Raw genomic sequence first — 115,343 nt, forward strand, 5'->3', positions numbered from 1 at the left:
TCGCTCGACTTGCATGTGTTAGGCACGCCGCCAGCGTTCGTCCTGAGCCAGGATCAAACTCTCAATTTAAAAGTTTGAACTGCTTCAAGCAATTTGCTGACTATAATAGTCAATTTTTTACATCTTTCAATGTGAGCATCTACAAAATAGATTCTCAAATGAATTAACTGGTTTTACCTATATTTATCTGTTTAATTTTCAAAGACCAATTTTTAACTTATTTGCCGTCGTTTCCCGACTGCTTAATTAGTTTATCATCTTGTTTTTCCCTTGTCAACAACTTTTTTTAAGTTGTTTTTGAAAAACTTTTTCGCTTTAAGATGCTTACCTTTTCGGCGTTGCCCCTCAGCGACAAGATTTATTATATTAAACTTTTTAAGCCACATTTATTATTATTTACCTTGTTTGATTAAATTATTCCTATTTTTCTTTTAAATACTACATTTTTCTTTTAAATTTCATCTATTGACACACACGGTTAAGTTTGTGTTTCTAATCATATTTTTAAGCTTTAATATAATCAATACACATTATTATTCTAATTTTACATTTAATCTTTAACATTAATTCATTCATATATGATATATATTATAAATACATATTTTTATACAAAATTAAAGAAGCTATTACAAAACTAGCCTTTAGTTAGTTTTGTAATAGCTATTTTCATTTTATTCTTTAAAACTGAACTCTAAATTTACATATTCATATAAAAGTTCAATTGAAGCCTCTATATCTTTCATATTTACAAATGCATTTGGTCCATGTACGTATCTAGTTGCTATTGATATTCCTGAAGATTTAACACCATAATTAGATTTATTTATCGCTCCTGCATCTGTTCCTCCACCATCAATTACATCTAATTGATATTTTATATTATTCCTTTGACAACAAGATATCATTTCTTCAACTAAATATTCATCACAAATAACACTACCATCTGATATTTTTATAGCTGTTCCTTCACCTAGTTTATTACTTCCTTCTGATGAATTTGGATAATCACTAGCTATCGTTACATCTATAGCTATTCCTATTTCTGGTTTAATTCTATTTGCAGCTACTGTTGCACCTCTCAATCCTACTTCTTCTTGAACAGAAAATACACAATATACATCATTATATGGATTCTCTATTTTTTTAAGTGCTTCAATCAGAATATAACATCCAGCTCTATCATCTACAGCCTTAGCTGTTACATTATCTCCTTTTAACTCTATATAATCACCTACATAACTAGCTATATCTCCTACTTTTACATATTTTTCTGCTTCTTCCTTAGATGTTGCGCCTATATCTATATATAATTTTTTTATATTATTTTTTATTCCATCTATATCAGCTCCATTAGATATAATACCATACATTCCATTTTTAAATTTAACTCTATTCATTATGCTTTGTATAACAGGAATTCCACCTAATCCTCTAACCTTTATAAATCCTTTATCATCAATTTTTATAACTTGAAATCCTATTTCATCCATATGCGCAGAAGCCATTATTCTTTTTTTATTTTTTCCATGACCCTTTTTAAAAGCTATAAGATTTCCTAAGTCATCAACTAAAATCTCATCAGCTAAGTCTTTAATTTCCTCCTTTATTACACTGCGTATTTCTTTCTCATATCCACTAACTCCAAATGCATCACATAATTTTTTTAACCCCATAATTACACCTCTTTTTCAAAAATTTTCTGATTTTTCAAATAAATTATAACACTTCTTTCTTATTTCAACCATATAAATATTGTAAGTATTTATATCTAAAATCATTCTATATTTATTTTTAGTAATTTTATAAAATTGCTACCTACTGTTTTATTAAAAAACTAATTATAAAATAATTTAAAGAATATAATTATACTTCCACCTTTTATTAAATCCCCTGTATTTTAAATAAATATTTCCTATATTAGAATACATCATTTCTTCAAATTACTAATAAACAAGTTAAATCTATAATCTATACATCTATATTTCTATATTTCTATTCAATTTATTAACATTATAGTTTAAAATATAAATAAAACCTGTAAAATTTTCAACTTGAATTTTATGTGAATAGCTCATATTTTTTTCAATGGAATTGTTTTAACATTTTTAATATTTAAATTATATATGGTTAAAAGTTAATTTTTTTAATTACTTAATATAAAATTTATATATATTTATCTAAAAAGTATTTTAGCTTTAATAATAGTTTTAAATTACTTTCCTATATTATTAATTAAGTTATATTTTTGTTTCTATATAATATATTTTTTGCTTACAATGAATTTACTCTAGGAGGTTATTTATCATGTTAAAATTAGTTTTTTTAGCCTTAGCTGGTTTCTTTGCAGCATTTATAGATGCTATAGCCGGTGGAGGTGGTCTTATAAGTATGCCCGCCTACTTAATGGCAGGAGTATCCCCACATCTTAGTTTAGGTACTAATAAATTTTCATCAACCATGGGAGCTTTTACAAGTTCCTATAACTTTGCCAAATCCGGTCTTGTCAACTTTAAACTTATTAAAATTTTAGCACCATTTACTCTTGTAGGTTCTATTTTAGGTGTAAAAACTGTACTACTTTTAGATGAAAGCTTTTTAAATGTGCTAGTTTTAGTACTTATCTTAGCTATTGGATTATATACAATTTTCTCTAAAAATATTGGTGCAGATGATAACTTTCAAGGATTAAATAGTAAGAACTTATCTTTAGGAATTATATTTGCTTTTTGTCTTGGATTTTATGATGGATTTTTTGGACCAGGCACTGGATCATTTTTAGTTTTTGGACTAATAAAAATATTTAAATTTGATTTTTTACATAGTACTGCAAATACTAAGTGTTTAAATTTTATAAGTAATATTGCAGCTTTAATTACATTTGCTTTAAATAATTCTATAAACTATAAACTAGGATTCGTTGTAGCAATATTTATGGTTTTCGGTGCAAAATTAGGTACTAAAGTTGCAATAAATAAAGGTTCTAAAATAATCAAACCTATATTTATAACTATGTCCTTAGCTGTTGCCATAAAAATGCTCATTACTTTAATGTAATATAAATAAAGTATTTAAGAATGTTTCAATGTCATAGCTCTTAGAGTCCATGCATTTTTTTAAAAACTTTCTTAAATACTTTTAATTAACTTAATTTTTATATAAAATTTTAAAATCAATCCTTAATTTTTATTTTTTATAACACTTTTCTTATATCTTCTATTAGGACTTCTTTAACAAATTTATTATTCATATCATCTACTAATATTAATAAAACTTCATTTTGTTTAACTTTTAAAACTTTTCCTTTTTTCTTTGTCCCTATGATATTTACAGACGTTCCCTGAGTTATAGGTTTTAAATATGTTCCATTACAATATAAGCATACATCACTATTTGTTCCTACTCTTTTACAATCTACACAATAATAAATTTTACTCACAATTTTTCCCCCTTTATTGAAAATAAAATATATATTTTTAAAATATAACTATTATAATTTTTTAAGTTGAAAATATTTTAAAGTTATTTAGCAAATTTAATTTTCATCTTATATTTTATAATATTCTATAATTTATATTGATATCTTATTTTTATGTTAGATTTTATTAAAGTAGTACTCTTATTTTAAATTTTATTAATGAACCATTTTTACTAAATTTCTAAGTTTAAAATAGTCTTTTGTTAAGAGTTATAGAAACTTTATAATATATAATCTAATTCAACATAGTCTGAATCTTTTCCTTTTATTATAGGATTTTATATTGAAAATTTTAGTAATATTATATTTAAATCTATTTAAAGACTAAACTTACATATTTTAAAATGTATTTTTAAATTTTTTAAGTTTAAAATATATTAATACTCTAATAAAATAAACTTCCTTTTAAATTAGATTTATTTACTAAATTTAGAATTTGGCAAAATGTAATGTTAAATTTCATGTGTTTTTATTTTTTTTACTTTTCAAATATCCAATGTCTATAACATCGAGAATTGATAGTTCTTAAAATCAACTTAGTTTTCCTCTTTTAAAATTGAAGAACATTTGAAGATTTTAACTTATTTAACTAATGCACTTCACAAATGTGAACATAATACTTATAATTAATTTAAAGTCAAGTAAACTATATAGAAATGAAGTGAGGATAAAATTTATGACACTGGGTATACTTTATTTAGTATTAATTTTTATATTTTTCTATTATGGGAAAAAAAATTATTTACAAAAAGCTAAAAGAATAAATAAGAATTTAGAAGAATTCAATTTGGATATTTTAAAAACTTATAATTCTTTAAATCTTAATAATCAAAGCAAACTTTTGAATGGATTAACAGATATAGAAAGCTACTATTTTAATTCTATCATGGATAATTCTTTCCCTTATAGTCAAAATATAAATAAAGTTCAAACATATATGTTTCATTTAGAGGAAATAATGAAAAAACTCAAAATTCTTAAAAGAAAACAAATAAAAGAAGATTCTCTTAATGATAAATTATCTTACTAAAACTATACATAAAAATTCAAAATAAATTTTAATGAAATTTTTATATTATATTAAGAAATACTACATTGTTAGTGTAAGTTTTAAATTATTTACATTAAATATGTGACTGAATACTTAAAAATAACTTAATAATATTATTCAATTATTATCTAAGTCTTGTTTCACTTTATTTAACTGTAAATCTAATTTTAAAATTTATATTATATTTTAATATATTAAAGGAGTGAATATTATGGTAAGAAAATCTAAAAATAATAAAAGCGCAGTTAAAATTGCATTAGCTATAACTGGCGTAGCAGCAACCTCAATATTTTTATATGAAAAATTTGTTCAAAATCGTGATAATAAAATAAGGCAATGTTTTGATCGCTATGAAGAAAATTTTGATGATGATTATTTAGAAGACTGTGATTGTGGAGATAGCATCAATGAAAATTATGCAACAATAACTGTAGAAAAAGATAATGAAGGCTGCTCAGGTTGTGAATGTACTGAGAATTCTTGTGAAGATTCAAATATAGACGATTCTTATAATAATGTTGAAAACTTAAATAGTGAGAATGAGGTAAACACTTCTTCTGAAGAAAATACTAACAATAAAGACAACGATACTGATTCTATTTAATTTTAAGTTTTTCTATCTACTATTTATATATTTCAATTTAGAAATTATATATTTAAAATTATATAGATAAAAAAGGGGGAATTCCCCCTTTTTTATCTTTTTAAATACAGTATTTTCCATATATAATACTTATGTACATTTTAGTATATGGAAATAAACTCCTACTTAAGTTTATTCGATATATTAAAATTTTTTCATACAGCATATAGTGTTGAATTTCAAATTTTCTTTCACCTTTCTTATTATTTTCAGCATTCAAATTTAATAATCAGTAACTTTAAAATCAACTTGGATTCCTATATATTATTTTAAATATTAGTTATTTGGGAATTAAATTTATTAAAAATTTATATATTATTCAATTTTTTTTAATTATATATGTATATAATTGTAATTAATAACTACAATTCGCATATTATTTTTTTATTTGTTTTTCCATTGCTTTTATATTTTAAACATTGTATAATAGTAATAATAACCATCAATATTTATTACTTGAAAGTAAAATTTATTTTACTTTTTTATTTATACTTAAATATAAATTTACAATATTATATTTAAAATATTCAAAATCTTTTAAATATACTGATTATTTAGAGAGGGTGTGATCTTTTATGATGATTAAACTAACAGTAAGAAACATTATGAACCTTGGCCTATGGGGCAGACTTTGTGAGTATAAGGGTTGGGATAAGCAGATAGTTCAGAATGGTCTTATTTCTCCTGATACAGAGGTTGAATTCGATGATGAATTTTTAAAAAAAGATGTAGTCCCAATAGAGGATTTAAAGATATTCCTATTTAATATCAGTAGTGAGCAAGCAATTTATTGTGGTACTCTTTTAGCAAAAAACTTAGAAGATGCTAAAATTAGATTAGGTACTATTCATAATATAAATAAAGTAACAACCATACAAGAAATAACTAAAGAGCAACTTTATAATATGAAAAATAAACATTTAGTATTATCGCGAATTCCACTTTAATAATTAATTATATAAAATAAAATACCCTACATATTACTTGTAGGGTATTTTGCTTTATTTCTATTGTTGTTCTGCCCAATTCGCTGGATAAGTTACATAAACAAATCTTGCATGGTTAGGTACTGTAAAATGTATAGATGAGTTTGCAGGTATAAATATTATATCACCTTTATTTCCTACAACCTTTTTACCATTTATATCTATTTCTAAAGTTCCATCAATTATATAATCTACTTCATCATATTTTAATGTCCAAGCGAAACTAGTTTCATCCATTTCCATAACTCCACAACCAAGTCTTGGACTTTCTTCTAATGTAACTACATCTTTTAAATAAACTTTATCCCCAGCTTTTCCTGTATCAAACTTTTCAGGTTTAACTGTTTCTGTTTTTATAGATATAACTCCACTTTCATCAACAACTTTTTCAAAATCACATTTTGAACATTCAGTTGTTTGACCTAACTTTTCGTTTATTATTTTTCTTACTATCTCTTCTATAAGTGTTTCATTTAAATTTTCCATTTAAATCTCTCCTTTAAGCTTCTTTCGCTACAATATTTTTAGTCATCATAACAGCTACTATTACTGCTGTTACACCACCTACTAATTTACCAACTATCATTGGAGCTATAAGATCTGGGTTTACTCCAGCTGCAAATCCTAAATGGTCTCCAAATACAAAGGCTGCACTTACTGCGAAAGCTACATTGATTATTTTTCCTCTTTCATCCATGTCTTTCATCATTCCAAACATTGGAATACTGTTTGCAAGTGATGCTATCATGCCTGCTGCTGCTACATCATTCATCTTAAGTAATGATCCAATTTTCATAAGCGGTTTTTTGAATACTTTTGTTATAAAATGAACTAGTGGATATGCTCCTGCTAGTATTACAACTATATCTCCAACTACTGATATCCCTTCTTCAATTGGTGCCATTCCTGGTATTAAAACAAGACCTGTTGTTTTTTCAAGTATTGCTGCTACTAATCCTACAGTTATTACTACTGTTATAAACATTCCAAAATATGTGAATCCTTTTATCATTCCATTTGGTATAAGTTTTAATCCTATAGCTATAAGTGCTGCAACTATTATTATAGGTGTTAAGTTTTTAAGAACTAACAATGGAGAAATTCCTGCTAAAACTCCACCTATAAAAGTCCCTATTGGAACAGTTATAATACCTGCTAAAACTCCTTTAGCTAAATACTGTTGGTCTTCTTTTTTTATAATTCCTAATGCTACTGGTATAGTAAACACTATTGTAGGTCCCATCATTGAACCTAGAATCAAACCTGCAAAAGGTCCAATTTGTTGAATTTCAGCTAATTGTGTTGCTAATTGATATCCCCCCATATCGCAAGCAAGTAAAGTTGTTGCAAACATTGAAGGGTCTGCTCCTAATGCTTTATAAACTGGAACTACTATAGGTTTTAAAAGTGTTGCCAACACTGGTGCTAAACAAATAGCTCCTACCATTGCTAAAGCAAGAGAACCCATAGCCATAATACCTTCTTCAAATTGTTCTCCATATCCAAATTTATTTCCTAAAAGTTTATCAACTGCCCCTATAACTAAGAAAACCATCATAATATATACTATAATTTCGTTAATACTCATATATTACACCTCACTCATTTTTTAATAGATAACTTATAAAATACAAAATACAGCTCACTCTATTAATAACTATATAATTTAAAGATTTTTTAAAAGAAGTTCACTAGGAGAAGGTATTACTGTTTGATGTATAATTCTTTTAGAATCTATAATCTTCATACTAGCTTTAATACCTTCTTCAACACTTGACACAGATCCTGTAAATATGAAATAAGCTTTTCCTGCAATTCCATTACCTAATACTAATTTAACAAGTTGTACAGAAGATGCCTTAAGACCTGCATCCAATGCTACCAACATAGATGTTACAGTAGAACATTCCATTATACCTATTGCATCATATTGCAATGCTAAAGGTCTTTTCTTTAATCCCTTTAATAATTCTTCATGTGCAGATGATATAATATTAGTTTCTACAATTTTTTTATCATCATCTTTATTAACTTTCTCTAATGCTTCTCTAACCTCTTCTACATCACCTGAAATTATCGTTAAAAATTTTCCTGGACATATATGTCTAAGTATTTCAACTTCAACAAAAGAAGATTTTAAAAGTATGTCACTAACTTCAAACCCTTTTGAAATACTATTAAATTCCAATATTCCTAAAGCTTTTTTCATATCTTTTCTCCATGTCTAAGTATTATTTTATTCATTAAATATTTCTAAAGAATCTACTATTCCTACTATAGTTGCATCAATTGGCGCTTTATTGTTATCAAATACATATCTTGCTGAACTTCCTTTTGAAATAAGTACTTGATCTCCAATTCCAGCACCTACTGAATCAACTGCAATAACCACATCTTTAGTTAACTCACCATTAAAATCTATGGTTCTTACTACTAAAAATTTAAGTCCACTAAGATTTTCATCTTTTCTTGTAGCCCATAAATTTCCCGTTACTTTTCCAATAATCATATATCTTTACCTACCTTCTCCTACGAACTTTCTTAACTTTCTACTTTAATTACAAGATTATTTATTCTTGCAAAATCTTTTGCTAATGGAGTAATTATAGATTTCTTAGCAACTATAATTTCATTTACTCCTTCTTTTTTTAAATTTCTAATATCAATTTCTGAAATTAATTTTTTATTTAATACTCTTTCATTTCCTATGCAGCATTTTTCATTAACTATACTTTCCATATTATTTCCTATGTTCTCTTCTTTTTTAACTACTTCTTTTATAGCTTTTTCAACCTTATTAGTATTACTTATAATAGATTTTAAAGATGTAAAAATAACTCCAAATAGTTCTAATTTATTTTTATATTCTTCAAAAACATTTATTAATACTTTAGGTGCCACATCTTTGTATTCTTCAAATTCTACACCTTTTTCTAAAGCATATAATTTTTCACCTTTTAAAATTAAATCTACAATTAATTTTTCCTTTTGAGAACTTCCATATCCTTGAGAGATATTTCTAAGTTCATTATTTGAAATATTTTGTATTAATATACACTTATATTCATTTATATCTTTCATAGTATCTATAGAATCTGCTATTATATTATTTTCTTCTAATCTCTTTTTTACTATTGGGCACATATTTTCATTATGCTCTAAAATTAAAATTTTATTTTTTATTGAATTATTCTCTTCAATAATAGCTTTCATTCTACGAATTACTTCTTTAGTTATCAATTCAACTAACTTTTCATTATTCATCTTTTAGGCTCCCTTTCTTTGATAATTTAGAAACTTAATTTCCTTTTTTATCAACACAATTAATTGCTATGCCTAAAGGAGTAACTAAGAATGGATTTAATGGTTTTATTGTTGTTATTTTTGTCTCTTTTTCAATTATTTTTTCAAAATTTTTCAGACAACAAGTTCCACCAACTAAGTATATGTTTTCTACATTAAATCCTTCTATATGATTTTTTATAATAGATGCTATTTTTTGGATTACTGGAGTTACAATATGAAAAATTTCCTCTTGATTTCTAACATTTTTCTTTTTTTCCTCTGCATCTTCAAAAGGAATCTTATATGCACCTGCTACCACTAGAGACAGTTGTGTTCCGCCTGTAGCTTCATCAGCAGTATATATAACTTTTCCATTTTCAAATATTGAAAGCCCAGTAGTTCCACCACCTACATCTACAACTACACCATTTTCAATATTAAGTACAGCATTTGCAGCAGTTGGTTCATCATCTACTGACACAACTTCCATACCTGCACCCTCAACTACATAGATATGAGTTTTTATGTCTCTTTCTCCAGTTCCAGGTGGAACAGCTATTGCTGCTTTAGTAAGTTCTATTTTTAATTTATTTTCTATTTTAGATTTAAGCTCTCTTACTATATTAGTGGCGCCAATAAAATCTACAACTAAACCATCCCTAACAACTTGAGCAAACTTCATTTCACAAGCTATAGGATTTTTATCCTTATCTAGAACTACTATTACTATATAAGCTGTTCCTAAGTCTACTCCTACATAAAGCTCTTCATCATTTGAAATTTTCTTAGGATTATTTATTGAATTTTCAACAGCTTGTATAAGCTCATCAACTCTATTTAGATTTTTCATAACCTACCTCTTTACTATTTCACAATAAGTGTCTTTAGTATATCCACAGGCATTAGCTTCATCATAATCTAAATGAAGAACTGTATTAAATTTATCACTTACTCTAACTGCTACATCATCAAAAATTAAACTTCTTTCTCCATTTATTTTAACCATAACATTCTCTTTATCTTTTACACCATATTTACTAGCATCTTCTGGAGTTATATGAATATGTCTCTTAGCTACTATAACTCCTTCCTCTAACCTAGCAACAGCATTTTTAGTTGCTAATGTTATTGGTGCACTACCTTTAATATCTCCGGACATTCTAACTGGTGCATTAACACCTATAGAAACAGCATCACCTTTTGAAAGTTCAACTTGAGTATGTTCTCTTGCTGGTCCTAATACAGATACATTTTGCATTACACCTTTAGGTCCTATGATAGTAACTTTTTCTTCACAAAGATATTGTCCTGGTTGTGATAAATCTCTTTTTTTAGTAAGTTTATATCCTTTACCAAAAAGTGTTTCCACCATATCTTTTGAAAGATGAATATGTCTGCCTGATGCCTCAACTAATATACCTTTTTTCCCATATAATCTTTTTACAACTTCTTCAACAATATAGTTGACTTCTACATTAGATATTGCCAATTTTTTCACCTCTTATTTATACTTACCTGAAACGTATTTGCACATCATTACATAAAAACAGCTACTCAATCTATTCATTGCTAGTGCTATATCATTTCTTGAAAGTTCTCCATCTTCTGTTTTAAAAGCATTAAAGGCCACTATCTCTACTTCTCTACTTTCAGTTCTTAAACTATTAAGTTCAATAACTACATCACCCATTTCATAATTTGCAAATATTATATGCTCTGTATTTAAATATTTCTTAGGGTTATGAGAATATGCTCTTAATTCTGTTTCATTTAATCCTAATAGTGAAACTTCTGGTAACATTTTTTCTGTTACCTCACACTCTAATATTTTCCTTACATATGCTAAAACTTCTTCTAAATCTTTTATAACTTTTTTTTCATTTAAATTCTTGCATATTATTTGTGCCTTTAATATTTTACTCTGAAGTGAATCTAATCTTCCTCTTAATACTATTCTTTTATGATTTTTCAATACTAGTTTATTTCCATATAATTGAGTCATATGTTCTGGTTTATTTTCAAAAAAACCACCACTTAACCCTTCATATCTAGGAAGAAATTTATTTTCAACTATTTCTTCATTTTTAATTAGTTGATTAGTATTATTATTCAAATTCACATCATCTTTATAAATTAATTTTATACTCTTATCTTGTAAATATTGTTTAGCTGATGGAGTAACTATAACGCCTCTTTCAACTACATATTCACTAATATTCTGATTTTTTAATTTGCTTCTTAAAGCGCTTTCTGTTAAAACACTCATAATTTCACATCCTCTAACAAGATGTTTTAGGCTAATTTAATAACCTAAAATATAAAAATAATCTAAATCCTATAGATTAACTTATTTTACCTAAACTATGCCCATGACCTGTAATAATTATTGAATTATAAGTTCATGGGCATGTTAGATAAATTATATATATCTTTTATTTAAAGTAAATGTCACAATTTTTTAGGGAATTTTTAATTATAGTTCACTTTTTGGAAGTATAACTTCAACTTCACTATGTGGTCTTGGAATTACGTGAACAGATATTAATTCTCCAACTCTTTCAGCAGCAGCAGCTCCAGCATCTGTAGCAGCTTTAACAGCTCCAACATCTCCTCTTACCATTACAGTAACTAATCCGCCACCAACTTGCTCTTTTCCTATTAAAGTTACATTTGCAGCTTTAACCATTGCGTCTGCTGCCTCTATTGCTCCTACTAATCCTTTAGTTTCTATCATTCCTAATGCATTCATGTTTGCCATTTTAAGTTCCTCCTTAAATTTACCTTATTATTTTAAATTTTTTATAATTTATTTTAATTAAGAAAGTGCTGATAATTGTTCAACAACTTTTTTAATTATTAATTCTAATTGTTCTTGAGACATACCACTATTTGAAGTGTTATTTAAATTCTCTTTTGGTCTAAGTTCTTCAATTTCTCTTACACCACATGCAACTCTTCTTATATTCATCAGATTTAAAGGTCCTATATTGTCTGAAGTTGAACTTCCTCCAATAGCACCGCAACCTAATGTAAGTGCTGGAACTAAATTAGTTGAAGCTCCTATTCCACCTAATGCACCTGGAGTATTAACTAATAATCTTGATACTGGTATTCTTAATCCAAATGTTCTTATAACTTCATCATCATCAGAATGAACAATTAAAGTATGACCTTTACCTTCATTCATTAATATATCAGTACAAAGATTTATTGCATGTTCCATATCTTCTACTGTATAGAATGCTAAGATTGGTGTAAGTTTTTCTCTTGAATATGGATTATCTTTTCCAACAGTACATTGCTCTGATATTAAAACTTTACTTCCAGCTTTAACATTTAACTTAGCCATTTCTGCTAATTTTTCTACACTCTTTCCAACAATTTGAGGATTCATTGTACCATTTGATCTTAATATAAATTTACCTAATTTATCAGATTCCTCTTCATTTAAGAAATAAGCACCTTGTCTTACAAGCTCTTCTTTTACTTTTTCTTTCATAGATTTTTCAACTACTATTGATTGTTCAGAAGCACAAATTACTCCATTATCAAAAGTTTGACTATCTATTATTCTTTTTACTGCCAATTTTATATCAGCAGTTTTATCAATAAATGCAGCTCCATTTCCTGGTCCTACGCCTATTGCTGGAGTTCCTGAGCTATATGCAGCTTTTACCATAGCTTCTCCACCTGTTGCTAGTATTAATGCAGTATCCTTATGTTTCATTAACTCGCTAGTACCTTGAAGAGATGGGATTGTTATACATCCTATAAGACCTTCAGGTGCTCCAGCTTTAATAGCTGCTTCATTTAATATTCTTGCAGTTTCAATGATACATTTTTTAGCATTTGGATGTGGAGACACAACTATTGCATTTCCTGCTTTTAATGAAATTAAAGTTTTATATATTGTTGTTGATGTTGGATTTGTTGATGGAATTAATCCTGCAACCACCCCTACTGGAACACCTACTTCAAAATATTTTTTTTCTTTATTTTCATTTATTATTCCAATTGTTTTTAAATCTTTTATATTTTCATAAACAACTCTGCTTGCAAAAGTGTTTTTTACTATTTTATCTTCCCATTTACCAAAACCAGTTTCTTCAAATGCCATTTTTGCTAATTTTACAGCTTCTTTTTCTGCTGCTTCTGCAACAGCTTTAACTATTGTATCAACCTTTTCTTGAGAAAATGTTTTGTAAACTTCTTGAGCTTTTTTAGCATTTTTTATAAGCTTTCTTGTTTCTTGTAATGATAATAAATCTTTATCTAAAAGCTCCATTCATTTCGCCTCCTACTGCTCATTAAGTATAGCTTCTATTAATTGATCTTTCTTGCTAAACTTAATTTGTTTCTTAGTTAGAGAAAGTTTATGTTCTTCTTTTAATTTTCTTGCCAATGTTCTAAGTTCTTGAACTTTTAACGCTTCAAGTTCTTCTTTACTCATCTTCATTAATTGCTCAATTCCTATTGGCTGATTTTTCTCATCATTTTCTTTCTCTTCATACTTTGTTTCTTTTTCATCTTTATCTATGTCATTACTTTTTGGTTCTTCTTTTGATTCTTCTTTTGATTCTTCTTTTTTATTGAATATATTTAAAACTTCATTATCTGCCCTTGCTATAACATGAGCATTTCTTAAAGTTCCTACTCTTTCAATTGCTGTACATGCACTTTCTATAGCAGCTTTCACAGAGGCAACATCTCCTGTAATTATAACAGTAACTATTCCTCCAGTAACAAATTCACAGCTAACAAGTTCAACATTTGCAGACTTTAAAGCTGTATCTAGCCCTTCTACTGCACCAACAAAACCATAAGTTTCTAAAAAACCCAATGTGGATTTATTCATTTTATCCACCTATTATTAGTACTCTTTTGGATTATCAGCTACAAATTTTACTGCTGTTGCAAAAGCTTCACATGCTGCTTTACACGCTGATTGACTTCCTGTTAATAATCCTCCACCAAAATTTGTTTCAGATGGCGGTCCAAAGAATGCTTTTAAGTCAACTGCTGCTGCCTTCATAGCTGCATCTAATGCATACATTGCTTCTATTGGTGGTGCTATTAAATATGCTAATGCTTCCCCTTCTTTTATTCCTGCTACTTGAGAAAGATATGAACCTGTTCTAGATACACATTGTGCATAATACGCTATAGAATCATCTTCATTAGCACTATAGAATGTAGCAACTCCACCTTCTATAAAATCAACTGCTGCATTTAGTCCGCTTCTAACTTCTGCTGGACTTGGTCCTGCAACTATTCCTATAATTTCACCAGCTAATTTACTATTCGCATTTGCAGCTCCACCATAAAATGATTTTGCATAAACTACTTCTACTTCTGCTGCTTTAGTTGCTTCATCTAATGCAGTATAAGTCACATCATCAGAATCCGCTGTTAATATTCCTATACTTCTATGTTCAGGTTTTAAATTTAATTCCTTAGCCATATCAGGATTAACGTTTGGTATTATCTTAACGCTTAAAACTGATGCACGAAGTTGATCATTTTTCATAATGTTATTCCTCCTGAATTATAATTTTAAATCTAATCCACTTGCTTTCTTCTCTAGCATTAATTTGATTATATCTGCTATATAAGCTCCAGCCTCAACTGAAGGAGTACCGCCTTTATGAATGTTTGATACAACTGTTCTTCTTGATTCTGGCATTCCTACTGTTGCCTTATAAGCTATATAAGCACTCATACTTTCAGCAGTTACAAGTCCTGGTCTTTCTCCAACTAAAAGACAAGTTACATCTGCTCCAAATTCTTCTGATATAACGTCCATAGTTCCAACTCTTCCTAATCTTACAAAGAATGGATCTCCAACTGATATTCCATAACCTTGTAGTCCTTGAATTAAAGCTGGTAAAATATCTTTTATATTTGCTTCTATTGCTTTTGAACTTAATCCATCTGCAACAAAAATTTGAACTTGAGGATTTCTCTTAAGTGAACTTAATTTTGATAATTCCTCTTTAGATATTTTTCTTCCAAGGTCTGGTCTAGTTATAAATTCATCTTTAGATTCACACATAGTTTGAACTATTGGCAAATTCATTTCTTTTAATAACTCTTCATTTACATCTGTAAATACAGCATCTTGTGCTGCTGCATGGTCAGCTCTAAATCTTAACACTGTTTCTGTTTTATATCTTGTTCCTGCTTTACCAATACCGATTCTTGCAGGAGTGTGTTTTTTCATTTTTAAATACGCTTCTGCATCAGCTGGATTATCTACTAATAGAGTTTCTCTTATATCAACTTCTGTAATATCTGGAATCATTCCATTCTCATCAATTGATATATTCTCCTCATTTTTTTGTGTTGCTACGTTAGCGCTTCCACCTTGCTTAGATGTCATTTCAACTAATACTTGTTCTACTAATTTCTTTAAATCATTTTCTGAAAACATAGTACTTACCCTCCTACTTTCTAAGTAATACTGAAGCATCGCCTGCTTTTGCTGTTAATTTTCCGTTTTCCATAAAGCCCCATTTTTCTAGCCAGCCTTCAAATTCAGCTATAGGTCTTTTGTTTAATAATTCTCTTAATGTTGCTGTCTCATGATATCCTGTAGTTTGATAGTTAAGCATTATGTCATCTCCATGAGGTATTCCCATAAAGTAAGTACAATCTGCTGCTGCTAATAGAACAGCTAAATTTTCTACATCATTTTGATCTGCTTTCATATGGTTTGTATAACAAACATCACAACCCATTGGTATTCCTGTTAATTTACCCATGAAGTGATCTTCAAGACCAGCTCTTATAACTTCTTTACTATCATATAAATACTCTGGTCCTATAAATCCAACAACTGTATTAACTAAGAATGGTTCAAACTTTTTAGCAAATCCATAACATCTAGCTTCCATAGTTACTTGGTCTGCACCATGATGAGCATCTGCTGATAATTCTGATCCCTGTCCTGTTTCAAAATACATAACGTTTGGACCAGCTGCTGTTCCTTCTTTTAATGCAAGTTGTCTTGCTTCTTCTATTAAAGATCCTGAAAGTCCAAATGCTTCATTTCCTTTTTCAGATCCTGCTATACTTTGGAATATTAAATCTGTTGGAGCACCTTGTTTTATAGCTTCCATTTGTGTTGTTACGTGTGCTAATACACAGTTTTGAGTTGGTATTTCATATTTTTGTTTTATATCTTCAAACTTTTTAAGTACTTTTACTACACTTCCAACAGTATCATCAACTGGATTTAATCCTATAACAGCATCACCAATACCAAATGTTAATCCTTCTAGTAAAGAAGCAACTATTCCATCAACATCATCTGTTGGGTGGTTTGGCTGAAGTCTAGCTGATAATCTGCCAGTTTCTCCTATTGTAGTGTTACAATGAGCTGTTACTTTTATTTTCTTAGCTCCACATATTAAGTCTAAGTTTGACATAAGCTTAGTAACTGCTGCGATAACCTCACTTGTTAATCCTCTAGATATTCTCTTTAAATCAGCTCCTGTTGTAGTTGATTGTAATATCCATTCTCTTAATTCTGAAATTGTCCAGTTTTTAATTTCTCCATATATTTTTTCATTTACTGCATCTTGGATTATTCTTGTAACTTCATCCATTTCATATGGCACAACTGGATTATTTCTTATATCTGCTACTGTTAAATTGCTTAACACAACTTTTGCAGCAACTCTCTCTTGAGCAGTTGATGCAGCTACGCCAGCTAGCTTATCACCTGATTTTTCCTCATTAGCTTTTGCTAAAACTTCTTTAACATCTTTAAATTGATACACTTTTCCAAATAACTTAGTTTTAAGTATCACTATCATTCACCTCTCTAAAAATTATGAATTAAATACTAATGTTTTTATTACTACTGGTACAACTTTCCCATTTACTAATGGCTTTCCAATATCTATGTAATCACCATTTTCAACTTTGATGCTATCTATACAAACTACATTGTTCTTTCTATTGAGTTTTGCATAAATAGTTTGTCCTAGGACCTTTGCTATATCATTTTCAACAATTACAAATAATGGATAATTATTTTTTATAAATTCATTCATCCCATTTATAATTGACGTAGCTAAGTTTTGTATATCTATAAAGGAAGGATTTTTCATTCCTTTTAAAGCAACTGCAACTAATTGATTTTCGTTTTCTACATTAAACCAATTTATTTTTTCTCTTATTGCATTTTCTATTTTTTCAAATCCATTTTCTTCATCTTCTTGTGATAATTTTAATATTGGTAAATTTTTTATTGGAAATAAATCATCTGTATAAGTAATTGTGCTACCACTTATATCTGTAGTATGAGATCCTGCTCCTACCACTGTAGCTCTTATTGTTTCTATAGCTGGTTTTAGCTTTAACTTTGACAATAAATTAGATTTTTTTATTTCCTCTCCCAAAATTACTCCCATATCACCGAATTTAAAGTAATCATTATAATCATCTTTATATATATAATCAGCTACTCCTCCAGAAAAAGTTACATATTCTATCTTGTAGCCATCTTTTATTCCTTTGTTTGTTTGAAGTAAGTTATACATTTCACTTCTTTCTTTTATACATACAGATTCTTCTAAGATTTCTGCCATTTTTTTAGCTATCTTTCTTATCTTATCTATATCTGCTATATCTCCAATATTTATATCTACACCTATTGAAGATGCTAGCTTCTTTATTTTAGGATAAATGTAATATATTTTTTTAGTTTCAACATCTATTTTTATCAGTCTTCCACCTATATCCATACATCCTGTATCTATAAGTTCACCATTTTTAAATAGTGCTAAGTTAGATGTTCCTCCACCTATGTCAACATTAACTACATAAGCATTTTCTTCATCTGATATTTTATCAGCACCAGCACCTCTGCCTGCTATAATAGATTCTAAATCTGGTCCTGCTGTTGCTACAACGAAATCGCCTGCAAATCCACTTAATGTTTGAAGTACATCATTAGCATTTTCTTTTCTTGCAGTTTCTCCTGTTATAATTACAGCACCAGTCTTAACATCTGCTATATTTACATTTGCTTTTTCATATTCACTTCTTATTATTTCTTTTACTTTTTCTTTATCTATTTTATTTTGAGTGATCAAAGGTGTGAAATAAATAGCACTTCTGTATATAATCTCTTTATCAACTATATTTACTCTTGGTACAGTAAAATTGCTTGCCACATTTTCAATAGTAATGTTGCTAAATACCAATTGAGTTGTAGAAGTCCCTATATCTATACCTACACTTAAAATTGTTTCTTTCATATCATTTAACCGTTATAAAGCTTTAATTTTCTGTAACTTTAAGTGCTTAATACGGATTGCCTCCTTTCCAACTTTAGTTCACTTCTTAAAATTTAAATTTATATATTTTGAAATAAAAAAGCCCAGAATAATTATCAGTATAAAAATTATACTTAATAACTCTCTGGGCTCCATTGCCTTAACTAATATTTACATCCTTGTAAATATGATTTTCTATTTAATTTTTAAAATCAAATAAAAGATTTGTTCCATTTTGATTTGATTGTATATTTAAATTTCCTTTTAGTTTATCTGAGACTAAACTATTAATTATCATAAGTCCTAAGCTACTATTAGATATTGAGTTAACATCAAATCCAATACCATCATCTTTTACTGAAACTGTAGAATAAGAATTACCTTTTTCTATTTTTACAACAATTTTTCCACTATTTTTCCCTACAAAAGCATGTTTTATACAATTTTGTATAGCTTCATTTACAACTAATGCAACTGCTGTAGATTTATCTGAACTAATAATAAGGTCATCACCTTCTATTTCTATTGATAAATCTAAATCATCTCGTTTATCTAATGTAACCATAAATCTTTTTATCTTATTTATTACATCTTTTATATTAACTTCATCAATACCTTGCTTTGCTAATATTTCATGAGTTATTGCTATACTAAGTATTCTATTTATACTCTCATTTATAGCTATTGTAAATTCTTCACTATGTATTCTTCTTGACTGAAGTCTTAATAAACTAGCTATTGTTTGAAGATTATTTTTAACTCTATGATGTATTTCTTTTATAACAACTGATTTCAAAATCAGTTCTCTTTCTTTTTCTTTTACATCTGTAATATCTTTTATAAGCATTGCAAGTTTTAATACTTTACTACCTTGAGATATATATTTTATTTGAAAAGACATATCCCCTATATCTATTTCTTCTACTTCTATAGATTTTTTTTCTATTATTTGTGATAAAGTTGACTTTGATAATGATAAATTTGAGAAATCCATTCCTATTAATTCTTGATTATATCCAAGTTTTTTATAGAGCTCATCTGCTACTGGATTTTTAAACCTTAATATACCATCCTCATCAAATATCAATATAGCATCATTTACATGATAAGCAATATCTCCATTTCCATACTTTATCTTTTTACCTTCAATTTGTGAAATTAATTCTTCATTAGTTTCTGCTAATATTTCAAGCTTCTTATTTTCCTTGACATCTTCTGTAACATCTTTTTCTGATATTATCACTGCTATAACTTCATTTTTTTCATTTTTTATTGGTTCAACATTTTGTTTAACAATTATATTTTCTTGTGTTATAGCTTTAATATCCCTAGATGGAATCCCTGTTTGTAATGTTCTTATTACTGCTGGTTCATTTTTTCTTATTGCAAGTTTTCCTACAACACTTTCTTTGTAAAGTGATTGTGAGTTTCGTGGCTTAGCACTTACAACAACTATTGCTGAATCATTTTTAGTTTTGCTTAAACAATCTATAAAAACATCTGCTTTTGAAGAGTCTGCTATGAATTGTAGTGTTTTAGATATACTTTGTATAGCTTCTATATCTTTATCGCTTAAATAAGTATATTTTAAACATAATTCTCTTATATTGTTCATATTACTTTTCACTGCTTTAAACTTCCTCTTCGCTCATTATTATTATTTTTGATATTTCATCCATTGTCACTCTTTTTTTCATACTAAGATTTCTTATGTACTTGTATGATTCATCTTCTGTAATGTTTCTTTGCTTCATAAGTATTCCTTTAGCCTTTTCTATAACTTTTCTTGATTCTAGCTTATTTTCTAAAGTTTTAACAGTATTCTGCATATTTTTAAATTCAGTTGCCTTTGATAAGCAAACTTCAATAGTTGCTATTAAAGATTTATTATCTAAAGGTTTAACCAAATATCCCATAGCACCTACTTCTTTAGCCTTTTGTATAAAACTTTTATTACTATAAGCACTTAATAATACTACTGCATTGGCTAATTGTTCTTTCAAAATAATTTTAGTAGCATTTAAGCCATCTAACAATGGCATTTTTATGTCCATTATTATAAGTTCAGGAGAATGTTTTCTGGCTAATTCTATAACATCAAAGCCATCTGAAGCTTCAGCTACAACATCGTAACCTTCTTCTTCTAACATTTCTCTTATATCCATTCTTGTAATAGGTTCATCATCGGCTATTACAATTCGTTTTGTCATATGTTCCACCTCTTTTGGATTTAACAATAATATATATTATTATTTTACCATAAAAACCTTAAAATATTTCTAAATATTTTTTTAATTCCTCTATTCCATTATTGTTTACTACACTAATATTAAATATTCTATCAGCACCTGCAATTTTTAAAAACTCATGGCTTCTTAATATTTTATCTTCATTATCACATAAATCAGTTTTAGTGCAAATTCCAATAACAGGTTTATTGAACATATTTCCAAACCCTGGTGGAAAATTAATATTTTCATTTGTACAATCATGAAGCAGTCCTATAACATCTGATTCTGCTGATGTTACTATTAAAGCATTATAATACATTCTATTTTCTATATATTCCCCTGGAGTGTCTATTATAAAATCATTAAACTCAATAGATTGTGTTTTTTTATATTCTATAAGTTGATTTTTTAAACTTTGAGTTAATGTTGTTTTCCCAGCTCCAATGGAACCTATAAGCATTATTTTTTTCACTAATATCTCTCCTATGATTTAGTAATTTTAGTTGTTGTAAAACTTAATATATTTTCAAGTGTATCACAAACTTCTTTTAATGCCGCCTCAACACTTGAAACATCTCCAGTAATAACTAAAGAACCACTAAATCTATCTAAAAATCCTACTTCTACTCCAGCACCTTTTGTTGCTACATCTGCAGCAATTATAGCTGCTTCACTTGGAGTAATTGTTAAAATTCCTATAGCTTCGCAATTTTCATCACTTAGACCTAATTTTTTATATATTGATTTATTAGGATGTGCTATTAAGTGAGCTAATGTTACCTGTTTACCTGGTACATATTCCTGTATAACTCTTTGTTTTTCTTCCAACCATCTCACTCCATTTCCTAAAAAAATATAAAAAGCTCCTAAAAAAATTACAAACATTGTATTTTTTAGGAGCTCCATTGCTCTTAATAAAAATTGTACGCCATTGCACAATTAAAATTTATTTAATTTATGTTATTATTATATAATTCTAAAAACTAATTGTCAATTATTTTTCGAAAATATTCTTTAATTGGAAAACTAAAATTATTTTCCCTCATAAACTACTTTAAATACGTCTTTAAGTTCGTTTGGATTAGGATATCTTGGATTAGTTTTAGTACATCCATCATTTATTGCTATATTAACAATATCCTCTAAATTACTTTCAAAATCTTTTCTTTCAACTTTGGCTTCTTTTAATGATGATTGTATATTTAAGTTTCTTCTTAATGTACATATAGCTCTTATTAAAGATTTAACTCCCTCTCTAACATTATTACTACTTGTTAAATTTAAGAATTTAGCTATTTCAGCATATCTTTTAGCTGTATCACTATACTCATTTCTATTGAATTCTTTTAAATTTGCGTTATATTCTATAACATAAGGAAGCAATATAGCGTTTGCTTTTCCATGAGGAATATGGAATCTTCCTCCTATTATATGAGCCATACTATGATTTATTCCTAATGATGCATTAGTAAATGCCATACCAGCTATACATGATGCATTGTGCATTTTTTCTCTTGCTTCTAAATCATTTCCATCTTTATATGCTCTTTCTAAATACCCAAAAACTAATTTAATAGCTTTTTCAGCTAAAGCATCACTATAATCTGAACTTTCTGTAGATACATATGCTTCTATAGCATGAGTCAATACATCCATTCCTGTATCTGCTGTTATAAAATTCGGAGCAGTTTTTACTAAATTAGCATCTAATATAGCCATGTCCGGCACCATAGCCTCATCAACCAATGGATATTTAACGTTAAATTTTTTATCTGTTATAACAGAAAATGATGTTACTTCAGAACCTGTTCCACTAGTAGTTGGTATTGCTATAAATAATACTTTTTTGTCTGTTTTCTCTAAGTCTAATCCTTTATTTATCATATTTCTAAAATAACTAATTGCTTTTGCTGCATCAATTGCAGATCCTCCACCTAATGTTATTATAGCTTCTGGATCAAACTCATCCATTGCTTTAATTCCTTTAGATACTATTTCAAGCGGTGGATCTGGAACTATATCAGAAAAAACTTTATAATTTATTTTTGCTGCATCTAAATGATCTGTTACTTGATTTATTGCTCCTGATTTAACCATAAAAGGATCTGTTACTATAAATGCTTTTTTACAATTAATTTCACGAAGTTTTTCTAATTTTCCAACTCCGAAATATACATTTGGTCCAACTTTAAAGTTACCCATATTTTCACTTCCTAACAATTTATTTTAAAAAAACAAAAGCTCCCTAAGAAAATTCTTAAGGAGCATCATTACTCTTTTAAGTTTGCACATCATTGTACAAACATTTTATTTATTTTTTATATTTTATATTTTATAATCATATTTATTTTATGTCAATACACACTATCAAGTTATATTAAAATTTATTTTTATCCATTACCTCTTTTAGTTTGTCTGGACAATTAGTTATTATCCCTTCAATTTTATATTTTATAAATCTTTCCATGTCTTTTTCATCATTAATAGTATATAAATTTACACCCATTTTTTTATTATGACATTTTAATATTTCCTTTTTGTCTGCAAATATATAATTAGGATGTATATATTCAAATTTATCTATTTTATATTTTTCCAAATCACTAACTATATATTCACAAAGAGCAGCAATTTTTATTTTAGGATAGATTTTTTTTAATTCAACCATTGAATTGTGATTAAAACTTGAGATAATTATATTGTTTTCAACTTTTGCATTTAATATTTCAAATAATATCTCTTTTTCTATTCCTTTATATGGAATTATGGAGTTTTTTATTTCTAAATTTATTTTAATATTTTTATCTTTGACATAACTTAAAAATTCTTTTAATGTAGGTATTTTTATATTTTTATATTTTTTATCCCTAAATTTACCAGCATCTAATTTTTTAAGTTCTTTATAAGTATAATCACATACCAGTCCTATACCATCGGTAGTTCTATTTACATATTCATCATGTATAAGAACTAATTCTCCATCCTTTGTCCTTTGTATGTCCGTTTCTATTCCAGTACACCCCATTTCTAAAGCTTTTTCAAATGCAAGCATAGTGTTCTCTGGATATATAAAACTTGCTCCTCTATGGGCATAATTTATAATCACTTTAAATCACCTCTAAGTTAATAATTACTTTAATATAATTATAATAAAAGTTTATAAAATTGATTCATTTTTTATTTTTTAATTATTAGTACAGATGATTTAAATTTTTGGCCTTGCATAGGAATTATATCTAGTTCATTGAATTCTCCAATTGATTCTCCAATTTTTTCATTTTTAAATTCAGAAAAACCTATTTTTTTATATATTTGCAAAATCAATTGCTCTACAGATACAATTTCTGGATTTGGAAAATTCATATTAGCTGTGGCTATAGATTTCAATTGATTATAATATTCATCTTTATCTGACACTAAAATTCTAGTGTCTAATACTAATCCTTTCCGTCTTAAAATCCTATAACTTTCTTGCATAACTCTAGGTGATGATTGTGCCATATTAGGAAATCCATAATATGATGTTATACAATCAAAAGCACTATTTTTAAATGGTAAATTTAAATAATCACATGCAATATAAGTAATTTTAGCTTTAGGATTAATTTTTTTTATCTTTTTTCTATTATATTTTAAAGCAGCAAAATTTAAATCTAATGATACTATATTAGGGTTATGGGAAAACTTCTCAGCCATTCCTTCTAGAAGTATACTTCTACCAGAAGCTATGTCTAATATATTTTTATATTTTTTTTTCTGTACGATAGCATTCATATATTGCTTCGATAGGTTTTGAAATTTTTTTAAGTTGTTAGGAGTCTTATTTTCAATATTTAAATTGATATTTTCAAAATCTCTTTCGAAATAAAATTGTGCTAGGTTAGGTAAATTTTTATTTTCTTTATAATGAAAATCTATAATCCCATGTTTTATATAGAATTTATGATTCTTTTCACAATTTAAAGTTCCTTCAATTATTTCTTCTCCTTCTTTTAAATAAACTTTTCTTATATTAATCTTACTTCCACATATAGGACAAACTAAAATATCTTCTACTTCCTTATACATACATACCCTCCTAATAAATTTTTAGTTTGTACATAAAATTAATTATTGTTTTTACATACCTACTCACTATATATTTATATTAAACAACAACAGTATTTGTTACATTTTTTTACAATAAAATTTCGAATTATTATACTTATTTTTAAGAGTAATAACATTTATTTAAATTTATAATGATTTTTTTTATTTATTTGTCGCAATATTTTACATTTTTTTCACTATTACTTTGATATAATTTTATATTATTACGATTTAAGGTGAGGATTTATGATAAATGATTATATAAAAACCGAAACATCGGATTTATTTGAAACTATTGACGATTTAGACGAAATGGGTTTCTTTATATATGAAGTTCTTTTAAATAGATTTGTACTTTCAAAGGGGTTATGTTCTATTTTATCTATAGAAAATACTAATAATTTTTCTTTTGATGAATTTATGGATAATTACATACACGAAGATGACCATACTCTTATAAATTCTATAAATATAACTTCTTCTAAACCTAAATTTAAACTTAGGTTTAGACTAGTAGATAATTTTGGATTTATTCGTTATGTGGAGGCAAGTGGAAAGGGTATATTTGATAATAATAACTTAATTAAATATTCCGGTATTATTAGAGATTTATCAGAGGAAAAATACTATGAGATGAGATTAAAATTTGCAGACAAACTTTTCTCAGAATTGATTAACAACTCTTATCAAATAGTTTACTCAATGTCTGAAGATGGATATTTTACTTCTTGTTCATCTAACGCATTTAAATATTTAGGTTATACTGTTAATGAAATCATAGGACAACATCAATGTATTTTTACAGATGCTGCTACTAATGATATATTAACTAATTTAAGAAAAAAAGCTATCGAAACTGGTAAACCTCAAGAATTAGTTGATTATAAAATTTATCATAAAGATGGATCTGTAAGATTAAATACTACCACTTTATTTTATATAAAAGATAAATACTTAAACACTGGAATGTTTTGGGGAGTTGTTAAAGATATTACAACAACTAAAATTATAGAAAATAAATTAAGCGAAAATGATAAAAAGTTAAAGGATCGAGAAGAATGGGAGAAAATCAAAAATGAATTTATAGCTAATATTTCCCATGAGTTGCGCACACCTGTAAATGTAATTTATTCTTCACTGCAACTTTTTGATTTATATATAAAAAATCAAAATGATTTACAATTCAAAGGTAAAATTTCTTATTATTCTAAAATAATGAAACAAAACTGTTTTAGATTACTCAGACTTATAAATAATTTAATAGAATGTTCCAAGTTTGATGCTGGTATAGTTAATCTAGACACCTACAAACTAGATTTAGTTGCTTTAACTTCTGGAATTTGCTCATCAGTAGAAGAATATACTTCTAAAAAAAATTTAACTTTAAACTTTACTACATCTGTTCCTTTTGCAATAATAGAAGGAAATTCAGAAAAACTTGAAGTTGTAATTCTTAACCTTTTATCTAATGCTATAAAGTTTTCAAAAGATTGTGGAACTATTGATGTATCATTATCCATAAAAGAAAATAATGTAACTTTATCAGTAAAAGATAATGGTATTGGCATCTCCAAAGAAAAACAATCTAAAGTCTTTGATAGATTTATCCAAGTTGATCCCCTTTTTACAAGAACTACTGAAGGAAGTGGTATTGGACTTTCTGTTGTTAAATCTTTGGTGGAAACCCATAATGGCACTATAACCCTTATTAGTGAAGAAAATTTCGGTAGTGAATTTATTGTTACCTTCCCATTAGTTAATACTACCAAAAATGATTTAGATAAAATAAATAGAGTTATTCATACTAATCATACTAATCAAATAAATATTGCATTTTCTGATATTTATGATGATTAAAAAACGCTAACATCTTTCATGTAGCGTTTTTTTATTTCTATTTAAATTTAATATTATTCTATATTTTTCACCCTAAAAACATCATAACAAAATAATTTTATAACATATACATTTTAGATTAAAAATTGTTCTTCTAATGAAATAAATCATCACAGAACTTAAATATGTAGTGTATTTATGATAGTAATAAAAATTTTAATTTAATATTTTTATCTAGTCAATTACCCATTATAAGTTATAACTATATAGAGTTCTCTTCCCTTATGTCAATATAATCACTTTTACAAATCTTTGCTTCTTCAAAAGTTGCCATATTCTCCATAGTATATAATGCTGCCTCCATTATATTAAATGCTAACGGACATCCAGACCCCTCACCTAATCTCATTTTTAAGTTTAATATAGGCTCTAGCCCCAATTCTTTCATAATATATATTGCCCCTGGCTCTGCTGATAAATGAGATGGAAACATATAGTCTTTACAATTTTTATTCAATCTTTGTGCACAAAGTGCTGATATTGATGCTATAAATCCATCTATAACTATAGGAATTCTATGTTTTGCAGCCCCTAAAAAACATCCACAAAGGCCAGCTATGTCATATCCTCCAACTTTTCCAATAACATCTATTATATCATTTTTATCAGGTTTATTAACTGCTATAGCTTTTTTAATTATATTTTTTTTATGATTTAATTGTTCTTCTGTAAGTCCAGAACCTTTTCCCGTCACTTTATCTACATCTAGTCCTGATAACACACTTAAAACTGCTGCACTTGTAGTTGTATTTCCTATTCCCATTTCACCAGTTCCAAGAACTTTATATCCTTCTTTTGCTAATTTATCTACAATTTCAATTCCTGATTCTATAGCTCTAATTGTTTGCTCTTTTGTCATTGCAGGCTCTTTCACCATATTTTTAGTTCCATAAGAGATTTTTCTATTTAAAATTTTTTCACTATGCATATCACATTTTATTCCTAAATCTGCTATTGTAAGCTCTGTATTGGTAAATTTAGATAATGCACATACACCCGTTATTCCTTTAACAAAATTATAAGTTACAGTTTCAGTAACTTCTTGTGGACAAGTACTTACACCTTCATCTACTACTCCATTATCTCCACAAATGATTATTATATTTTTCTTAGATAATGTATTATAAACCTCACCTGTTATACCTGATATTTTCACTGCTATTTCTTCTAATATTCCTAAACTTCCTATAGGTTTTGCTAAAGCATCTAATCTTTCCTTTGTTTTTATCATTACATCCTTATAACTAGGTTCGATGCACCTTAATGTATTTTCTAAAATTTTCATAATACCCTTCCCCTTAATATATAAATTTATATTTTTAAATATTTTTTATTTGCCAATCTATTTGTTCTTTATTTAGTGAGAGTAATATTTCATTTGCTTTTCTAAAATGATCACATCCAAAGAATCCTCTATTGGCTGACAATGGGCTTGGATGTGCCGCTTTTAATATATAATGATTTTTGTTAGTTATTAATTTAACTTTTTCCTTTGCGTTATTTCCCCATAATATAAAAATAATAGGATCTTCTCTTTCATTTAAAATAGATATAATTTTATCGGTAAATATTTCCCATCCTCTATTTCTATGAGAATTTGCCTCTCCAGCCCTTACAGTTAATGATGTATTAAGTAATAATACCCCTTGCTTAGACCAATCAACTAAAAAACCATTATTCGGTATGTAGCATCCTAGCGTATTGTTTAATTCTTTATATATATTTAAAAGCGACGGCGGTGTTTTAACTCCCTTTTCCACAGAAAATGCTAAGCCGTGTGCCTGATTAGGTCCATGATATGGATCTTGTCCTAATATTACTATTTTAGTATCCTTATATGATGTCAGCTTTAGCGCCTCAAATATTTTATATTTATCTGGATAAATTATATGATTATTATATTCTAAAACAAGAAACCCTCTAAGTTTTTTATAGTATTCTTTTTCAAATTCTTCTTTTAATAATTCATCCCAATCATTATTAAATAAAACCATAAATCTCATTCCTTTCTTAAACTTTATTTTATTTTTTATATACTAAAATTATAAACCAATAAATTATTTTTTGCATAAATATTTTTCATTTATAATCACCATTTTTTGTAAGTTGCATATAATGATTTTAGAAACACTAATTAATGAGGTGCGATATGTATTTTAGGAGTAATTTAGATAATTTAAATAATAAAAGTAACATATTAACCTTTGTAAGGTTATTACACGCATCTCCTGATGCGCCACCAGTAGATGTTTACGTAAATAATTTACCTTTAATAAAGGATTTTCATTATAAAGAATTCACAAATTACGTTAAACTATTACCTGGAAAATATAATATTAAAATTATTAAAAGTAGTAATCCTAGTGAAACTTTATATGATACTATCTTGGATATTCCTGAAAATAAAATTTTCACAATAGCTGCTATTGGAAAATTCCCAAATGATTTTGAATTATATCCAATTATAGAAAACTATAATGGACCTTATAATGATAATGAAGTAAAAATAAGAATAGTAAATTTAATACCAGAAAGTCCAAATTTAGATGTTTCACTTAATAGTAATGAAATAACTTTCAATGATTTAATGTATATGGAGGTAGAAAATTACAAAGAAATTCCTCCAAAAAAATATAGTTTTGATGTGAAATTTGAAAACACAGATATTACTATGCTTTATATACCTAACGCGCTTTTAAAACCTTCTAAATTTTACACATTATATTTAGTAGGAAAATTAGGTGCTAAACCAGGTGTTGAAGGTCTAATTCCATTAGATGGAATTACATATTTGAATCATTATTCAGATATGTAAAGTTTTTAAGCAAGTATCTTTCAAACTGATTATAACAGTTTGAATTTCCCCCATAAAAAATTTATTTAATTTAATATTATTTTATAATTTAGACCTTACAAAGGTCTTATTTTTTTATATTTACCTAAATTATATAAAAAAACACTAATAATACAAAATTAAATGTATTACTAGTGTTTCTTTATTACTCATATAAATCTTTATATATTATTTTAAATACTTCTAATGCTTCTTCTATCCTATCTTTAAGTAAATATTTCTTATGATGAAGTTCTTTTTCCCCATCTTCTGTTAATTTATATATCTTTTGCATCTTTTTCTTTGAATCATCCCAATTCCCAACTATAAGTTTTTTCTTTTCTAACTTTTTTAATAGAGGATAAATTCCACCTGTACTAGGAACCCATTTTCCATTAGTTCTTTCACCAATTTTATTAGATATATCATTCCCATTAGTTGCACCAATACTCAATATATATAATACATATATTGGTAATAAGCCTTTAGTAAAAACTTGACCTACAGCTTCTTTTTCCTGCTGAACTTTTTTTAGCTCATTCAATTTATTTTTATATTCCTCATATAATATACGTTCTTCCTCTTTTATATCTTTCATAGTAGCCATTCACTAAACCTCATAGAAAGCTATTCCTAAAAGTCCTGGTCCTGAATGTAATCCTGCAACTGGGCTTATGTCACCACTAAAAAATATGTTATTTATATTAGGGTGATTTGATATTTCCTGTAAATACTTCTCTGCCTCTTCTTCAGCACCACCATTACCTATATATACATCACACTTTTTATCATCTAATATTTTTTTACCTATTGCTAACATTTTATTTATAGATTGTTTTCTTCCCCTTGCTTTATCATAAGTAGAATATTCTCCTTCTTCATCAACAAGAACTATAGGTTTTATATTCAATAATTCACCTATTACACCTGCAACTTTTCCTATTCTCCCACCTTTTTTTAAATATTCTAATGTACCTATTATAAAAAATGTTTTTATCTTACTTCTAACTTCTATTAACTTTTCTACAATCTTCTCAAATTCTAGTCCACTATTTATCATTTCTCCAGCTTCTTTTATTATAATAGTCTCTGCACATGATATACTCTTTGAGTCTATTACTTCAGTCTTTATTGTTGGATAATCTTCACTTACAAGCCTCAAAGCATTATTTAATCCTGACAATTTACTTGATATTGTAATTGCTATCACATGTGTATATCCTTCTTTTTCCAACTGATTAAAAAGTACTCCCATATCTTTCATAGATGGTAATGAAGATGTCGGTGATTCTGTATCTAAAACCTTGTAAACATCATTTAAAGTTATATCTACTCCATCTCTATAATCCTTATCTTTTATAATTATTCTAAAGGGTAATACTTTTACATTGTATTTATCTATTACATCTTTTCTTATATCAGATGCACTATCTGTTATTAACGCTATTTTATTCATAAAAGTCCTCCTAATAGTATTTATATTATTTTACCTATAATTATTATATACTATTTTATACCTAATTATCAATAGTGATAATTAGCACTATTGATAACCATCACTACTGATATACTTCAAATACTTGTTATATTACAAAAAGACAAAGGCCCCAGCAATATATAATTACTATGACCTTCATCTTAACACATTAAATTAAATATAATAAATTTACTTGTTTAAGGCAAATTCTAAACTATTTTCACCAAAAAGTCTATACTTTAGAATAAATTTGTTTGAAAATTTACTTTAAATAAATTTTTTCTATTAAAATTTACTTATTTTTTCAAAACTAATTTTATATTTTCATATAAAGATTCTTTTGATTCTGACACTATAAGCTCACCATCTACTCTAGCTATAAAATCCCAACTACATTTATCACAAGCTCCTATGCACTTATTTATTGTTGTCTCATGCTCTGGAAATTCTTTATCTATTTTTTCCTTTACATATTCAAAGTCTGCATTACAAGTACAAAAGCTTATTCTCTTTTTATTCATAAAAAACTCCTTTTATATCATAAAAAATACCATTAATGCTAAAACCTCTGCTAATTCATTAACAGCCCCTAAGGTATCTCCTGTTAACCCATTAATTTTAGAATTACAAAAACAATTAAATCCATATGCCATTATTAATACTGCTAATGTTATTGTGCAAGCCTCTCTAACATTTATAAAAATCAGTTCTAAGGCTATAACTAATATTATAGTTAATACTAATTGACTTTTTTTTATTTTTCCTATAAATATATTTCCACTACCATTTTCTTTTGCTGGTTTTCCTATTGTAGAAATAAACACTATAGCCAACCTTCCTACAACTGGTGCAACTATTATTAATTCTGGAATAGAACTTTCTATTGCTAAACTAATTAAATTATACTTAAGCAATACATCCATGATTATAGCTACACATGAATAAACTCCAATTTGGCTATCCTTCATTATCTCTATAATTCTTCCTTTTCCACCCCTAAATGCGAAGAAACCATCACATACATCACCTAACCCATCCATATGCAACGCACCTGTTAGTATAGCTGATGTTATTAATACTAATATTGCCACTATTGTTGATGGAAAAAAATTTTTCATTATTACATACACAATATACTCTATAAGACCTATTATTAAAGCTATTACCGGAAAAAATATAGACCCCCTTATAAAATTTTCATTTGTGCATTCTAACTCAATATTTATAGGTATTCTTGTAAAAAATTGAACATATAATAAAAAATCATTCATATATTTTTTTATATAATTCTTCATAATACTCTCCTAATTATTTTAATTTTAAAGGCAATCCGCAAGCTACAAAATAAACCTCATCACATAATTTTGCAATGAACTGATTAATTGATCCTGCTATGTCTCTATATATTCTACTTAATTTATATTCTGGTATAAGTCCACTACCAACTTCATTGGTAACCATTATTAAATTTTTATTACACTCTTTTGCTTTTATAATTAACTTTTCTACTTGAATCTTTATAACATCTTCTATATGTTCTGCTTCTTCTAACGATAAATCATCAAAATTTGTTTTTTCATTAAACATTAAATTTGTAACCATTATAGTAATGCAATCTAATAATATGTTTTTTTCTTTGCTATTTTCTATAGCAATATGTAAGTCTTTAAATCCTTCATATGTATTCCATTTACTATTTCTTCTTTGAATATGCTTATTTATTCTATTTTCCATTTCTTTATCTGTAACTATAGCTGTAGCTATATATAAAACATCATCAGTATCTTTAAGTAGACTTTCTGCAAAACCACTTTTTCCACTTCTACTACCACCAGTTACTAATACTATTTTTCCCATAAATTACACCTACCTTAAAATATTTATATTTAATTATTAAAATAAATTTTACAAAACATTATTTGGTATAATCCCTTCAATAAATAAATTTTTATATTCATATTTAATTATTGAAACATCTCCATTTTTAGAAGCAAATTTCCAAAACAAATCCATATTATCATCAGCAATATAACAATATATACTTCTAATTACTCCACTATGAGCAACTATTAAAACATTTTCATCCTTTTCTTTTATAATCTTTTGAAAAAAACTTTTCACACGAAAATACATATCTTTATAACTTTCACCTTCAGGTGGTTTAAAGCCAATCCAATCTTTTCCCCATTCATCACATTCTTTTGTATATTCTGACTTTAACTCATCATACTTTTTACCTTCAAATGCTCCAAAATTTCTTTCATTTAATCTACAATCTCTAATAATTTCATTATAATTAAACTTATCACATAATATTTCTTTTGCAGTTTGAATTGTTCTTTCTTTTTCGCTTACATAAACTTTATCTATTTTTTTATCTTTAAAAAAATTTCTTAGTTTTTCACACTGATATATTCCATAATCGGTCAACCCATTATCTATATCACCATAAAATTTTTCATCCTTATTTTCTTTAGTTTCTCCATGTCTAACTAAATATATATTCAATTTATCACCTTCTATGTACTTAAAACTTTTTAGTATTAGTTTATTTTTTAATATTATAAACTTTAATTTTTAAATTGCCCTACATATCTTATATTACTGTTTTTTCTAATAAAAAACAAGGAACGATATAGTGAAAAAATCTCTAGCTTTAATTTATTATTATATATAGGTTTCCAAGTTGACTCTTTAAATAATCCATTCCAAAACTTGGATACGTAAAATAGTGAGACATGCTCCGAATCACTTTAAATTCAATGCTGAATCTTATATGAAAATATTTTAAAGTTATTGAATAAATTTAAATTGAAGCTTATTTTCCTATATAAATAACAAGAGCAATATAATTATAATTAATCATATTGCTCTTATTATTTATTTTAAACTATTATATATAATATCTAAATTTGACTTCATAGATTCCAAATAACTTAAATTATCTTCTTTACTATGTAAAGTATAAATAGTAGCAGTTTTTCCATCTACTTCTTTTGCTAAAGTTTCTGATACCTGAGGACTAACTAAACTTTCCATAAATATAGTTTTTATGTTTTTATCTTTACATAAGTCTGTTAACTCTTTCATTTTTTTAGGTGACGGTTCTCCTTCTGCAAAAACCCCCTCAATACTAATTTGATTTAAATTAAAATCTCTACAAAGATATGCAAAAGTTGCATGCCCTGTAACAAAATTTTTATTACCTATAGAATCAAATTTAACTTTATAATCTTTATATAAATTATCTAATTCATTGGCAAAAGCAGCATAATTTTCTTCATAATACTTACTATTAGCATTATCAAGTTCAACTAGAGCATTTTTTATATTTTCACTTTGAATTTTTGCAGTAGTCAAACCTAACCATAAATGTGGGTCTACACCTAAATTTTCATGAGTATTTTCTGATTCTATATGTGAACTATTACTATTTTCATCAGATATATTTATAAGATTAACTCCTTGTGATGTATCTATAACTTTTAATTTTTCATTCTTAACTGCTTTTATAACATCCTTACTCCAATGTTCCATTCCTGCACCGTTCAATACTAACATATCTGCATTTTCTAATTTTCTTAAATCTTTGGCTTTTGGTTCAAAATCATGTGGCTCTACACCTTCAGGAATTATAGTATAAACATTAACCTTATCTTTACCTATTTCTTTTACAAACTCCTCCATAGCATAAAAACTTACTACAATATTTAATTTCCCATTTTGTGTTTCTATTTCTTCTTTTTTACCACTGCACCCTATTAGTGATAAAGTTATTATTATAATCATTGTATACGATATAACTTTCTTAAACATTTATTTTAAAATCCTCCACTAAATTATTAATTACAAATTTTCAATAGGTATTGCAAATCATTTGCGTTTATATTATTATAACATTTGTATTAATATATTCCAATAGTGTTTTTTCTAAATTTAAATTAAATAAAATTTCATTATAAATTTTGTACAAAAGATTTATTTTTATTCAATTGAAGTATTATTTTTCAAATTATTTTTATTTTTCGTTTTTTATTACATATTTTGGATATAATTATAATGATTATGTTTTTAATAAAATGTTTGGAGGTTTTTTATGATTTCAATAAATTCATTATCCTTTTCATATAACTGTAATAAGAATTATTTATTAAAGGATATAAATTTAAATATAAAAAGTGGTAGTTATGTTTCTATAATTGGTGAAAATGGTAGTGGAAAAACAACATTAATTAAGCTTATATTAAATTTAATAAAACCTAGTAAGGGTTCTGTTTCCTTAAGTAGTAAAAATATATCTTATGTACCTCAAAGAATAACTAACTTGAATGCTGGTTTTCCTATAACTGTTTATGAGGTTTTAGATGTTCATAGAAAAGTTCTTAAAATTAAAGATAAAGATTGTATAATTAACGCTTTAAAATCAGTAAATATGTATAATTTTAAAGATTGCTTAATTGGTAGTTTATCTGGAGGTCAACAACAAAAAATCCTTATTGCAAGAGCAATAATAAGTAAAAGTGATTTGATAATTCTAGATGAACCTTCTACTGCATTAGATGAGCAAAGTACAAAAGATTTATATTCTATTATCACAAAGCTAAATAAAGAAGAATCAGTGACAATTTTATCTATAGAACATAACATTAAGATGGCTATTAAAAATTCATCTCATATTTTATATGTTAAAGATGGAAAAGCATCACTTCATTCAACTAAGGATAATCTTAATTTTTTATCATAAACTTTGAAATTATTCTTAATTTATAGTATTAACAAATTAGCCTTAGTTTGAAATTTATATTACAACGTATAATATTTATACATAAATTTTATTATTTTGGAGGATTAAAATGTTTCATTACGAATTCATGCAAAATGCATTTATTGCAGCTATATTTATATCTATACTCTGTCCTCTAGTAGGTGTTTTTTTAGTGTTAAAACGCTATTCTATGATGGGCGACACACTTGCTCACAGCTCATTTGCAGGTGTAGCTATTGGTCTTGTAACTGGTTTTAACCCTATACTATGTGCTTTTATATTTACAAGCTGTTGTGCTATATTAATAGAAGTTCTACGAAATTATTACAAAAAACAGGCAGATTTAATTTTAGTTATAATATTAACTCTAAGTGTGGGAATTGGGATTTCCTTATCTAGTAGTGGAAAAACTAACACAAATATAAATTCTTTTCTTTTTGGAAGCATATTGACAGTAACTAAACAAGACTTATTCACTATGCTTATATTAAGCATAATTTCTATAATAACCTTATATAAGCTTTATAATAAACTTATTTATATAACTTTTGATGAAGAAGGTGCATCGATAAATAATATAAATGTTACTAAAATAAATTATATATTTGCTTTATTAGTAGGAGCTACTATTTCTGTTTCCATTAGAGTTATGGGTATCTTAGTAATCTCTTCTATGATTGCACTACCTGTAGCTACTGCTCTTCAATATCATAGTGGCTTTAAAAAAACTATGATATTATCTATAATTTTTGGATTTATAGATATAATATCAGGATTATTTCTTTCTTATATTATGAATTGCGCACCGGGAGGAACAATTGCCCTTGTTTCTGTACTAGTTCTTGTGATAGTTCTTGTAGTAAAAGGAAAGCGCTAAAAGACTCAGGATACTGTAGTGAATTTTTTTCTACTTATCCTGAGTTTTTATATTTTAAATAATATTATTTTCTTTTGTATATTCTAAATTTGCCTTATTTATAACTGTTTTTCGAAAATTCTCAACACCTATTTTATCTATAAAAAATCCTAACTTTTCACCAAATTCAGCTTCTTCTTTATAATAATCTAATATGGCTTTTACTAATTCGAAAGCTTCATTCTCTGAAAGCTCTGATTTTATTATATTAGCTAATCTTTGATGATATCCTGAGGATCCACCTGCTGAAACTATAAGTTTCCCATTATAATCCGTTAACACCCCAATATCTTTTGAATACACACTACCACATGCATTTCTACATCCTGCTACTCCAATTTTAGTTCTATTAGGCATGTCAGCGCCGTGAAATGCATTGCTAATTTTCATTCCTAACCCTATAGTATTATGCTTAGATCTTTTACAGAACCCTGCAGGACACATTTCTACATTTTTTACTGAATATTGATTTTTAACTGATGGCTCCATTTCCAATTCGCTCCAAATGCTACTTAAGTCATCTTCTTTCAAATTAGTAATCATAATTCTTTGACCTGATGTTATTTTTAAAACTCCATTATATTTTTCAGCAACAATAGCAATCTTCATTAAAGTTTTTGGAGTTAAAAATCCACCTGGTATATGAGGAGTAATAGCATATGTTCTTTTTCCATCTCTTATTTTTTGTAAATTACCATAATGACTACTCATAATCTTACAGTACTCCTTTAGAATATATTTTTAACTTATTATTAGTTTTATTAAATTTACTTTTATTATACCATTTTACTTAATTATTGTTTGTAACTTATGTTACAATTCTTAAAGTTTATCCCATTATTTTTTTACAAATCTTTTAAATAAGGCATACCACCTTGTGCACCTAATTTAGTTACTGAGATTCCCGAACACTTAACTCCAAACTCTATAGCTTCTTTTAATGCAAATTTATTAGCTATAGCACCTGCAAAAGTTCCTACAAAAGTATCTCCTGCTCCTGTTGTGTCTATAACCTTAACCTTCTTTGCAGGTATATTTACTACTTCTTTTCCGTCAAAATACCAAACACCATTTTCACCATTAGTTATTATAAGTTTGTTTGGATATTTTTTTAATTCTTTTTCCATAGCATTCTCTGTATCTAATACAACTTTATACTCATGCTCATTAGGTATTATGTAACTTACTTTATCTACAATTTCTTTTGAAAGTTTCATTGCTGGTGCTGGATTTAAAATTATTTTTTTATTATTTTTATATGCAAGATTTATAATAAATTCTACTGTATCTAAAGGTATTTCTAATTGAAGTACTATAATATCACATTCTAATATTTTTTCTTTAATGGAATTTATATATTCTATATTACACTTATTATTAGCACCTGCAACTATAACTATTGAATTTTCTCCATCACATAACATAATATTAGCTATTCCAGTTTTAATTTGTTCACAAATTTTAATATTCTTTACCTTTAGGTTATTCTTTTTCATAGATTCTAATAAAAATTCTCCATGAGTATCTTTTCCTATAGCTCCAAAAAAGTTTACATCTCCACCTATTCGTGATGCAGCAACTGCTTGATTTAAACCCTTTCCACCTTCACCTATAAAAAAACTTTCTCCTATTAATGTTTCTCCTGGTTTAGGTAATTTGTTAGTTTTAGTTACTAAATCTGCATTGGCACTTCCTATTACTGCTATTTTCATTTTATCTCTCCTTATTTTTTATCTTAATGTCATTTTTCATTTATATTATTTTATAAAAAAGGATCAATAACAATATTTATGTAATCGATCCTTTTATCTATAAAATAGAGAACGCTAATTTACTTATTGCTTCCATAACTACTTCTGTAGGATAACCTACTATAAAACTAAATATAGATTTACCTCCAAATATAGGTATTATTAATAATATAAAAATTATATTTTGATATCTATAAAATTGATTAGGAATCTTTAAAAATTGTTTAGGAAATAAATCCCTTATTATATGAAACCCATCAAATCCTGGTATAGGTATTAAATTTAAAAACATCCATAAACAATTATAATATGAAACTCTATATACTATAGTATTTAATATTAAGTGTAAATCTTCATTTTTTATAGGTAATTTAATTACCAATACTAAAAGCAACATAAAAATTATAGAACAAAGTAGGTTTGCCAAAGGTCCTGCTATTGATATTTTTAAATCATCCTTATAATAATTCTTAAGTGCACTAGGATTTATTTGTACAGGTTTTGCCCATCCAAAACCAATAATTATCATCATAAGAAAGCCTAAAAAATCTATATGTGAAAATGGATTTAAAGTTAATCTCCCTTGATATTTAGGAGTTTCATCACCTAACATAACTGCTACTTTAGCGTGAGCATATTCATGAAATGTAATAGCTACTAATATTGCTGGAAGCATTAGTACAATTCTCAATAATTCATCCTTCATATTTTCATCCCCTTCCTTCAAGCTTTATTAAACATTTAGCTAATTATTCTTATGTTATCATATTATAATTAATCATTTCAATAATCACCTAAAAAAAATTAGCCACCTATTTATGTAGTTATATCGTTTTTAAAAATTCTATAATTCAAAGTACTTTTCACTATGTTCTTACAGTTGAATTTAAAAATAAGAGTAAGATTTAACCATCTTACTCTTATTGTAAATAAACTAATATTAAATATATTATTATTTTTTATATTTTATTACAGAAATATTTTGTCCATTTCTAACCATTATCCCATCATTTCTAAATGATAAAAACTCACCATTATATGTTGTAACACTTTTATCTATTTCATTTGTCACAGTTTTTCTTGTTTTATCATGAACATAAATTTTTCCTTCACTATTTATAAATATATTTTCACTTTTTGATGGGCTTGTCATTTTTATTTGTGTAAAATCATTTTCATAATCATTAACAAATTCATTTTTTTCATCTTCTAACTTCTCTATATCCGTCTCTTCAGATAAATTTTGTTTACTTTCTATTGTTTTATAATATATACTTTCAACTAAATCATTCTTCAAACTACCAACATATATATTTTTTTCATTATCGGTACCTAGAAGTGTTAATTTATCAACACCGTCTATATTTATTTCCTTATTATCTTGAGATGAATATATTTTGTTATATACTTCACCTTCATAATATAAAATATCTTCTGTTCTTAGTAATGACATGTTACTTATATATTTAGGCACAGTCTCAATCTTTGAGCCTTCTCCCATTCTATCAATTCTATAAATACTACTAACATTATCACTATCCACAGTTTTTATGTATGTAAGTCCTGTAAGTGTCGATAATTCTATATCGCTAACTTCTATGTTTTCATCATAAACCTTAAAATCTTTAATTAATATTTTCTCATCCTTTTTTATATCATAAGAGGATACCATTAGTTTTATTCCATTGTATCCAGAGTTTTTTTCTACAATTAACATTCTATCTCTATCCGGTAACCATTTATAATAACTAATTTCTGAATTATCTTCCAACTGTACTTTTTTTATTTTTTCTGACTTTATTTCCTGTACATACAAATGGTTTTTTTCTATATAAGATAGATATTTACAGTTATGAGAAAATTGGATTTTACTTGCATTATCAGATATTTTCACATCAGCATCTTCATATTCTTTTTCATCTGCATCAAAATCTTCTATTTTTTTTATAGTTACATTACTAGCAGAGCTTAAAAACTTACTATCTACGTAATAAAAGCCCAAAAATTGAACAAATAAAGAAATGACTATCCAAAGTGTTAATTTTTTTATCGCTTTCATATACTTCTCCTTGTCCTATCTTTCTACATATATAACGGATGGAACAGATCTTTCTCCTAACGAATCTGATGGACTGTTTATAATTTCATCATTGTAAAACATTGTTGATGATGATCCACCATCTAAATTACTTGCATTCCATGCCCCATATTCATATAGTATGTCTTGTACATCTTTTAGCGTGGCTCCTAAACTATTAGCCTGCCTTCCATCTATTACCAACAATAATATTGTTCCATCTCTTTTCTGAGCAATAGCAGTTCTAGGGGCAATTCCCCATCCTCCGTCACCAGAGTTTATTGCCTTTTGTCCATCTACAATTAATGCTGGTCCAAAACTTACAGCCTCTGTTACATTTTTTTGTAAAAGCTCATTAAAACTATATTTTCCAACAAGCAATACACCTTCTTGAGTTATAGCTACAACTTCTCTTTGTAAGTTATTATCTTCTATATCATTAAAATGTGTCTTTCCACCACTCATAATTATACCTGTAGGAATTCCTCCAGTGCCTGTCCAAAGTGACCCTGTAGCTTCATCTGTAAAACCACCACCATTGACAGCTGCAATAGCATTATTATTCATTGCTATTTCACTTGTTAATTGTCCTTCTGTAGTTCCTTCTGTGCTAAGTTTTGAGCTAAATCCTACTTTTACTCTAGTTGGGTCCTTTATTGTTAGCAAATATCCCTTATACTTACTTGTTTGAACCTCTTCTAATAATATAGTCTGGTCATTTTTATTTTCTACTTTGACACTACTATCATTTTTATTTTGAGCTAAAGTTGTAATTGCCTGGTCTTTCAAAATTTCATTTATTTTTTCTTCACTTAAAAACTTGGTGGCAATCCATTGGTGACTTAATGTAGTCATTGCTGTGGTAACTAATGTGTTTCTAACATTTTCAAATGGCCCATAATACGCTATGTAAGGTGCTGTTGAACATGTAAATATTAATTGAAAAACTAAAAATCCAATTACTCGCTTAAATTTTTTCTTCTTTTTTATAACTTTTCTAGACTTTTTAGAGTTGTTCTTGTTTTTGTTTTTGTTCTTGTTTTTGTTTTTTTCCATTATAATCTTCCTTTTAAAATATTATATAGTCAATGTTTAATAATATTGTAAAACACTAATATAATATCGTAGAAATAAAAAAAAATCAATTAAAATTCGATTACAAAATTTAAAAATCTTGTAATCGAACTTTTTATACTATAACTTTTTAGCAGCTTCAAATGCTAATGGAGATCTCTCACATTCATCAAATTTTAAAGTTATTTGATAGCAAAGTTCACTACCTTTCATTCTTTCTGATGCATAACATAACCCATTTGATCTAGAGTTCATAAAAGGATGATCTATCTGGTCTGGATCCCCTACTAAAATCAATTTACTACCACTACCAATTCTTGTTGTTATAGCCTTAATCTGCTTAGGTGATAAATTTTGAGCCTCATCTATAATAACCCAATTTTTCACTATAGATCTCCCTCTAAGATAAGCTACTGCTTCTGTTACTATTATTCTACGATCAAATATTTCTCTTACTTTATCTTGAAGTTCTTTTTCATTTTTATATCTTTCAACTTCATCAGAATCAACTAATATTTCTAAGTTATCTAATATAGGTCTCATGAATGGAGCTATTTTTTCTTCTTCTGTTCCAGGTAAAAAACCTATTTCTTCATCCATTGTTACATTAGGTCTGCACACTAATATTCTTCTATACTCACCTTTATTTTCCTCAAAAATTTTTTGTAAACCTACAGCTAAAGAAAATAATGTTTTTGCAGTTCCAGCTGGACCCTTTATTATTACTAATGGTGCTTTGGAACTATCTGTACATAATGCTTCTATCATAAATTTTTGTCCTATATTTCTTGGACTTACCCCCATTGGCTTTACATCTTTATAATAAAGTGGAACTATATTTTTTCCATCAAATCGTCCTAATGCAGTTTGTCTTGAATTTTCCATTGCATGCATTAATATAAATTGATTAATATATAACTCTGGCTTATAATAATCTTCTTTTTCTTCATCATATGCTAGGAAATCATCCTTAGGCATAACTCTATTTTTATAAAATTCTTCTATTTTACTTGATGGTATATAAAGTTCAATTCTTCCTGTATATTGTTTGTCTTCTGACACCTCTGTATCATAAAAATCCTCACTTTTTATATTTACTGTATCTGCTTTTATTCTTTCAAATATGTCTTTAGTTATTAATATAACTTCTTCTCCGCTTTCTTTTAACCCTTTGCATACTTGTATTATTCTATTATCTGCTTTTGATTTGTTCCATGAAGGTGGTATTTCTGTTTCATGATGGTTCATCTCCACTCTTATTTTTCCACCATTAGGCAATTCAACCCCTTCTATTAAAGAACCTTTTTTTCTTAAGGCGTCTATCATTCTTCCTGCATGTCTTGCATTTTCGCCTAAATCACTTTTATCCTTTTTAAAGTTGTCTAATTCTTCAAGAACTACCTCCGGTATTACTACATTACTTTTTCCAAAAGACAATATAGCTGAAGATGAATATAATATAACATTAGTATCTAATACATAGGTCTTTTTCACAGTATATGCCCCTCCTCTCATATATTATTAATATATGAGAGTTTTGTAATAAATGAATATATTATAAGTTAATTTTAATAATTTTATTTTTAAATTCCAGTAATATTATTAGTTTTTCAATTTTGTAACTTTTCTAATTATTATTTAGTTTACAAAAAGTATTTTTTATATTACATATATATGATATTATTATATTTGTTGTTTTTTACAATTTTAAAAGTATAATATATTAAACTTATTCAAATAATACTTACTACACATATAAATACAAGCTTTATTTTTGATCTTTTGAGTTGTTTAAAACTTAATTTAAATATATTCTTAAAATCAACTTACATTCCATTATGTACTGAATTTAGTACTTGTATAAATTTTATAATTTATAGATTAAAACATGATTTTTTTAAACTCATATAAACTAATATGAATTTTTTATTTTTATCATTGTATTTTTTTAAAATATTTATAATTAGTAAATTAATAAAATTTACATTATTTTCTTTTAATTTTGAAATATTTTTATTCAATACTTATTGATAATTAATAATTTTTATTATATAATAGTATTAATCACAAAACGAGGTTGATAGTTATGATAAATTTTACACAAATCTTCAAAGAAAAGAAATTAAAACTTACACCTCAACGTATAGCTGTTTATAAATATTTATGTTCTACTACAGAGCATCCTTCTGCAGAAACTATTTATAAAGCTCTGCAAGAAGATTATCCTACTATGAGTCTTGCAACTGTTTATAAGGCATTAAAAGTTTTAGTGTCTGTAAATCTTGTTCAAGAGTTAAATGTAGGCGAAGGAAACTTCAGATATGATGCATCCATTTGTCCACATCCTCATATACAGTGCATTAAATGCTCTAGAGTTGATGATGTCAATGGAATATCTTTTGTACACTTAAATGATGATATAAAAGATTATACAGATTATGAAGTTCTTTTAAACCAAGTTTACTTTTATGGTTTATGTAGTGAATGTAAAAATTCAGCACAGTTAGAGGAAAAAAATGAAACAAAATAAACTGATAGCTTAAAGCTATCAGTTTTTTTGCATATATTTTTTTAAAACTCATATAATTCATAAATAGGACTGTAAAATCTATTTTTATTTAGGAGGACATTTTATGAGATTAAAAAGGCTCTTTAAAAATAAGATTCTATGCTTATGTGTTATATGTATAGGATTGTTTTCTATATACTTATTAACCTTAAATAATAATGATACTACATTACCCACATTTTCCCCTACTATAAACAATTCAGTTATTAATGAAGACTTAGATGGTAATGGTAGTAAAGATGCATTATACATCAAAACTGATGATAAAAATTATTTAATTCAAATTAATTTGAATGGAGAAAATAGTCTAAGCCTAAACCCTTCAAAAGAATTTTCTACTTTAGGCGAGCATAAAACTTATTGGCCTATGAGAATTACTATAGCAGATGTTTCCAGAAACAACACTAAAGAATTATTCACTCAGTGTTCAATTGGAGAAAATCCACTTCAAAGCATTTTCATATTTAAAGATGGTTCTTATGAAAATGTCTTTTCAAAGGAAAATAACATTTTAGGACTTATAGATAATTCAAATAATAAAACTCCTAAGATTATAAGTGGTAAGTTTAGTAGTGGGTATATGGATTTGCGCAGTTATATTGTATCAAACAATTCTTTAAAGGAATTTCCCTATTTATATAAAAAAAATTATATAGGTGATATCATTGTATGTGATTTTATAAACTTGATTCAAAGTTTTCCTTATGATTCTTTACAAATTCCTAACTACTTTAGCCCTACATTAGATGATAGTTCTATAACGAATATTTATACTGTTGCCAATAACAATTTAAACTATATCTTTCAAGATTGCTTTTTTAAAGATATAACTTATGACGAAAAGGGACTACCAAAAGATGTTAGTTGGACTTTAAATTTTAAGGGAATTGATCCAAATAGTCCTAAGAAAATTAAAAATTTTACATTTGATATTATAGTAACAAGATTAAACGATTCTTTTGATTACAAAATTACTTCTTTAGACTTAAGTTACTAATTTTACACAAAAAAAATTGGGACCATTCAAGGTCCCAAGGGGGATGGGGGGTAACTAAAGATATAATATCTTTAGTTAATGGAGATTTTAACTCCTATTACATTATATATATTACCCATCCCTATAATTTTTATTCACTTTTATCTTTTATTTTCTCTTAAAAACTTTTGTAATAAATCTAATTTATATGGTTCTATTAATTGAATAAGTATTTTTATTATATCATAAAGTTCATCTTCACTAAATTTTCTTGATATATGTGATTTAGTTTTTGAATTTTTCTCCTTTTCATCTACTTCTACTACATCTTCCACATCTATAATTTCACCATTACTATTTAAATTTTCATTAAGAGAATTTAAACTTAAATTATTTAACTCTAAATCTAAACCATCTAAATCAACATCTTTTATATCAGTATTATTTAAAGTATTTAATACTTCACTTATATCAGCATCCTGAAAAAACTCCTCTATATTTGGCATGGTTTCATTTATAGTATCTCTAGCCATACCAAAAAAGTTTGATATTATCCCCTGAAATGCAGCTACATCATTCTCTGATATATTATTAAACATACTTTCAAATTCTGATTGCACATTATTTTGTTCTTTTCTCATAGAACTATTATTACTTTGATTATTTGAATTCTTTTGTTTATTTTGGTTTTTTTGATCTGTTTGAGGTTCGTTTTGATTCATAAAACTATTAACCATTTTAACAATTTCGTTAAAGTTAAATCCCGGTGGCATCATATTTTGAATATTAGGTTGATTGGAATTATCATTACTATTAAAGTTTGATCCTCCTTGATTTCCTCCTCCACCAATAAATGTAGATATTAAATTAGATAAAAAATCTCCTTGTGGTTGTGCTCCTCCACCGCCAAACCCTGTTAAAGCAGATAAAATTGACATTATTCCTTGATTTAGTCCACCTCCAAAGAAATTTGAAAATGGATTAGGTGGCATAAATTGTTGAGGATTTCCTTGAGAATTCATATTATATCCTTGACTATTTACATTGTTCCATTGGTTCATATGAGGATTTGTACCACTTATCGGTTCATTATTTGCCTGTGCTACATTAGGATCTATGCCCATATTTGGATTCATTCCTACATTGGGGTTCATGCCCATATTTGGATTCATACCCATGTTTGGATTCATTCCCATGTTTGGATTCATTCCCATATTTGGGTTAACTCCCATGTGCATCTGTTGATTTATAGGACCTTCATAATTGTTATAATTAGTTGAATATTTTTCTTCTCCTCTTCTTTTTTTATGTTTACCCATACAATCACCTCTTTACTTCTCAAACACTTCAATTCAAATTTATAATGAAACTCCATAATATATATTTCAAATTTAATATTAGGCTAAGTTTTATGTATATTTTTGTAATAATTTGTAACTGTATTATTACTTTAAAAAGCAATCCATGTATTCACATGGACTGCTAAAAATCTTATCTTTCTGCAAAACCCCCCACCTTGGGCCATGGCTTTAACGCAATTTATATTTTATCTTTAGTTGTAAAATATTAACAACAGCAAATAGTTCTGTATGGGCTATATGCTACATTATTACTTGAACGTCCGCAAAAACACATCCATAGCCATACTAATAAAATTATGGTCATTGTTGACCTTCCATCTCTACAATTGGTATTTAATAGATTTCCTTGGTTTAGTATTACTATTACTAATAATAGTAAGAATAACCCCATGCCATTATTGCATCTCATAGTATCTACCCCTTTTACTCTGAATTTACAGATGCTAAATTATCTACAGCAGCAACAACAACAAGGTTTGCATTTAGGTTTTTGTCTTTCTACACAACAAACTGGAATACATGACATATTTTGTGTAGCTGGTCTGTATGGCATATATGGCATATATGGTCTAACATTATTATTCATAGTGTTATTGTTATTGCCACAACAACCTGAACACAACCAGAACAAGAATAATAATACTAATGCATTTCTTGATGAGTTGTCTTTACAGTTTCTAGTATTTAACAATCCTTGATAATAAAATATTGATATTATCAATAATATAATGCATGGATTGCAACAGCTATTAGAATTTCCGAAATTATTTCCACATCCAAACATACTTATCCCTCCTTGTTAAATTTTGTCTAATTCCTTTTAAACTATTTTATATTTTAACAGAATCTTCTTCCACCAAATCCACATCCACAGAATAGGAAGAATATTATTATTATCCACCAGAACCACATACCACCAAATCCGCCGTAGCATCCATTTCCTCCACCGAATCCGTATCCATAATTAGAAACTTGTTGTTGTGGAAGTATTTGTTGTGGAATATAGCAACAAACATATTCTTTTTTAGATTTCTTAGATTTTTTACCACTACAGCAACAGCATGGATCACAGCAGCATGAACATGGTTCACAACATGCGCATGGATCACAACATGGGTTACAACATGGGTTTGGCATTGGTTGAGGCATTGGTTGAGGCATTGGTTGAGCTCCACCACATCCGAATCCATTTCCGCCACATCCACAGAAGCACCAGAAGATAATTAGTAGGAATACCCATATCCAAATACCATTTCCTCTTCTATTACCACAGCCACATCCGTTATTGTTTCCGCCACAGTTATTATTAGATCCACCATTTTCACATCCACAGCTTGAGCTATATCCTTCTGCATTATTTTCTGTATTTTCTCCATTGTTTAAACTAGAAATCAAGTTTAATAAAGCATTCATATCCATAAAATATTGTCCTCCTTTTATTTTAGATATATTTTTTATTTCTTTTGTACACTACATCTTATGATTTTTTTCCTTTTTTGACACTAATTTATATTTATTTTGTTAATTTTACATTCCTTTGTTTCTCAATTAATTCTTCTGTTTTCTAATAATATACTATTTACATAGACCGTATTTTGTTACATAATATTACTATTTTTTATAATAAATATTGTAATTAGAAAAAATTGAATTAAAATATCTGTTCTAAGGTTAATATATTAATGCTACAATATATTATAGATTTAATTTTAATTTTCTTATATTTATAGAGAAACAAGCTTTCATTTAAATTTATTCAATAATTTCAAAATATTTTTATGCAAAATGTAGTATTGGATTTTAAGTAATTAGGAGCATGTCTCACTATTTAGGGTATATAAGTTGTGGAATGGATACTTTTAAAAGTTAACTTGGAACCCTAGAATTAAAAACAAATCAATATTTTTTAATATTCCATAAAATTTAGCACAATTAATATTTACATAAGGGGTGTTTTTATTGTTATTACCGTTAATTATTGATATTTTTATAATAATATTAGTGTATTTTTTTCCATTTATATTTTTTATGTATAAATTAGTATTTGATTATAAAAAATTCTCTATTTTTTCTTTCAAATCTATTGGTACAATTATCATTTATACAATAATAGTACTATTACTACCTCCAATGCACGCTAACACATTGCCTTTTTTTGCGGTAGTATTAGCGATTATGTATATGAAAAATGAACATGATAAAGATTATTTTAAATATAATTTTAGTATTGAAAATACTAATTTCATATTAGCTTTTAAATATGCACTTTTCAGTTATGCTATTTCAATCGTAGCTGCTTTAATTTGGGATATAATTTTAAAATTTATGGGAGTAACCACTGAACAACAAGATGTAGTACAAATATTATCAGATTATACACTTCTTAAATTTTTGATTTCCGTTCCATCTACAGTTATTTTCGCTCCTATTTTGGAAGAATTTGTTTTTAGATACCTTCTCTTTGAGAAATTCTTAAATAAGTTTATTCATCCAATACTTTCTGCTATAATAACAAGTTTAATTTTTGCATTCATGCATTTTAGCCTAAGTGCATTTTTAACGTTATTTACTCTTAGTTTGCTAACATGCTATTTCATGCATAATAAAGGGTTTTGGTATTCTGTATCTATTCATATGATGATGAACTTAATTACTACTACCTTAATTTTTATTAGTAAACTTGCTTAAACTCAAAAAAACACATACTTTTATAAAGTATGTGTTTTTTATATTTATTTGAATTTTTAAGTTATCAATAAATATTTAATTTTATATAATCATAAACACTTATTAACTATTCCCATTCTATATTTTTACTTAATTCTTCTAATAAATTTTCTTTACCTTCTTTTTTTAATGATGAAAAGAAAACTATTGATTCTTCCTTATCCATTTTTAAAGTTTCCCTTATAAGTTTTTTACTTTTAGCTGCCTCATTATTAGTTAATTTATCCCTTTTTGTTGCTACCACTATAACATTATACCCATAATGTTTTACCCAATTATACATAATAACATCATCATCAGTAGGCTTATGTCTAGAATCAACTAAAAGCACTATTTTTTTTAGCTGTGGACGATCTATTAAATATTTCTCCATCATTTTTCCCCAGCTATCCTTTTCTTTTTTAGATACTTTTGCATATCCATATCCTGGCAAATCCACAAAATAAAACTCATTGTTTATTAAGAAAAAGTTTATTAATCTAGTTTTTCCTGGTGTACCACTTACTTTAACTAATTTTTTTCTATTTGTTAAAGTATTTATAAGTGATGATTTTCCAACATTTGAACGTCCAACAAAAGCAAATTCTACTCTATTATCAATAGGATATTGTTGTGGCTTAACTGCTGATATAACAAATTCTGATTGTTTAATTTCCATTATTCATCTCTCCAATAACTAAAGCATTCTTTAGTACTTCATTTACATTTTCTACTGGTATAAATTTGATTTTATTTTTAACACTTTTAGGTAGTTTATCTATATCTTTTTTATTATCTTTTGGCATTATTATAGTATCTATTCCCATTCTATATGCAGCTAGACTTTTTTCTTTTAACCCTCCAATAGGCAATACTTTTCCAGTTAAAGTTACTTCACCAGTCATAGCAACATTATGTTTCACTTTTGAATTACTTAATGCTGATACCATCGCTGTAGTCATTGTTATACCTGCTGATGGACCATCTTTAGGCACTGCCCCTTCTGGTACATGTATATGAATATCTTTATTTTTATAAAACTCATTTTTTATACTAAAGTTTTTTGCATTGGATCTTACATAACTATATGCAGCTTTTGCAGATTCCTTCATTACATCACCTAATTTACCAGTAAGTTCAAGTTTTCCATTTCCTTCCATAACCATTACTTCTATAGGAAGAGTATCACCACCATATGCTGTCCATGCTAGCCCAGTAACTACCCCTATCTTATCATCTTGTTGCATATCATCATAACTAAATATTTCTACACCTAAGTATTTAGTTACATGGTTAGATGTAATCGCTATTTTTTCTTTATCTTTTTCTACAAGTTCAGTTATAGCCTTTCTTATTAATGTAGCTAACTTTCTTTGTAAACTTCTAACTCCTGATTCTCTAGTGTAATTCTCTACAACTTTTTTTATTGCAGAATCATGTATCTTAATTTGACTTTCTTTAACATTATGCTCCTTTAACAATTTAGGAACTATGTGCCTTTTAGCTATATTAAATTTTTCCTCTACCGTATATCCACTTACTTCTATAATTTCCATTCTATCTAAAAGTGGTCTAGATATAGTGTCAAGTGAATTTGCTGTAGTTATAAATAATACCTTTGATAAGTCAAAATCTAATTCTAAATAATGATCCCTAAAACTATTGTTTTGTTCTGGATCTAAAACTTCTAATAGCGAGTCTTCTATATTTCCCTTATGATCCATTCCTGTTTTATCTATTTCATCTAAAAGAAATACTGGATTTTTAGATCCTGCTTTTTTCATACCATTTATAATTCTACCTGGAATAGCTCCTACATAAGTTTTTCTATGACCTCTTATTTCTGCCTCATCTCTTACTCCACCTAAGCTCATTCTTACAAATTTACGTTGTAAAGCTTCTGAAACAGATTCAGCTATAGAAGTTTTTCCAACTCCAGGTGGTCCAACTAAACATAGTATTGGAGCTTTTAATCCCCTACTAACTTTTCTTACCGCTAAATATTCTATTATTCTTTCCTTAACGTCTTCCATTCCATAATGGTTTTCATCTAATACTTTTCTAGCATTTTTTATGTCTAAATTATCTTTTGTTATTGTTCCCCAAGGTAAACCTAATAGAACATCTAAGTAAGTTTTTGTATTAAGACCTTCTTGAGAAGATGCTCCACTACTTTTTAACCTTTTAAGCTCATATAAAGCCTTTTCTCTCGCTTCCTTAGGAAGTTTCGCTTTTACCATCTTAGACTCATATTCTCTAAGTTCTTTTACCTCTTCATCATCTTCTCCCAATTCTTCTTGAATTGTTTTTATTTGTTCTCTAAGATAATATTCCTTTTGTACCTTCCCAATTTTACTTTTTACTTTTATGCCTATTTTCTTTTCCAGTGCTACAATTTCCAATTCACCTTTTATAATTGTCAACAACTTTTCTAAACGCTCTTTAATATTAATTAAACTTAATAATTCTTGTTTTTTACTTTGTTTTAATAACATATACGATGCTATAGTGTCGCATATTCTTCCAAGGTCTTCCTCTTCATCTAAATCTATCATTACATCCATTGACTGATTAGTAACTTCTAAATAGTCTTGAAAACTTTCTAGTATAGATGCAACATAAGCTTGACACTCTACCATATCTTCCTTAGGTATTTTATCTTCTATAACTTCTATTTCACCTAAAATACTACTTTCATCTTTTATATAATCTATTAATTTCCCCCTGCATTCACCTTCAACTAACACTCTTATGTAATTTTCAGGTAACCTAACCAACTGTTTTACTGTACATATAGTTCCTATTTGTTGTATATCATCTTTTTCTACGTCTTCAACTTTAGCATCTTTTTGTGAAACTAAAAAAATCTTCTGATCTTTAGTCATAGCAGTCTCAAGGGCAACTATAGACTTTTCTCTTCCCACATCAAAATTCAATACATTATATGGGAAAATACTTAATCCTCTTAAAGGTATTAAAGGAAGTTTTATTATATTATTCTCCATTTTCTCCCCTCATTTCTATAAATTAATGTTATTTTATCGCTTATGATTTAAAAAAGTATATAAATAGACTAATATATTATAACCATAATTAAGATTTTTTTCAATTAATAAGTCACTCTAATTATATATTCTTTTAACATATTTCCTTTAAATATTAAATAAAAAATATTATCAAATTAAACAACTCTTATATATTATTAACTATATAGATTTTGCAGTTAGTATATCTAAGTCACCTTTAACATTCACATCCAATGTTTCATACTCTTGATTTACTATTGAAATTTTTATCACTTCTTTTATATGACCTACTGGTATAATATCAACACCTTCAATCTGACTAAAACTTTCTTGCCAGTTTTCTTTAGGAATAATTATCTTTGTAGCACCTGCTTTCATAGCAGCTTGAATTTTAGAACTTACGCCACCTACTGGCATAACAAGTCCATAAATAGATATTTCACCAGTCATAGCAACTTTATTGTTTACTCTATTTCCAGTTATAGCACTATATATAGCAGTGGCTATACTTACTCCTGCTGATGGACCATCTACTGGAGTTCCCCCTGGAAAATTTACATGTATATCATATTCATTTACATGTAATGAAAAAGTTTTTTCAATGACAGTAATTACATTTTCTAGTGATGATGCTACTGTGCTCTTTCTCTTTATTTTCTTGTTGTTATCTTTAATTTCTTCTTCTTCAACTATTCCTGTTATTTTAATTTTTCCTATACGAGATTTAACTTTCATCGCCGTTGCTTCAATCTCCATCAATGCTCCTATATTAGCTCCATACACTGCTAACCCATTTACATTTCCTATCATAGGCGCAGGCTTTACTTTCTTTATAGGTCTTTTACTATAATGACCATTTTCAATAACCCATTCAACATCTTCAACACTTACATACTTTCTATTTTCATTTATAGCTATTCCTGATGCCAATTGAATTAAATTAACTGCGTCTCTTCCATTTGAAGAATATAATCCCACTAACTTTGCTGCATCTTCTTCTAAATTTAATTCTAATTTTTTCATAGCATTATTTGCTATAACTTCTATTTCTTCTGGTGTTAGAGCCCTAAAAAATATTTCTACACATCTTGATCTTATAGCTGGAGGTATTTCTTCTGGATTTCTTGTTGTAGCACCTATCAGTCTAAAATCTGCTGGAAACCCATTATCAAATATATCCTTTATATATTGTGGCATATTATTATCTTCAGAGTTATAATATGCACTATCTAAAAACACTTTTCTATCTTCTAATACTTTTAATAACTTATTCATTTCAATTGGATGCAACTCGCCAATCTCATCTATAAATAGAACTCCACCATGAGCTTTAGATACAGCTCCCATTTTAGGTTGTGGTACCCCAGCTGCACCTAATGGTCCAGCACCTTGATATATAGGATCATGAACCGAACCTATAAGCGGGTCAGCAATTCCTCTTTCATCAAACCTTATTGTTGTTGCATCTATTTCTACAAATTTAGAATAATCACCAAAAGGTGAGTTTTCTCTTTTTTTAGCTTCTTCTAAAACTAGTCTTGCAGCTGCTGTCTTACCAATACCTGGTGGCCCATAAATTATAACGTGTTGGGGATTAGGTCCACATATAGCTGCTTTTAGAGCTCTTATACCTTTTTGTTGACCTATTATTTCATTAAAATTCGTTGGCCTACTTTTCTCCGAAAGCGGCATAGTTAATGATATACTTTTCATTTCTTCCAGTCTTTGAGCATCTTCCTTTTTTTCATTAATATTTGATGAAGAGTTTTTTATATTACCCTTACTTGAAAATATATAAATTATTAATGAGAAAATAATTATAGAATGAACAGTTAAAATAAGAAAAATCGTTGAATTTTCCATAATCATATACATTATCCTCCATAAATCTTTATTTAGGGAATATTAGTTTTTTATATTATATAAAAGTACATACTTTCCCCTTTATACTACTATTATTTTCACATTTTCCTTTAATATTCTTATTCACTAAATAAAATTCTTACTTAATCATAAGGATAAAATATAAGTTGAAATAATTCCATAAAAATAAAGACACTATAAAACATATAGTGCCTTTATATATTAAAAATATTTATCATTATTTTCTAACATTATGCTGGTTCTAAACCTCGTTTAGATTTACCTTTTGATTCAATTTTTAACGGCTCTCTTTTTCCACTTTCAGCTATAACAACATCTGGTTCTTTAGTCTTTATTGTATCTTTAGTTATTATAACTTTTTCAATTTCTTCTCTTGAAGGAATTTCAAACATAATATCCTTCATAGTTTCTTCTATTATAGCTCTAAGACCTCTTGCTCCAGTTTTTCTTTTGATTGCTTCATTAGCTATCTGTTTTAATGCTTCTTCATCAAAATCTAATAACACATCATCCATTTCAAATAGCTTTTTATATTGCTTAACTAGCGCATTTTTAGGTTCACTTAATATACTAACTAATGCACTCTCATCTAAAGCTTGTAAAGTTACTATTATAGGTAATCTTCCAACAAATTCTGGTATTAAACCAAATCTTAACAAATCTCCTGGCATTATTTCTTTTAATAATGCTCCTATATCTTTAACTTCTTTAGTTTGAACATCTGCACCAAATCCCATTGATGATTTTTGAGTTCTTCTTGATATTATTTTATCTAAGCCATCAAATGCTCCACCACATATAAATAAAATGTTTGAAGTATTAATTTGTATAAACTCCTGATGTGGATGTTTTCTTCCGCCTTGAGGTGGTACAGATGCTACTGTTCCTTCTAAAATTTTTAACAATGCTTGCTGTACGCCTTCACCTGATACATCTCTAGTTATAGACGGATTCTCGGATTTTCTTGCTATTTTGTCTATTTCATCAATATATATTATACCCTTTTCTGCCTTTTCTACATCATAATCAGAATTTTGAATTAATTTAAGTAAGATATTTTCAACATCTTCGCCTACATATCCAGCTTCTGTCAATGTAGTAGCATCAGCTATAGCAAAAGGTACATTTAACATTTTAGCTAAAGTTTGTGCAAGTAATGTCTTTCCTGAACCTGTTGGTCCTAATAATAAAATATTACTTTTTTGAAGTTCAACATCCCCTTCACTAACATTAGAACTTATTCTTTTATAGTGATTATAGACAGCAACGGATAAAGATTTTTTAGCTTCATCCTGTCCAACAACATACTGATCTAAATATTTTTTTATTTCTGCTGGCTTTGGAAGAGTTTCCATATCCATTTGGACACTGTCTTCTCTTTCATCTACTATAATTTCTGAGCATAATTCTATACATTCATCACATATATAAACCCCTGGTCCAGCTATAAGTCTTTTTACCTGTTCTTCATTTTTTCCACAAAAAGAACATTTGAATTTTTTCTTTTCATCATTTCTTGGCATGTCTACACCTCTCTAAAATGCTATTTCTTTTTAATTATTACCTCATCAATCAATCCATATTCTTTTGCTTCTTCTGCACTCATAAAGTAATCTCTTTCAACATCTTTTTTAATTACTTCAAGGGACTTACCAGTATTTTCACTTAATATTTCATTTAATGTTTCTTTTATTCTTATTATACGTTTTGCATGTATATCTATATCTGTAGCCTGCCCTTTAAATCCACCTAATGGTTGATGTATCATTATTTCACTATTTGGAAGAGCAAATCTTTTTCCCTTAGCTCCAGATGATAATAAAAATGCTCCCATTGATGCAGCTAATCCTGTACAAATTGTAACAACATCTGGCTTTATATAGTTCATAGTATCATATATAGCCATTCCGTCTGTTATTGATCCTCCAGGACTATTTATATAAAGATAAATATCTTTATCTGGATCTTCTGATTCTAAAAATAATAATTGAGCAACAACTAAACTTGCAGTAGTAGAGTTTACCTCTTCTCCTAAAAATATTATTCTTTCTTTTAAAAGTCTAGAATAAATATCATAAGATCTTTCACCCTTATTAGTCTGCTCTACTACCATTGGTACTAAACTCATACAACTTCCTCCTTTTTGTACTATATTTATAATACAAATACTACACTAACTAATTCTGTCCATAAATTTAATGTTTAAACTATAATTTATATATTTATATATTATTAAAATTAATTGCCAGAAAAAAATCTGGCAATTAATCATATTTTAACAAAATTTATTATTCTATTAATTAGTAGCTTTACTAGTTTCAACTAACATTTTTCTTACTTTTTCAGCAAGAACTTGAACTTCTAAATATACTTTTTGGCTTTCCATTAACATTTCAGCTGTTTTTTCAGCATCCTCTGCACCATAGTACATTTTAGCTATTTCTTCTGCTCTAGTTTTTAATTCTTCTTCTGTAGCTTTAACTTCTTCAACTTCAGCAATTTTATCTATTACCATTTCAGTTTTAACTTTATTTGTAGCTACTTCGTTCATTTGATTTCTAAACTCTTCTTCATTTGTATTAGTGAATTGGAAGTATTTCTCAAGAGTTAATCCTTGATATTGTAATCTTGTTTCTAAATCTTTTAGCATTCCGCTTATTTCTCTATTTACCATTGATTCTGGAATATCTATTGTTGCATTTTCAACAACTGCAGATATAACAGCCTCTTCATATTCTCTTTCAGTTCTTAATTCGTTTGATTTATCTAAGTTAGCTTTTATATCATTTCTTAATTCTTCTAAAGTTTCAAATTCTGAAACTTCTTTTGCAAACTCATCATCTATTGCTGGTAATTCTTTTGTTTTTACAGCTTTAACTGTAACTTCAAATTTTGCTTCTTTTCCATTTAATTCTTCTATTCCATATTCTTTTGGGAATGTTACATGAACTTCTTTATTTTCTCCAGCTTTTAATCCAACTATTTGATCTTCAAAGTTGTCTATAAAAGTACCTGATCCAATTTCTAATTCATAGTCTTTTCCTTCTCCACCTTCAAATGGAACTTCTCCTACAAATCCTTTAAAGTCTATAACAGCTATATCTTCTTTTTCAATAGCTTTTTCTTTAACTTCTACTCTGGCATTTTTTTGTTGCATTTCTTTTATTTTATTTTCAACATCTTCATCTGTTGTTTTATATTCGTTCTTCTTAACTTCTAATCCTTTATATTCTCCAAGTTTTACCTCTGGAGCAACTGGTACATTAGCTATGTATATTAAATCTTTTCCTTCTCCAATTTGCTCTATTTCTATTTGTGGGTAATCAACTGGATTTATTTTATTTTCACTTAATGCTACTGGATATGTTTCTCTATAAACTATATCTAATGCATCTTCAAATAAAACTGACTCTCCATAATATTTTTTTACTATTGCATAAGGTGCTTTACCTCTTCTAAATCCTGGTATATTAAACTTCTTAGAGTTTTTTGCAAATGCTTTTTTTACAGCGCTATTAAATTTTTCTGCTTCTACTGTTACTGTTAGTTTTACAACGCTTTTTGGTAAATTTTCCACTTTAACGTTCATTTTTCTTTTTCCTCCTACTATATATAAATGAATATTAACCTAATAAATTATAACACATATTATTCAAATTAGGTAGATTAATTATTAACTTGTGCTAATTATAACAAACTAAATATTTCTATTTATTTTTCAATCATAGTTTATAATTTGAAATTTATCAAGCTTTTTCAAATTATACAATATTTCTATATCTAATTACAAGATTTTTTACAATTTTTCCTATTAATAAACTATATTCCCTTGTGAATCTATAAATAAAACATTGTTATCTATGTTTACAACTAAGCCCTTTTCTTGAAGATTTCCCATTTTTACATCTTTACCGTAAATTTCATAATGGGGGGTCCTATTAAGAGAATTAATATCTAAAGTCCAAATATATTGATTTTTTTCTGAAATTATCCAAGGTAGATAACTTGTATATGCTATTAAATTATCATTTATAAATTTAGGGTTATCTGCCCAAATATAACCTTGATTTTCTGTAATAACTTTCTCTTTTGAAAAAGTCATATTTTCATCAGAAATATATTCCTTTTGAGTTACATCTTTAGTACTTCCGTTCAAATCAACTAAATACATGTTCTGACTATCTTTATTTAAAACAATCATATTTTTCCCATTAGGACTTATATCTCCTTTTAAACTTTCAACACCTTCAAAAGAAATAATTTTTTCTTTTTTATCATCTAAGTTTAATTTTAAATTTTTTCCTTCTATTAATACATCTTTTATTAATTCTTTTTCATTATGAGAATTTTCTTCTTTATTTGTGTTTTTATTAGAATCATTATTTTCTTCAACTACAGGTTCTTTTACATTGTTGTTTTCATTTTTAGATACATTAATATTGGATCTTATTATATTAACAAATTTATCTTTTATAGGTGTGCTAAAAAAAATTACTGCACTAACTAAAAAAGCACCAACTAATATTAAAATTATGTATTTTCTTCTTTTCATTTTCTTCATTTCTTTTTCATAATTTCTACTAAACATACTTGGCTTTCTTCTACCCAATTTTAATACCTCCTAAGAAATATTTAAAATTTATTTAAATATTCATATTATTCACTCATCTAATCAATGCCTCTACTTAAGTTTTAAACTTTTCTTTTCTTATTATACCTTATTTTAATATAATTAGTATATTTATGTCTAAAATTTTATATTTGCACTATTTCATTCTCAAAAAATTTCAAAATAATATTAGTATATTTAATATCTATTACTAAATCATTTCTATTATGTTATTATTTTCTTATTTTTTTTAACTGTTATCTCTTTTAAAATTAATAAAATTACCATTTAAATGTTATATTATTTTTTAATTTATCATTAATTTTCAAGGCAATACTTAATTCTAGATTAAAAGTTATTGTAAAAGATAACTATTAACTGTTATATTAACTGTATTAGTTTTTTAAAAACTGTTATATTTTTTTATTGAGTTTTTTTTAACAATATGTTCATTTATAAAGTTATTCTTTTACATTTAAAAACATTTTTTCCTTCTTTGTGATGTAATTTAATAAAATCCGATATAGATTTTACTCCATTTTTCCCTATTTGCCTAAACTTTTACATTGTTTTTACATTAAATAATAATGAATATTTAAATTTATTTTTTCTGACAATTTCAAAACATATTGATTTATTTCTGTATTAGTAATACAATTATAACAGAAGCAAAACTTAAATATAAATTACAGTAAAAAAGTTATTATCATTATTTTTTATCTCTTTAAAATATAATGTTTTAAAACGTAATCACTTGTAATATATTAAGGAGGAATAGTAAATGTTTAAACAATGGGAAAATTTCAAAGGTGAGCTTTGGAAAGAAGAAATTAATGTTAGAGATTTCATTCAAAAAAACTATTCATTATATGAGGGAGACGAGTCTTTCTTAGTTGGAATGACTCCAAAAACTGAAAAAGTTTGGGAAAAAGCTCATGCTCTAATAATAGAAGAAATAAAAAAAGGTATAATTGATGTAGAAGTTAATGAAGTTTCTGGAATTAACAATTTTGCACCAGGATACATCGACAAAGATAATGAAGTAATTGTTGGATTACAAACAGATGCTCCACTTAAAAGAATTGTTAACCCATTCGGAGGATTCAGAATGGTTGAGCAATCACTAGAAGCATATGGATACAAATTAAATGAAGATATTGCAAAATACTTCAATAAATATAGAAAAACTCATAACCAAGGTGTTTTTGATGCTTATAGCAAAGAAACAAGAGCTGCTAGAAGTGTTGGTTTATTAACTGGTCTTCCAGATGCTTATGGTAGAGGAAGAATCATAGGTGACTACAGAAGAATCGCTCTTTATGGAATAGACTTCTTAATAGAGCAAAAGAAAGCTGACTTAGATGCTTTAGTAGGACCTGCTTTAGAAGAATTGTTAAGAAAAAGAGAAGAAGTTAATGAGCAAATAAGAGCTCTTAATGAAATAAAAGCTATGGCTGCATCTTATGGAGTAGACATATCTAAACCATCTTCAAATGCTAAAGAAGCAGTTCAAGCTGTATACTTTGGATATTTAGCTGCTATAAAAGAAAATAACGGTGCTGCAATGTCTTTAGGAAGAACAAGTACATTCCTTGATATATACATGGAAAGAGATTTAGAAGCTGGAATTATAACTGAAGCTGAAGCTCAAGAGATAATTGATCAATTCATAATCAAATTAAGACTTGCTAGACATTTAAGAACTCCAGAATATAATGAATTATTTGCTGGAGATCCTAACTGGATAACTGAATCTATCGCTGGAGTATCTGTAAATGGTCAACCATTAGTAACTAAAAACTCTTTCAGATACTTACACACATTAACTAACTTAGATCCAGCACCAGAACCAAACATGACAGTTTTATGGTCTGAAAAATTACCTAAGAACTTCAAAGAATATTGTGCTAAAATGTCAATTCAAACTGGAGCAATCCAATATGAAAATGATGATATAATGAGACCAATATATGGAGATGACTATGGTATAGCTTGCTGTGTATCTGCTATGGAAATTGGTAAGAGAATGCAGTTCTTTGGAGCTAGAGTTAACTTAGCTAAGGCTTTACTATACACTATCAACGGCGGAATTGATGAGAAAAAAGGAACAGTTGTAATTAAAGGATTAAATAAAATAACTGATGAAGTACTTGATTACAAAACAATCAAACCTGCTTACTTCAATGTTTTAGAATACATTGCTGAATTATATGTAAATACAATGAATACAATCCACTTCATGCATGATAAATATGCTTACGAAGCTGGACAAATGGCATTACATGATACTGATATTAAGAGATTCATGGCATTCGGAGTTGCTGGATTATCAGTTGTTGCTGACTCATTAAGTGCTATAAAATATGCTAAAGTTAAACCTATAAGAAATGAAGAAGGAATAGCTATCGACTTCGAAATCGAAGGAGACTTCCCTAAATACGGAAATGACGACGATAGAGTTGATGATTTAGCAGTAGAATTATTAAACGTATTCTCTGAAATGTTAAAGAAACACCCAACTTACAGAGATGCTGAACATTCTTTATCTGCCTTAACAATAACATCTAACGTTGTTTACGGTAAGAAAACAGGAGCTACTCCAGACGGAAGAAAAGCTGGCGAAGCATTTGCTCCAGGAGCTAACCCAATGCACGGAAGAGATTGTAACGGTGCTTTAGCATCATTAAACTCAGTTGCTAAATTACCATACAGAAATGCTTGTCAAGATGGTATTTCTAATACATTCTCTATAATTCCAGATGCACTTGGAAAAACTGAAGAAGAAAGAAAAATTAACTTAGCATCAATCATGGATGGATACTTCTCTCAAAGTGCGTTCCACCTAAACGTTAACGTATTAAACAGAGAAACTCTATTAGATGCTATGGAAAATCCAGACAAATACCCAACTCTAACAATCAGAGTTTCTGGATATGCAGTTAACTTCAATAGATTAACTAAAGCTCAACAATTAGAAGTTATAAGCAGAACATTCCACAAATCAATCTAATTTAATATTACTATGACTATTATCAGAGTTGCTTTAAATGTAAGCAACTCTGATATATTAAAAAAGTTATTATATAAAGAAGCTAAAAACTTAGATGCTTTTTAAGTTAAAATGGCTTTTTATTTTTTAAAATTTTTATATGTATATGTATAAACAAGTACTATTTATCCCTATAATATTTTAAAGGTTTCTATATTCTAATGATTTTTTTAATATATCTTAATAAGACATATAAAACTAATAAAGCCTTATAAGGAGAAGAATAATTATGATAAAAGGAAAAATTCATTCAATTGAAAGTATGGGACTTGTTGATGGTCCAGGTATAAGAGTTGTAGTATTTATGCAAGGTTGTAAATTAAGATGTGCTTATTGTCATAATCCAGACACATGGACTTTAAATAGTGGAGAAGAAATGACTGCTGATGATTTAGTAGCTAAAGTTGAAAGATTTAAACCATTTTTCCAAAGATCTGGTGGTGGCATTACATTTTCTGGAGGAGACCCTCTAGTTCAACCAGAGTTCTTGCTGGAAGCGCTAAAAAAATGTAAAGCTAAAGGAATACATACAACAATAGACACTGCTGGATATGGCGATGGAAATTATGAAGAAATTTTAAAGTATACTGATTTAGTTTTACTTGATTTAAAACATGAAAATAGTGATGGATATTTAACCTTAACTGGGTCTAATACTGAAGGGGTTAATTTATTTATAAAAGCACTTAAAAATAGTGATTGTAGAGTTTGGATAAGACATGTTGTAGTTCCTGGATATACTGATTCCATAGAACACATGGATAAATTAGCTAAAATAATAAATGAGGAAATACCTAATGTAGACAGAATAGATCTTTTACCTTATCACCTTCTTGGAGTGAATAAGTATGAAGTATTAGGTATAAAATATAAACTTGAGGGTGTTCCCCCAATGGATAAAGAAAGAAATACTGAATTACAAAATTACTTGATTTCTAAAGTAAATTTCGATAAAAAATAAAGAAGCATGTGCTTCTTTATTTTTATTTTAATTACGGTTTTAAGTTTTCCACATTATCAACAGTTTTATCCACATTTTGGTAATATTTTTTAATATTTTATAATATAATATATATTTACTTATTTTATTCTTTATGAGATAATAATATAAATATAGACTTTTTTTTGAATAATCACATAATTTATTTCTACATTTAAGGGGGATTTTATTAATGAGAAATAATTCTAAAGACTTCGAAGATTTTCTTGAAGCTAGAAAAATACCGATGAATAAAGGAATGAATATAGATAATGTAACTATTTTTTCTTTTCCAGAAAAATTAAATATAAATGGTGTTGAAAGACCAGTTTTAGGTGGCGGAGTTGAAAAAAGAGCTGTTATTTCATTAACGGATGATGATACCTTAGCTGATATTTATATATTTCATATCACAAGTATCCCACAAGAAGATAACAAAATTGAACTTTATAAGCTATTTAATGAATTAAATTCAACATATAAATATATATCATTTTATGAAAATGATAATGTAGTTAATGCTAAAGCTTGCATACCTTTTAATAATAATTTCAATGCAGAAATAGTTTTTGAAACATTAACTGTAATGTTCCATGCAATTGAAGAAGAATATGAAAAAATAAGATCTTCTATCAATTTAAAAAGTAAAATAATAAACTTAAAGCAATAAAAGGGAGGACTTCCCTCCCTTTTATTGCTTATTTTCTGCCATAAATTCTTCAATTTCTTCTACTTCTTTTATTATATCTTTAGATAAATTAATACATCCATCTTCAGTTATTAATAAGTCATCTTCTATTCTTACCCCTATTCCTTCTTCTTCTATATAAATTCCTGGTTCGTTTGTTATAACTGTACCTTCTTCTAAGACTCTGTCATATGATCCTACATCATGAGTATCTAACCCTAAGTAGTGTCCAATTGAATGAAAATAATATTTTCTTACTTCTGACTTATCTTTTATTAGCCCTAATTTTACACACCCATTTCCTAGTTCATCCATAGCTACTTTTTCTAAATCAGACATTTTTATTCCTGCCTTAGCGGTTGCCTCCACCTTCTTCATTGCGCTTAATACTGCATTATAAACCTCCTTTTGTCTTTCTGTAAACTTACCATTAGCTGGAAAAGTACGCGAAATATCTCCATTATATAATTTGTATTGTGCCCCTAAATCTAACAGTACCAAACTATTTTTTTCTATTTTACAATTATTTTCTACATAATGAAGTATAGTTCCATTTATACCTGAGCCTATAATAGTATCAAATGCAGTATGCCTTATTCCTCTTTTCCTTAATTCATAATCAAAATGTGCTTCTAACTCGCATTCTGATATTTCTTCTTTACTATTTTTAAATATAGAATATATACCTTCCTTAGTAATTTCTATAGCTTTTTTTATCAATTCTATTTCTTCTGGTTTTTTAACGACTCTCAATTCTGCTATTTTACCATATACATTTTTGACTTTAAGATAAGGATATTTTTTCATAAGCTCTATAGCAAATTCATTTGATTTCGTAGGCATTGAATCGTATTCTCTTTTTTCTAAATCTAAATAAACTGTTTCATAACAACAACTAGTTACACGACCTATTCTAGAAAAATCTTCTTTAAATTGATCATTATATTTAACATTTTCTATTCCTGTTATTTCTTTGCTTTCTTCTATAGTAGGTTTTTTACCTATCCATTTAATCATTTCTGGGTCTTGTCTTTCAATATAAAAATGTTCTATGATTTTACCATTTTCTTTTAACACCATATAGATTGCATTTTCTCTTTCAAAACCAGTAATATAATAAAAGTTTCTATTAGGTTCAAATCTATATTTATAATCTGCCGATTTAAAGGGAGAATCTCCTGAAAATAATACTGTTATTGAATTATCACTTAATCCATCTAAAAGTTCTTTCCTATTTCTTTTAAAAAATTCTTTATTCATTTTAACCTCCAAATACAAAATATAATTTTCAAAATATACTTTATATTTAATTATAACACTATGTATTCCTTAAATTAACAGAAAATTATTTGTTTTGTTAATCATTGTATTTATTTAATAAAAGCATCTTAAAATAAACTCCTTTATTTTAAGATGCTTCTCTTAAATTTTAATTAGTTAATAAAACATAACAAAATCCGGTATTTCTATAACTTCATTTTCTTTCCCTTTTTCATATTTTTTCTTCAAGTCCATTATTTTATTATAATTTTCCGTTATTGTTTTTACCGTATACTCATCATGCTCTTCTTTTAAACTTTTAAAGGACTTTTCTATATTTTCAAAGGATTTTTCTATATTTCCTTCTACAGTGATATAATAGCATCCTAAGTTGTTTAATGTTAATATATTAGTCTTATCTAATTCATAAGCTATATTAATTTCTTTTATAGCCTTATCTTGCATTTTTGCTATAACATAAGTAGTTCCTAATGTTCTATGATATTTTATATTCTTGCTATCCTTTTCAATACATTTATTTAACATCTCTATAGCCTCATTATAATTATGATTAGATAAATATACCAATGCTGTCTGATATTTAAGTTCTAAATCATCTTCATTAAATACCTGAGCTATTTTAAAGTGTTTTAGAGCATTAACACTATTATTCATACTATATAAGTTATAATAACCACTACTAACATATGTTAAAGGATTATAAGGTGAATAATACAGTGCATAGTGTAAATATGGAATTGCTTTATTAGGCTCACCTTTCATCTCTAATATATCTGGAGCCAGTTTAGTGTATAATGGTAAATAATTCTTATTTTGTTTTATTGCAATTTTAAAATATTTAATTGCCTTTTCTATATCATTTTTACTTAACCAATAACAAGATGTTAAATAGTTCACTTTATAATCATCGCTATGATTATTTAATAAGTCAGATATTATATCCCATTCCTTATCCAGTTCACTTTTATTATTTAAAAGTTCTACCATTAATAATTGAGGGATTATAAAGTTATTTTCTAATTTCATACTTCCTATTTCATTTAATAAATCTTCACCTTTATTTAAATCAACATTTGATACATATATTTTAGTCAATGCTAACTTATAAAATAGTTCACTATCATTTTCATTTGCTAAATCAATAAGCTCATTTAAAATGTTTTTATTAGACATATATGCTTCATATGTACTATCATATATTTTCATCTCATTTTTATCTAACTCATAAGCTTTAATTAATGTTGAATACGCAACTTTTGAATCATTCATTTGAAAATACATCATAGCCTTATCGCAAAGTTCAGATGCTGTAAAATTTTTAGTAGCATAACTATCTAATATTTTTTTTGCATTTGTCCCATCTCCATGGAATAAGTATATAGCAAAAGCTATTCTTTTTATCTCATTATTTTCAGGATACATATCTAACGCTTCTTTTACATGTTGATAAATTTTTGTATAGTCATCTTCATTAATTCTATTTTCAACAAATTTTTCTTTTAAATTTAAAAATTCATTATTTAATAAAATTGAGTGAGCTTCTCCATTTTTATCTTCTTTTTCCATTGAAATTTTCATGTATTTTTCTGCATTTTCATTATCATCTTGTAGTAAATATAACTCACTTATTTTTGCTGGCCAAATTGCTGATCTTTTATCAGTTTTATTTATTGACTCATAAACTTTTATGGATTCTTCAAAGTTAGATGAATAAAAATATTCATTTCCTTTTTCACTATATTTTTTTAAATCGGTTTTATTTTTTACAATTAATACGATTAATATAGCTAATAGGCCTATTATAGCAACGAGTAGCATATTTTTATTGCCATATAGCTTTTTACTCATAAAAAACCTCCTTATAAAGATTAAATCAACATTATTTTACCAAAGCTACATAAAAAAATCCACTTGTTTAACTTTCCATAATAATTCATCAGTTGTGTTTTTATTCTTTTTTGATTGTTATTAAATATTTTCAAAAACTTCGTAGTATAGAAAAGCTTTTTATAAAATGTTATAATACTCGTATATATAATTTAATTATCAATTATTAGTATTTTATTTTAAAATTTCACATTTTATTATTTACATATTTTTTAAAATAGTATATTCTAAAAGACAAATATAATTTGTAATCTAAAGATAATTTAAGTTAAGGGAGTGTTGAAAATTAAGATTAATTCTTTTTTAAGTATAATTACAGCGAAAACCGCTAAATTTCTTTCTAAATTGCTTTCTAAAGGTGGTTCAAACTTTCCAGGGGCAGTTGCATTAAAGTTTGACAAACATATTTTAAAAACAGTGGCTAAGGACTATACTGTTATACTAGTTACTGGCACAAATGGTAAAACAACAACTACTAATATGATTTATAACATAATAAAAGGTGATAACAATCATGTTATAACTAATAGTACAGGTGCTAACATGGTTGCTGGAATTACATCTTGTTTTATTGATAATTATAAATTCTTTAAAAACAATAAAGGTAAATATGCTGTTATCGAAGTTGATGAAGCTTATGTGCCAATAGTAACTGAAGATGTCAAACCTAAAATTATAACTGTAACTAATCTATTTAGAGATCAATTAGATAGATACGGTGAAATCCATACTACATTTTCTAAAATATTTAACGGTGTTGAGAAGACCCCTAATACTACTTTAGTATTAAATGGTGATGAATCTCTCTTTGGAAAATTAGATGTAAAAAATACCGTTGTTTATTATGGTTTTGAAATTCCTATAAATAAAGATACAACTATTTCTATGAACTCCGATAATAAATTTTGTAAATGTTGTAAGTCACCTTATAAATATGAATTTGTAACTTATAATCATTTAGGATATTACTACTGTGAAAATTGCGGATATAAACGTCCTGAATTAAAATATAAAGTTGAAGAAGTGTTAGATCTAAGTCCAAAAGGCTCTACAGTCATTGTAAATACTAATCAACTTACTATAAATCAAGCTGGAGAATATAATATTTATAATGGTCTATGTGCTTATTCTATAGGAAAAGAATTAGGTATATCTGATAAAGTTATATTTTCTTCCCTTGAAAATCAATCTACAAGTTTTGGAAGACAAGAAACAATAAACATAGATGGAAAAGAAGTTAAAATAATTTTAGTTAAAAATCCTGCTGGATATGATCAAGCAGTAAATACAATAATGTTAGACAAAAAGAAAATTAATCTTGCTTTGTTGCTTAATGATAAATATGCAGATGGTCGAGATGTTTCTTGGATATGGGATGTAAACTTTGAAAAATTAAATGAATTAGCTATAAATAATATCTTAATTTCTGGAACTAGATTATATGATATGGCTGTAAGATTAAAAATAGCTGGATTTGATACTAATAAATTTACATTATGCGATGATGGAGATACATTAATAGAACATATAAAATCTTCAGATACTGAAACTACTTATATTTTAGCTACTTACACAGCTATGCTTAATATAAGAAAAACTCTTCATAGCAAAGGTTATATCGATAAAATATGGTAAGGCAAGGTGATTTAATGGAACTAAATATATGTCATTTATATCCTGATTTGTTGAATGTTTATGGTGATGTTGGTAATGTTTTAATTTTAAAGCATAGAGCTAATGAAAGAAACATAAAAGTTAACATAATAAATGTTTCTGTTGGAGATGAATTTGATGAAGATAAATATGATATAGTATTTTTTGGCGGTGGTCAAGACTATGAACAATCAATTGTATCCAACGATTTAATTAATTATAAAAAAGATAGTATTAAGTCTTATATAGAAAATGGTAAAGTATTCTTATGTATTTGTGGTGGCTATCAACTTTTAGGTAAATATTATACAACACCTGAAGGTGAAAAATTAGAAGGTCTAGGTGCTCTAGATATATATACAGAAGCTGGTAATACGAGATTTATAGGCAATACAGTTATATATAATGAAGAATTTGATGAAACTTATGTAGGATTTGAGAATCACTCAGGAAGAACTTATACAAATGGATTAAAGCCGCTTGGTTCAGTAAAAGCTGGTTATGGTAATAATGGTGATGACAAAAAAGAAGGTTGCATCTATAAAAACACATATTGCACTTACTTCCATGGTAGTTTATTATCAAAAAATCCTGAACTTGCAGACAGACTACTTAAAATTGCTTTAGCTAATAAATATAAAGATGCAGAAGTAGCTTTAACAAAATTAGATGATACTTTCGAAATTAAAGCTAAAAAATTTATTATTGATAGAGAATTAAATAAATAATAAAAAGCTATGAAATTAAATTAATTTCATAGCTTTTTCTAATTAAATTTTTTTTTCTAATTGCATTGCTAAATTTAAAAATTTTATTGCTTCTGATACTTCTCCTAATTTATGATACATATTTCCCATTTGCAAATATCGTTTGTATATTTTATCTTTATACCCACACTTCAATAACGCATCTAATGATAAATTCATATATGTTTCTGAAGCAGCATAGTCTCCTTCTAATTGCAATAATATAGCTTTATAATAATATGCACTCTCTATAAATTTAGAACTGTCTAAGTTTATAGCATAAGTTAAAAGTTCATTTGAAACTTCTTTTGCCAATCCTAACATTTTATTTTCAATTAATGCTTCTAAATTTGCTATCAAAAATATACATAACTTTTCTTTATTCTCTCTTGGAAATATTTTCAAACTTTCCCTAATACAATTTTCTCCTAAATCTATTTTTTTATTTCTTATTAAAACCTCTCCAAAATTATGCAAACAACTAGCATATTTCTCACAATCATTTTTATAAAGCTTAAAAACTTTATTTTTATATGCCTCAAATTCATCATAATTTTCTAAATGTAATGCTAATAAACTACATAAATTATATATTGCTCCTTCAATTTTTTCATTTTCGCAATACTTAATCATAGATTTTAGTTCTTCACAAATTTCTGATGCCTTTTCATATTCACCTAGCATCATATACGCTGAGCCTTCATTATAAGTTGTTCTTATAAGTTCTAGTTTATCTTCTACATTTAATTCTTTTAATCTATTTCTTACACTATTATAATAACTTATAGCTTGTCTTTGTTCTCCATTTAGAGATAAATACACACCTACATCAACATAATATTTTAGTTGATATAATTCATTATGCGCTCTTTTACAAAAATCATAATATCGTGGTATAAGTTTTCTTAATTCATCAAAGTTACGTTTAAATATATGCGCAGAAAAAAATAAATGCATTATTTCACAACATAATTCATAATAAGAATATTTTTCAGCATACTCTAAATTATATTCAACATCTTCAAAATAATCATCATAATAACTATTAGTTTCTTTACATCTTCGAAAAACTTCAATATTGTCTATTAATTGTTTTTTTACATCATGCTTTAAATAATTAATATCTAATTCTAATTTTTCGCTTATATATTCCAATATCCAGTCTTCAGCATCTACTTTATTATTTTCTATACAACTCATTTTAGAAACTGAAATTTTTTCTTCACAAATTTCTTTTAAAGTTAACCCTTTATATATTCTTGACCTTTTTATTTTTTCCCCTATAGATAATATTTCTGATGTCATCTTCTCACCTACTCACTAATTCTCTAAAAAATTTAATTCATTTAAAACTTTTATACCATCATTTAAGCATTTTTCAGCTTCATTTTCTCGACCATTATCCACATAAAATTTTCCTAATATTAAAGATATCTCTGCATATTCTTTTAAGAAGTTTAATTTCTTTACATAATTAAGAGTTTGAATTAATGTATTTTCTGCGCTTTCTAATTTTCCCTCTAATAATTCCACCTTATATTTTAATAAGTAGTAATCACATAAAGATTTTTCTTCACCCTTTTCTATGTGCATTAATATTTCATCTAAAGTTTCTTTTGCTTTAGTTTCATTTTTTAATTTTATATAATTATCACAAATATTGCATAGCGTTTCTATTATTTTAGAATCCTTAGTCTTTTCTCTCATATCTTTTGCTCTATATAAATGATCAAAAGATTGTTCTAAACTATTGAAATCTGAAAATATCTTTCCTAAATTATTTTCTATTTTTGAAAAGTAATAATTATCCTTTAGCCCGCTAAATATTTTTAAACTATACTCTGAATATTTAATAGCCTCATTAATATTATTTTTTTCACAATATTGTTGTGCTAACTCTAACATTTTTTTACCATACTTTTTCTTATTATCTAAATTTTTAAATGTTTCTTCAGCTCTTAAAGCATATTCATAAGACTTGTCCATTTCTCCTATTTTAAAGTATGTCAATGATATATAATAATTAATCTCTCCAATTAAAAAATCATCACCTATATTACTATCTTCATATACCTTTTCTGCCTGTTGAAAATAACTATAAGCTGAATGATACGCCTTTAATTCTAAAGTTATTTTACCTAATAATATGAATGTAGCTATTATGTTATCTACTGAATTATTTTTTATAAAAATATTATTTGAAGTAAGCAAATCTTCTTGAGCTTTATCATACTCACCCTTTTTAGTATGAATTAGACCTTTTAAATATAAATTTTTTCCTTTTTGCATTTCTAATTTATATTCTTCTGCATATTTTATAGATATTTCTATATGATTTTGAGCCTCTTCTAATTCTCCAATTAATATTTTAGACTCAGCTATATTTTCATAATAGGTACATATTTTTTGAGCTTGTGTTTCCTCTGTTTCCATTAAATACTCTACTGTTACATCTAAAGCACTTGCTAAATATTCTAATAAATCCATACTTGGATTAGACTTTCCTGATTCTACTAAACTTATTTGTCCTGCAGTTATTCTATCCCCTGCTAAGTTCTTTAATGTTAAATCTAGCTGTTTTCTTCTAAGTTTAACTTTCTCTCCCAAAGATAATATCTTCATAAATCACGCACCCTTTACAAGTAATTTATTATTGTTAATTGACCATTATTAACATAATTTTTAGTTATTTTATATCAATTTTATAATTTATTGAATTTTATAAATTTTCATATTTAATTATAACATATGTATAAAAGATTTCCTAAGAATATATAGAAATTTTAACAATTTTTGTAGATTTTCTGAACTTATTCTTTAAATTTATATTTTTATAAAGAAACATCTGATTTTTTCATAAAATTTATAGATAAATTATTATTTTATGAAATAAATATATTAAAAATAAAGTATTTATTACATAAAATATTATAGTAACACAAAATATTGTATCCATTTTTAAGATTCTCAAATTAATTATACTAAATTTTTAGTTTTTTTTATATTTTTTTGTAAATTATAATTAAATTATAATTTATTTACTATATTTATTATTATAAACTATTTTATTAACTTTTTGTTAATATGCTTAAAATTAAAAATACTTTTAAATTTAAAATTTAAAAGTATTTTTATTAAATATGATATTTTAATCCAATAATAACATAGCATTACTATAAAATGTATCAATCATACTTTTGGTAACTTTCATACATCTTTTTATTCTTCTCTTTGTTCTTCTATTTATATTAGGTTTCATAGATTCTATAGCTACCATAATCACTGTTGCAGTTAAAACCATTTTTGCCATCACTCTTATTAATTTCAATTTTATCCCTCCTAAAAAATTTAATACATATTAAATCTAATAGTACTATTTTGTACAATTTTATCAAATTAATTCCTAGATAAATAAAATTTAAAATTAATAATATCCTAGTTCATTAAATCCAGTATAAATTAGTCTCTTTATGTAATGTTTAATTGGTAATTTTTATACTCTTCAAATCCACCTTTTAAATTTTTTACATTGAATCCTTTATCTAAAAGAAAAAGTGTTGCTCCTATACTAACTTTTCCACTATTGCAATAAACTATAATTTCCTTATTCATATCTAAATCGTCCATCTCTATTGCTAAATTAGACATAGGAATATTTATAGCTCCTTTAATATGACCTTCATTATATTGAACTTTGCTTCTAACATCTAATATAACTATATTTTCTTCATTAATTATTTTTTCCATCAACTTTTTTAAATCTATATTATTCATGTATTCCTATCCCCTTATAACTTTATTATTCGTTATCTAATTTAACAAATTCTATTAGTAAATCAATTAACTCTTGTTTTTTTAACCTATTAAGTTTTGACTTTAATTTATCTTCACCTAAATTAAAATAATTTTCTTTTATTTCATTTTTTCTAACTTTCAACTCATTTTTATCCAACACATCGATTAGATTTTCTATTTCTACCTTATTTTCTTTAGATGATTCTTTAATATTTTTTACGTTGGAATAATACTTTTCATTAACTATTCCTTTTAATTTTATTTCCTCTTCTATTCCATTTACAACTATTTCATTTTCTTTTATATATTTATTTACTGCATCAGTTAATGGCACTCCAATTGCTTTTTTAGCTATGCTATCAGTTATTTCATTGTATATATCCCCTGTATGGCTATCAACTTTTACAAATATAATTTCTATTTTATCTTCATTAATATATTTGTTTATAGTTTCATAGTACTTTTTAGACGATACATCTTTTCTTTCCCAGGTTCCTAATGCATGATGATATATTCCCTCATAATCATGAAATATAACTATTTTTTTCTCTCCCTTTGATTTAGCATATTCAACTGCTTGTATAGTAGCCTTTAATTCTCCTGCAATTTGTCTTATTTGTTTTTGAGATGTATCATTTGATGCACCACTTTCCATATATTCTATAACATCATCCTTAACTGCTACTAAACCATAAGAAAACTTTTCATTACTTGAATTATAACTTCCGTCTACATATATATGTAATATATCCATTGGGTAATTATCTAAACCTTTTTTTAAAAGTCTTTTATCATTACTCAAATAATCTTTTGCTTCTTGTAATATTTCAAAACTCTTATACTGTGCTCCCTTTACCCCTTTTATTAACCTTGAACATTCATTCCAATTATCTACTATGATATTTTTCACTTCACAATTTTTCAAGTTATCATATCCATGTTTAATTGCATATACTTTTTTTACTTTTGCCATATTCTAGCTCCTTACTTATAACATTTTCTATATGTTATTTTAATATATTTAAATAAAAGCTCCAATAATAATTACATCAGTTTTCTTTAATAAATTTATTTCATAATAACTTCCTAACATTTTTTCATTATTGTCACACATAACTCTTATTATTGGTCTATCCGGAAACCCCTGGTTTTGTCTTACTACAAATCCGCTATAACCATTAGAAAGTTTTACTCTACAACCTAAAGGATAAATAGAAAATACATTTTTAAATTTCTTAACAACCTCTTTATCAAAACTTGTTCCTGATCCTGATAATATCATTTCATAAGCATCTGCTGGATTAAATTTTTTTCTATAACTTCTATCACTAGTCAGCGCATCAAACACATCACAAACTGCTGTTATTTTGCTGTATATACTTATTTGTTCATCTTTTAACCCATATGGATATCCTGATCCATCTATTTTTTCATGATGTTCTAATATAACTCTTAGCGCTGAATTGGATATATTAAAACTTTTTTTTATAGCTTCTCCACCATATATAGGATGCTTTTTTATTTCATCAAATTCTTCCTTTGTTAATGGACCTTTTTTATCTATTATATTTATAGGAACCTTTACTTTTCCTATATCATGTAATGTGCTTCCTATAACTAATTCATTTAACATATCCCTATTCATTCTAAATGCTAGCCCCATAAATGCAGCATTAGCACCTGTATCTACACTATGTAGCATAGTATAATTATCATGTGTCTTTATTTCATATAAACTCTTATTTATATCTTTCAATTCAACTATATAGTCTATCATTTCTTTAACACTTGCAACATATTCTTTGACATGTGTTTGGGTTAATGATCCAACATTTTTCATAACCTTCCCTAAACACTTAATTATATCTTGTTTTAACCCACACAACATTGTATCTTCTATTTCTATATCTTCTAACCTTTCATCTTTTACATATATATATATAACTCCTAAAGATTCAAGTCTACTTATATATTGATTTGTTAGTTTTACCCCTGATTTTAATAAAATTCTTCCACTTGTATCCAATATGCTTTTCCCTAATATTTCATTTTCTTTCACATTGGTTATTAACTCAAAACGCATACCATTCCCCTACTCATATCATACATATTTAACAAATTTAAAATAGTAAAAGATAGCAGTAACTCTACTATCTTTTATTGTCTAATATATTATGTCTAACAATTATTTTATTATTGTTTTCTTAACTTTTTTCTTTCAATGATAATTATTAAAAAAGTTATTATAGCTCCAGCAATACCACCTATCACATGAGCTGTTATATCTATATTGGGAACAAAAAAACCTATTAATAAATTTACAACTATTACTTCTGTTATTCCCCTCAATACAGTTTTCCCAAAGACTTTCTTATTTAAAAATACAATAATTAATAAAGAACCTAAAAGTCCAAATATAGCTCCAGACGCACCTACTGATATACCTATTCCAAGTTTTACATTAGCAACTACATAACTTCCATATGAAGCAAAAATCAAAGATAAAATATATACTATTATAAATTTACCTTTTCCTAATATTTTTTCAACAATACTTCCTATAGCATTCAATGCAATCATATTTAATGTTAAATGTAATACTGATGCATGTAAAAATCCAGCAGTAAACAGTCTATAATATTCTCCGTTTTTAACCAAAATGTTCACCATACCACCAAGTACAATAATTGCTCTTGTATCTATATTTAATATACCACCATGAAAATAATAAAAAGATGTAAATGCAGTGATAAGATACATAATAATGTTTATCATTATTAATAAATATGTTACACTAGGACCCTTTTTAAAATTTTCTAGGACCTGTTCCTTGTTTATTTTCATATACTCACTCCTAAATTTTGATATTATAGTCAACTCATTGTATAAATGTTTTTCAATAAAACATCATAACTAAACCACAGATACAATAACTAAATTTAGTTCTTTTAATAAATTAATTTCATAAAATTTAATTGGCATTCTTGTTTTATAATCATATAATATCCTAATAATTGGCCTATCAGGAAAATTTTCATTTTGTTTTATTACATATCCTTCTCTTCCATCAGATAATTTAACACAACTCCCTAATGGATAAACAGAAAATACCTTTCTAAAACATCTTACAACTTCTTCATCAAAACTTCTTCCAGAATCAGATAATATAAGTTCATATGCATCCTTAGGTGAAAATCTTTTTCTATAGCTTCTATCACTACTTACAGCATCATAAACATCGCATACAGATACAATTTTAGCTTTTTTATTTATTTGTAAATCTCTCAATCCATATGGATAACCTTTTCCATTAACTTTTTCATGATGTTGCTCTACGATTTTTAATGCACTTTCTGGTATAGCTATATTTTTTTCCAGAATTTCTATACCATATAATGGATGTTTTTTTATTTCTTCAAATTCTTTTGGAGTTAAAGGACCTTTCTTATCTATTACTGATATTGGAACTTTTACTTTTCCAACATCATGAAGTATACCACCTACTACTAAATCATTTAATTCATTTTTCTTAAGGCCGATGCCAATTCCCATAAATGCCGCCATTACACCAGTATCTACACTATGTATCATAGTGTAGTTATCATAGGTCTTAACATCAAATAAACTTTTATTTATATCCCCATCATCTAATATATAATTAATTAAATCTGTCACTCTATTTAAATATTCTTTTGTGGTTGTCTTATTAAACATTCCTACATTGTTCATAACTTTATTCAAAGATTTGACTGTGTCTTGCTTTAATACATTTAATTTATAATCCTCAACATCCACATCATCTAATCTTTTATCTTCAATATATATATAATAAACTCCTAATTTTTCAAGATTCTTTATGTATCTCTTTGTCAATTTAACTCCAGATTTTAATAGTATTCTACCATCATTATCAAATACAGTTTTACCTAAAATCTCCGAGTCGGTTACATTTCCAATATACTCTAAACGCATCTTTCCCCTACCCTAACACCTTTAAATTTATTTTTAATCTATTTTCATATTTTTTATTTCATTAAAAGCCCTTTCCATTTCCTGTTTTATTAATAAACATATTGTTTCTAATTTTTCTTTTATTACTGTATGTTCTTCATCATATTGAAATTTAATTATCCATGTAGGGTTATATTCTTCATCATACACATCTATATTGAACCCTTTTTCTTCAAATTTATCTTCATCAAAAACATCATATATTGCTGTGTATTCCCATTCTTCTACATCCTTTTGGGTATCAAAGTATAAATTTATTGCATCACCATCATAAAATAATTTAGTAACATACTCAGCCCCTTCCCCTACTTCATAACTTCCTAATTCCTTAACTAGATAATTTGTTTCTTTTTCTCTTTCCATAAGTACTAAAGATGAAAATTCCATTTAAAATACCTTCCTTTATGCATATTTTGTATTATATTTAATATTATATTTAATGTAAAAATTATATTAGAGGTGATTTTTATACGTCTCAAATTTAATAAAAGCTATAAATTAAATAAATATATATTTATAACATTATTTTTAATTGTAATCCTAGTTCTTTCATTAACTATTTATAATAATTATTGTGAAAATAATTGCAAAGATATAAACTACGCCATAAAAAAATATACCACTAAAGGTCTGTTTAATAAATATAAACTATTCAAACTTGAAAGTTCCACTATAGAGTTTATAGACAATCATATTGCAATTGTTAAAGTAACTGGAATCATTAATAAAGCACCTTATAACATTGTTGAATATAAACTAGAACTTCAACTAAATAAAAATGGTATATGGAAGATAGTGCAATACTATCTTCCTTAAGTAATTTTTTACTTTTCACTTATTTTATTGCATTCTTTACATATTCCATTTTTCACATCTATACATTGATCTGTAATTATTACACCTGTTTTTAATCTAATGTATTCTCTAAGCTTCGGCATAGGACATTCAATCTCAAAAGCTTTATTACATCTCTCACAAATTATAGTATGCATATGAATATCCTCTTGAATAGAATAAACATATATATTATTATCTAAAATATCCTTTTCAATTATATTTTTATTTACTAATACATCTAAATTTCTGTATACAGTTGATAAATCTATACCTATTAATGTTTTTCTAATATTCTCCCATATTTCATTAGCTGATAAACATTTATCTGATTTAAAAAGCAACTCTAATATACTAACTCTAGCCTTTGTAACTTTTAAATTCTTTTCTTTAAGATTTTTACATACATCCAACATATCACCTTAATTCTTTTTTAAATATATTATTTAACTAATATACTTACAATAATTATATCATTTTAGACATATTAAAAAAATAACAGTTGAAAATTTCCAATTATATTTGTGTAAATAAAAATTATCAATACCTTAATATATACTCTTGAACATACATTGCACAAAACATCAAAGGTCATTAATATATTATTTTACATTATATAAGGTTATAACTTATATTCATTAATATATTTTACACATCTTTCTCTAACTAAACAACAAATTCCATAATTATAAATTATTATGTTTCTTTGTAATAAAAAATATCAATAAAAAACTGTTTCAAAATAGAATTGTATACTCTACTTTAAAACAGTTATTATTATATGTACTTATACTATCATTCCTATTATAGATGCAGTTATTAATGTAGATATAGTTCCCGAAAGCAACGCTCTTAATCCATTTTTTGTAACTTCTTCTCTTCTTTCAGGTGCTAAGATTGAAAATCCTCCAATTTGGATACCTATAGATGATAAATTAGCAAAATTGCATAATGCAACAGACAATACAGCTATAGTTCTTGGTGAAAGTGTATTTATTATAGCTGACATATCACTAAATGCAACAAATTCATTTACTGCCATTTTAGTCCCAATTAAAGAAGCAAAGCTTGCTGCTTCACTTGAAGGAATGTGAAACAATATACTTAAAGGTCTTAATAAAAATCCTAATATAGATGTTATACTTAATCCCACAAATCCTAAAACACTATTTATTAATGCCATTAATCCTATAAAAGCTATAAGACTAGCACCAACATTTAATGCTAATTGTAATCCTTGACCGGTTCCTTCACCTATCGCATCAAATACATTTTTTGCTGTACTGTTTTCTATTTTTACATCCTTAATCTCAATATCTTCTGCTTCTGGATATAATATTTTGGAAACCATAAGAGTACTGAAAGGAACAGAAAATATAGCTATAAGAAGATATTTCGAATCTATCCCCATCATAGAATATCCTCCAAGTATAGCTGCTGATGCACTACCAAATCCAGCTGCCATTACAGCAAACAATTCAGATTTAGTCATAGATTTCAAGTAAGGTTTTATAAGTATAGGTGCTTCTGTACCACCTAAAAATATATTACCTACTGCATTGAAGCTTTCACCTAAAGTTGTACCCATAATTTTTGATACTGCTTTACCAACTATATTAACTATAATTGGTAGAATTTTAAGATAATATAATAAAGAAACTAGTGCTGAAGTAAATACTATTAGTCCTAATACATTAATGGCGAATACAAATCCTAAAGATAAATCTCCAAATACAAATTTTATTCCCTCAAATCCATTGTTAAATATACTATTTAGTCCATTTGCTATTGCCATTAAAATCTTTTGCCCTATTGACACTTTTAATACAAAAATTGCTAAAAACACTTGAACTAAAATTCCTGGAATAATTATTTTATATTTTATCGCTTTTCTATTATTTGAAAATAAAACAGCTAAACCTAATAATAAAATTATAGCAATTAATCCATATAAAATATTTACCATAAAAATACCTCCTATATTTTTTAATAATTTATAAAACTCCACTAACTAAAAAAGATAATAGTTTAAACCATTATCTTTTTTAATTAAAAGTTAGAATTTTAATAATGAAATTCTAACTTATTTTATCACAAAAAAGTTTATTAACCTTATTTTAAAATTATTAAAAAATATAAGAAAAATTAAATTAAATTCAACATTTTCAATATTCAATTTTATCTTAGATAAATACAATTTACTTTATATAATTTATAATTATTTTGCTTCTTTTAATACTTCCACTAAGAAATTAAACATTCTTTCTGTTGAAGATATAATTAAATGTTCACCTGGTGTATGCACATCAAATATATTTGGTCCAAAAGAAATCTGGTCTAATTCTCCATTAAATTTATCTCCTATTAGTCCACATTCAAGCCCAGCATGTATTGCTGTTATTTCTGCTTCTTTATTAAACATTTCTTTATATACTTTTGTAAATATATTTCTTATTGCTGATTTTGATTTATATTGCCATTCTGGATAATCTGCTTGAAAATCAATAGTTCCACCTAACATTTCTGTTAAAACTATCATTTCATCACATATAGCTTTTTTTAATGATTTAACAGAACTTCTTACAGCGCTGTCAAATTTAACAGAGTTGTTTTCAGTTGTAACAACACCTATATTTGTTGAACTCTGAACAAGACCTTCTATAGCCATACTCATTGTTTTAACCCCATTAGGAATTAAAAATAACATTCTTAATACTTGCATTGTTGAACTTAAATCAAAAACTTTTTCTATATTTTCTTTAGCTTTTTCACAAGTTAATTCTATATCATCATCTATTCCTTGGAATTCATTTTTAAATATTTTAAGCCATTCTGAAACTTTAACTTCTATTTTAGATATATCTTCTTTAGAAACTTCTATAATTGCTTCTGCCTCTCTTGGAATAGCATTCATCTTAGCTCCACCATTTATATCAGCCAATTTGAAATCTATAATAGAATTTAAATCCATTAAAAATCTTCCTATTAATTTATTAGAATTTCCTCTTTCTTTATTAATCTCCATTCCAGAGTGTCCGCCTTTTAATCCTTTTACAGATAATTTCAGCAATTCTTTCTCACTACATAATTCTTCTTTTTTAACTGGTATTGAAATATCTACTCTAACACCACCTGAACAACTTACTAAAAATTTACCTTCTTCTTCTGAATCTATATTTATAAGTGTTCTTCCATCTAAATTTTCAGGATTTAAACTCATAGCACCGCCCATGCCGGTTTCTTCTTCTGTAGTTACTACTAATTCTATTGGTGGATGTTGTATTTCATTTGAATCTAATATTGCTAACCCAAAAGCTACTGCAATTCCATTATCTGCCCCCAATGTAGTTCCATCTGCTTTTAATATATCTCCTTCAACAATAAAAGCGATAGGGTCTTTTTCAAAGTCATGTTCTGTAGATTTATTTTTTTCACAAACCATATCCATATGACCTTGAAGTATTATTCCTTTTGAATTCTCATATCCTTTTGTAGCTGGTTTTTTAATTATTATATTTAGAGCATCATCTTGAATAACTTCTAAATTTCTCTCTTTTGCAAATTTTACAAGCCAATCACTTACTGCTTTTTCATTACCAGACCCTCTTGGAATTTCATTCATTTCTTTAAAAAACTTAAATGCTGAATAAGATTTTAATCCTTTTAATTCATTAATCATTCTTTTCATCCTCTCTTATAAAAAAATCATCTTTAATCCAAATAAAATTAATATCACCCCACCTATATAGTTTGCATATTTACCTATTAAATTTATTCTGCCTAAATATTTTGAAATTATGAAGGATATTATACTCATAATTAAAGCAATGCTTCCAATAATTAAACTATATATCATTAAAATACCATAAGTAATATTTATTAAGGTTATAAAACCTACAACCATTGCATCTATACTCACTGATATTCCAATTATAAAGTATATTTTTCCACTTAGTAGTGGATATTCTCCTTGGTTTTCCATGCCCTCTTTAATCATCATTATACCAACTATAGCTATAACCATTCCACTTATAATAGTTGGTACTGTTATTATATTATCTGAAAAAGTTTTTCCAAGGCTTCCACCTATAAAAGAAAATAAGAACTGAAAGAACCCAAAGGATAATGTTAAACAGCATTTATCTTTCATTTCTACCTTCTCATTTAAACCAATTCCAAATGCTACTGCTGATGCATCTAATCCAACAGCAATGGCTATCCACACAAGTTGAATAATGCTCATCTAAGCCTCCATTTAATTAATTAGTAAACATGAAAAACTACGTATATAAGGCTCTGATCTAAAGTTCTATTATATACCTTTATCACTCTAGAAATCTTTATATAAATAAAAAACTATATTAGTAACTATTTTTTATTATTGTTAATTTAAATAAAAATTTTAATTTATAATTTGTCCTTTAAACTTATATCCCTATATACATATATATATATGTATATTTATTATAATAATAATTATTATGATTTATTGAGTAATTATTGTCAATAATATAATAAAAGTATATAATTTTCCTAGGCTCTTAATAATGAGGTGTTAATTTATGCTTTCAATTTACAAAAGTGAGCTTAGCGGTAATTTAAATAAAATAAATACTATTCAAAATGGATGCTGGATTAATATGATTAATCCAACTGATGAAGAAGCTCATTTTGTATCTAATAAACTTAATATTCCATTAGATTTTTTAAAAGCAGCGTTAGATGAAGAAGAAGGCTCTCGTATTGAAATTGAAGATGGTTGTATTTTAGTTATTATTGATATTCCTATTACTGATATAGATGATAACTCATTAACTTATGATACTTATCCTTTGGCAATCATACATTCAAAAGATAATATAGTAACTGTATCTCTTAAAGACAGTAATATAATATGTGATTTTGAAAAAGGAAAAATACAATCTTTTTATTCCTTTAAACGTTCAAGATTTATGTTGCAAATTTTATTTAGAGCAGCTAAATATTTCTTATTATATTTAAGACAAATAAATAAAAAGAGCCTGTTAGTAGAAAAGAGTCTTTATAAATCAATAAGAAATAGGGAACTTTTTCAACTTTTATCTTTACAAAAATCACTAGTATATTTTTCAACATCTTTAAAATCTAATGAGGCTACATTACAAAAGTTACTTAAATTAGAAATGCTAAAAAAATATGATGAAGATACTGATTTATTAGAAGATGTAATAATAGAAACCCGTCAGGCAATTGAAATGTGTAACATATATAGTGATGTTTTAAGTAGTACCACAGAAACTTTTGCTTCTATTATTTCTAACAATCAAAATATGGTTATGAAATTTTTAACATCTGTTACAATTGTACTTTCTATACCAACTCTTATTTCTGGTGTATTTGGTATGAATGTTAGTGGAATTCCTTTCACTGATGGTAAATTTGGTTTTTTTATTACTGTATTAATAATATTAGTTATTACTGTATGTGTAGCACTACTTTTCAATAAAAAGGATATGTTTTAATTAATTATAAGAGTTATTTATCCTTAAAATAATTAATTTTTAAAGATAAATAACTTTTATAACTTAAAAGCAGTTTAAATTATAAAAAGCTTTTGCTATAATTGGTATAATATTCGCTTACAAAATTACTTTTAAAATAATTATTTGAAAGCTTGGATATTCAAAATAGTGAAACATCCTCGGAAACGCCTGAAATTCAACACTACATTTTGTATGAAAATATTTTAAAATTATTGAATAAATTTAAATGTGAGATTGTTTCTCTATATTTATCTAATAAACTTTATAAGGAGGTGTACATATTGGTAAATAAAAAACCTATATATTATCTAGTAATTTTAAATTTAGTATTATTAGGTATATTTTTATTAACGAAAGTTAATTTCATATTAACTCCACTTGTAAGCTTAAAGGATGCTATGCTTATACCTATGATATTAGCTATATTCCTTTACTATATTCTAAGACCAATAAATAGATTTTTAAAAGCTCATAATGTACCTAATGTTTTAGCAACTATTATAACTATAGTTTCCATAATAGTTTTAATTGTTATGATGAGTATATTTACAGGTTCAGTCGTAGCTAATGAGGGAGTTTCACTAATAGAATCTTTAAATCAAACCTTGGAAAATTTAGCTAATAAATACAGCTATTTATTTCCACAATTAAATGATTTTCTTAAATTTAATGATATGTTAAGTAGATTATCATCATTTATAACAACTTCATTTTTAGATATTAGTATGGGTGCATTTTCTGTAGTCGGATCTGTAGGTAACTTTTTTGCACAACTTATATTAATCCCTATAATAATGTTTTACATATTAAAAGATGAATATAAGATATATAATTCCCTTTGTAATTTTCTACCTAGCAAATCTAAAACATTTATCATAAAAATTCTTAAAGACATTGATACTGTTTTAAAACAATATATTTCTGCTCAAGTAATGGTAGCATTTATACTGGGCAGTTTAATGTTTATTGGTTATTTAATACTTGGAATGCCTAACGCTTTCGTATTATCTTTCTTTTCATTTATAACCTCATTTATACCTTTTTTAGGTGCAGTACTTGGAGTATTTCCAGCACTAATCTTAGCATTAGGTATGGGTTTCCCTATGGTTATAAAAGTAATATTATTAGCAATAATTGTTCAACAATTAGAAGGAAATGTTATAACTCCTAATATAACAGGAAACCAACTTAACATGTATCCTTTAACAACTATAATTGTTATTACTGCTAGTGTATATTTCGGAGGATTTTTTGCAGCATTTGTTGCAGTACCTATATATAATATATTTAAAGTTTTAATTATTAACATTTGGGACTTTACAAAAGAAACTAAAACAAAAAAAATATTAGATAATAAAGATTCAATATAAAGAAACAGAATGACAAATAAAAAGTCATTCTGTTTCTTTATTTATATTATAATGCGCATCTATCACAGGGATCAGATTTACCCTTATCTTTTGCTTCTTTTAATGTTCCCATTAATATATTTTTACTATTTTTAAGACTAGAGCAACCTTTATCTAAATGATATGATTTTCCTTTTTCAGTAAAATAAACTTTCATATCATCTTTATTTTTATTTTCTGATATACTATCTTCCTCTAAATCTTTTTCATCATTTTGTTCTATATTAACTTTTTCACCTTCATTATAAGTTCCATTATCTTTATCAAAACTAATATTTTTACCATCACTTACGGCAATTATTGTTCCTTCTTCATCTGTTCTATGTAATACAATATTTCTATTTTTCATTTTATTTATAGTTTCTATATGTGGATGACCATAATCATTGTTTTTTTCACAACTTATAATTGCATACTTAGGGTTTACCTTATCCAAAAACTTCTCACTAGAAGAAGTGCGTGATCCATGATGTGCTAACTTTAAAACATCAGCACTTAAATCTATTCCACTTTTAAGCATATCATTTTCTGAAAGAGTTTCTGCATCTCCAGCAAATAAAAAGCTTGTATCTTCATATTGAATTTTTATAACTATAGAAGACTCATTAGCATCTTTATAATCTTCTGCTGGTGCAATAATTGTAGCTTTCGCTGAACCTATATTAAAAGTATCTCCTACTTTAGGTGCTATAGGTTTTAATCCCTTTTTATTTAAAGAATTTACAACATCTTTAAAAGTTTTAGTTGTAGCTGTCTTTTTAGGCATATAAACAGTACCAATTTTAAAATTATCTATCACATAATCCAACGCCCCTATATGATCTTCATGTGGATGAGTTCCTACCAAATAATCTATTTTTGATACATTCATCTTTTTCAAGTGATTTTCTACTATTTTTCCATCATCATTATTACCTGCATCAATTAACATATTCTCATTTCCACATTGTATTAGAATACTGTCTGCTTGTCCTACATCTATAAAACTTACAACTAAATTATTTTCTTTAGTATTTTTGTTATCTGAAATATCCCCTTCTATTTCACAACCGATCATTAAAAAACTTATTAAAAACACTAATAACAAGCTTACTATAGTTCTAAATTTCCACTTATTCTTCATTTGTTCAACTCCTCATCTTCCGTATATACTAATTAAATTATCTAAAACATTATATCATAAAATTAATTATATATAATTCTATTTTTTAAATAGTAAAACCTATAAGTACATTATAAGCAGTGTATACAAACACTCCTGCTATTATCCAAAATACTATCCATAAAATTAATTTTACATTTATTTTTTTCATAATATCACCTCAAAATAAAAGAAATATACTTAATACAGTATATTTCTTTTATCCTTAAAACATGTTATTTGGTTTTAAATAATTTCAAATAGTATAAGGTTGTTTCCTATTACTTCATAACTATTTTCATATTCTTTTTCACTTAAATCATCTAAATTTATAACTCTTATTTTATCTTCATATACAGATTCTAATATCATATTATTATCTATAATTTTTATAAACTCTTCTTTCTCCCCTTTAGATGCTACTTTTTTATTATTTTTCTCACAATAAAAAACATTCTCTGCTTTTAACCTATTAAAAATTAATTGTTTACTATTAATATCATAAACTACAGATTTTCTACCTTCTTCATCTACTTGAAAGTCGTACTCTTTAATCTTCTTTATATGAAATTTTTCTTTACTTATTTCATAAATTTTTTCAATATTATTTTTAAAATCAGTAGCTTTAAAATAAATGTTGTCATTATCTATTTCTAAAAATCTTACTCCAACATTTTCTGTACATTCCATTATAGGTATTACGTTTAAACTCTCTTCATTATTTTTAACATCTTTTACTAATTGACTTACCTTTACTCTCATTAAACTAACACCATAACCATCTTTATGAATATGTAGTTTTACTGAATTATTATTTATGTTTTGATCTGTTTCAAAAACTATCCATTCCTCATTGTTATACTTATAAACTTTAAAATATCCTCCATCTTCAAGCCTAATTATATTATCTTTTATAACATATGTATTTTTTTCAATTAAATCTATTAAATATAAAATTCCATCTTCTTCATATATAGATTCATACATATCCTCGTCATCTTTATATTCTTCTCCATAAGCTAAAACATATCTACTATTTAACATATTTATTATTCCACTTTTATCAAAACTGTATAACTTTTCTACGGTACCATTTTGAATAGAAATTTTATAAAAATCATAGTAACTAGACATGCCTAAAACATTAGTATAAATATATCCATCCTCTATAATAGTACTTAATGTAGTTGTAAAATCATACATAGGTATACCGTGTTTATTTAATTTTATAATACTATCTTCAATCAAATCATATTTATAAAAATGAAGATAAACATTTCCACATTCTTTATTCATATGTCCAAATATAAATTCTTTATCATTTGCTTTTGTCACATTTCCAAAGTAGAAGTCATATTTTCTTAAATCAACTATTTTCATGGACTTCATCCCCTTTATAATATATATTCATTTATATCATTAACATATATTTACTATTTTAAACTATTTATTTAATTTATTTTGCAAACCTTAACGCACTCTATTTATCAAACTATATTCTAATTTTAAATTTATTATAATAGAAAAACTGTATTAAAGTAACTTTTTAAGTTTCCTTTAAAACAGTTTTTTATAACTATATCTTTAATTGTTTTCTATCATTAAAGAAATCCTTATAACTCATATATGTAGCTATCATTGTGGCTATTGATGATGAAGATAGAATCATAAAAGTAACCATTATTTGAAATTTAATTGCTATAAGTGGAGCAGTTCCTGCTAAAATAAGCCCAGTCATCATTCCTGGTAATGAAACTATTCCTAAAGTTTTAGCTGAATCAATGGTTGGAGATAACGCCATTTTTATGCTTTCTCTCAATATGTCTCTAGATGCCTCTTTAATATCCGCACCTAAGGATAATTTAACTTCTACCTCTACTCTTTTTAGATTAAAAGAATTAATTAAATTTCTATAACTTAATCCAATAGCCACCATTGAATTACTTACTACCATACCTGCTATAGGTATAACTTCATTAGGTCTAAATGCTATAGCTTTTGATGCTACAAGTACAGTAATAGTTACTATAGTTCCTAAAACCATGGATATAAAAGATATTAAAACTACATGATTTATTCCTGCTCCTCTTTTTTTAGTGTTTACAGCTGCATTTATAATCATAATTAGTATTAACAAAATCGTAAACATTGGCTTTTCTAAACCAAAAATTATATCTAAAATATATCCAACTATAACCAATTGAATGATTGCTCTTAAAATACTTACTAATATTTCTTTTTCTAAATTCAAGTGTTCTTTATAAGATATAAATATAGGTATTGCAACTAAACATGATGCTATAATAAGTGACATTGTACTCATTATTTAATAACCTCCATTCTATCTATTTTTCCTTCTGAAACTAATATTCTTTTATTAAAAATGCTTGTACTTTGTTCTAAATTGTGAGTAACCCATAAAACAGTTACTCCTTGAATATTTAATTCTTTAATGTAATTTTCAACACACTTAGAATTTTCTTTATCTAAAGCTGATGTAGCTTCATCTAATAGCACTATTTCTGGTGTATAAATTAAATTTCTTATAATTGAAACCCTTTGCTTTTCTCCGCCAGATAAATTAACTATATCTTTTTGTAAAAACTCTTCTTCTAGATTAAATTTTTTAAGTAGTTCTATAACTCTATATCTATCAAAAGGTTCTTTACGCACCTTAAATGGGAATTCTAAATTATCATAAACACTTACGCCAAACAAATATGGTAACTGAACACAATAACTTATTTGTTTTCTAATTTCTAAAGGATTATAATTTAAATAAATTTCTCCTTTAAAATATAATTCACCTTTGTTTATCGGTAATAAATCCGCACAAATTTTAAGCAATGTACTTTTTCCACTTCCTGATGATCCTATAATCGATATACAATCCCCTTTTTCCACATTAAATGTTACTCCGTTAAGTATATTAGTATTTTCTCTTTTGTAATGCACATCTTTTACACTTAGTATTTTCATAAATTCCCCCTATATTTATTACAATAAATTTAAACATATGTTTATTATACATTTATTATCTATAAGTTAAAAATAATGCTTTTTGTGTATTAACAAATTTAAAGCTAAGAATCCTGTCTTTATCTGATTCTTAGCTTTAATATTAGTTATTATAGTTTTCATTGAATTTAAAATTATATTTTATCAATTATTTTAAACATCTATATGTACACTTAATTACTCATTCCAATAACCATGCCTACTACATAAGGTACTAACCAAACTAACCAAACAAATATACTAAACTTATGAAATGATACTTTTTTATCTTTATCATCCTTATATAAAACCCATGTTGCCCATAAAGCATGAAATAACATTAGAACTATAGCTAAAGCCCCTGTAATGCCATGTATGTTTTGAGATATTGTTGAGATGCTGTTTGTTTGAGATTTGGCTATCTGCCCCATGGTTAATGTACCTACTGTATCACATACTAACCCTAACCAAAATATAACCACATGCTTTTTTTGAAGCATTTTAGACTTTCTTTCCCCAAATACACCTGTAGTATAAAATACTAATGCCAATGTAATTGTTATTATTGCAAAAATTAATTTTATATCCATTATTCTTCACTCTCTTTCATTTTTTTAGATAATAATTTAAGAGCTTCTTCTATTTTTTTATGCTCTTCAATACTTAAACTTTCAAATAGTTTATCAAAAGTATTGTTTATAGATGTTCTAAATTCTTTAGCAAACTCTAATCCTTTTTCTGAAAAAACTACATATGTATTTCTTTTATCTTTATCATCTTTAATTTTTTTTACGTACCCTGCATTTTCTAGCCTTTGTACAATTCCAGAAACAGTTCCTTTTGCTAAAGACATTTCCTCACATAATTGAGAAATAGTAATCTTTTTTTTATGACCTATTAATTTCATTACCATAATCTGTTGATGTGTTAATCCACATGGTTTTAAACTATTACTAATACTATTAGTTGTCATTGAATATATTTCTTTAATCAACATGGCTATTTCAAAAGAATTCATAGTATCGCTCATAAAATGCCCTCCTTTTAGTTCGCATAAGAACCAAATAGTTCCTATGCGAACTATTATACTCTTATAATTGTTTTAGTCAATATGTTTAATAAAATTTCACAAAAATTATTTTATAAAAAACATCAAAGGTTGACCTTTGATGTTTAACTAATAAAATCCGAATTAATCATTATTATTTTTTAAATTTTCTATTCTATATCCTATTTCTTTATTAGCTAATTTATATACTTCATAAATCATATCATCTTTTGTAATACTTTTACCAATTAATGAATCTATAGTTATTTGATTTCTATTAGGAAAATATTTTTCTAATAACTTTTCTTCTATTTTTTCTTGAGTTGCCAAGGAGTAATCATCTAATATATGTTTAACACTAAATCCTGTTTTTCTTAAAGCTCTGCCAACTAATATACTGCGATGACACCTTATAGGATCTTGCATCGCACCTAAAATTGCCACATTATATCCTTTTTCACAACCTAGTCTTAATCTTTCAATTCCTTTTTTAAATTCATCTTCATAAATAACTTTTTCAAAATCTGCATAACCTTCTTTGTTATATGAAGTTTTATTTTCTCTTTTTGCACTTAACTCTTTTGCCATATAAATATAAATAAACTCTGCATCTTTTAAAGATTCTTCTATAACTTCTTTATTAAATTGAACATTATATTTAGAGTAAGGAGTTCCCCTAATATCTACTACACAATCAATTTTAAAGTATTTTAACATATTTATCAGTTTTTCCATCGTATAATTTGAATGACCAATTGTAAAAATATTCATTGCTATCTCCCTATTATTTTCATATACAATTACTTAATGTGCTATAGGGTTCCAAATTAAATCTTAAACTTATTCATTTATCAAATGAGAAAATTCAAATTAATGTTTTATCAGTAACTAACAAATTATTTTAGTTAAAAGTTAAGAGTGAATAGTGAACAGTTGTGGTTATTGCTACTCACTTCGTTCCTAGTAATTCTCAACGTACTTTTTTATAAATTTGTAAAGCAAATTATATTGATAGATTTTTTAAAATCATTTTTAGAAAGTGGTTGTCACTTTCATCCTAAATTCATAATTCATAACTAAATATATTTGCACTTATTTTTCTCAACTGATAACAAAAATTTGATGAATAAATTTAAATTCGAGCTTGTTTTCCTATATATAAGGTTTTAAAATTATTTATTTATCAAGCTAAAAAGCTTAAATTAATATTTGATTATTAATTAATAATTCTTCATTTTCCCTATACCACTACACAATTTTAATTAAATCTTCTAATTTATAATAATAGTCTTATACAATTATTATTTTTTTATTACTTTTGTTATATTATATTTTATTCTTAAAATTAATTCTATCTCATTAAGTATTGGAGTATTATTTTAATAAGTGCATTTCAATTAAAATAAGGGCACTTTTCAGTGCCCCTTATAATAAATCTATTAAAACTTAAACTCTAGTCTTTTTTTTAACTTTAATACACTTTTTAACGTCCTGCAGTGTACACATATTTAAGGTCTGATGCTCCAACTCCAAATGTTGTATTAGATACGTTTTTAACATAATTACGAACATATGTATTCTTAAATCTATAAACCGTTGGACTTATTACACCATCTTCATGTATTAACAATTTTTCTGCTTCTTTAAATAACTCTGTTCTCTTACCTTGGTCAACTGTTTTACTGATCTCATCTATCATTTCATCATATTTTTCATTTGACCATCCAGTATTAGTTACCCCTGCTGTACTAGCCCACATATCAAAGAATGTCATAGGATCATTATAGTCTCCTGTCCATCCCATAGAAGCCATTTGATAATCTTGAGTTGATTCTCTAGTCTGAAATACTGCCCACTCAGTAAATTCAGATTCAATTTTTATGCCTAATACTTTTTCAAAATTTTGCTGTTCAAAATCAGCAAATTCCTTTGATTTAGCATCTGTACCTGATTGTAAAAACTTTATTGTATGTTTAGATGGGTCTGGATCCATACCTTCTTCTTTTAATCCTTCTATTAATAATGCTTTTGGATCAGGATTTTCCTTTGCCAATTCTTCAACAGGATTATAGTTAACTTTGCTTCTAAACTCTTCCCCTCCAATTTGAACAGCTGGTGGACACCAAGCTAATGCAGGCTCTGCTAGACCTTTATATAATGTTTCACTCATACCTTCTCTATCTGTTGCAAGTATAAATGCTTTCCTTATTTTTTCATTTTTAAAATATGAATCATCCTGATTAAAAAACATATATGCTGATGATGCATCATATCCCTTTATTACTTCATATTGTCCACTTCCATCAAGTTTACTAACCCACTCTGGTTTTGTAACTCCAGCCATGTCTAGTGAACCATTATAAAGTTCGTTCATTCTAGCTGTTTCTTCTTTTATAATTTTAAATGTTGCTTTTTCTAATTTAACATTTTCAGCATCCCAGTACTGTGGATTCTTTTCTAATTCAACCATATTATTATGAATCCATTGTTTTATAATAAACGGTCCAGAAAATACCATAGTGTTTGATTCACTACCATATTTTTCACCACTTTGTTCAACTACATCTTTTCTTTGAGGCTGCATTACTTTAAAATATGTTAAATCTAAGAAATACGGTGTTGGATTTTCTAAAGTAAATTCTATAGTCTTATCATCTATAACCTTAACTCCAACATCTTCAACTTTTGCTTTTCCTGCATTATATGCAGAAGCATTTTTTATTGGGAATAATAAGAAAGCATATGGTGATCCAATTTCTAAGTTTAATGTTCTAGTTATTCCATAATAATAATCATTTGCTGTTATTGGTTGTCCGTCAGACCATTTCATATCCCTTAACTTAAATGTCCATTTTAATCCATCTTCTGATTGTTCCCAACTTTCAGCTCCAGCAGGTTTAACAACTTCTTTTCCATTTTCATCATTTTCAAGTCTAGTTAACCCCTCACCTACATTAGTTAAAATTACAGATGAATAAAGGTCACTTGATTTAGATTGATCCAACGTTTTAGGTTCAGCAAGAAGTACAGTATTTAAATACTGCTGTTCATCCATTTTAACTTCTTGTGAATTAGCATTATCTCCATCCTTTTCAGTGTTGCTTCCACATCCAACTAATATTGATGATGTTAATGAAAGTGTTAATATAGTTGCAATTAACTTTTTGTTTTTCATAGATAACGTCCCCCTTTTTGTCATAAGTTCACTTATATAAATATTTCTTATTTAATAGATTATATTTTTAATTAAATCTAATCAAGTTTTATTTTTATGAATTTTGAAACAATTTTATAATAAAATTTTATTTTTTTAATTTTTAATGTAATTTAATGTATTTTTATTATTATTTTTTGCATTTTTTGCAATATATTTTAATTTAAATGTCATTTTTATACTTTTTTTCCTTAACAAATTCTTAAAATTTATTGTGTTTTTTATAGTATTTTTATCTATTGAAATACAAAATATTGTACTAAAGTTATATTAATAAAATAAAAAAATAACTTTACATGGAAATTTTAATAAATATATTTTAAGTTAAATAGATTTCATAAATTTAACTTAAAATTCATAAGGTGGAACATTGTCATATTTTCATGAATATACTACGAATATAGCTTTTAATTGGAGGAATATAATGCATATACTATCTTCACTACTATTTTCTATTTCAGCAAATATAGATAATTTTGCTGTAGGAATAGCTTATGGAATTAAAAAAATTAAAATTAATATATTAAGTAATTTTTTAATAGCTATAATATCAGCTTTAGGCACTTTTCTTTCTATGTGCTTAGGTAAAGCTATACTTCATTTCATTTCAGCTAAGACAGCAAATATACTTGGAAGTGCTATATTAATATTATTAGGATTATGGTTTATATTAGAATTTTTTATAAAATCCTACTTTCAAAAGAAAAAGAAAAAAAATAAATTAGATAATATGATAGGTGATTACAAAAATATTTTAGACAATCCTGAATTAGTCGATAGCGATAATTCTTCATGTATAGATGTTAAAGAATCAATATTACTTGCATTTGCCCTTACCATAAACAACTTAGGAGTTGGAATTGGTGCAAGTATAACCGGTCTTAATATATTTCTAACTACTATTTTTACATTTATATTTAGCTTATTATTTATTATTTTAGGATATTTAATTGGTACTAGTTACCTCTCTAAATTATTTGGAAAGTATGCTTCACTTATATCTGGAGCAATAATTATATTTTTAGGTTGCTATGAATTATTTATTTGAAAATATATATTTTTTTCTTGAAAGAAAACAAAAAAACTAATGTAGAAGCACAGGACAATCTTTTATTCGATATATTAATTTTAGTAATGTAACTCACTATATATTAATAAAAATAGGACTTTAAAAAAGTAAACTTTTAAAGTCCTATTTTTATACATTCATTAAAATTTTCAGTTCTTTATCATAAATTTTTTAAGTTACTTATTCTTTCCTATATTAAATTCATTATTTCTATTAATATCTTTAGCCCTATTAATTAATTTATTGTATAAATATATGTCCCTATCGCTAAAATACTTTGCATTAAGTTTATCTATTTCAAACCATGCTACAGCACTATTTTCATCATCTTTTACTTTTAATCTTTCCTCTTCACTTGCAATAAGAATATATGCTATAGATAGATGTACATGTGTATTAACATATTTCCCATTCTTTATATGTCCATCTACTGGTAAAACATCCAATGATACAATTTCACTTCCAAGAGGCTTTACATTATTAATTCCAGTTTCTTCTTTTGCCTCCTTTATAGCAACATGTAGAAAATCTTTATCGCCATCTACATGCCCTCCTGTCCAAGACCATGTTTTTCTTATATTATGGTGTATCATCAACATCTTGTCTAGATTCTCATTTAATATAAAACCTGAACTTGTAATATGTGCAAACTCATTTTCTCTAACTAAAATATTATGTGGGAATTTTTCTATGTACTGAAGAATTATCTTCTTATCTTGAATTTCTTGTTCATTATTAGGTGTAAATTTTTCAATTTGTTCTTTAAAATTCATTTTCTATCCCCCTATCCTCTTATATTATTATAATGATAATTATAACATCTTTTACAAGTAGCTTTTACTTTTCTGAAATTCATAAATAAAGACATGTTATTTTAAATTTATGCTTAAAGCTATTTGTTTTTAAACTTTAATATATAAAATAGTGAGACCTGCTCGGAAATTATTAAAATTCAACACTACATTTTACATAAAAATGTTTTAAAATTATTGAATAAATTTTTGTTATCAGTTGAGAAAAATAAGTACAAATATAGTTAGTTAAGAACCTAGAAGTTCAAATCTTCTCACATTAAACTCATACAAAGTTTAAAGGTAATAGAAGCATAATTAAGTATTTCAATTTAAAAAAGATAATTAAGAGTTCAGGAGGAAAGTAATACCACTTTCTTTTAATCTACTATAATAGTGCAAAAATGCTTGAATAATTTTACAACTGAATAAAATAAAAAACATTTATGATAAATCCTTATTATAATTGAGTTCCAACATAACAATAACAGCAAGGAATTATACATAAATGTTTCAGAACATAATTATATCAAATGAATTATCAATATACAAATTTTTCAAGCAACTAAATTTTGATTTTTACTTAACGAAACCTCAATTAGCGCATTTAGAAAATATAATGAATGTTATGATATCAAAGGGTTTTAACGGTAAAATCTCCGACATAGAGGAGCTTGCTCCTTCAAGGCATAGAACTAGTATTAGTAGATTTCTTTCAAATAGTTCTTGGAATGAAAAATTTTTAGAAAGAGCTTTAAAAACTAACAGAGTTATTTTCCCACAAGGTCATGAAAGACTAGGAATAAAACTTCATAAGTTTGCTACATCATTGGATATTAAAGATTTTGACCTTGTCACCGTCAAAAATAAGCAATACTATATTTACACTTATATTGGCAAATTAAAAGATAGAAAAAATATTGCTATTGTTTTAAGTTATCCTAAAGATGCTTTTCAAAAAGATGGAGCTTTGAAAACTTTTATTTCCTTAGACAAATCATTAACACAGTTAAATATTTTAACTCAATATATCGACCGTTGGGCGATTGAACCATTTTTTAGAGATTGCAAAACTTACCTAGGACTAGATGGATATCAAGTAAGAAGTAAGAAAAGTATCAATAGATATTTAACAATAATGTTAGTAAATTATACTTATTGCAAAATATACTCTAATGATTATCATCACTTTAATACTGGATATAAAGCTGCCAAGAAAGATTTAGAAAAATCTAAAGTAATATATATTTACGAAGCTGCCGCAAACGGTATGCCTATAGAAAAAATTTTTAAGTCATTAAAAATAGCTTGAGAATTTGTTTTTTTATTCAACTGTAAAATTATTCAAGTAAAAACACACTATTATAGTTTTAAATATTTTTGTATTAAAAATAACCAAAATTTAAAATAATTGTAATAACTTTAAAAATATAGTATTGTGTTAAATAGATACATTAAAATATAATTATGAAAAAGGGGAAGCAATAATGATAATAGTAAAAAAACCAATTAATACAATTGATGAACCAGATAAATGTCCAGCAAGAGCATAATAAATATTAAAGTTTAATTATTAATAAGAGATAGAATATTCTGTCTCTTATTATTTTATAAAATATATAAAGAAAAGAGGAGTTTACAATGAGATGGTCTCAATTTCTTTTAGAATCTAATGTAGGAAATGAAAAAATGTTATTGAATACGCTAAATAAGAGTGTAGTTCAGATAAAAAATACAGAATATTTATTAATAAATAATTTTCTAAAAAATATAAGTAATAATGATATAAATGAAAATCAAAAAAGACATCCAAAGTATTATTAATGAATTTGTTAGAATGGAATTTATAGTTTGTGATGAATCTTATGAAATATTAAAAGTACGCGAAATTATAGATTATAAATATAAAAATAGTACTAAATTTAATATGACTGTTTTAGCTACTACAGATTGCAATTTTAAGTGTACATATTGTTACGAAAATGGAATATCTAAAAAGCAATATCTTAATAAAGATGACATAATTGATATTGTTAGAACTTTAAATCAATACTTTGATTTAAATAAGTTTGAAATATTAGATTTATGCATTTTTGGTGGTGAACCAACTTTAAATTGGGATTTTATAGAATATTTGTTAAAAAGAATAAAATTTGAGTGTGATAAAAATAATGTTATATTAAAAAGTGAAATAATAACAAATGGATATTTATTCTCACGTGAAAAAATTGATTTTTTGATATGTTATAATTTATCAAATGTACAAATAACTTTAGATGGAAAGGGTAACGTGCATGATACAAGAAGAATTTTAAAAAGTGGACAAGGCTCATTTAAAACAATAATAAATAATATTGATTATTTATTAACTAAAAATGTAGAAACCATTACACTAAGACTAAATTATGATAAAAAAAATATTAATGATATGCCAAATTTAATAGAATATTTAAACGATAAATTTAGTATGTATAAAGATAAAATACATCTAAATTTTGGATTAATAGAACAGGCCTCTATTGATAAAACTGATGAAGGGTTTATTGAAAATCATTTAGAATTTACAAAATACTATTTAGAATTTTATAAATTAGCTTTACACTTTGGATTTAATATACCTACTTTTTTTGAGTCAGGTTCTATATGTATATCAAAAAGAAAAAACTCTATAATATTTTCAGCAAATAAAAAATTATATAAATGTTTAAGTATGGTTGGTAAAAAAGATGGGATAGTTGGAGATATAAATTCTAAAGTTAATTGTATAAAAGACTATTTAAATATTGAATTGTATTATGAATGTTTTCAAAAAAAATGCGAATTTATTCCTATTTGCCATACAGGATGTAGATTTAATTCGTATATAAATAAAAAAGACATAAATAAATCAAATTGTAATTATGATTTATTAAAAGCAGTAAATAAAGAAATTTTAAAAACTTTATATTTAGAAGAAATATAAAAAGAAAGGAATATTATGAAGGAAACATATAGTTTTTTTAAGAAGTATTATCAAAAACGATATATATTAATTTTTATTTATTTTTTAACAAGTATTGGTAAGAAAATATGTATGTTAGCTATACCCTATATGACAAAACTCTTAATTGATACAATACAATATAATGATTTATTAAATCTAAAAAAATATACGATTATACTAGTAATGCTTATGATAGTATTTCAAGTATTTTTATCTATAAACTATTATATTAAAGAATTTATAGAGATTTCGGTGTTAAGTGAGCTAAAAAGAAATTTAATAAAAAAATCTATGATGTTGCCGTTTAGCAAGATTAAATTAGTAAGTAATGGTGAGTTTATTCAGAGAATTTTTAATGATACTCAAACTGTTAGGCCCTTAATAATACAAATATACACAGAAACTATTATTAATATAATATATAGTATTTCTATATGTTTTATTATGCTCAAATTAAATATCTTTATTACAGTAATATTAATATTATTAATACCGATATTTCTATTGATATGTAAAATATATATGCCTCATATAGAGATAGCAAATAAAGCTATAATTAGTGAAGATGAAAATTTAAAAACATTATCTGAGGAGACCTTAAATGGTAATTTTGATATTAGAGTAAGTAATGCATATAAGTATATAAATAATAAGTTTTTTAACAGTATAAAAAAATATAATAAAGCTTCGCTTAAAAATGCTAAATATAATATGAAATATAACTACATTTTTACCACTGGAATAATGAACTTTTCAACTTTATTAATTTACTGTTTAGGAGGATACTTAGTAATACAAAAATACTTTACTATAGGAACTTTAATATCATTTACGTTATATTTTTCTAGACTTTGGGATCCAGTTGAATATTTTATGGACTTACCTAAAAATTTAAAAATATCTAAGATATCATTAAGTAGGCTTAACTCATTTATAAATATTGAAAATGAGAATCATGGAACAATAGATATATTGCCAGAATTTAGCTCGCTTAAATTAGAAAATATTAAATTTAGTTATGATAATAAAATCATGCTAAATGGATTAGATTTAACCATAAATAGCGGTGATAAAATTGGAATTAAAGGTGGAAATGGATCCGGGAAATCTACTTTAGCAAATATAATTTCTATGATTACACCTAATTATGATGGTAATGGGTATTATAATAATATAAATTTCAAAGATATAAATTATAATAAGTTACGAGAAAAAGTAATCTTAATTCCTTCTAATAGCTATATTTTTAATGATACTATAATAAAAAATATAACTTTAAATAATACATCTAAAGAAGATTTTAAAAAATTTATGAATAAAAACAAATTATTCAATTTATTTAAAAATAATAATATAGACCTAGATATGAAAATAAGTAATAATGACAATAAAATTTCTGCTGGCGAGAAAAAAATAGTTCAAATATTAAGAGGCTTGTTCCTAAATGGTGAGATTTATATATTAGATGAACCACTTAATTATATAGATAATAAACATAAAAGTTTATTAATAGATTTTATTGAAACATATTTAAAAGATAAAACTATAATAATAATATCTCATGATGAATCTATATTTAGGTGTTGTAATAAATTGTATTATTTAGATAATAAAAAATTGGTTAATGAAATTAATAGATAAATATCAAAAATTTTCTAAGTATTATATCATTATTAAATTCTATGATGGTAAGATCATGACAAAATGAAATTTACAATACTTTTAAATCGAGTAGGAGGAAAATAATTATGTTGTTTTCCGTCCTTTCAGTCAACTAAGTAAGAGGAATTTTGTCTCAAACTTCTCACAGATCCATACATGAAAATCTCCTTTCATATGCCTTTTATAATTCAATAATATCTATTCATCTAAAATTCCAATGTACAAAAAGCTTTGGCTCTCTAATTCTTACTTCTGAGAGCCATTTTTCTGCTAGCTATCTATTACATATAGTTCATTTTATTATCTTATGCGCTGTACACTCAATGGTATGCTTAATACTTGATGTATTTATTTACTAAAATAATTTTAAATTATATTAGAGAAAACAAGACTCAAATACAAATACATATAGACACAGGAATAGCAAGAGAAATTATATTTTTTTATCTCTTATCTCAACTTCTGTTCCTTCTGGTGCTTTTACTTTAAATAAATAGCCATCTTCAACTTTGTATAGTTCTTTCCCATTTTTAATTTTAAATTTATTATAATTTAATTCTTTTATTCTATTATATTCTTCTTCAACATCATTAACTAAAAAACCCATATGGACTATTCCTTTATTTAATGAACTCCAATCTTTTAATGTATCCCCAGTCTTTTCCGTTTGTAGTTCAATCATAAAGTCTTTTAATTGTAACCAGGAATTAAACTTTCTACTATGAAAATTTTTTGTTTCTTTAATTAATCTAAACCCTAAAATTTCAGTATAAAATTTAAGCGACTCCTCGTACCTATCTGTTTGAATACAAATATGATGTATAATTGACATGTTAATACCACCTTTGTTTATTTAAACTTTCTTTTAATCTCTTATTTTTCTAATAATTATCCACCTATACCCTATCAAGTTGTTTTTTAGAATATATTTAATATATTCTAAAAAACAACTTGATAATTACTTAGACTATATATTAGAATGATATTAATTTTTAAAAACAAAATAATTTAATTTTCGAATCAAACTTATGTCGTGTTTTTACGTAAGTTTATTTTTTGCACATTTTCAATTATACTTAAAATTTTGACAATTGTAAACATTTTTAACTAGCTGAAATTGTATAAAGTGTGTTATCTTAATAATTTGCTTCACTGTTATCTGCTTCTACAGTAATAATTGTATTAGTTAAATTTTATATGTGCCATATATTCTATAAAATGTTCCACCTTAAGTACGTTGTACTCTTGAAAATAATTATCAATATATTTTTTATAAAGTTTATAATGCTCAAAGTACGGTAACTCAAGCCTTGTAGTAATTTTTGTCTTTAAAAAATACAGCCAATTTCTAAGTAATTTTTTACTTAAACAATCAACTGTATTCTCCATAGAGCTTTTCACATCTCTGTAAATGCCCTATTTTCAATATTTATGGTACACCTAACAGGATTTGAACCTGCGACAATTGGATTCGAAGTCCACCGCTCTATCCAGCTGAGCTATAGGTGCTTATTTATTATATATATATTTCTTGCTTAATAATTATGTATAATTTAATACCTTTATATGCATTATCATTGTAATATTAGTTCTTAAACTTCTACTCATAAAACTACAATGTAAAATACTAATAACTCATATAAATATTTATGTAAACTAATAATCTTTACATTATTTATTATTTACTATTTTTATAATCGTAAACATATTAAAATACTTTAGTTCGTAGTATTAATTTCAAGCTTATGTGTTATTCGTAACCTTTATATAATTATACAATGTAAATATTATTGAAATAAGTAACGTATATGTTTATAAATAAGAAAAACAAAAAGATTACTAAACTAAAGTAAAACTTTAACTTAGTAATCTTTTTAAACAATTTGGAGCGGGTGAAGGGAATCGAACCCTCGTAACTAGCTTGGAAGGCTAGCACTCTACCATTGAGTTACACCCGCATATTTTTAAAGTGGTCGGGGTGACAGGGATTGAACCTGCGACCTCATGGTCCCAAACCACGCGCGCTCCCATCTGCGCCACACCCCGATATTTTGGTTTTAAATGGTGCGCCATCAGGGTCTCGAACCCTGGGCTCCTTGATTAAGAGTCAAGTGCTCTACCAACTGAGCTAATGGCACACACTGTGTTGATTCACTTCAATCTCTTATCTTTCGTTTAAATGGTGCGCCATCAGGGTTTCGAACCCTGGGCCCCTTGATTAAGAGTCAAGTGCTCTTCCAGCTGAGCTAATGGCACTTATTACAAAGTCCATCATCTGTTCCTTTAAAATCCTTTATCCTTTTGTATATGGTGCGTTTTAAGGGATTCGAACCCCTGGCCCACGCCTTAGAAGGGCGTTGCTCTATCCAGCTGAGCTAAAAACGCATATTTGGAGCGGGTGAAGGGAATCGAACCCTCGTAACTAGCTTGGAAGGCTAGCACTCTACCATTGAGTTACACCCGCATATTGGAGCGGAAGACGAGATTCGAACTCGCGACGTTCACCTTGGCAAGGTGACGCTCTACCACTGAGCCACTCCCGCTTATTTAATTGGTGCAGATGAAGGGAGTCGAACCCCCACGCCAAAGGCGCTAGATCCTAAGTCTAGTGCGTCTGCCAATTCCGCCACATCTGCATAATTTTGGTGGCTCACCGGGGAATCGAACCCCGGACACCATGATTAAAAGTCATGTGCTCTACCGACTGAGCTAGTGAACCATATGGCTGGGATAGCAGGATTTGAACCTACGAATGCCAGAGTCAAAGTCTGGTGCCTTACCGCTTGGCGATATCCCAACATTCTTTAAGTAACTATTAATTTTATATGGGGTGGCCGATGGGACTCGAACCCACGACACCCAGAGCCACAACCTGGTGCTCTACCAACTGAACTACGGCCACCATATAATGGTGCGTTTTAAGGGATTCGAACCCCTGGCCCACGCCTTAGAAGGGCGTTGCTCTATCCAACTGAGCTAAAAACGCATATTTGGAGCGGGTGAAGGGAATCGAACCCTCGTAACTAGCTTGGAAGGCTAGCACTCTACCATTGAGTTACACCCGCATATTGGAGCGGAAGACGAGATTCGAACTCGCGACGTTCACCTTGGCAAGGTGACGCTCTACCACTGAGCCACTCCCGCTTATTTAATTGGTGCAGATGAAGGGAGTCGAACCCCCACGCCAAAGGCGCTAGATCCTAAGTCTAGTGCGTCTGCCAATTCCGCCACATCTGCATAATTTTGGTGGCTCACCGGGGAATCGAACCCCGGACACCATGATTAAAAGTCATGTGCTCTACCGACTGAGCTAGTGAACCATATGGCTGGGATAGCAGGATTTGAACCTACGAATGCCAGAGTCAAAGTCTGGTGCCTTACCGCTTGGCGATATCCCAACATTGTTTTGACAGTTATTTATTATAATATGTTAATTATAACCTGTCAACACTTTTTTAAAACTTTTTAATGGGGTGGCCGATGGGACTCGAACCCACGACACCCAGAGCCACAACCTGGTGCTCTACCAACTGAACTACGGCCACCATAATGGTGCGTTTTAAGGGATTCGAACCCCTGGCCCACGCCTTAGAAGGGCGTTGCTCTATCCAGCTGAGCTAAAAACGCATACTTGGAGCGGGTGAAGGGAATCGAACCCTCGTAACTAGCTTGGAAGGCTAGCACTCTACCATTGAGTTACACCCGCAAGTTTTAAAAAGTGGTCGGGGTGACAGGGATTGAACCTGCGACCTCATGGTCCCAAACCACGCGCGCTCCCATCTGCGCCACACCCCGATAAGCTTACTTGCTTATCGCTAAGAACTTGTTTTATCTCCTAACGACAATAGTTATTCTACATTATCTTGCAAAATAAGTCAACACTTTTTGTTGAAAAAGTTTATTTTTTTTGCAGAAATATTACCAACTATTGAAATCACTACCTTACAAGCCATAAAAAATCATATGTTTTATGACTTTTTTACAGTATTGTAATATGTATTTTTTACTTTTTATCCATACTATTATTTCTTTCAAATAACAATATTTTTATTCTCTATTAATTATTTATCACCTTAAAAAATATTTTAAATATTACACTTAATATTTTTTAAATATTAATATAATTCCCCTTTTATCATATATTTATACTTAAATACTTATAATTTCACACTCTATACTATTTTCATTAATATCCATTATAGCTATAGATGGATTTCTATCCCTAGGTTCACCTACACTACCTGGGTTTATAAATAATATCCCACCATCTTTTTCTATAGATGATATATGACTGTGTCCATATAAAACAATATCAGCACCGATTTCCATTGCCCTATACTTTAAATTAAAAGTATTTAATTTAACTCTATAACAATCACCATGAGTTAAAAATATTGTATGGCCTTTTATTGTATATATAGCTTCTTTTGATAATTTCTTCATTGTATCACAGTTACCACAAACCCCTATTATTTTTCCTTTATAAATTCCTTTTATATAATCAATATCCTCATAATTATCACCTAAATGGAAAACAAGATCACACTTTTTAATTTTTTCTGTTGCTTTATCCATATTTTCTTTATTTCTATGAGTATCACTAATAATCCCAACTAACATTTTCTATACTACCCTTTCTCTAATAAAAACTTATTGCAAAAATATATCTCACCAATAAAAATTTATTAGTGAGATATATTTATTTTAAATACCAAATTTTAACTTATATTTCTTCAAAGCACTATTTTTTTATATTTTGTTTAATTCTTTTTTTAATTGTTCTAAAGCTCTTCCTCTATGACTCATTGCATTTTTAACATCACTAGATACTTCTCCAAAGGTTTTTTCTAATTCTTCAACATAAAACAATGGATCGTATCCAAATGCACCTTCTATTTCTCTATACTCTTCAGTTATCTTACCATCAACTTTACCTTCTACTTTTACTACAGTATTGTCATTAACGATTAATACCATAGCACAAAGAAATGCAGCATCCCTTTTCTCAAAAGGAACACCTTGTAATTCTCTTATAAGTTTTTTATTATTTTCTATACTATTTCCATGTTCTCCACTATATCTAGCTGAGTATATTCCTGGAGCGCCATTTAAAGCATCTACTGCTAATCCAGAATCATCTGCTAAAACCATATTTTTTCCTTTACATAAATCATATATAGCTTTAGCTTTTATGTATGAATTTTCCATAAAAGTTTTCCCATTTTCTTCAATATCTATTTCTATCCCTGCTTCTTTTAGACCTATTATTTCATACGAAAAATCTTTCAACATTTCCTTTATTTCTTCTATTTTATGATTATTATTACTTGCCACTATTATTTTTTTCATGTCATTCTCCTTTTATATTGTTAACTTTTTATTTATATATTTATCATTAATATACACTTTTATCTTTTTTAACTATATTTTAATTAATATTAAAAAGTTCATCTCTTTTTGGAGGTCTAACTTCTATCTTAAAATTATTCTCTATTAGTACTCCTTTAGCCTCTGTTATTTTTCCTATTACCGCACCCTCTATATTTTCATATTTTAGTTTTCTAACAAGTTCTTCTCCGTTTTTTGTAATTATAACCATACTTCCAGAGGATATAAATCTTAAGGGATCTATTTTAAATTCATTACATAATTTCATTGTTATTTCACTTACAGGTATTTTTTCTTTATATATTTCGAATCCTAAATTGCTGCCTTCTGCCATTTCCCAAAGTGCACCTAATAGTCCACCTTCTGTAATGTCATGCATTGCATTAACCTTATAATTACCTGCTATTATTCCTTCTTTTACAACACTTATATCATTTACATATTCTCTTGCAAGCTTAATTTCTTCATCTGTAAGTACTTTTCTACAACGCTGTTCATAATCATTAACTAGTATACTAGTTCCCTCTATACACAATCTTTTTGTAACTACAATATCATCACCTATTTTAGCACCCCTTGTTGATATGGCAGATAAAGCTTTTCCTTTTCCTAAAGCGGTGCAAGAAACCACTATCTTATTTACAGCTTCTGTTACTTCTGTATGTCCACCTAAAATTTCTACATTTAATTTCTTAGTCTCTTCATCTATTTCCATCATAATTTTTTTTATATCTTCTAATGTAGCCGTAGGTGGTACCAATATTGTTACAAGTATGCCTACTGGTTCTACTCCACAAGATGCTATATCATTACAATTTATATTAACTGCTATTTTACCTATATTTTCATCTGCACCTGTTACCGGATCTGTTGAAACCACACATTCATAATCGCCATAATTTATAACGGCACAATCTTCTCCTATACCATTACTTATTCTAACGTCTTTTCTTTTAACACTTTTATTATTATCTATAATTTCTTTTAAATCATCCCAATTAAGCTTTCCAACCTTCATAAGTACATCTCCTTTTTTTCCACTAATCCCATTACACTTTTATAGAGTTCCAAGTTGACTTTTAAAATTATCCATTCCAAAACTTGGATACCTAAAATAGTGAGACATGCTCCGAATCACTTAAAATTCAACACTGTATCTTGTGTGAAAATATTTTAAAGTTATTGAATAAATTTAAATTGGAGCTTGTTTCCCTATAGTTATAATTGGTTCATAATCCTCTTTATAAAAACATATTATATATTAAAACCGATTTATTATTATGTATTAAAATTTAATTTACAATAAAATTATTAATTAAATAACATTTATTTCAGATTTAAGCACATTTTCCAATTTACAATCATATTATTAAATATAATCAATATTATGGTGGTGTTACGTTGAGATATATAGGTCCTTTTCTAAGAATTAATATACTAGATAATGAAAACATAAAAAGTCAACTTTTTCATTTATCAAAACACTCTATTTTTAACATAGTATTTAGTTCAGGCTGTGGAATTATTTCACCTAATTTAAGGTCTAAAAATAAAATCTTACCCACAACTGATGATATCATAAACGATGCAAATTCTCCACTACTTAGCCTTTATAGAAAGGCTAATGGAAAACTTTTAACTACAGATTCTCAGCTTAAATGGAATGAAAAAAAATTTAAAAAAGAAATAAATATTGCTTCTAATGCTCTTATGACTTTATCTATATTAGAACTTGCAGATTATTATAATGAATTTTTGGATATAGATGAAAATAAGTATGCTTTGAAAAATCAATATCTAGATTTAGCATCTGAACAATTAGAATTCTACGCTTTATATTGCAGAAATAATGAAGGAGTTTTTGTAGATAAAGTTGATACAACTGAAGCTATTGCTGGACAATATAATCTTTATGATAAAAATACTAAATTTAAATTTTCAACTCAAGCACTTTTTATGTCAGCATACTATAAATTTTCAACATATGATAAATTTAATTACAATAATCAATATAAAAATTTTTCTTTAGACATATTAAATATGTTTTTAGATTTTAAAGAAGAGGTATATAACATACCTCAAGATGAATTAATAAAAGTTTGTTTTGCTTTTATTACTTTTTATAAGTATTCACATATAGACGAAGCTAAATATTTACTTCTAGATTTTGCTGATTTGATGCTTGAAAATTTAAAATATATTCCACCAACTGCTTTAAAAGATAATTTAGATACAACTGCTCTTTTATATATAAATTGTATGTTTATTTATAAAGAAACTAAAATCAAAAAATTTAAACAGGCTAGTGAAAAAGCATATTCTGTCTTAGAAAGTTTATACGATTCTAATAAAGGCTTATTTCTAAAGGACATTGAAGAAAAGGAAAATAAAATTTATTGTGATGAAATTATTTTATATCTTTATGCAATGATGCTGCATAATGATATGAAAAAATCTGATGGAGATGAAAGTGACAATTCTAAGGTAAATAATGTTTATAGAAACCAAGTTATTGGATGGGACTTAGTATTAAGTTGGCCTGATTGTCCTAGTTTAGATGATATTGAGAGATATAAAAATTTTTCTTCTAACTCCGAAGATTTATTACAGGAAGAGTATTTTAGAATGTCTTCACTCCAATCAGCTGAAACAAACGGTTTGGCACCAATTTTTTCGAAATGTGTAACTTATAATATACGAAAAAATTCATTAAAATCTAATAAGTTAACTTTTGATGCCTATAAAAACATGTTGATTTTTTATGTTATATTATTTAGTAAAAGAGTAGAAAGATCCTGATGTTTAGGATCTTTCTACTCTTTTAAATTTATTTTTTTAAATTACAAAGGACTATATTACCGTGTTTATTAATATAAATATTTTCTATATTGTTTTTTTTGCATAACACAGTATTTAAATTGTATATTGGTATAATAGGTAATTCTTCTCTTAGAAGATTTTCACATTGATCATATATTTCAATTTTATCTTTATTGTGTTTTTCTCCTAATAATTGCTGTACCGATTTATCATATTTTTCATTTGCAAACCCATAAAACTTTTTATATTTTTCACTTGACAAATTCAAAAAATATTTATCTTTATCTCTATTGTTATCTACTACTAATATCATATGAAACTTATTATTTTGAGTTAGTTCTTCATCATTATTATAAGCTTTTAATTTTATATTAATATCTAAATCATCTTTAATGTCTTTTGATAAATCTTCTGCTATTCTTTTTTCTATAGGATTATTGTTATATAAAAAAGTAATAACTTCATCCTTATATTTACTATTTTTTAAATATCTTAATGCAAGATTATTATTTCCATAAGAAGAAAACTTACCACATTGATCAACTCCATAACAAGATGCAACATTTCCAAATTCCTTACATATTTGTTGGATAAAAAATTCTTTTGACATACTTTCATTTATTGCTTTTCTAAAATTTAAATCTGTAGTTATTAAATCCTTATTTAAATTAAAGTTTATATATACAGAAGAATCTCCATCAAATCCTTGTAAAAAGTTTTTTTCTTCAAGTCTTGATAATTCATTTATAGGTGGATCAATAATTATGTCTAATTTACTTTCCTCTTCCTCAAAATAAGCTAATGCTTTTTCTTTATCATTAATAAAAGAAATAATAATTTTTTCATTTGTAACTAAATTATTTTTATAATAATTTTTATTTTTTGATATTATAATTTCATTATCATCTGTTATATCTTGTATTATAAATGGTCCTGTAAATAATGTATCTTTTGTTATGGTATTTTCATTTTTTAATGCAGTATACTTTCTAAGAGACATAACCGGTTTTGATAACATATATATAAAATTTTCACAAGGATTATTCAATCTTATAGCTAGTGTCTTTTCATCTATTGCCTTTATAGCTACATTAGAGAAATCTTCTGTATCATTTATAAATTGTTTTACTCCAAATATACAATTTAAATCTTCTCTATATATATTTTTTTCATCACATAAGAATTCCTCAAAAAACTGAACAAAATCATTTGCAGTTATCTTTTCACCGTTACTATACCTTATGTTTTCTCTTAAATTAAAAGTATATTGTATTCCATCCTCACTTACATTATATTCTTTACATAAAGCTGGTACTATTTCACCCTTATCATTTAAAGATACAAGTCCTTCAAATAAAGATACAATTAAATCTTTTTCTCGTACATTTTTATTATCAGTCATAATAAGATTTTTAGGTCTTTGTTCCATATTGTATATTACATATTTATTTTTTTGATTAGACTTACTATTTTCATCATTACCCTCTATTGAAAAAGAAAATAACAAAATTAATATTGTTAATGTTAATAAAATTATCTTTTTCACATTTTTTCCTCCCTTATTATAACTATGTATCTTTTTTAACAGTTCCATATTATCTATTGCTAACATTCATATTAATAAGCTAATTTTCAAATCGTATATACAATAAATTCTTTCCATTTTTATAATTATTTAAACAACATAATATTTTTGTTATAAACAGTTCAACTAATTTATCTAACATATTTTTTAATGACAACTATACTTTTAATTTAGTCATAATTTCTAATTATTATTATAAACACTGTAAATAATAATTCTTCGTCAAATACAATATCTATATAATAATTTACTAATTTAATATAAAAAATGATTTCTGCAAAATACAGAAATCATTTAAATAATTATTTTAATTCTTTATATCATTGATTTAAATTCTTCTTCACTTAAAATTTTTATCCCTAACTCTTGTGCTTTAGTAAATTTTGATCCCGGTTCCTTTCCGACTAAAACATAATCTGTTTTTTTGCTTACAGAACTAGAAACTTTCGCTCCTAAAGATTCTAACTTATCCTTTATTTCACTTCTAGAATAATGTTCTAAAGATCCAGTTACTACTACAGTCTTTCCTTCAAAAACATTTTCAGTTATAGAAACTTCTTGATAATTAGGTTTTACTCCTAAATTTAATAATTCTTCTACATTCTTCTTTACTTCATTTGAATTAAAAAAGTCTATTATACTTTTTGCAACTATATCTCCTATCTCAGGTATAGCTACTAAAGATTCAAATGTTGCATTTACCAAATTATCTATATTTTTATATTCTTTTGCTAAATCTTTAGCAGTTTTCTTACCTACATTTGGAATACCAAGAGCATATATAAATGATGGTAAATCACAAACTTTGCTTTTTTCTATTGCATTTATAAGGTTTTGAGATTTTTTTTCACCAAACTTTTCTAAAGTTAAAAGTTGTTCTTTTTCTATTTTATATAAGTATGGTATAGATTTTATATTTAACTTTTCAAAAAGAGCTTCTGCAGTTTTTTCACTAAAGCCTTCAATATTCATAGCTTCTCTACTTGCATAGTGAACTATGCTTTTAACCATTTGAGGTTTACATGAAAGAGTGTTATCACAAAAATAATGAACTCCATCCTGTACTAATTTGCTACCACAACTCGGACAAACTGTTGGTACTTCTATAGGTCTTGAATTTTCTAAGGATTGTTCTACTACACCCATAATTTCTGGTATAACATCATTTGATCTACGAACAAAAACTTCACAACCAATTCTTACACCTTTTCTATTTATATCATCAATATTATTCAAAGTTGCTCTTTTCACAGTTACGCCACCAAGTTCTACTGGTTGTAAAATAGCAGTTGGTGTAACTCTTCCACTTCTACCAATATTCCATTCAACATCTAATAATACTGTTGATGTTTCCTCCGCTTCAAATTTATATGCAATAGCCCATTTAGGGAATTTAACTGTATACCCTAATAGCTCTCTTGTTTTCATATCATTTATAGCTATAACTGCACCATCTATATCATAATTTAATTCGCTTCTTATTTTTTCTACATACTTTATTTCGTCTTCAATTTCTTCTATACTTTTACATACTTTAAAATATGTATCAACTGGAAAACCTTTTTCTATAAGAAATTGTAGCATTTCTATATATGTTTCAAAATTTTCACCTTCATTATATCCTATATCATAAAAAAATGCTGATAAGTTTCTTCTAGCAGTTTCTTTCACATTTAAATTTCTTAATGCACCTGCCGCTCCATTTCTTAAATTCTTTAATGGTATTTCTGATGTAGCATTATATTTTTCAAATGCTTCCTTTGTCATTATAGCCTCTCCATGTACTTCCATGATTAAATTATAATCTATTTTTAATGGAACAGACTTTATAGTTTTAACCTGACTTGTTATATCCTCCCCAATTTCACCGGTTCCTCTTGATGCTGCAACTTTTAAAATTCCATCTTCATCATATGTAAGGTTTATTGAAAGACCATCAAATTTTTTTGTTACTACATAACTTAACTCTGGAAGTTTTTCATCATGATTTAAATTGTATTCTTTAATAGCTTTTAAATTTCTATTATGAAAATCTTTTATCTCTTGTACCGTTTGTGCTTTATCTAAGCTCCACAATCTAGCTTTATGAGTATATTTTTTAAATTCTGGAAGTATAATATCACCAACTCTTTGAGTTGGTGAATAAGGCATTATATAACCTAATTCCTTTTCTAATTTTACTAATTCATCATATAATTTATCATATTCTTTATCAGAAACAGATGGATTATCTAAAACATAATAGTTATAAGCATATTTATTTAACAATTCAACAAGTTCTAACATTCTTTCTTTTTTCTCCAAGTTAATCGCTCCTTTAAGCACACATATTTTCAAATTTACATTTACCTATATATAGGGTTACAAGTTAAGTTTTAAAGTTATTCATTTAGCAAATGAGAAAATTCAAATTAATATTTTATCAATAACTAACAGATTATTTTAGTTAAAAGTGAATAGTTAACAGTGTAATTCTTAACTAACTACGTTTGTACTTATTTTTCTCAAATGATAACAAAAATTTGATGAATAAATTTAAACGGGAGCTTATTTCCCTATAACCATGCACAATTAAAAGTTAACAATAAAATTTAAAACAGTAAGTTTTTTAACCAAAATTGCTCATCATTGCAATTAGGTATATAAAACAATAAATCCCATCTATAATATATTAGGTATATTATGTAATTAAATAAGTTTTATTTTACCCCTAAGTCAACGTGAGCAATTTTAAAATCTATATAAAATATTTTTTTCTAAATTATCTAGTCTATAAAAGCTCTATAGGTGCTTTAGATATCATAAGTTTTTTTATACCCTGATTATCAAAAGCTATTGTAGCTAATATATCTTCACCATTCACAGAAACTGCTATAACTGTACCTAGCCCAAAAACTTTATGTTTTATTTTTCTTCCTTGAGAAATTTCACTTATATTTACAATTTTTTCGTTTTCTTTTGAAAAATTATCTGTTGATGAACTCTTAAACATAGATTTTTGATTGTTTCTCAAAGAATGAGGATTATTATACATTCCATTTCTTGTTTGACTCTTAAATGTATTAACACCTCTTGCCTTAGCTCCTCCAACTATTTCTTTTAAATTTTGAGGAATCTCCGCTACAAAATCTGAAACTTCATAGCTTACTGTTCTACCAAAAACCATACGACTTTCAGCTGAACTTACATAAAGCTTTTCTTTTGCACGGGTTATTGCTACATAACATAATCTTCTAGACTCCTCCATCTCGTGGAAACTGTTTAATGATGACATTCCTGGAAATATACCATTTTCCATACCAACTAAAAATACTACAGGAAATTCTAAGCCCTTAGCACTGTGTACAGTCATCATAACAGTAGTTTCTTCTTTATCCTCTAAATTATCTATATCAGATACAAGTGTTACTTTTTCTAAAAATGCAGATAAAGATTTATCCTCATTAGTTTTTTCAAAATCAACAGCATCAGAAACTAATTCCTTTAAGTTCTCAATTCTTGTTTCATCCTCTGGAGCTTTTGATTTTTTCAGCATATCCATATAACCTGTTTCTTCTATAACTGATAATATTATCTTTGATATTGACATGTCATCTGTTCTTGCCATCAATGAATTCACGATACCAGTAAATCTATTTATAGAATTTATTGCTTTTGTTGTAAGTCCTGGTATCATGTCTACATCTAACAAAGTATTATACAAACAATCTTCTGCCATATTTGCAACTTCTTGAACCTTTGTTACTGTAGCATCACCTATGCTTCTTTTAGGTTCATTTATAATTCTTCTTAAGCTTACATCATCTAATGGATTATTTATAAGTTTTAAATATGCCATTATATCTTTAATTTCTTTTCTGTCATAGAATTTTAACCCACCAACAATTTTATATGGTATATCTTGCTTTCTAAAAGCTTCCTCCAAAATACGTGATTGAGAGTTCATTCTATATAAAACAGCAAAATCTTTATATGTTTTATTTTCTTCTCTCATTAATCTTTTGATTTCACTAGCTACAAAATTTCCTTCATCTATATCACTAAAGGCCCTATATAACTTTATTTTTTCCCCTGGCTCACTTTCAGTTCTTAGTACTTTATCTTTTCTTTGTGCATTATTTTTTATTACCATATTAGCAGCAGTTAATATATTTCCTTTAGAACGATAATTTTGTTCTAGTTTTACTATTTTAGTCTTAGGATAGTCTTTTTCAAAATCTAATATGTTTCTAATATCTGCACCTCTCCATTGGTATATACATTGATCATCATCACCAACTACACAGATATTTTCTTCTACTCCAACTAATAATTTTACTAATTCATATTGAGCTCTATTTGTATCTTGATACTCATCTACCATTATGTATCTAAATTTTCTTTGGTAAAATTCTCTTACTTCTTGATTTTCTTTTAAAAGTTTTACAGTTATAAATATTAAATCGTCAAAATCTAATGCATTGTTAGCTTTAAGTTTCTTTTGATATAAAAGATAAGCATCTGCTATCTTATTTTTTCTAAAATCATTTTGATTTTCACTTTTAAACTTATCTGCAGTTATTAAGTCATTTTTTGCATTAGAAATCTTACCTAATATTTCTCCATCAGTTATATCCTTATCATTTATATTTAGCTCCTTGATACACTGCTTAACTAATGTTTTAGAATCATAACTATCATAAATAGTAAAGTTCTTATTATATCCTAGTTTATCTATTTCTCTTCTTAAAATTCTTACGCAACTAGAGTGAAATGTTGATATCCACATACTTTCAGCTACATCTCCAACTAATTTAGCAATTCTTTCTTTCATTTCACCTGCAGCTTTATTTGTAAATGTTATAGCTAATATTTGTGAAGGATATATATTTAAATCTTCTATCATATGTGCAATTCTATAAGTTAAAACCCTTGTTTTTCCTGAACCAGCCCCTGCTAATATTAAAACTGGACCATCAACAGTAGATGCTGCCTCATATTGTTCTTTATTAAGTAAACTTTTCAAATCCATTTTATCACTCCTAATCTAACGTTCTTCTAAGTTTATTTATAAATTTATTAAACTTTTGTTATTGCATATACTATTGTTTAAATAATTTGCTAATTTAATACTTTTTAAACAAATAAACTTAATTATATATTCTAAGCTTTAATCTACAATCTTTATTAATTAAAAATAAATAATAAATTAATTGTTATATTCAATCCTGTAATTTCCATATAATAATGTCCTACTATTATACCACAGATTAATAATATATAAGAAAATTTAATAATCCTATTGTTATTTTACCTTCAATTCATAATTATATTAAAAATAAAATACTTTATTTGAATTCAGCTATATTTATTACCAAATTCAAATAAAGTATTTTTATTTATATCTTATCTATTCTTCCAATTTACTCTATCAAATACAACTTTATAACCTTGATTACCATAATTTAAAGATCTATTTACTCTACTTATTGTAGCAGTGCTAGCCCCTGTTGTGCTTGCTATATCCAAATATGTTCTTCGTTCCATTAACATCCTAGCAACTTGTAATCTTTGCTGTATTGCTTTTATTTCATAAACAGTACAAACATCTTCAAAAAATCTATAATATTCTTCTTTTGTTTTTAAAGATTGTATGCATTCTATTAAAAAATCCATATCCTTATTTTCTAATCTTGATTTGTATTCCCCCATAAGTATCCCCCTTAGTTCATTAACGTCAGTATCTTAAATGAGTTTTTAAATGTTAAAAGTGTAAATTTAAAATCTTAAAACTTTTCTCAAAATTTGCTCTATTTGAATAAATTATATCATATACTACATGCTCCCG

106 protein-coding genes, 22 tRNA genes and 1 rRNA gene are annotated in these 115,343 nt (G+C 26.5%); 24 read left to right on the forward strand and 105 right to left on the reverse strand.

Translation table 11 applies throughout. From position 1 onward, the window contains the following. A 16S ribosomal RNA gene (locus KQI36_RS05175) occupies window positions 1-69 on the reverse strand; the annotation flags it as partial. 602 nt (window positions 70-671) lie between these two features. After that, complete coding sequence (locus KQI36_RS05180; protein ID WP_216449945.1) at window positions 672-1,673, reverse strand: M42 family metallopeptidase; 1,002 nt, start codon at window positions 1,671-1,673, stop codon at window positions 672-674. 631 nt (window positions 1,674-2,304) lie between these two features. On the opposite strand from KQI36_RS05180, the gene KQI36_RS05185 reads away from it, so the two are divergent. After that, on the forward strand, window positions 2,305-3,054 hold the full coding sequence (locus KQI36_RS05185; RefSeq protein WP_010294039.1) for a TSUP family transporter: 750 nt from the start codon (window positions 2,305-2,307) through the stop codon (window positions 3,052-3,054). Window positions 3,055-3,190: 136 nt separating this feature from the next. On the opposite strand, the gene KQI36_RS05190 is transcribed toward KQI36_RS05185, so the two are convergent. Then, window positions 3,191-3,436 carry a hypothetical protein gene (locus KQI36_RS05190; RefSeq protein WP_216449946.1) on the reverse strand — a complete coding sequence of 82 codons (246 nt, stop codon included), beginning with the start codon at window positions 3,434-3,436 and terminating at the stop codon, window positions 3,191-3,193. Between the two features lie 715 nt (window positions 3,437-4,151). Here KQI36_RS05190 and KQI36_RS05195 point away from each other — a divergent pair. From KQI36_RS05195 to KQI36_RS05205, 3 genes are all read left to right on the forward strand, one after another. After that, on the forward strand, window positions 4,152-4,505 hold the full coding sequence (locus tag KQI36_RS05195) for a hypothetical protein (protein WP_010294041.1): 354 nt from the start codon (window positions 4,152-4,154) through the stop codon (window positions 4,503-4,505). Window positions 4,506-4,737: 232 nt separating this feature from the next. Further along, window positions 4,738-5,130, forward strand: coding sequence for a hypothetical protein (locus KQI36_RS05200; protein WP_216449947.1), 393 nt, complete (start codon window positions 4,738-4,740; stop codon window positions 5,128-5,130). A gap of 614 nt (window positions 5,131-5,744) precedes the next feature. Further along, the gene (locus KQI36_RS05205; protein WP_010294046.1) at window positions 5,745-6,116 is read left to right on the forward strand and encodes a hypothetical protein; all 372 of its coding nucleotides are present in this window, start codon (window positions 5,745-5,747) and stop codon (window positions 6,114-6,116) included. 60 nt (window positions 6,117-6,176) lie between these two features. On the opposite strand, the gene KQI36_RS05210 is transcribed toward KQI36_RS05205, so the two are convergent. The 22 genes from KQI36_RS05210 to KQI36_RS05315 all read right to left on the reverse strand — a co-directional run bounded on the left by KQI36_RS05210 (window position 6,177) and on the right by KQI36_RS05315 (window position 25,023). After that, window positions 6,177-6,641 (reverse strand): cupin domain-containing protein, encoded by a 465-nt coding sequence (locus KQI36_RS05210; protein ID WP_216449948.1) that lies wholly within the window; start codon window positions 6,639-6,641, stop codon window positions 6,177-6,179. A gap of 13 nt (window positions 6,642-6,654) precedes the next feature. Next, window positions 6,655-7,743, reverse strand: coding sequence for an ethanolamine utilization protein EutH (gene eutH, locus KQI36_RS05215; protein WP_216449949.1), 1,089 nt, complete (start codon window positions 7,741-7,743; stop codon window positions 6,655-6,657). Between the two features lie 78 nt (window positions 7,744-7,821). Beyond that, window positions 7,822-8,364: an ethanolamine utilization microcompartment shell protein gene (locus KQI36_RS05220; protein ID WP_216449950.1), complete on the reverse strand. Its 543-nt coding sequence runs from the start codon at window positions 8,362-8,364 to the stop codon at window positions 7,822-7,824. Between the two features lie 27 nt (window positions 8,365-8,391). Next, window positions 8,392-8,664: a EutN/CcmL family microcompartment protein gene (locus KQI36_RS05225; RefSeq protein WP_216449951.1), complete on the reverse strand. Its 273-nt coding sequence runs from the start codon at window positions 8,662-8,664 to the stop codon at window positions 8,392-8,394. 32 nt (window positions 8,665-8,696) lie between these two features. Continuing rightward, on the reverse strand, window positions 8,697-9,419 hold the full coding sequence (locus tag KQI36_RS05230; RefSeq protein ID WP_216449952.1) for a TIGR02536 family ethanolamine utilization protein: 723 nt from the start codon (window positions 9,417-9,419) through the stop codon (window positions 8,697-8,699). A 34-nt stretch (window positions 9,420-9,453) separates the two neighbouring features. After that, entirely contained in the window at window positions 9,454-10,290 is an 837-nt protein-coding gene (gene eutJ, locus KQI36_RS05235) for an ethanolamine utilization protein EutJ (RefSeq protein ID WP_216449953.1), read from the reverse strand. Window positions 10,291-10,293: 3 nt separating this feature from the next. Then, window positions 10,294-10,929: an ethanolamine utilization phosphate acetyltransferase EutD gene (eutD, locus tag KQI36_RS05240; protein WP_244991501.1), complete on the reverse strand. Its 636-nt coding sequence runs from the start codon at window positions 10,927-10,929 to the stop codon at window positions 10,294-10,296. 12 nt (window positions 10,930-10,941) lie between these two features. Beyond that, complete coding sequence (locus tag KQI36_RS05245; protein WP_216449954.1) at window positions 10,942-11,706, reverse strand: cobalamin adenosyltransferase; 765 nt, start codon at window positions 11,704-11,706, stop codon at window positions 10,942-10,944. Between the two features lie 207 nt (window positions 11,707-11,913). Next, window positions 11,914-12,198 (reverse strand): ethanolamine utilization microcompartment protein EutM, encoded by a 285-nt coding sequence (gene eutM, locus KQI36_RS05250; protein WP_010294063.1) that lies wholly within the window; start codon window positions 12,196-12,198, stop codon window positions 11,914-11,916. A 57-nt stretch (window positions 12,199-12,255) separates the two neighbouring features. Then, the gene (locus tag KQI36_RS05255; protein ID WP_216449955.1) at window positions 12,256-13,725 is read right to left on the reverse strand and encodes an acetaldehyde dehydrogenase (acetylating); all 1,470 of its coding nucleotides are present in this window, start codon (window positions 13,723-13,725) and stop codon (window positions 12,256-12,258) included. 12 nt (window positions 13,726-13,737) lie between these two features. Then, on the reverse strand, window positions 13,738-14,295 hold the full coding sequence (locus tag KQI36_RS05260) for a BMC domain-containing protein (protein WP_216449956.1): 558 nt from the start codon (window positions 14,293-14,295) through the stop codon (window positions 13,738-13,740). A gap of 15 nt (window positions 14,296-14,310) precedes the next feature. Beyond that, on the reverse strand, window positions 14,311-14,967 hold the full coding sequence (gene eutL, locus KQI36_RS05265) for an ethanolamine utilization microcompartment protein EutL (RefSeq protein WP_216449957.1): 657 nt from the start codon (window positions 14,965-14,967) through the stop codon (window positions 14,311-14,313). An 18-nt stretch (window positions 14,968-14,985) separates the two neighbouring features. Beyond that, window positions 14,986-15,870, reverse strand: coding sequence for an ethanolamine ammonia-lyase subunit EutC (gene eutC / locus KQI36_RS05270; protein ID WP_010294074.1), 885 nt, complete (start codon window positions 15,868-15,870; stop codon window positions 14,986-14,988). A 13-nt stretch (window positions 15,871-15,883) separates the two neighbouring features. Further along, window positions 15,884-17,251 (reverse strand): ethanolamine ammonia-lyase subunit EutB, encoded by a 1,368-nt coding sequence (locus KQI36_RS05275; RefSeq protein WP_010294076.1) that lies wholly within the window; start codon window positions 17,249-17,251, stop codon window positions 15,884-15,886. A 21-nt stretch (window positions 17,252-17,272) separates the two neighbouring features. After that, window positions 17,273-18,706 (reverse strand): ethanolamine ammonia-lyase reactivating factor EutA, encoded by a 1,434-nt coding sequence (eutA, locus tag KQI36_RS05280; protein ID WP_216449958.1) that lies wholly within the window; start codon window positions 18,704-18,706, stop codon window positions 17,273-17,275. Window positions 18,707-18,923: 217 nt separating this feature from the next. Next, on the reverse strand, window positions 18,924-20,351 hold the full coding sequence (locus KQI36_RS05285; RefSeq protein ID WP_342357373.1) for a histidine kinase N-terminal domain-containing protein: 1,428 nt from the start codon (window positions 20,349-20,351) through the stop codon (window positions 18,924-18,926). A 4-nt stretch (window positions 20,352-20,355) separates the two neighbouring features. Beyond that, window positions 20,356-20,934 (reverse strand): ANTAR domain-containing response regulator, encoded by a 579-nt coding sequence (locus KQI36_RS05290; RefSeq protein WP_010294086.1) that lies wholly within the window; start codon window positions 20,932-20,934, stop codon window positions 20,356-20,358. A 58-nt stretch (window positions 20,935-20,992) separates the two neighbouring features. Next, entirely contained in the window at window positions 20,993-21,427 is a 435-nt protein-coding gene (locus KQI36_RS05295; RefSeq protein ID WP_216449959.1) for a EutP/PduV family microcompartment system protein, read from the reverse strand. An 11-nt stretch (window positions 21,428-21,438) separates the two neighbouring features. Next, window positions 21,439-21,840: an ethanolamine utilization microcompartment protein EutS gene (gene eutS / locus KQI36_RS05300; protein ID WP_010294091.1), complete on the reverse strand. Its 402-nt coding sequence runs from the start codon at window positions 21,838-21,840 to the stop codon at window positions 21,439-21,441. A gap of 147 nt (window positions 21,841-21,987) precedes the next feature. Further along, complete coding sequence (locus KQI36_RS05305) at window positions 21,988-23,157, reverse strand: 1-propanol dehydrogenase PduQ (protein WP_216449960.1); 1,170 nt, start codon at window positions 23,155-23,157, stop codon at window positions 21,988-21,990. A gap of 175 nt (window positions 23,158-23,332) precedes the next feature. After that, a complete protein-coding gene (locus KQI36_RS05310) occupies window positions 23,333-24,061 on the reverse strand; it encodes a glycerophosphodiester phosphodiesterase (RefSeq protein WP_216449961.1) in 729 nt (242 codons plus the stop codon). A gap of 71 nt (window positions 24,062-24,132) precedes the next feature. After that, complete coding sequence (locus KQI36_RS05315; RefSeq protein WP_216449962.1) at window positions 24,133-25,023, reverse strand: class I SAM-dependent methyltransferase; 891 nt, start codon at window positions 25,021-25,023, stop codon at window positions 24,133-24,135. A 267-nt stretch (window positions 25,024-25,290) separates the two neighbouring features. Between KQI36_RS05315 and KQI36_RS05320 the strand changes: the two genes are divergently transcribed. After that, the gene (locus tag KQI36_RS05320; RefSeq protein ID WP_216449963.1) at window positions 25,291-26,901 is read left to right on the forward strand and encodes a PAS domain-containing sensor histidine kinase; all 1,611 of its coding nucleotides are present in this window, start codon (window positions 25,291-25,293) and stop codon (window positions 26,899-26,901) included. Between the two features lie 241 nt (window positions 26,902-27,142). Here the strand turns inward: KQI36_RS05320 and cobT are convergent, their stop codons facing one another. Both cobT and KQI36_RS05330 read right to left on the reverse strand, forming a co-directional pair. Continuing rightward, window positions 27,143-28,225: a nicotinate-nucleotide--dimethylbenzimidazole phosphoribosyltransferase gene (gene cobT / locus KQI36_RS05325; protein WP_216449964.1), complete on the reverse strand. Its 1,083-nt coding sequence runs from the start codon at window positions 28,223-28,225 to the stop codon at window positions 27,143-27,145. 34 nt (window positions 28,226-28,259) lie between these two features. Continuing rightward, window positions 28,260-28,934, reverse strand: a complete 675-nt coding sequence (locus KQI36_RS05330; protein WP_216449965.1) for a uracil-DNA glycosylase — start codon at window positions 28,932-28,934, stop codon at window positions 28,260-28,262. Window positions 28,935-29,089: 155 nt separating this feature from the next. Here KQI36_RS05330 and KQI36_RS05335 point away from each other — a divergent pair, with 155 nt between their 5' ends. Next, window positions 29,090-29,755 carry a DUF4397 domain-containing protein gene (locus KQI36_RS05335; RefSeq protein WP_216449966.1) on the forward strand — a complete coding sequence of 222 codons (666 nt, stop codon included), beginning with the start codon at window positions 29,090-29,092 and terminating at the stop codon, window positions 29,753-29,755. A 184-nt stretch (window positions 29,756-29,939) separates the two neighbouring features. Here KQI36_RS05335 and KQI36_RS05340 read toward each other — a convergent pair whose 3' ends face one another. The 7 genes from KQI36_RS05340 to KQI36_RS05370 all read right to left on the reverse strand — a co-directional run bounded on the left by KQI36_RS05340 (window position 29,940) and on the right by KQI36_RS05370 (window position 35,066). Continuing rightward, entirely contained in the window at window positions 29,940-30,380 is a 441-nt protein-coding gene (locus KQI36_RS05340) for a PadR family transcriptional regulator (RefSeq protein WP_010294110.1), read from the reverse strand. 3 nt (window positions 30,381-30,383) lie between these two features. Then, window positions 30,384-31,229 (reverse strand): DegV family protein, encoded by an 846-nt coding sequence (locus KQI36_RS05345; RefSeq protein ID WP_216449967.1) that lies wholly within the window; start codon window positions 31,227-31,229, stop codon window positions 30,384-30,386. Between the two features lie 317 nt (window positions 31,230-31,546). Then, entirely contained in the window at window positions 31,547-31,771 is a 225-nt protein-coding gene (locus tag KQI36_RS05350; RefSeq protein WP_216449968.1) for a DUF1450 domain-containing protein, read from the reverse strand. 12 nt (window positions 31,772-31,783) lie between these two features. Continuing rightward, complete coding sequence (cobS, locus tag KQI36_RS05355) at window positions 31,784-32,545, reverse strand: adenosylcobinamide-GDP ribazoletransferase (RefSeq protein ID WP_216449969.1); 762 nt, start codon at window positions 32,543-32,545, stop codon at window positions 31,784-31,786. Window positions 32,546-32,558: 13 nt separating this feature from the next. Further along, entirely contained in the window at window positions 32,559-33,107 is a 549-nt protein-coding gene (gene cobU, locus KQI36_RS05360; RefSeq protein ID WP_010294119.1) for a bifunctional adenosylcobinamide kinase/adenosylcobinamide-phosphate guanylyltransferase, read from the reverse strand. 48 nt (window positions 33,108-33,155) lie between these two features. Further along, the gene (cobC, locus tag KQI36_RS05365; protein ID WP_216449970.1) at window positions 33,156-33,758 is read right to left on the reverse strand and encodes an alpha-ribazole phosphatase; all 603 of its coding nucleotides are present in this window, start codon (window positions 33,756-33,758) and stop codon (window positions 33,156-33,158) included. 372 nt (window positions 33,759-34,130) lie between these two features. After that, window positions 34,131-35,066: a metal ABC transporter substrate-binding protein gene (locus KQI36_RS05370; RefSeq protein ID WP_216449971.1), complete on the reverse strand. Its 936-nt coding sequence runs from the start codon at window positions 35,064-35,066 to the stop codon at window positions 34,131-34,133. 280 nt (window positions 35,067-35,346) lie between these two features. On the opposite strand from KQI36_RS05370, the gene KQI36_RS05375 reads away from it, so the two are divergent. Then, on the forward strand, window positions 35,347-35,994 hold the full coding sequence (locus KQI36_RS05375; protein WP_216449972.1) for a metal ABC transporter ATP-binding protein: 648 nt from the start codon (window positions 35,347-35,349) through the stop codon (window positions 35,992-35,994). A 109-nt stretch (window positions 35,995-36,103) separates the two neighbouring features. After that, entirely contained in the window at window positions 36,104-36,892 is a 789-nt protein-coding gene (locus KQI36_RS05380) for a metal ABC transporter permease (protein WP_010294124.1), read from the forward strand. A gap of 54 nt (window positions 36,893-36,946) precedes the next feature. Here the strand turns inward: KQI36_RS05380 and KQI36_RS05385 are convergent, their stop codons facing one another. From KQI36_RS05385 to KQI36_RS05410, 6 genes are all read right to left on the reverse strand, one after another. Beyond that, the gene (locus KQI36_RS05385) at window positions 36,947-37,642 is read right to left on the reverse strand and encodes a nitrite/sulfite reductase domain-containing protein (protein ID WP_216449973.1); all 696 of its coding nucleotides are present in this window, start codon (window positions 37,640-37,642) and stop codon (window positions 36,947-36,949) included. A gap of 134 nt (window positions 37,643-37,776) precedes the next feature. Continuing rightward, window positions 37,777-38,643: a ribokinase gene (rbsK, locus tag KQI36_RS05390; protein WP_216449974.1), complete on the reverse strand. Its 867-nt coding sequence runs from the start codon at window positions 38,641-38,643 to the stop codon at window positions 37,777-37,779. Between the two features lie 97 nt (window positions 38,644-38,740). Beyond that, the gene (locus KQI36_RS05395) at window positions 38,741-39,388 is read right to left on the reverse strand and encodes a site-2 protease family protein (protein WP_216449975.1); all 648 of its coding nucleotides are present in this window, start codon (window positions 39,386-39,388) and stop codon (window positions 38,741-38,743) included. Window positions 39,389-39,634: 246 nt separating this feature from the next. Continuing rightward, window positions 39,635-40,741, reverse strand: a complete 1,107-nt coding sequence (locus KQI36_RS05400) for a hypothetical protein (RefSeq protein ID WP_216449976.1) — start codon at window positions 40,739-40,741, stop codon at window positions 39,635-39,637. A 15-nt stretch (window positions 40,742-40,756) separates the two neighbouring features. Continuing rightward, on the reverse strand, window positions 40,757-41,815 hold the full coding sequence (locus KQI36_RS05405) for a phosphodiester glycosidase family protein (protein ID WP_216449977.1): 1,059 nt from the start codon (window positions 41,813-41,815) through the stop codon (window positions 40,757-40,759). Between the two features lie 138 nt (window positions 41,816-41,953). After that, a complete protein-coding gene (locus KQI36_RS05410) occupies window positions 41,954-43,327 on the reverse strand; it encodes a PhoH family protein (protein WP_216449978.1) in 1,374 nt (457 codons plus the stop codon). A gap of 592 nt (window positions 43,328-43,919) precedes the next feature. On the opposite strand from KQI36_RS05410, the gene perR reads away from it, so the two are divergent. Both perR and KQI36_RS05420 read left to right on the forward strand, forming a co-directional pair. Continuing rightward, the gene (gene perR, locus KQI36_RS05415) at window positions 43,920-44,363 is read left to right on the forward strand and encodes a transcriptional regulator PerR (protein WP_216449979.1); all 444 of its coding nucleotides are present in this window, start codon (window positions 43,920-43,922) and stop codon (window positions 44,361-44,363) included. Between the two features lie 103 nt (window positions 44,364-44,466). Then, window positions 44,467-45,399 (forward strand): hypothetical protein, encoded by a 933-nt coding sequence (locus KQI36_RS05420; RefSeq protein WP_216449980.1) that lies wholly within the window; start codon window positions 44,467-44,469, stop codon window positions 45,397-45,399. Window positions 45,400-45,539: 140 nt separating this feature from the next. Here the strand turns inward: KQI36_RS05420 and KQI36_RS05425 are convergent, their stop codons facing one another. From KQI36_RS05425 to KQI36_RS17685, 4 genes are all read right to left on the reverse strand, one after another. Next, window positions 45,540-46,697, reverse strand: coding sequence for a hypothetical protein (locus KQI36_RS05425; protein WP_216449981.1), 1,158 nt, complete (start codon window positions 46,695-46,697; stop codon window positions 45,540-45,542). Between the two features lie 247 nt (window positions 46,698-46,944). Next, window positions 46,945-47,148 (reverse strand): hypothetical protein, encoded by a 204-nt coding sequence (locus KQI36_RS05430; RefSeq protein ID WP_010294139.1) that lies wholly within the window; start codon window positions 47,146-47,148, stop codon window positions 46,945-46,947. A gap of 39 nt (window positions 47,149-47,187) precedes the next feature. Further along, window positions 47,188-47,523, reverse strand: coding sequence for a hypothetical protein (locus tag KQI36_RS05435; RefSeq protein WP_216449982.1), 336 nt, complete (start codon window positions 47,521-47,523; stop codon window positions 47,188-47,190). A 53-nt stretch (window positions 47,524-47,576) separates the two neighbouring features. Then, on the reverse strand, window positions 47,577-48,158 hold the full coding sequence (locus tag KQI36_RS17685) for a hypothetical protein (RefSeq protein ID WP_244991503.1): 582 nt from the start codon (window positions 48,156-48,158) through the stop codon (window positions 47,577-47,579). Between the two features lie 540 nt (window positions 48,159-48,698). Between KQI36_RS17685 and KQI36_RS05445 the strand changes: the two genes are divergently transcribed. Continuing rightward, complete coding sequence (locus tag KQI36_RS05445) at window positions 48,699-49,427, forward strand: CPBP family intramembrane glutamic endopeptidase (RefSeq protein ID WP_216449983.1); 729 nt, start codon at window positions 48,699-48,701, stop codon at window positions 49,425-49,427. 106 nt (window positions 49,428-49,533) lie between these two features. On the opposite strand, the gene yihA is transcribed toward KQI36_RS05445, so the two are convergent. The 7 genes from yihA to KQI36_RS05480 form a co-directional block, all read right to left on the reverse strand. Beyond that, window positions 49,534-50,124, reverse strand: a complete 591-nt coding sequence (gene yihA / locus KQI36_RS05450) for a ribosome biogenesis GTP-binding protein YihA/YsxC (RefSeq protein WP_216449984.1) — start codon at window positions 50,122-50,124, stop codon at window positions 49,534-49,536. Continuing rightward, the gene (gene lon, locus KQI36_RS05455) at window positions 50,114-52,450 is read right to left on the reverse strand and encodes an endopeptidase La (RefSeq protein ID WP_216449985.1); all 2,337 of its coding nucleotides are present in this window, start codon (window positions 52,448-52,450) and stop codon (window positions 50,114-50,116) included. Before lon ends, yihA begins: the two co-directional genes overlap by 11 nt. Before the next feature lie 201 nt (window positions 52,451-52,651). Then, window positions 52,652-54,340 carry an ATP-dependent protease LonB gene (gene lonB / locus KQI36_RS05460; protein WP_216449986.1) on the reverse strand — a complete coding sequence of 563 codons (1,689 nt, stop codon included), beginning with the start codon at window positions 54,338-54,340 and terminating at the stop codon, window positions 52,652-52,654. Between the two features lie 245 nt (window positions 54,341-54,585). Further along, a complete protein-coding gene (clpX, locus tag KQI36_RS05465) occupies window positions 54,586-55,878 on the reverse strand; it encodes an ATP-dependent Clp protease ATP-binding subunit ClpX (RefSeq protein ID WP_010294156.1) in 1,293 nt (430 codons plus the stop codon). A 20-nt stretch (window positions 55,879-55,898) separates the two neighbouring features. Beyond that, window positions 55,899-56,483 (reverse strand): ATP-dependent Clp endopeptidase proteolytic subunit ClpP, encoded by a 585-nt coding sequence (gene clpP / locus KQI36_RS05470; RefSeq protein ID WP_216449987.1) that lies wholly within the window; start codon window positions 56,481-56,483, stop codon window positions 55,899-55,901. A 168-nt stretch (window positions 56,484-56,651) separates the two neighbouring features. Beyond that, window positions 56,652-57,944, reverse strand: a complete 1,293-nt coding sequence (tig, locus tag KQI36_RS05475; RefSeq protein WP_010294160.1) for a trigger factor — start codon at window positions 57,942-57,944, stop codon at window positions 56,652-56,654. Between the two features lie 222 nt (window positions 57,945-58,166). After that, a complete protein-coding gene (locus KQI36_RS05480; protein ID WP_216449988.1) occupies window positions 58,167-58,964 on the reverse strand; it encodes a hypothetical protein in 798 nt (265 codons plus the stop codon). Between the two features lie 781 nt (window positions 58,965-59,745). Here KQI36_RS05480 and pflB point away from each other — a divergent pair. The 3 genes from pflB to KQI36_RS05495 all read left to right on the forward strand — a co-directional run bounded on the left by pflB (window position 59,746) and on the right by KQI36_RS05495 (window position 63,662). After that, the gene (pflB, locus tag KQI36_RS05485; RefSeq protein ID WP_010294163.1) at window positions 59,746-61,974 is read left to right on the forward strand and encodes a formate C-acetyltransferase; all 2,229 of its coding nucleotides are present in this window, start codon (window positions 59,746-59,748) and stop codon (window positions 61,972-61,974) included. 268 nt (window positions 61,975-62,242) lie between these two features. Beyond that, complete coding sequence (gene pflA / locus KQI36_RS05490) at window positions 62,243-62,974, forward strand: pyruvate formate-lyase-activating protein (protein WP_216449989.1); 732 nt, start codon at window positions 62,243-62,245, stop codon at window positions 62,972-62,974. Between the two features lie 211 nt (window positions 62,975-63,185). Beyond that, a complete protein-coding gene (locus KQI36_RS05495) occupies window positions 63,186-63,662 on the forward strand; it encodes a hypothetical protein (protein WP_010294167.1) in 477 nt (158 codons plus the stop codon). A 21-nt stretch (window positions 63,663-63,683) separates the two neighbouring features. Here KQI36_RS05495 and KQI36_RS05500 read toward each other — a convergent pair whose 3' ends face one another. Both KQI36_RS05500 and KQI36_RS05505 read right to left on the reverse strand, forming a co-directional pair. Continuing rightward, a complete protein-coding gene (locus KQI36_RS05500) occupies window positions 63,684-64,940 on the reverse strand; it encodes an aminopeptidase P family protein (RefSeq protein WP_216449990.1) in 1,257 nt (418 codons plus the stop codon). A gap of 177 nt (window positions 64,941-65,117) precedes the next feature. Further along, complete coding sequence (locus KQI36_RS05505) at window positions 65,118-66,809, reverse strand: tetratricopeptide repeat protein (protein WP_216449991.1); 1,692 nt, start codon at window positions 66,807-66,809, stop codon at window positions 65,118-65,120. A 315-nt stretch (window positions 66,810-67,124) separates the two neighbouring features. On the opposite strand from KQI36_RS05505, the gene KQI36_RS05510 reads away from it, so the two are divergent. Beyond that, window positions 67,125-68,483: a Mur ligase family protein gene (locus KQI36_RS05510; RefSeq protein WP_216449992.1), complete on the forward strand. Its 1,359-nt coding sequence runs from the start codon at window positions 67,125-67,127 to the stop codon at window positions 68,481-68,483. 14 nt (window positions 68,484-68,497) lie between these two features. Further along, window positions 68,498-69,229: a type 1 glutamine amidotransferase gene (locus tag KQI36_RS05515; RefSeq protein ID WP_216449994.1), complete on the forward strand. Its 732-nt coding sequence runs from the start codon at window positions 68,498-68,500 to the stop codon at window positions 69,227-69,229. A gap of 42 nt (window positions 69,230-69,271) precedes the next feature. On the opposite strand, the gene KQI36_RS05520 is transcribed toward KQI36_RS05515, so the two are convergent. The 13 genes from KQI36_RS05520 to KQI36_RS05580 form a co-directional block, all read right to left on the reverse strand. After that, window positions 69,272-70,552, reverse strand: a complete 1,281-nt coding sequence (locus KQI36_RS05520) for a helix-turn-helix domain-containing protein (RefSeq protein WP_216449995.1) — start codon at window positions 70,550-70,552, stop codon at window positions 69,272-69,274. A gap of 15 nt (window positions 70,553-70,567) precedes the next feature. After that, window positions 70,568-71,869 (reverse strand): helix-turn-helix domain-containing protein, encoded by a 1,302-nt coding sequence (locus KQI36_RS05525; RefSeq protein ID WP_216449997.1) that lies wholly within the window; start codon window positions 71,867-71,869, stop codon window positions 70,568-70,570. Window positions 71,870-72,395: 526 nt separating this feature from the next. After that, the gene (locus KQI36_RS05530) at window positions 72,396-72,575 is read right to left on the reverse strand and encodes a hypothetical protein (protein WP_026022279.1); all 180 of its coding nucleotides are present in this window, start codon (window positions 72,573-72,575) and stop codon (window positions 72,396-72,398) included. 140 nt (window positions 72,576-72,715) lie between these two features. Beyond that, window positions 72,716-73,021: a rhodanese-like domain-containing protein gene (locus KQI36_RS05535; RefSeq protein WP_216449999.1), complete on the reverse strand. Its 306-nt coding sequence runs from the start codon at window positions 73,019-73,021 to the stop codon at window positions 72,716-72,718. Window positions 73,022-73,046: 25 nt separating this feature from the next. Next, entirely contained in the window at window positions 73,047-74,015 is a 969-nt protein-coding gene (locus KQI36_RS05540) for a ribonuclease H1 domain-containing protein (protein ID WP_216450000.1), read from the reverse strand. A gap of 48 nt (window positions 74,016-74,063) precedes the next feature. After that, window positions 74,064-75,125, reverse strand: a complete 1,062-nt coding sequence (locus KQI36_RS05545; RefSeq protein WP_010294188.1) for an HD-GYP domain-containing protein — start codon at window positions 75,123-75,125, stop codon at window positions 74,064-74,066. 110 nt (window positions 75,126-75,235) lie between these two features. Further along, on the reverse strand, window positions 75,236-75,886 hold the full coding sequence (locus KQI36_RS05550; RefSeq protein ID WP_216450001.1) for a rhomboid family intramembrane serine protease: 651 nt from the start codon (window positions 75,884-75,886) through the stop codon (window positions 75,236-75,238). A 69-nt stretch (window positions 75,887-75,955) separates the two neighbouring features. Continuing rightward, window positions 75,956-77,014 carry an HD-GYP domain-containing protein gene (locus tag KQI36_RS05555; RefSeq protein WP_216450002.1) on the reverse strand — a complete coding sequence of 353 codons (1,059 nt, stop codon included), beginning with the start codon at window positions 77,012-77,014 and terminating at the stop codon, window positions 75,956-75,958. Between the two features lie 33 nt (window positions 77,015-77,047). Continuing rightward, the gene (locus KQI36_RS05560) at window positions 77,048-77,440 is read right to left on the reverse strand and encodes a DUF6762 family protein (protein WP_216450003.1); all 393 of its coding nucleotides are present in this window, start codon (window positions 77,438-77,440) and stop codon (window positions 77,048-77,050) included. A 437-nt stretch (window positions 77,441-77,877) separates the two neighbouring features. Continuing rightward, window positions 77,878-78,303 (reverse strand): Fur family transcriptional regulator, encoded by a 426-nt coding sequence (locus tag KQI36_RS05565; RefSeq protein WP_216450005.1) that lies wholly within the window; start codon window positions 78,301-78,303, stop codon window positions 77,878-77,880. A 371-nt stretch (window positions 78,304-78,674) separates the two neighbouring features. After that, window positions 78,675-79,853 carry a NupC/NupG family nucleoside CNT transporter gene (locus KQI36_RS05570; protein ID WP_216450006.1) on the reverse strand — a complete coding sequence of 393 codons (1,179 nt, stop codon included), beginning with the start codon at window positions 79,851-79,853 and terminating at the stop codon, window positions 78,675-78,677. Between the two features lie 252 nt (window positions 79,854-80,105). After that, complete coding sequence (locus KQI36_RS05575; protein ID WP_216450007.1) at window positions 80,106-81,566, reverse strand: aminoacyl-histidine dipeptidase; 1,461 nt, start codon at window positions 81,564-81,566, stop codon at window positions 80,106-80,108. Between the two features lie 15 nt (window positions 81,567-81,581). Then, the gene (locus KQI36_RS05580) at window positions 81,582-82,130 is read right to left on the reverse strand and encodes a manganese efflux pump (RefSeq protein WP_010294202.1); all 549 of its coding nucleotides are present in this window, start codon (window positions 82,128-82,130) and stop codon (window positions 81,582-81,584) included. A 319-nt stretch (window positions 82,131-82,449) separates the two neighbouring features. Here KQI36_RS05580 and KQI36_RS05585 point away from each other — a divergent pair, with 319 nt between their 5' ends. After that, complete coding sequence (locus tag KQI36_RS05585) at window positions 82,450-83,388, forward strand: magnesium transporter CorA family protein (protein WP_010294204.1); 939 nt, start codon at window positions 82,450-82,452, stop codon at window positions 83,386-83,388. Window positions 83,389-83,681: 293 nt separating this feature from the next. Then, window positions 83,682-84,779: an AI-2E family transporter gene (locus KQI36_RS05590; protein WP_342357374.1), complete on the forward strand. Its 1,098-nt coding sequence runs from the start codon at window positions 83,682-83,684 to the stop codon at window positions 84,777-84,779. Between the two features lie 46 nt (window positions 84,780-84,825). Here the strand turns inward: KQI36_RS05590 and KQI36_RS05595 are convergent, their stop codons facing one another. The 8 genes from KQI36_RS05595 to KQI36_RS05630 form a co-directional block, all read right to left on the reverse strand. Continuing rightward, entirely contained in the window at window positions 84,826-85,941 is a 1,116-nt protein-coding gene (locus tag KQI36_RS05595; RefSeq protein WP_216450009.1) for a ComEC/Rec2 family competence protein, read from the reverse strand. 264 nt (window positions 85,942-86,205) lie between these two features. Further along, window positions 86,206-87,339, reverse strand: coding sequence for a hypothetical protein (locus tag KQI36_RS05600; protein WP_216450010.1), 1,134 nt, complete (start codon window positions 87,337-87,339; stop codon window positions 86,206-86,208). Between the two features lie 196 nt (window positions 87,340-87,535). Continuing rightward, window positions 87,536-88,282: an ABC transporter permease gene (locus KQI36_RS05605; RefSeq protein WP_216450012.1), complete on the reverse strand. Its 747-nt coding sequence runs from the start codon at window positions 88,280-88,282 to the stop codon at window positions 87,536-87,538. Next, on the reverse strand, window positions 88,282-88,938 hold the full coding sequence (locus tag KQI36_RS05610) for an ABC transporter ATP-binding protein (protein WP_216450013.1): 657 nt from the start codon (window positions 88,936-88,938) through the stop codon (window positions 88,282-88,284). Before KQI36_RS05610 ends, KQI36_RS05605 begins: the two co-directional genes overlap by 1 nt. A gap of 212 nt (window positions 88,939-89,150) precedes the next feature. Further along, the gene (locus KQI36_RS05615) at window positions 89,151-89,546 is read right to left on the reverse strand and encodes an HsmA family protein (RefSeq protein ID WP_216450016.1); all 396 of its coding nucleotides are present in this window, start codon (window positions 89,544-89,546) and stop codon (window positions 89,151-89,153) included. Further along, window positions 89,546-89,986, reverse strand: coding sequence for a MarR family winged helix-turn-helix transcriptional regulator (locus tag KQI36_RS05620; RefSeq protein WP_425321721.1), 441 nt, complete (start codon window positions 89,984-89,986; stop codon window positions 89,546-89,548). Before KQI36_RS05620 ends, KQI36_RS05615 begins: the two co-directional genes overlap by 1 nt. A 162-nt stretch (window positions 89,987-90,148) precedes the next feature. Beyond that, window positions 90,149-90,775, reverse strand: coding sequence for a DUF488 domain-containing protein (locus tag KQI36_RS05625; protein ID WP_216450023.1), 627 nt, complete (start codon window positions 90,773-90,775; stop codon window positions 90,149-90,151). A 712-nt stretch (window positions 90,776-91,487) separates the two neighbouring features. Further along, window positions 91,488-93,179: a peptide ABC transporter substrate-binding protein gene (locus KQI36_RS05630; RefSeq protein ID WP_010294220.1), complete on the reverse strand. Its 1,692-nt coding sequence runs from the start codon at window positions 93,177-93,179 to the stop codon at window positions 91,488-91,490. Between the two features lie 463 nt (window positions 93,180-93,642). On the opposite strand from KQI36_RS05630, the gene ytaF reads away from it, so the two are divergent. Beyond that, on the forward strand, window positions 93,643-94,266 hold the full coding sequence (ytaF, locus tag KQI36_RS05635; RefSeq protein WP_216450024.1) for a sporulation membrane protein YtaF: 624 nt from the start codon (window positions 93,643-93,645) through the stop codon (window positions 94,264-94,266). 197 nt (window positions 94,267-94,463) lie between these two features. Here the strand turns inward: ytaF and KQI36_RS05640 are convergent, their stop codons facing one another. Next, window positions 94,464-95,060 carry an NUDIX hydrolase gene (locus tag KQI36_RS05640; RefSeq protein WP_216450026.1) on the reverse strand — a complete coding sequence of 199 codons (597 nt, stop codon included), beginning with the start codon at window positions 95,058-95,060 and terminating at the stop codon, window positions 94,464-94,466. A gap of 526 nt (window positions 95,061-95,586) precedes the next feature. Here KQI36_RS05640 and KQI36_RS05645 point away from each other — a divergent pair. The 4 genes from KQI36_RS05645 to KQI36_RS05660 all read left to right on the forward strand — a co-directional run bounded on the left by KQI36_RS05645 (window position 95,587) and on the right by KQI36_RS05660 (window position 99,702). Then, window positions 95,587-96,390 (forward strand): hypothetical protein, encoded by an 804-nt coding sequence (locus KQI36_RS05645; protein ID WP_216450028.1) that lies wholly within the window; start codon window positions 95,587-95,589, stop codon window positions 96,388-96,390. A gap of 329 nt (window positions 96,391-96,719) precedes the next feature. Then, entirely contained in the window at window positions 96,720-96,902 is a 183-nt protein-coding gene (locus tag KQI36_RS05650; protein WP_216450030.1) for a hypothetical protein, read from the forward strand. A 13-nt stretch (window positions 96,903-96,915) separates the two neighbouring features. Further along, window positions 96,916-98,040 (forward strand): radical SAM/SPASM domain-containing protein, encoded by a 1,125-nt coding sequence (locus KQI36_RS05655; protein ID WP_216450033.1) that lies wholly within the window; start codon window positions 96,916-96,918, stop codon window positions 98,038-98,040. A gap of 15 nt (window positions 98,041-98,055) precedes the next feature. Next, window positions 98,056-99,702: an ABC transporter transmembrane domain-containing protein gene (locus KQI36_RS05660; RefSeq protein ID WP_216450036.1), complete on the forward strand. Its 1,647-nt coding sequence runs from the start codon at window positions 98,056-98,058 to the stop codon at window positions 99,700-99,702. Window positions 99,703-100,156: 454 nt separating this feature from the next. On the opposite strand, the gene KQI36_RS05665 is transcribed toward KQI36_RS05660, so the two are convergent. The 26 genes from KQI36_RS05665 to KQI36_RS05790 form a co-directional block, all read right to left on the reverse strand. Continuing rightward, window positions 100,157-100,555: a VOC family protein gene (locus KQI36_RS05665; protein ID WP_244991505.1), complete on the reverse strand. Its 399-nt coding sequence runs from the start codon at window positions 100,553-100,555 to the stop codon at window positions 100,157-100,159. A 600-nt stretch (window positions 100,556-101,155) separates the two neighbouring features. Beyond that, window positions 101,156-101,232, reverse strand: a tRNA-Arg gene (locus KQI36_RS05670). A 375-nt stretch (window positions 101,233-101,607) separates the two neighbouring features. Beyond that, window positions 101,608-101,681, reverse strand: a tRNA-Gly gene (locus KQI36_RS05675). Between the two features lie 12 nt (window positions 101,682-101,693). After that, window positions 101,694-101,769: transfer RNA gene (locus KQI36_RS05680), tRNA-Pro, on the reverse strand. 16 nt (window positions 101,770-101,785) lie between these two features. After that, window positions 101,786-101,861 (reverse strand) — tRNA-Lys (locus KQI36_RS05685). 42 nt (window positions 101,862-101,903) lie between these two features. Further along, a tRNA-Lys gene (locus tag KQI36_RS05690) sits at window positions 101,904-101,979 on the reverse strand. A 52-nt stretch (window positions 101,980-102,031) separates the two neighbouring features. Next, window positions 102,032-102,108 (reverse strand) — tRNA-Arg (locus KQI36_RS05695). Window positions 102,109-102,113: 5 nt separating this feature from the next. After that, window positions 102,114-102,187: transfer RNA gene (locus tag KQI36_RS05700), tRNA-Gly, on the reverse strand. Window positions 102,188-102,191: 4 nt separating this feature from the next. Then, window positions 102,192-102,266, reverse strand: a tRNA-Gly gene (locus KQI36_RS05705). 9 nt (window positions 102,267-102,275) lie between these two features. Continuing rightward, a tRNA-Leu gene (locus KQI36_RS05710) sits at window positions 102,276-102,359 on the reverse strand. A gap of 7 nt (window positions 102,360-102,366) precedes the next feature. Beyond that, window positions 102,367-102,442 (reverse strand) — tRNA-Lys (locus KQI36_RS05715). A 3-nt stretch (window positions 102,443-102,445) separates the two neighbouring features. Further along, window positions 102,446-102,520: transfer RNA gene (locus tag KQI36_RS05720), tRNA-Gln, on the reverse strand. A 29-nt stretch (window positions 102,521-102,549) separates the two neighbouring features. Then, window positions 102,550-102,625, reverse strand: a tRNA-His gene (locus KQI36_RS05725). A gap of 7 nt (window positions 102,626-102,632) precedes the next feature. Beyond that, window positions 102,633-102,709, reverse strand: a tRNA-Arg gene (locus tag KQI36_RS05730). A gap of 5 nt (window positions 102,710-102,714) precedes the next feature. Continuing rightward, window positions 102,715-102,788 (reverse strand) — tRNA-Gly (locus KQI36_RS05735). 4 nt (window positions 102,789-102,792) lie between these two features. After that, window positions 102,793-102,867 (reverse strand) — tRNA-Gly (locus tag KQI36_RS05740). Between the two features lie 9 nt (window positions 102,868-102,876). Beyond that, window positions 102,877-102,960 (reverse strand) — tRNA-Leu (locus tag KQI36_RS05745). A gap of 7 nt (window positions 102,961-102,967) precedes the next feature. Beyond that, window positions 102,968-103,043: transfer RNA gene (locus tag KQI36_RS05750), tRNA-Lys, on the reverse strand. Between the two features lie 3 nt (window positions 103,044-103,046). Continuing rightward, window positions 103,047-103,121: transfer RNA gene (locus KQI36_RS05755), tRNA-Gln, on the reverse strand. A gap of 71 nt (window positions 103,122-103,192) precedes the next feature. Then, window positions 103,193-103,268: transfer RNA gene (locus KQI36_RS05760), tRNA-His, on the reverse strand. A 5-nt stretch (window positions 103,269-103,273) separates the two neighbouring features. Further along, window positions 103,274-103,350: transfer RNA gene (locus KQI36_RS05765), tRNA-Arg, on the reverse strand. Between the two features lie 5 nt (window positions 103,351-103,355). Beyond that, window positions 103,356-103,429 (reverse strand) — tRNA-Gly (locus KQI36_RS05770). A gap of 13 nt (window positions 103,430-103,442) precedes the next feature. Beyond that, a tRNA-Pro gene (locus tag KQI36_RS05775) sits at window positions 103,443-103,518 on the reverse strand. A gap of 354 nt (window positions 103,519-103,872) precedes the next feature. Next, the gene (locus KQI36_RS05780; RefSeq protein ID WP_010294234.1) at window positions 103,873-104,343 is read right to left on the reverse strand and encodes a metallophosphoesterase; all 471 of its coding nucleotides are present in this window, start codon (window positions 104,341-104,343) and stop codon (window positions 103,873-103,875) included. A gap of 129 nt (window positions 104,344-104,472) precedes the next feature. Then, window positions 104,473-105,072, reverse strand: a complete 600-nt coding sequence (gene rdgB / locus KQI36_RS05785; protein WP_010294236.1) for an RdgB/HAM1 family non-canonical purine NTP pyrophosphatase — start codon at window positions 105,070-105,072, stop codon at window positions 104,473-104,475. A gap of 79 nt (window positions 105,073-105,151) precedes the next feature. Continuing rightward, entirely contained in the window at window positions 105,152-106,129 is a 978-nt protein-coding gene (locus KQI36_RS05790; protein ID WP_216450037.1) for an AIR synthase family protein, read from the reverse strand. A gap of 383 nt (window positions 106,130-106,512) precedes the next feature. Here KQI36_RS05790 and KQI36_RS05795 point away from each other — a divergent pair, with 383 nt between their 5' ends. Further along, complete coding sequence (locus tag KQI36_RS05795) at window positions 106,513-107,910, forward strand: hypothetical protein (protein WP_216450038.1); 1,398 nt, start codon at window positions 106,513-106,515, stop codon at window positions 107,908-107,910. Between the two features lie 28 nt (window positions 107,911-107,938). Here KQI36_RS05795 and KQI36_RS05800 read toward each other — a convergent pair whose 3' ends face one another. The 4 genes from KQI36_RS05800 to KQI36_RS05815 form a co-directional block, all read right to left on the reverse strand. After that, entirely contained in the window at window positions 107,939-109,477 is a 1,539-nt protein-coding gene (locus KQI36_RS05800) for an ABC transporter substrate-binding protein (RefSeq protein WP_216450039.1), read from the reverse strand. Between the two features lie 354 nt (window positions 109,478-109,831). Beyond that, window positions 109,832-111,802: an NAD-dependent DNA ligase LigA gene (gene ligA / locus KQI36_RS05805; protein ID WP_425321722.1), complete on the reverse strand. Its 1,971-nt coding sequence runs from the start codon at window positions 111,800-111,802 to the stop codon at window positions 109,832-109,834. Between the two features lie 484 nt (window positions 111,803-112,286). Beyond that, window positions 112,287-114,527 carry a DNA helicase PcrA gene (gene pcrA, locus KQI36_RS05810; protein ID WP_216450042.1) on the reverse strand — a complete coding sequence of 747 codons (2,241 nt, stop codon included), beginning with the start codon at window positions 114,525-114,527 and terminating at the stop codon, window positions 112,287-112,289. Between the two features lie 374 nt (window positions 114,528-114,901). Then, window positions 114,902-115,207, reverse strand: coding sequence for a YerC/YecD family TrpR-related protein (locus KQI36_RS05815; protein WP_010294242.1), 306 nt, complete (start codon window positions 115,205-115,207; stop codon window positions 114,902-114,904). Window positions 115,208-115,343 lie beyond the last annotated feature (136 nt).

Source organism: Clostridium senegalense (assembly GCF_018916625.1).
Lineage (GTDB): Bacteria > Bacillota > Clostridia > Clostridiales > Clostridiaceae > Clostridium_J > Clostridium_J senegalense.

Excerpts from the sequence above, each read along its gene's own strand:
- eutL (WP_216449957.1), bottom strand. The coding sequence starts at position 14,967 with ATGAAAAATGATCAACTTCGTGCATCAGTTTTAAGCGTTAAGATAATA.
- lonB (WP_216449986.1), bottom strand. The coding sequence starts at position 54,340 with ATGATTATGGAAAATTCAACGATTTTTCTTATTTTAACTGTTCATTCT.
- rbsK (WP_216449974.1), bottom strand. The coding sequence starts at position 38,643 with ATGAAAATAGCAGTAATAGGAAGTGCCAATGCAGATTTAGTAACTAAA.
- KQI36_RS05535 (WP_216449999.1), bottom strand. The coding sequence starts at position 73,021 with ATGAATAATATAGATTTAAAAAAGTTGATGGAAAAAATAATTAATGAA.
- KQI36_RS05595 (WP_216450009.1), bottom strand. The coding sequence starts at position 85,941 with ATGAAGAATAAGTGGAAATTTAGAACTATAGTAAGCTTGTTATTAGTG.
- KQI36_RS05420 (WP_216449980.1), top strand. The coding sequence starts at position 44,467 with ATGAGATTAAAAAGGCTCTTTAAAAATAAGATTCTATGCTTATGTGTT.
- KQI36_RS05520 (WP_216449995.1), bottom strand. The coding sequence starts at position 70,552 with ATGACATCAGAAATATTATCTATAGGGGAAAAAATAAAAAGGTCAAGA.
- KQI36_RS05575 (WP_216450007.1), bottom strand. The coding sequence starts at position 81,566 with ATGATTAATGAATTAAAAGGATTAAAATCTTATTCAGCATTTAAGTTT.
- KQI36_RS05225 (WP_216449951.1), bottom strand. The coding sequence starts at position 8,664 with ATGATTATTGGAAAAGTAACGGGAAATTTATGGGCTACAAGAAAAGAT.
- pflA (WP_216449989.1), top strand. The coding sequence starts at position 62,243 with ATGATAAAAGGAAAAATTCATTCAATTGAAAGTATGGGACTTGTTGAT.
- rdgB (WP_010294236.1), bottom strand. The coding sequence starts at position 105,072 with ATGAAAAAAATAATAGTGGCAAGTAATAATAATCATAAAATAGAAGAA.
- KQI36_RS05180 (WP_216449945.1), bottom strand. The coding sequence starts at position 1,673 with ATGGGGTTAAAAAAATTATGTGATGCATTTGGAGTTAGTGGATATGAG.
- eutM (WP_010294063.1), bottom strand. The coding sequence starts at position 12,198 with ATGGCAAACATGAATGCATTAGGAATGATAGAAACTAAAGGATTAGTA.
- KQI36_RS05220 (WP_216449950.1), bottom strand. The coding sequence starts at position 8,364 with ATGAAAAAAGCTTTAGGAATATTGGAATTTAATAGTATTTCAAAAGGG.
- KQI36_RS05340 (WP_010294110.1), bottom strand. The coding sequence starts at position 30,380 with ATGGCTACTATGAAAGATATAAAAGAGGAAGAACGTATATTATATGAG.
- KQI36_RS05395 (WP_216449975.1), bottom strand. The coding sequence starts at position 39,388 with ATGAAGGATGAATTATTGAGAATTGTACTAATGCTTCCAGCAATATTA.
- pflB (WP_010294163.1), top strand. The coding sequence starts at position 59,746 with ATGTTTAAACAATGGGAAAATTTCAAAGGTGAGCTTTGGAAAGAAGAA.
- lon (WP_216449985.1), bottom strand. The coding sequence starts at position 52,450 with ATGGAGAATAATATAATAAAACTTCCTTTAATACCTTTAAGAGGATTA.
- KQI36_RS05200 (WP_216449947.1), top strand. The coding sequence starts at position 4,738 with ATGGTAAGAAAATCTAAAAATAATAAAAGCGCAGTTAAAATTGCATTA.
- cobU (WP_010294119.1), bottom strand. The coding sequence starts at position 33,107 with ATGGGAAAAATAGTATTAGTAACTGGTGGTAGTAGAAGTGGAAAAAGT.
- KQI36_RS05790 (WP_216450037.1), bottom strand. The coding sequence starts at position 106,129 with ATGAAGGTTGGAAAGCTTAATTGGGATGATTTAAAAGAAATTATAGAT.
- KQI36_RS05780 (WP_010294234.1), bottom strand. The coding sequence starts at position 104,343 with ATGTTAGTTGGGATTATTAGTGATACTCATAGAAATAAAGAAAATATG.
- yihA (WP_216449984.1), bottom strand. The coding sequence starts at position 50,124 with ATGGAAATTAAACAATCAGAATTTGTTATATCAGCAGTTAAGCCACAA.
- KQI36_RS05375 (WP_216449972.1), top strand. The coding sequence starts at position 35,347 with ATGATTTCAATAAATTCATTATCCTTTTCATATAACTGTAATAAGAAT.
- KQI36_RS05245 (WP_216449954.1), bottom strand. The coding sequence starts at position 11,706 with ATGAGTGTTTTAACAGAAAGCGCTTTAAGAAGCAAATTAAAAAATCAG.
- ligA (WP_425321722.1), bottom strand. The coding sequence starts at position 111,802 with ATGTTAGAACTTGTTGAATTGTTAAATAAATATGCTTATAACTATTAT.
- KQI36_RS05585 (WP_010294204.1), top strand. The coding sequence starts at position 82,450 with ATGCTTTCAATTTACAAAAGTGAGCTTAGCGGTAATTTAAATAAAATA.
- KQI36_RS05580 (WP_010294202.1), bottom strand. The coding sequence starts at position 82,130 with ATGAGCATTATTCAACTTGTGTGGATAGCCATTGCTGTTGGATTAGAT.
- KQI36_RS05385 (WP_216449973.1), bottom strand. The coding sequence starts at position 37,642 with ATGAGTAGTCATTATGGTAATTTACAAAAAATAAGAGATGGAAAAAGA.
- KQI36_RS05405 (WP_216449977.1), bottom strand. The coding sequence starts at position 41,815 with ATGGAAAAAAACAAAAACAAGAACAAAAACAAAAACAAGAACAACTCT.
- eutH (WP_216449949.1), bottom strand. The coding sequence starts at position 7,743 with ATGAGTATTAACGAAATTATAGTATATATTATGATGGTTTTCTTAGTT.
- KQI36_RS05545 (WP_010294188.1), bottom strand. The coding sequence starts at position 75,125 with ATGCGTTTTGAGTTAATAACCAATGTGAAAGAAAATGAAATATTAGGG.
- KQI36_RS05230 (WP_216449952.1), bottom strand. The coding sequence starts at position 9,419 with ATGAATAATGAAAAGTTAGTTGAATTGATAACTAAAGAAGTAATTCGT.
- KQI36_RS05655 (WP_216450033.1), top strand. The coding sequence starts at position 96,916 with ATGGAATTTATAGTTTGTGATGAATCTTATGAAATATTAAAAGTACGC.
- eutC (WP_010294074.1), bottom strand. The coding sequence starts at position 15,870 with ATGTTTTCAGAAAATGATTTAAAGAAATTAGTAGAACAAGTATTAGTT.
- cobT (WP_216449964.1), bottom strand. The coding sequence starts at position 28,225 with ATGAAAATTTTAGAAAATACATTAAGGTGCATCGAACCTAGTTATAAG.
- KQI36_RS05290 (WP_010294086.1), bottom strand. The coding sequence starts at position 20,934 with ATGACAAAACGAATTGTAATAGCCGATGATGAACCTATTACAAGAATG.
- KQI36_RS05330 (WP_216449965.1), bottom strand. The coding sequence starts at position 28,934 with ATGGTTTTATTTAATAATGATTGGGATGAATTATTAAAAGAAGAATTT.
- KQI36_RS05495 (WP_010294167.1), top strand. The coding sequence starts at position 63,186 with ATGAGAAATAATTCTAAAGACTTCGAAGATTTTCTTGAAGCTAGAAAA.
- KQI36_RS05205 (WP_010294046.1), top strand. The coding sequence starts at position 5,745 with ATGATGATTAAACTAACAGTAAGAAACATTATGAACCTTGGCCTATGG.
- KQI36_RS05500 (WP_216449990.1), bottom strand. The coding sequence starts at position 64,940 with ATGAATAAAGAATTTTTTAAAAGAAATAGGAAAGAACTTTTAGATGGA.
- KQI36_RS05640 (WP_216450026.1), bottom strand. The coding sequence starts at position 95,060 with ATGAATTTTAAAGAACAAATTGAAAAATTTACACCTAATAATGAACAA.
- KQI36_RS05630 (WP_010294220.1), bottom strand. The coding sequence starts at position 93,179 with ATGAAAAACAAAAAGTTAATTGCAACTATATTAACACTTTCATTAACA.
- clpX (WP_010294156.1), bottom strand. The coding sequence starts at position 55,878 with ATGCCAAGAAATGATGAAAAGAAAAAATTCAAATGTTCTTTTTGTGGA.
- KQI36_RS05335 (WP_216449966.1), top strand. The coding sequence starts at position 29,090 with ATGTATTTTAGGAGTAATTTAGATAATTTAAATAATAAAAGTAACATA.
- eutA (WP_216449958.1), bottom strand. The coding sequence starts at position 18,706 with ATGAAAGAAACAATTTTAAGTGTAGGTATAGATATAGGGACTTCTACA.
- KQI36_RS05425 (WP_216449981.1), bottom strand. The coding sequence starts at position 46,697 with ATGGGTAAACATAAAAAAAGAAGAGGAGAAGAAAAATATTCAACTAAT.
- KQI36_RS05540 (WP_216450000.1), bottom strand. The coding sequence starts at position 74,015 with ATGGCAAAAGTAAAAAAAGTATATGCAATTAAACATGGATATGATAAC.
- pcrA (WP_216450042.1), bottom strand. The coding sequence starts at position 114,527 with ATGGATTTGAAAAGTTTACTTAATAAAGAACAATATGAGGCAGCATCT.
- tig (WP_010294160.1), bottom strand. The coding sequence starts at position 57,944 with ATGAACGTTAAAGTGGAAAATTTACCAAAAAGCGTTGTAAAACTAACA.
- KQI36_RS05565 (WP_216450005.1), bottom strand. The coding sequence starts at position 78,303 with ATGTTGGATGTATGTAAAAATCTTAAAGAAAAGAATTTAAAAGTTACA.
- perR (WP_216449979.1), top strand. The coding sequence starts at position 43,920 with ATGATAAATTTTACACAAATCTTCAAAGAAAAGAAATTAAAACTTACA.
- ytaF (WP_216450024.1), top strand. The coding sequence starts at position 93,643 with ATGCATATACTATCTTCACTACTATTTTCTATTTCAGCAAATATAGAT.
- KQI36_RS05210 (WP_216449948.1), bottom strand. The coding sequence starts at position 6,641 with ATGGAAAATTTAAATGAAACACTTATAGAAGAGATAGTAAGAAAAATA.
- KQI36_RS05195 (WP_010294041.1), top strand. The coding sequence starts at position 4,152 with ATGACACTGGGTATACTTTATTTAGTATTAATTTTTATATTTTTCTAT.
- KQI36_RS05185 (WP_010294039.1), top strand. The coding sequence starts at position 2,305 with ATGTTAAAATTAGTTTTTTTAGCCTTAGCTGGTTTCTTTGCAGCATTT.
- eutJ (WP_216449953.1), bottom strand. The coding sequence starts at position 10,290 with ATGAAAAATCTAAATAGAGTTGATGAGCTTATACAAGCTGTTGAAAAT.
- KQI36_RS05255 (WP_216449955.1), bottom strand. The coding sequence starts at position 13,725 with ATGGAGCTTTTAGATAAAGATTTATTATCATTACAAGAAACAAGAAAG.
- KQI36_RS05660 (WP_216450036.1), top strand. The coding sequence starts at position 98,056 with ATGAAGGAAACATATAGTTTTTTTAAGAAGTATTATCAAAAACGATAT.
- KQI36_RS05615 (WP_216450016.1), bottom strand. The coding sequence starts at position 89,546 with ATGGATATAAAATTAATTTTTGCAATAATAACAATTACATTGGCATTA.
- KQI36_RS05815 (WP_010294242.1), bottom strand. The coding sequence starts at position 115,207 with ATGGGGGAATACAAATCAAGATTAGAAAATAAGGATATGGATTTTTTA.
- KQI36_RS05380 (WP_010294124.1), top strand. The coding sequence starts at position 36,104 with ATGTTTCATTACGAATTCATGCAAAATGCATTTATTGCAGCTATATTT.
- KQI36_RS05665 (WP_244991505.1), bottom strand. The coding sequence starts at position 100,555 with ATGTCAATTATACATCATATTTGTATTCAAACAGATAGGTACGAGGAG.
- KQI36_RS05625 (WP_216450023.1), bottom strand. The coding sequence starts at position 90,775 with ATGAATATTTTTACAATTGGTCATTCAAATTATACGATGGAAAAACTG.
- KQI36_RS05620 (WP_425321721.1), bottom strand. The coding sequence starts at position 89,986 with ATGAGCGATACTATGAATTCTTTTGAAATAGCCATGTTGATTAAAGAA.
- KQI36_RS05650 (WP_216450030.1), top strand. The coding sequence starts at position 96,720 with ATGAGATGGTCTCAATTTCTTTTAGAATCTAATGTAGGAAATGAAAAA.
- KQI36_RS05610 (WP_216450013.1), bottom strand. The coding sequence starts at position 88,938 with ATGAAAATACTAAGTGTAAAAGATGTGCATTACAAAAGAGAAAATACT.
- KQI36_RS05605 (WP_216450012.1), bottom strand. The coding sequence starts at position 88,282 with ATGAGTACAATGTCACTTATTATAGCATCATGTTTAGTTGCAATACCT.
- KQI36_RS05350 (WP_216449968.1), bottom strand. The coding sequence starts at position 31,771 with ATGAATAAAAAGAGAATAAGCTTTTGTACTTGTAATGCAGACTTTGAA.
- KQI36_RS05305 (WP_216449960.1), bottom strand. The coding sequence starts at position 23,157 with ATGGGTAACTTTAAAGTTGGACCAAATGTATATTTCGGAGTTGGAAAA.
- KQI36_RS05430 (WP_010294139.1), bottom strand. The coding sequence starts at position 47,148 with ATGAGATGCAATAATGGCATGGGGTTATTCTTACTATTATTAGTAATA.
- KQI36_RS05400 (WP_216449976.1), bottom strand. The coding sequence starts at position 40,741 with ATGAAAGCGATAAAAAAATTAACACTTTGGATAGTCATTTCTTTATTT.
- KQI36_RS05515 (WP_216449994.1), top strand. The coding sequence starts at position 68,498 with ATGGAACTAAATATATGTCATTTATATCCTGATTTGTTGAATGTTTAT.
- eutS (WP_010294091.1), bottom strand. The coding sequence starts at position 21,840 with ATGTTTGTAATTTTTTTAGGAGCTTTTTATATTTTTTTAGGAAATGGA.
- KQI36_RS05370 (WP_216449971.1), bottom strand. The coding sequence starts at position 35,066 with ATGTTTAAGAAAGTTATATCGTATACAATGATTATAATAATAACTTTA.
- KQI36_RS05550 (WP_216450001.1), bottom strand. The coding sequence starts at position 75,886 with ATGAAAATAAACAAGGAACAGGTCCTAGAAAATTTTAAAAAGGGTCCT.
- KQI36_RS05345 (WP_216449967.1), bottom strand. The coding sequence starts at position 31,229 with ATGAATAAAATAGCGTTAATAACAGATAGTGCATCTGATATAAGAAAA.
- clpP (WP_216449987.1), bottom strand. The coding sequence starts at position 56,483 with ATGAGTTTAGTACCAATGGTAGTAGAGCAGACTAATAAGGGTGAAAGA.
- KQI36_RS05645 (WP_216450028.1), top strand. The coding sequence starts at position 95,587 with ATGTTTCAGAACATAATTATATCAAATGAATTATCAATATACAAATTT.
- KQI36_RS05260 (WP_216449956.1), bottom strand. The coding sequence starts at position 14,295 with ATGAATAAATCCACATTGGGTTTTTTAGAAACTTATGGTTTTGTTGGT.
- cobS (WP_216449969.1), bottom strand. The coding sequence starts at position 32,545 with ATGAAGAATTATATAAAAAAATATATGAATGATTTTTTATTATATGTT.
- KQI36_RS05560 (WP_216450003.1), bottom strand. The coding sequence starts at position 77,440 with ATGGAATTTTCATCTTTAGTACTTATGGAAAGAGAAAAAGAAACAAAT.
- KQI36_RS05525 (WP_216449997.1), bottom strand. The coding sequence starts at position 71,869 with ATGAAGATATTATCTTTGGGAGAGAAAGTTAAACTTAGAAGAAAACAG.
- KQI36_RS05555 (WP_216450002.1), bottom strand. The coding sequence starts at position 77,014 with ATGCGTTTAGAGTATATTGGAAATGTAACCGACTCGGAGATTTTAGGT.
- KQI36_RS05315 (WP_216449962.1), bottom strand. The coding sequence starts at position 25,023 with ATGTATAAGGAAGTAGAAGATATTTTAGTTTGTCCTATATGTGGAAGT.
- KQI36_RS05570 (WP_216450006.1), bottom strand. The coding sequence starts at position 79,853 with ATGGTAAATATTTTATATGGATTAATTGCTATAATTTTATTATTAGGT.
- KQI36_RS05435 (WP_216449982.1), bottom strand. The coding sequence starts at position 47,523 with ATGTTTGGATGTGGAAATAATTTCGGAAATTCTAATAGCTGTTGCAAT.
- KQI36_RS05320 (WP_216449963.1), top strand. The coding sequence starts at position 25,291 with ATGATAAATGATTATATAAAAACCGAAACATCGGATTTATTTGAAACT.
- KQI36_RS05600 (WP_216450010.1), bottom strand. The coding sequence starts at position 87,339 with ATGAAAATAGTTGATTTAAGAAAATATGACTTCTACTTTGGAAATGTG.
- KQI36_RS17685 (WP_244991503.1), bottom strand. The coding sequence starts at position 48,158 with ATGGATATGAATGCTTTATTAAACTTGATTTCTAGTTTAAACAATGGA.
- KQI36_RS05505 (WP_216449991.1), bottom strand. The coding sequence starts at position 66,809 with ATGAGTAAAAAGCTATATGGCAATAAAAATATGCTACTCGTTGCTATA.